Here is a 115,343-nt window from a genome sequence, read left to right as displayed (position 1 = left end):
GAAGTGATACATGAGACAGTTAAACAATTGAAGCCTGATTTGCTTGTTGTAGATTCTATACAGACCATTTTCCACCCTGAAATCAGCTCTGCGCCCGGTTCGGTATCTCAGGTGAGGGAGAGTACACAGAGCTTGATGAATATAGCTAAACAACTAAATATTGCCACTTTTATTGTTGGTCATGTAACGAAAGAAGGTCAGATTGCAGGGCCTCGTCTGTTAGAACATATGGTAGATACGGTACTTTATTTTGAAGGTGATGAGCATCATGCTTATCGTATTTTAAGAGCGGTGAAAAACCGTTTTGGCTCTACGAATGAAATGGGTATTTTTGAAATGAAGCAGAGTGGATTAAAAGGTGTTAAAAACCCTTCAGAAATGTTTTTAGAAGAGCGTTCTACGAATGTTCCAGGTTCAACAATCGTGTCTACGATGGAAGGTACAAGACCATTATTAATTGAAGTTCAAGCCTTAGTAACACCAACAACCTTTAATAACCCTAGACGTATGGCTACAGGAATAGATCACAATCGTTTAAGTTTGTTGATGGCTGTATTAGAGAAAAAAGAGAATTATTTACTGCAACAACAAGATGCTTATATTAAAGTAGCTGGTGGCGTAAGATTAACAGAACCTGCTGTCGATTTAGGAATCATTGTTGCTACAGCCTCAAGTTTTAAAGATTTAACTGTAGATGGATTAGATTGTTTTATTGGTGAGGTTGGTTTAACCGGAGAAGTGAGACGTGTTTCTCGCATTGAACAACGTGTACAAGAAGCGGAAAAACTAGGTTTTAAACGCATTATTATTCCTGAATCTAATATTGGGGGCTGGGGATTTCCTAGCAATATCAAAGTCATTGGTGTGACAAATGTGCACGAGGCATTAAAATATGCCTTAACAAAACATTAATCAACAACATATATTTAAATGATTACATGGCTCATGTAATCAAAATAGCTTTCATGCGAAAGGAGCGTTAGCATTTGAACATGATAAGACTCATTGTAATCTTGTGCTATATTATACTGGGTGCAAGTTTAGGCGTGTATCTTATTCCAGAAATTATTGCAGATGCTGGTTTGAGTCATTTCATGCTACTTACAAATAATTATTTCAATGGGCTATTAGGGATTATACTATTTTTTGTAATCTTTGGATGGTTTATTAAAAAGGTAACTTTAGCAATGAAAGATCTAGAACAAATGATTATGCGTCAAAGTGCGATAGAAATATTGTTTGCCACAATTGGACTCATTATAGGGTTGCTTATTTCCGTAATGATATCATTTATTTTCCAAATTATTGGCAACAATGTGTTAAATCATTTTGTACCAATCATTGTTACAATCATATTGGGATATTTAGGTTTTCTATTTGGTTTACGTAAGCGTGATGAAATGCTTTTGTTTTTGCCAGAAAACATGACGCGTTCTATGGCTATGAACACACGAAATGCGATGCCAAAAGTGATTGATACGAGTGCAATTATAGATGGACGTATTCTAGATGTTTTAGAATGTGGTTTTGTAGATGGAGAAATCCTAATTCCGCAAGGTGTGATTAATGAACTGCAAGTCATTGCAGATGCGAACGATAGTGTGAAGAGAGAAAAAGGGCAAAGAGGCTTAGATATGCTAAATGCATTACATGATGCACAACACCCTACACGTATCATACAACCTACAAAATCACACAGTGATATAGATGCAATGTTAATTAAACTAGCGCTCCATTATAGAGCTCAAATTATAACTACAGATTTTAATTTAAATAAAGTTTGTCATATACAGGGGATTCAAGTACTAAATGTCAATGATTTATCAGAAGCCATTAAGCCAACGGTTCACCAAGGTGATCGACTTAACTTATTGTTAACTAAGATGGGCAAAGAAGCCGGACAAGCAGTGGGTTACTTAGAGGATGGTACAATGGTTGTCGTAGATAATGCTAAAAAACATATTGGTGAGCACGTTGATTTAGAAGTCGTCAGTTTATTACAAACATCTTCTGGACGCATTATTTTTGCGAAAAAAATATATTGAAATTGAAGTGAAGGTTTCATTTGAAATGTAGCAACAACAGTTACAGTTTCACATGAAACCTTTTTTAGCGTAAAACACTAAATAGAGAAGATGTAAAAGAATTCTTATATAAACAGTTAAATTTAAGCGCGGTAATATCATAATCAGCTTTAAAGTGCTACAATAGATAGCGAAATTGTATTACTATATTTAGAATTATACTGTTGAATTTAAAAACAAAGAAATGTTTGATTTTAATATAGTAATGCTTTAAAAAATGATGAGCTATGATATTATAAGTAAGCGAACAAGCAATATACTTTAAATGCTGAAACATTATTTTTTAATATGAACTTCATTGGAGTCGTGTTGACATAAGCGTTGTGTATTTTATGGGTAAACACAGTTAAGATGAAAAAAATAAAATTAAATCGTAAAAATTTTAAACAGGAGTGAACATAATGAGTAATCGTGTAAGAGTTAGATATGCACCAAGTCCAACAGGCTATTTGCATATTGGTAATGCAAGAACTGCATTATTTAACTATTTATTTGCTAAACATTATGATGGAGATTTTGTAATACGTATAGAAGATACGGATAGCAAACGTAATTTAGAAGACGGAGAATCATCACAATTCGATAACCTAAAATGGTTAGGTATTGATTGGGACGAATCAGTAGATAAAGATAAAGGTTATGGTCCTTACCGTCAGTCAGAACGCGCTGAAATATATAATCCACTTATCCAACAATTATTAGATGAAGATAAAGCATATAAATGTTATATGACAGAAGAAGAGTTAGAAGCAGAACGTGAACAACAAATTGCGCGTGGTGAAATGTCACGTTATGGTGGGAAACATGCACATTTAACTGAGGAAGAGCGCCAACAATTTGAAGCCGAAGGACGTAAACCATCTATTCGTTTTCGTGTTCCAAAAGATACATCTTATAAATTCGATGATATGGTTAAAGGTGAAATTTCATTTGACTCAAACAATATGGGAGATTGGGTAATTGTCAAAAAAGACGGTATACCAACATATAACTTTGCCGTAGCTGTTGATGATCATTACATGGAAATTTCAGACGTTATACGTGGTGACGACCATATCTCTAATACACCAAAACAATTAATGATTTATGACACATTTGGTTGGGAACCACCAAGATTTGCGCATATGTCATTGATTGTAAATGAAGAACGCAAAAAATTAAGTAAACGTGATGGCCAAATACTTCAATTTATTGAACAGTATAGAGATTTAGGTTACTTACCTGAAGCATTATTTAACTTTATTACATTGTTAGGTTGGTCTCCTGAAGGTGAAGATGAAATCTATTCTAAAGAAGAGTTCATCAAAATCTTCGACGAAAAACGTTTATCTAAATCACCTGCATTTTTTGATAAACAAAAATTAGCTTGGATTAACAACCAATATATGAAGCAAAAAGATACTGAAACAGTATTTGAACTTGCTTTCCCACATTTAGTTAAAGCGGAATTATTACCTGAAAACCCTTCTGAAGAAGATAAAGCATGGGGTCGTAAACTTATTGCACTTTATCAGAAAGAAATGAGTTATGCTGGCGAAATTGTTCCGTTATCTGAAATTTTCTTCAGAGATGAACAAACATTAGGTGAAGATGAGCAAGAAGTTATTGATGGTGAACAAGTTCCTGAACTTATGAACCATTTATATGGCAAATTAGAAGCTTTAGAACCTTTTGAAGCTGCTGAAATTAAAAAGACAATTAAAGAAGTTCAAAAAGAAACAGGCATCAAAGGTAAACAATTGTTTATGCCGATACGTGTAGCTGTAACTGGACAAATGCATGGACCAGAGCTACCAAATACAATTGAAGTTTTAGGTAAAGACAAAGTGTTGAACCGCTTAAAAAAATACGTTTAATGCATAGTGTGAATAAAAAGGCTTAAAGGTATAACACTTGAAAAATTACAATTTACCAACTATTATAATATGTGAATTGGCTAAAGGATTAGTATGCAATGGTATGTGTCAAGAGAGTGTGCGGTCGCTGTGAGCACAACACAAACATTGTTGAATGCACCTTTAGTTTGAAGAATTAAATAATGTAAATGAGTCAATATAAGTTGTATTACTACGTGATTGAGGAATCAGCTTATTAAAAAAGAGTGGAACCGTGCAAAGCACCTCTAACAATATGATGTTGGAGGTGCTTTTTTAATAAGGAGGTCGCAACCTTGTTTGAAATTTTGAAAAGAATCAAAGATGATGTAAATATGGTGTTTGAGCAAGACCCAGCAGCACGTACGACATTAGAAGTGGTTACATCTTATGCCGGAGTACATGCAGTGTGGAGTCATTTAATTGCAAATGCTTTATATAAAAAGAAAAAATATGTATTAGCAAGATTGATTTCTCAAATTACACGCTTCTTTACAGGGATAGAAATACATCCAGGCGCTCAAATTGGCAAGCGTTTATTTATTGATCACGGTATGGGCGTAGTGATAGGTGAAACATGTAGGATTGGTGATAATGTTACTATTTATCAAGGTGTTACTTTAGGTGGAACAGGTAAAGAAAAAGGAAAGCGTCATCCTGATATTGGAGACAATGTACTAATTGCAGCGGGAGCAAAAGTACTTGGTAATATTAAAATTAATTCAAATGTTAATATTGGCGCGAATTCCGTAGTGTTGAACTCGGTGCCTAGCTATTCTACAGTAGTCGGCATACCAGGACATATTGTAAAACAAGACGGAAGAAGAATCGGTAAAACATTTGACCATCGTAATTTACCTGACCCTATTTATGAGCAATTAAAACAATTAGAGAAACAACTTGAGAAAACAAGAAATGGAGAGATTCAAGATGATTACATTATATAATACACTTACACGTCAAAAAGAAACGTTTAAGTCAATAGAACCAGGTAAGGTTAAGATGTATGTTTGTGGACCAACTGTATATAATTACATTCATATTGGGAACGCAAGACCTGCAATTAACTATGATGTTGTTAGAAGATATCTTGAGTACCAAGGCTATGAAGTGATTTATGTTTCAAACTTTACGGACGTAGATGATAAATTAATAAAACGCTCCAAAGAATTAAATGAACCAGTAAATACAATAGCTAACCGCTATATCGATGCATTTTATGAAGATGTGGGCGCATTAAATGTCAAAAAAGCGACTTCAAATCCAAGAGTCATGAATCATATGGACGATATTATTAAGTTTATAGAAGAACTTATAGAAGAAGGATACGCTTATGAAAGTGGTGGCGATGTTTATTTCAGAACACGTAAATTTGAAGATTATGGTAAATTAAGCCATCAATCGTTGAATGATTTAAAAGTAGGTGCACGTATTGAGCAAGGGGAACAAAAAGAAGATGCACTCGATTTTACATTATGGAAACAGGCGAAACCAGATGAAATTAGTTGGGATAGTCCATTTGGCAAAGGTAGACCAGGCTGGCATATTGAATGTTCAGTGATGGCTTATCACGAGCTAGGGGCAACAATTGATATTCATGCGGGTGGTACAGACTTACAATTTCCACACCATGAAAATGAAATTGCTCAATCAGAAGCACATAACCATGCGCCATTCGCAAATTATTGGATGCATAATGGTTTCATCAACATAGATAATGAAAAAATGAGTAAGTCATTGGGCAATTTTGTCTTAGTGCATGACATTATTAAAGAAATCGATCCAGATGTCTTACGCTTTTTTATGATTAGTGTACATTATAGAAGCCCGATTAACTATAACATGGAGCTTGTTGGGGCAGCTAAAAGTGGATTAGAACGTATTCGTAATAGTTATCAATCCCTTGAAGAGCGAGAAGCAATTGCAACTAATATTGAAGCGCAAGACCAATATATTGATGAAATCAATCAAATATTAGATCAGTTTGAAACAGTTATGAATGATGATTTCAATACTGCTAATGCCATCACAGCTTGGTATGATTTATCAAAACTAGCGAATAAATATGTCTTGGAAAATACGACATCTACCAAAGTGATTGCACGTTTTAAAGAAGTTTATCAAATTTTCAGTGATGTTTTAGGTGTTCCTTTAAAAGCATCAAACAGTGATGAATTATTAGACGAAGATGTCGAAGCGCTCATTGAAGAACGAAATCATGCACGAAAAAATAAAGATTTTGCACGTGCAGACGAAATTCGTGACCAGTTAAAAGAACAAAATATTATTTTAGAAGATACGCCACAAGGTGTGAGATTCAAACGTGGGTAACATGAATAATAAGTTGTTAAATCCATTAACTTTAGCATATATGGGTGACGCCGTTTTAGATCAATTTGTAAGAGAATACATTATATTGAAGTTAAAAGCGAAACCCAATCGTCTACATCAAGAGGCTAAGCGTTATGTTTCTGCAAAAAGTCAGGCGCAATCACTTGAGTACTTATTTGAAAGTAACTGGTTTACAGATGAAGAATTAGATATCGTGCGTCGAGGCAGAAATGCTAAGAGTTATACTAAAGCCAAAAACACAGATATTCAAACCTATCGAAAAAGTTCAGGTTTAGAAGCAATCCTCGGATTTTTATATCTAGAAAAAAATCAAGAACGACTCACCTCGTTGCTTGAATGCATTGTAAAAAATGTAGATGAAAGGTAGTGAGACTTTGGAAGAGATTGTAATCGTAGGTCGTCATGCCGTAAAAGAAGCGATTGTTTCTGGGCATACAATTAATAAGGTTTTAATTCAGGATACAGTAAAAAAAGGACAAATCAATGATATTTTAAAAAAGGCAAATAGTAACAAAATCATTGTACAAGCAGTGCCAAAATCGAAATTAGATGGTTTGTCTGATGCACCTCACCAAGGTGTCGCTGCATACATTGCACCATATGAATATGCAGATTTTGATGCGTTTTTAGCACAACAAAAAGATAACGAAAAACTATCTACTGTTCTAATTTTGGATGGCTTAGAAGATCCCCATAATTTAGGATCAATTTTAAGAACTGCGGACGCTTCAGGTGTGGATGGCATCATTATTCCTAAAAGGCGGTCGGTTGCACTCACACAGACAGTTGCAAAAGCATCTACAGGTGCGATTGAACATGTACCTGTCATGCGTGTTACAAACTTAGCGAATACTATTGAAACATTAAAAGATCATGGTTATTGGGTAGTTGGTGCTGAAGCGGAAAATTCAACAGATTATCGTGAAATGGATGCCGGTATGCCATTAGCAATCGTTATCGGAAGTGAAGGCCAAGGTATGAGCCGACTTACAAAAGATAAATGCGACTTTTATATAAATATTCCGATGGTAGGGCATGTAAATAGTTTGAATGCCTCTGTTGCGGCAAGTTTAATGATGTATGAAGTCTACCGTAAACGTAATCAGATTGGAGAAAAACCATGAAGGATCGTTTCTTGATTATTGACGGTTATAATATGATTGGCCAATCACAAGATTTAAGTCAAATAGCCCAAGAAAATTTGGAAGAAGCACGTGATCAGCTACTAACTGCGATTGCAAATTATAATGCAGTCATAGCTGATGAGGTTGTTTGTGTGTTTGACGCTTACGAACAATCGGGCATGTCGTCAGAATATATGTATCATGGTGTGAAGATTGTCTTTACTAAAGAAAAAGAAACAGCAGACAGTTTTATAGAAAAATATGTGTATGATTTATATGACAAACATACAAGACACATCACAGTGGTAACAAGTGATATGAGTGAACAACATGCCATATTTGGTGCGGGTGCTTATCGTATCTCTTCAAGAGAGATGTGGAGAGACTTGAGAGAAAATGAAGTTTCGGTTTCAAAAAAGCTTGAAGGGTTCAATGAGCAGAAGCCACGGACGCGTATAGAGCTGTCCAATGAAATTTTGGAAGAATTTGAAAAAATCAGAAGGGGTAACAATCATAAATAAGAAGATTGTCCCCTTGCTTTTTTTACAGAGTACTTTGTATGCTAACTTTAACCTAATGAAAGGATTTAAAGTATGCTACAAAGAACAAACCATCAAGAACCAACATCAGTCTCAAAAAGCAAATGGCAAGATATTCATTTCTTAATCGATTTACTAGAGAAATTACAGCCACATATATTGAAATGTTTGAATCATTTTTCAATACATCCAGATGACAAAGAAGATCTACAACAAGAAATACTTTTTAAATTATTCAAAGCGTTAAGACAATTTGATTTTTCTAAAGAAATCCCATTGGTACATTATGTAAATCGCACTATCAAAAATGCCAAAAATGATTATATAAGAAAAAAATCAGCAGATTTAAGACGGCAAAGATTGTTAGAAAACGAAATGTTAATTAGTGTCCAAATGTTAAGGCAAACCCGACAAACGGATGAAATTATTTTAAGAAACGAAAAACTGACGATGCTGCATCAAAGAATTGAAAAATTAACAGAGCTAGAACAAGGCATTATAAATTATATTTTAAAGGACTATAAACCATCTGAAATTGCCTGCATTTTAAATCTAAATGTTAAAATAGTTTACAATACGATACATAGATGTAAACTGAAATTGAAGCGTGCATTTAACCCAAAGCGTCCGAATTAAAATCAGTGATTGATAGGTATTAATTGATTTTTGGGTTAATAGAAAGCAATGGTGGAAGATTGACAATTGACAGAGATGTTATGTATAGTAGATTGGTATTATAATGAGTAAGGTGAAGTAAAATGAAAAAAGTGCCATTAAGCTGTGAAACGTGTGGAAATAGAAATTATAATGTTCCTAAGCAAAGTAACCTTACATCAAGATTGACATTGAAGAAGTATTGTCCAAGATGTAACGCACATACAGTTCATAAAGAAGCAAAATAATGTCGGTATATTAGATTAAGTAATTGAGTAAATATAACCTTCCAATTTAGTTGTGAGTATTGTATTTGCTTAATTTGTCGTATGTATAAGCAAATGAGAAAATCGAATTAATACGGAGGTATTGCTAATGGCTAAAAAAGAAAATTTCTTTCAAGGCGTAAAGTCAGAAATGGAAAAGACAAGTTGGCCAACGAAAGAAGAATTATTTAAATATACTGTAATCGTTGTGGCAACGGTAGTATTTTTCTTAGCCTTCTTCTATGTCTTAGATTTAGGTATTGGTAGAGTTATAGAGTTAATTAAATAGATAGGAGTGACGACATGTCTGAGGAAGTTGGCGCAAAGCGTTGGTATGCTGTGCATACTTATTCTGGTTATGAGAACAAAGTTAAAAAGAATTTAGAAAAACGTGTGGAATCTATGAATATGACTGAACTGATATTCAGAGTGGTTATACCTGAAGAGGAAGAAACACAAGTTAAAGATGGCAAAGCTAAAACATTAACTAAAAAAACATTTCCTGGCTATGTATTAGTTGAATTAATCATGACTGATGAATCATGGTATATTGTCAGAAATACACCAGGTGTTACAGGATTTGTTGGTTCAGCAGGTGCTGGATCAAAACCGAATCCATTATTACCTGAAGAAGCACGTTTCATCTTGAAACAAATGGGCATGAAAGAAAAAACAATTGATGTTGAATTAAATTTAGGTGAGCAAGTTAAAATCAAATCAGGTCCATTTGCTAATCAAGTTGGTGAAGTTCAAGAAATTGAAGCGGATAAATTTAAATTGACAGTTCTTGTAGACATGTTTGGTAGAGAAACACCTGTTGAAGTAGAATTCGATCAAATTGAAAAATTATAATCATATGATACAGGTTGGATGGTCTATGTGTCATAGACCATTGAAACTGAATGAATGATTTAGTTTGAGGATTATTTGAGTGAATGCAAGTGCACAGGCACTTGCATAAGCAAGAAGTGTTACTTTATATGCATTAAACTCCCTAATCACTAAAGTGATTTAAATTAAAGAGTACCTGAGCTAAAGCCCATGCATTAAGAACCCCTAATCACTAAAGTGATAAGGGGTTCTATAAAAAAAGTTACACTTTACTCTTGCTTTATGATTTAAATAGATGTTATAATACTGTGGTCGCGCTCATAGAGCGTTCATTTCGTCACGAAATGTAGAAGAGTGGGAGGACAAAACTGAGTCCTGTGACCACATCACGATATCAAGGAGGTGCACATCGTGGCTAAAAAAGTAGAAAAAGTTGTTAAATTACAAATTCCTGCAGGTAAAGCAAACCCAGCACCACCAGTTGGTCCAGCATTAGGTCAAGCAGGTGTGAATATTATGGGATTCTGTAAGGAATTCAACGCACGTACACAAGAAGATGCAGGTTTAATTATTCCGGTAGAAATCAGTGTTTATGAAGATCGTTCATTTACATTCATTACAAAAACTCCACCGGCTCCAGTATTACTTAAAAAAGCAGCTGGCGTTGAAAAAGGTTCTGGCGAACCTAATAAAAACAAAGTTGCTACAGTAACTAAAGATCAAGTACGTGAAATTGCAAACCAAAAAATGCAAGATTTAAACGCTGCAGACGAAGAAGCAGCTATGCGTATTATCGAAGGTACTGCACGTAGTATGGGTATTACTGTTCAATAAAATTAAAATTAACTGAAAACATAGATTGACGATAAAGCAGATGACAGAAATGACAAACAGGATCAAAGCGTTCAATATTGTCGTAATAAGAGGGAAATTGTCATTTATTTAGGAAGTGTTTCCTGAGATGCAATACGATTAAAACCTCTCTGTTATCTGCTCTTAACTTGCAAAAGCGAGTAAATGTGGGAGGAAATTCCGCTAAAACCACTAAAGGAGGACATGAAATGGCTAAGAAAAGTAAAAGATTTCAAGAAGTAGCTAATAAAATTGATCGCCAAAAACACTATAGTGTTGAAGAAGCAGTTGAATTAGCTAAAGAAACAAGTATCGCTAACTTTGACGCATCAGTTGAAGTAGCATTCCGTTTAGGAATTGATACACGTAAAAATGATCAACAAATCCGTGGTGCAGTTGTACTTCCAAATGGTACAGGTAAATCACAACGTGTTTTGGTATTCGCAAAAGGAGACAAAGCAGCTGAAGCAGAAGCAGCAGGTGCTGATTTCGTTGGTGAAAGTGAATATGTTCAACAAATCCAACAAGGTTGGTTTGACTTTGACGTAGTAGTAGCTACACCTGACATGATGGGCGAAGTTGGTAAACTTGGTCGTGTATTAGGACCTAAAGGTTTAATGCCAAACCCTAAAACTGGTACTGTAACAATGGATGTTACAAAAGCAGTTGAAGAAATCAAAGCAGGTAAAGTAGAATATCGTGCTGAAAAAGCTGGTATTGTACATGCTTCAATTGGTAAAGTATCATTCGATACTGACAAACTTGTTGAAAACTTCAAAGCTTTACAAGATGTGTTAACTAAAGCGAAACCATCTTCAGCTAAAGGTACTTACTTCAAATCTGTTGCTGTTACAACAACAATGGGCCCTGGAGTAAAAGTTGATACTTCTAGCTTCAAACTTTAATCTTAAATATAAATGATGATAAGACTGGATGGATTGATTCAGTCTTATCTTTAAAAATATATTGACATACTGCATTTAACCAGTTATATTGGTTAATGTATTATTTTACCTAAGACAGTAGGAGTTAGTGATAACTTAAAAATAATCCTACCGAGGCTAAAATTGACTTGAACGTGAAGATTTTTAGATCTTTCAAGCACTTTTTGCCGCGGGTAGAAAGTGCTTTTTTTATTGAGATAAAGTTGTTAATTCATGTAATTAGCAGTTGTAATCAAGATTAAAAGCACCAAATAAAAAACTATGGAGGTGTCTAAATGTCTGCTATCATCGAAGCTAAAAAACAACAAGTTGATGTAATTGCTGAATCATTGAAAAATTCAGTATCTACTGTAATCGTTGACTATCGTGGTCTAACTGTTTCAGAAGTAACTGAATTACGTTCACAATTACGTGAAGCTGGCGTTGAATTCAAAGTATTAAAAAATACAATGGTTCGTCGTGCTGCTGATCAAGTTGGTTTAGAAGGTTTAAATGAACATTTAGTAGGTCCTACTGCAGTTGCTACTTCAACAGAAGATGTTGTTGCTCCAGCAAAAGTATTAGCAGGATTTGCTAAAGAACATAAAGCTTTAGAAATTAAAGTAGGTGTTATGGAAGGCAGTGTTATCTCTGCTGAAGAAGTTAACACAGTTGGTACATTACCATCACACGACGGTCTTGTTTCTATGCTTTTATCAGTATTACAAGCTCCAGTACGCAATTTCGCTTATGCAGTTAAAGCTGTTGGAGAAGATAAAGAACAAAACGAAGAAAGCGCTGAATAATTGCGCATAATAAACTAATAAAAATTAATGGAGGAATATTAAAATGGCTAATCAAGAACAAATCATTGAAACAATTAAAGAAATGTCAGTTTTAGAATTAAACGACTTAGTAAAAGCAATTGAAGAAGAATTTGGTGTAACTGCAGCAGCTCCAGTAGCAGCAGCAGGTGCAGCAGGTGGCGGAGACGCTGCTGAAGAAAAAACAGAATTTGATGTTGAATTAACATCAGCTGGATCATCTAAAATCAAAGTCGTTAAAGCTGTTAAAGAAGCTACTGGCTTAGGATTAAAAGATGCTAAAGAATTAGTTGACGGAGCTCCTAAAGTAATCAAAGAAGCTTTACCAACTGAAGAAGCTGAAAAACTTAAAGAAGCATTAGAAGAAGTTGGCGCTACAGTAGAATTAAAATAATTCTAGCTGGCTAACAGTTCATAATTATATATTGAAGGTTGTCCAAGCAGCTTAACACATTAGCTATTTCGATACGCTAATCTTAAATGTAATATGGATTGCCTGAAATCTTTGAGAAATGAAAACCCCGTTATCGATATAACGGGGTTTTATCTTATTTGACCTATCCTGAACGAATTATTTGTTACTACAAAATTTCGTTGAGGGTATAGTATTAATCTAAGGCGAATTAGATTAAAAGAGGTGTAGTCATGAGTCATTACTATGATGAAAATCCTGAAGTAGAAAGCGATGAACTTCCCTTTACGTATTCCTACAAAAGCTATGATTTAAAATTAGTTACTGATTCAGGTGTGTTTTCTAAAGGGAAAATAGACTTTGGTTCAGATTTATTAATCAATACATTTTTAAACGAAAATCCCCCGGGTCCTACTAAAAAAATTATAGATGTTGGTTGTGGTTATGGTCCGATTGGTTTGATGATTGCAAAAGTGTCTCCACACCATGAAATTACAATGGTTGATGTAAATCAGCGTGCGCTTTCTTTATCGATTAAAAATCAAAAGAAAAACCATCTAGAGAACGTCGACATCAAGGAAAGTGACGGGTTATCACAAGTAGAGAATGATGCTTTTGATTTTGTGCTAACTAATCCACCGATTAGAGCAGGAAAAAAGGTAGTTCACAGCATCTTAGCTGATGCGTATCATAAATTAAAAGTGAATGGCTCACTTTATGTTGTGATTCAAAAAAAACAAGGTATGCCATCCGCGAAGAAAAAAATGGAAGAAACATTTGGTAACGTAGAAGTATTAGAAAAGCGCAAAGGCTATTATATATTAAGAAGTGTTAAAGGTTGATTAAAAACCGCTGTTCTGATATAGTAATAGAATGTAAAAAATTATGTTCAATAAGTGTGTACTTTTACGTATAAATTAACAAAGTATATAAGGTGAAATAGAAAATGGTGTCATGAGTTATGCTACCGTTTTCTTTTTGTCTAATTATATTTGCTGATTTAGTAAAAGTAAACACGCAATTTTTGAGGGGTGAATCTGTTTGGCAGGTCAATTTGTCCAATATGGAAGACATCGTAAACGTAGAAACTATGCGAGAATTTCAGAGGTATTAGAATTACCGAATTTAATTGAGATTCAAACTAAGTCTTACGAGTGGTTCTTAGAAGAAGGTTTATATGAAATGTTTAGAGACATTTCACCGATTGAAGATTTCACAGGTAATCTGTCTTTAGAGTTTGTTGATTACAGACTTGGAGAATCAAAATATGATTTAGAAGAATCGAAAAACCGTGATACGACGTATTCTGCACCTCTACGTGTAAAAGTACGTCTAATCATTAAAGAAACAGGCGAAGTGAAAGAGCAAGAAGTGTTTATGGGTGATTTCCCATTAATGACAGATACAGGTACATTTGTGATTAATGGTGCTGAACGTGTTATCGTATCACAATTAGTTCGTTCACCATCCGTTTACTTTAATGAAAAATTAGATAAAAATGGTCGCACAAACTATGATGCAACAATTATCCCTAACCGTGGTGCATGGTTAGAGTATGAAACTGATGCTAAAGATGTAGTTTATGTACGTATTGATAGAACAAGAAAATTACCACTAACAGTATTATTAAGAGCTTTAGGCTTCTCAACAGATCAAGAAATTATTGATCTTTTAGGAGATAATGAGTACTTACGTAATACGTTAGAAAAAGATGGTACAGAAAATACTGATCAAGCATTATTAGAAATTTATGAGCGTTTACGCCCAGGTGAACCTCCTACAGTAGAAAATGCGAAAAGCTTATTATACTCTCGTTTCTTTGATCCGAAACGTTATGACTTAGCGAGTGTGGGTCGTTATAAAGCGAATAAAAAACTTCATTTAAAACACCGTTTATTCAATCAAAAATTAGCAGAACCAATTGTTAATGCTGAAACAGGTGAAATTGTAGCTGAAGAAGGTACTGTCTTAGATCGTCGTAATTTAGATGAAATCATGGATGTATTAGAATCTAATGCTAACAGTGAAGTTTTTGAACTTGAAGGTACTGTGATTGATGAACCAGTAGAAATTCAATCTATTAAAGTATATGTTCCTAATGATGAAGAAGGACGCACAACGACAGTTATTGGTAATGCGTTCCCTGATTCAGAAGTGAAATGTATTACACCAGCTGACATCATCGCATCAATGTCATATTTCTTTAATTTACTAAGTGGTATTGGATTCACAGATGATATTGACCATTTAGGTAATCGTCGTCTACGTTCAGTAGGGGAGTTACTACAAAACCAATTCCGTATTGGTTTATCAAGAATGGAACGTGTGGTACGTGAAAGAATGTCTATCCAAGATACAGATTCTATTACACCACAACAATTAATCAATATTCGTCCAGTCATTGCGTCAATTAAAGAATTCTTTGGTAGTTCTCAATTGTCACAATTCATGGACCAAGCCAATCCATTAGCAGAATTGACACATAAACGTCGTCTATCAGCATTAGGACCTGGTGGTTTAACACGTGAACGTGCTCAAATGGAAGTGCGTGACGTTCACTACTCTCACTATGGTCGTATGTGTCCAATCGAAACACCAGAGGGACCAAACATTGGTTTGATTAACTCATTATCAAGTTATGCACGTGTAAATGAATTTGGTTTCATTGAAACGCCATATCGTAAAGTAGATCTTGAAACAAATAGTATCACAGAACAAATTGATTATTTAACAGCTGATGAAGAAGATAGCTATGTTGTAGCACAAGCAAATTCTAAGTTAGATGAAAATGGTCGCTTCTTAGATGATGAAGTTGTTTGTCGTTTCCGTGGTAATAACACAGTTATGGCAAAAGAAAAAATGGACTACATGGATGTATCTCCTAAACAGGTTGTTTCTGCAGCAACAGCATGTATTCCATTCTTAGAAAACGATGACTCTAACCGTGCATTAATGGGTGCGAACATGCAACGTCAAGCAGTTCCATTGATGAATCCAGAATCACCTTTCGTAGGTACTGGTATGGAACACGTAGCAGCTCGTGACTCTGGTGCAGCAATTGTTGCTAAACACAAAGGCCGTGTTGAACACGTTGAATCTAATGAAATCCTTGTACGTCAACTTATCGAAGAAGATGGACAAGAATACGAAGGCGAAATTGATCGCTATCCATTAGCTAAATTCAAACGTTCAAACACAGGTACTTGTTATAACCAAAGACCAATCGTTGCTACAGGTGATGTCGTAACGAAAGGTGAAATTTTAGCCGATGGTCCTTCAATGGAACTTGGTGAAATGGCGTTAGGTAGAAACGTAGTTGTCGGTTTCATGACATGGGACGGTTACAACTATGAAGATGCTGTAATTATGAGTGAACGCCTAGTGAAAGATGACGTATATACTTCTATTCATATTGAGGAATATGAATCAGAAGCACGTGATACAAAACTAGGACCTGAAGAAATTACACGTGATATTCCTAACGTTTCAGATAGTGCGCTTAAAAACTTAGATGACCGTGGTATTGTATACGTAGGTGCTGAAGTTAATGATGGAGACATTTTAGTAGGTAAAGTAACGCCTAAAGGTGTAACAGAATTAACAGCAGAAGAACGCTTATTACATGCAATATTCGGTGAAAAAGCACGTGAAGTACGTGATACATCATTACGTGTTCCTCATGGTGCAGGCGGTATTGTTCTAGACGTTAAAGTCTTCAACCGTGAAGAAGGAGATGACACATTATCTCCAGGTGTAAACCAATTAGTACGTGTTTATATCGTTCAAAAACGTAAAATACATGTTGGTGACAAAATGTGTGGTCGTCACGGTAACAAAGGTGTTATTTCTAAGTTAGTTCCTGAAGAAGATATGCCTTATTTACCAGACGGTACACCAATTGACATCATGTTGAACCCATTAGGTGTTCCATCACGTATGAATATCGGACAAGTATTAGAGTTACATTTAGGTATGGCTGCTAAAAACTTAGGTATTCATGTTGCATCACCAGTATTTGATGGTGCGAGTGATGAAGATGTATGGTCAACGATTGAAGAAGCAGGTATGGCACGTGATGGTAAGACAGTATTATATGATGGACGTACGGGTGAACCATTCGATAACAGAATCTCAGTCGGCGTTATGTATATGCTGAAACTTGCACACATGGTTGACGATAAATTACATGCGCGTTCAACTGGACCATACTCACTTGTTACGCAACAACCACTAGGTGGTAAAGCACAATTTGGTGGACAACGTTTCGGTGAGATGGAGGTATGGGCACTTGAAGCTTATGGTGCTGCCTACACACTTCAAGAGATCTTAACTTATAAATCTGATGACACAGTAGGTCGTGTTAAAACATACGAATCTATTGTCAAAGGTGAAAATATTACTAAACCTGGCGTTCCTGAATCATTCAGAGTATTGATGAAAGAACTTCAAAGTTTAGGATTAGATGTTAAGATTATGGATGAGCATGACAATGAAATTGACATGCAAGATAACGAAGATGAAGATGCAGTAGAACGTAAAGTGGACCTTCAACAAAAAGAAGCGCCACAATCACAAAAAGAAATTACTGACTAATACAGATCGCATTTAAGTTTATAAAGAGATATACCATATTGAGGTGAAGTCGTCGTACTTGCCTCATTATGGGTTTATCTAATATTGATAAAGAGCAATCAATCAATTTGCACAGCTAATCTAAATTGAAGGAGGTAGGCTCCTTGATTGATGTAAATAATTTCCATTATATGAAAATAGGACTTGCTTCACCTGAAAAAATCCGTTCATGGTCTTTTGGTGAGGTTAAAAAGCCAGAAACAATTAACTATCGTACTTTAAAACCAGAAAAAGATGGTCTATTCTGTGAGAGAATTTTCGGACCTACAAAAGACTGGGAATGTAGTTGTGGTAAATACAAACGTGTACGCTATAAAGGTATGGTTTGTGATAGATGTGGAGTAGAAGTAACTAAATCTAAAGTGCGCCGTGAAAGAATGGGACACATTGAATTAGCTGCGCCAGTTTCACATATTTGGTACTTCAAAGGTATTCCAAGCCGCATGGGACTATTATTAGACATGTCACCAAGAGCATTAGAAGAAGTGATTTACTTTGCTTCTTATGTTGTTGTAAATCCAGGACCAACTGGTTTAGAGAAAAAGACATTACTATCTGAAGCAGAATTCAGAGAGTACTATGATAAATTCCCTGGTCAATTTACAGCTAAAATGGGTGCTGAAGGTATCAAAGAATTATTAGATGAAATTGATTTGGATACAGAATTAAAAGAATTACGTGATGAGTTAGAGTCTGCAACAGGACAAAGACTTACACGTGCGATTAAACGTTTAGAAGTTGTTGAATCATTCAGACATTCTGGTAACAATCCAGCTTGGATGGTATTAGACGTACTTCCAATTATTCCACCAGAAATCAGACCAATGGTTCAATTAGACGGTGGACGTTTTGCAACAAGTGATTTAAACGACTTATATCGTCGTGTTATCAACCGTAACAACCGTTTAAAACGTTTATTAGATTTAGGTGCGCCTGGCATCATCGTACAAAACGAAAAACGTATGTTACAAGAAGCAGTTGATGCACTCATCGATAATGGTCGTCGTGGTCGTCCAGTAACTGGACCAGGTAACCGCCCATTAAAATCACTTTCACATATGCTTAAAGGTAAACAAGGTCGTTTCCGTCAAAACTTATTAGGTAAACGTGTTGACTATTCAGGTCGTTCAGTTATCGCTGTTGGACCTAGCTTGAAGATGTATCAATGTGGCTTACCTAAAGAAATGGCTTTAGAACTATTTAAACCATTCATCATGAAAGAATTAGTTCAACGTGAAATTGCGACAAACATTAAAAATGCTAAAAGCAAGATTGAACGTATGGATGATGAAGTATGGGATGTATTAGAAGACGTAATTAAAGAACATCCAGTTCTTTTAAACCGTGCACCAACGCTGCATAGATTAGGTATTCAAGCATTTGAACCTACACTTGTAGAAGGCCGTGCCATTCGTCTACACCCACTTGCTACAACAGCTTATAACGCTGACTTTGATGGTGACCAAATGGCTGTTCACGTTCCATTATCTAAAGAAGCACAAGCAGAAGCACGCATGCTTATGCTTGCAGCACAAAACATCTTAAATCCTAAAGATGGTAAACCTGTTGTTACACCATCACAAGATATGGTATTAGGTAACTATTACCTTACTTTAGAACGTAAAGATGCTGTAAATACTGGTACAATTTATAATGATACAAACGAAGTGTTAAAAGCATACGCAAATGGTTATGTACATTTACACACACGTATAGGTGTGCATGCAAGTTCATTCAATAACCCAACATTTACAGAAGCGCAAAATCAAAAAATCTTAACAACATCTGTTGGTAAAGTTATCTTTAATGAAATCATTCCTGATTCATTTGCATACATTAACGAACCAACAAAATATAACCTTGAAAACAGTACGCCAGACAAATACTTTGTTTCTGCTACTGAATTAGGTGAGGGTGGATTAAAAGCATATTTTGATGAGCAACCACTTAGCGAACCATTCAACAAGAATTTCTTAGGAAATATCATTGCAGAAGTCTTCAATCGATTCAGCATCACAGATACATCTATGATGTTAGATAGAATGAAAGACTTAGGCTTCAAATTCTCTTCTAAAGCTGGTATCACTGTTGGTGTATCTGACATTGTGGTTTTACCAGATAAACAACAAATTTTAGATGAACATGAAAAACTAGTTGATAAAGTACAAAAACAATTCAACCGTGGTTTAATTACAGAATTTGAACGTTACAATGCAGTTGTTGAAATTTGGACTGATGCTAAAGACCAAATTCAAAACGAATTAATGGGTTCACTTGAAAAAACAAACCCAATCTTTATGATGAGTGACTCTGGTGCCCGTGGTAACGCATCTAACTTTACACAGTTAGCTGGTATGCGTGGGCTTATGGCTGCACCATCAGGTAAGATCATTGAATTACCAATCACTTCATCATTCCGTGAAGGTTTAACAGTGTTAGAATACTTTATCTCTACACATGGTGCGCGTAAAGGTCTTGCCGATACAGCACTTAAAACAGCGGACTCTGGTTATCTTACTCGTCGTCTGGTTGATGTGGCACAAGATGTTATCGTTCGTGAAGAAGACTGTGGTACTGACCGTGGTTTACTAGTATCTGATATTAAAGAAGGTACTGAAATGATCGAACCATTTAGCGAACGTATTGAAGGTCGTTATTCTAAAGAAACGATTCGTCATCCAGAAACAGATGAAGTTATCGTTCGTCCAGATGAGTTAGTAACAGCAGAAATTGCTAAGAAAATCACAGACGCTGGTATAGAAGAAATGTATATCCGTTCAGCATTTACATGTAACACACGTCATGGTGTATGTGAAAAATGTTATGGTAAAAACCTTGCTACTGGTGAAAAAGTTGAAGTTGGTGAAGCAGTTGGTACAATTGCTGCCCAATCAATCGGTGAACCAGGTACACAGCTTACAATGCGTACATTCCACACAGGTGGTGTAGCAGGTAGTGATATCACGCAAGGTCTTCCTCGTATCCAAGAGATTTTCGAGGCGCGTAACCCTAAAGGTCAAGCAGTCGTTACCGAAATTGAAGGTGTCGTAGATGACATTAGTGTTGCCAAAGACCGTCAACAAGAAATCGTCATCAAAGGTGCGAATGAAACGAAATCTTACTTGGCTTCAGGTACTTCAAGATTAAAAGTTGAAGTTGGCCAAAGTGTTCAACGTGGTGAAGCACTTACAGAAGGTTCTATTGAACCTAAGAACTTCTTATCTATATCTGGTTTAAATGCTACAGAAAGCTATTTATTAAAAGAAGTTCAAAAAGTTTACCGTATGCAAGGTGTTGAAATTGATGATAAACACGTTGAAGTTATGGTAAGACAAATGTTACGTAAAGTACGTATCATTGAAGCTGGAGATACGAAATTACTTCCAGGTGCACTTGTAGATATTCATAACTTTACAGATGCTAACCGTGAAGCGTTCAAAGAACGTAAACGTCCAGCAACATCTAAACCTGTATTACTAGGTATAACAAAAGCTTCTCTTGAAACAGAAAGCTTCTTATCAGCAGCATCATTCCAAGAAACAACACGTGTTCTTACAGATGCAGCTATCAAAGGTAAACGCGATAACTTACTTGGACTTAAAGAGAATGTTATTATCGGTAAGCTTATCCCAGCTGGTACAGGTATGAGACGTTACAGTGATGTACAGTATGATAAAGCGACACCTGAAGAAGTCGTTGAAGAGATTCAACCAACTGAAATCTAGTATAGCTTTTGAAATGTAAAATGGTTTATCATTCATTTGAAGTTGTATAAACATAGAGACATGTGTTGAGGTTGTAAGGCCCCATCACATGTCATATGTTTTAAGCGACTGACCATTTGATCTCGGGCGAAATAAAAGATTTGATGGTAACATTTAATCTTTATTTCGCTCTCTTATTTTTTTGTATATTTTCTGCAAAAAATGTTAATTAAAGTTGACTCCGCAGTGATTTTGATGTTATTATTATTAAGGTTGATGCAAGCAGAACTTTGGAGGATATTTAGATGTCTAATGAAAAAGTTGCACGCTTTAACAAACAACACTATGTTATTGGTCTTAAACAAACGCTGAAAGCTTTGAATAAAGATCAAGTGACATCATTGATTATCGCTAAAGACGTTGAAGTTCATCTGATGACTCGCGTGTTAAGTCAAATCAATCACAAAAACATATCTATCTCATTTTTCGAGAGCAAACAAGCTTTAGGAAAGTATGTAGGTATAAACGTTAATGCGACTGTTGTTGCATTATTGAAATGAGATTAGTAAGATTCTTTCTTACTAAATTTTATTTACCTTTAAAATGAACCACCTGGATGTGTGGGATTATAAAAGAAGAGAGGAGGACATATTTCATGCCAACTATTAATCAATTAGTACGTAAACCAAGACAAAGCAAATCAAAAAACTATGATTCACCAGCATTGAACAGAAACTACAACAGTAAAAAGAAAAAGTACACTAGCTTAAACTCACCACAAAAACGTGGTGTTTGTACACGTGTAGGTACAATGACACCTAAAAAACCTAACTCTGCGTTACGTAAATATGCTCGTGTGCGTTTGTCTAACAACATCGAAATCAACGCTTATATTCCTGGTATCGGACACAACTTACAAGAACACAGTGTTGTACTTGTACGTGGTGGACGTGTAAAAGACTTACCTGGTGTGCGTTACCACATCGTACGTGGTGCACTTGATACTTCAGGTGTTGACGGTCGTAGACAAGGTCGTTCATTATACGGAACTAAAAAACCTAAAAAATAAGGTTAAGATTGCGTAAATTTTCGTTATAAATAATGGAAATATATTATAATTAGGAAGGGAGGATTTATATTATGCCTCGTAAAGGATCAGTACCAAAAAGAGACGTATTACCAGATCCAATTCATAACTCAAAATTAGTTACTAAATTGATTAACAAAATTATGTTAGATGGTAAACGTGGAACAGCTCAAAAAATTCTTTATTCTGCATTTGAATTAGTTCAAGAACGCAGTGGTCGTGAAGCTATCGAAGTTTTCGAAGAAGCTATCGACAACATCATGCCAGTATTAGAAGTTAAAGCTCGTCGTGTAGGTGGCTCTAACTATCAAGTACCTGTAGAAGTTCGTCCAGAACGTCGTACTACTTTAGGCCTTCGTTGGTTAGTTAACTATTCACGTCTTCGTGGTGAAAAAACGATGGAAGAACGTTTAGCTAACGAAATTTTAGATGCTGCAAACAACACTGGTGGTGCAGTTAAGAAACGTGAAGACGTTCATAAAATGGCTGAAGCTAACAAAGCCTTCGCTCACTATCGTTGGTAGGATAGTAGGTTTTTCCCTGAGCATGTTCCACACTGATAGTTTACTATCTAGGTGCATGCTTAGGGCATCGCCATATTTATAGTATTTATTCGCAGTTATACTGGAAGGAGAAAAATACATGGCTAGAGATTTTAGTTTAGAAAGAACTCGTAATATCGGTATCATGGCTCACATCGATGCTGGTAAAACAACTACGACTGAACGTATTCTTTACTATACTGGACGTATCCATAAAATTGGTGAAACTCATGAAGGAGCTTCACAAATGGACTGGATGGAACAGGAGCAAGACCGCGGTATCACAATCACATCAGCTGCAACAACAGCTTCATGGGATGATCACCGTGTAAATATCATCGATACACCAGGACACGTAGACTTCACTGTTGAAGTTGAACGTTCATTACGTGTACTTGATGGTGCGGTAACAGTACTTGATGCGCAATCAGGTGTTGAACCTCAAACTGAAACAGTTTGGCGTCAAGCAACAACTTACAGCGTTCCTCGTATTGTTTTCGTAAACAAAATGGACAAATTAGGTGCTAACTTTGAATATGCTGTAAGCACAATTCATGATCGCCTACAAGCGAATGCACAACCAATCCAATTACCAATTGGTGCGGAAGATGAATTTGAAGCAATCATCGACTTAGTTGAAATGAAATGTTTCAAATACAACAATGACTTAGGAACTGAAATTGAAGAAATTGAAATTCCTGAAGATCAAAAAGAAAGAGCTGAAGAAGCTCGCGCAACACTTATTGAAGCAGTAGCTGAAACAAGTGATGAATTAATGGAAAAATATCTTGGTGACGAAGAAATTACTGTAGCTGAATTAAAAGACGCTATTCGTGAAGCAACTAATAATATTGAATTCTACCCAGTTCTTGTTGGTACTGCCTTCAAAAACAAAGGTGTTCAATTAATGCTTAACGCAGTAATTGATTATTTACCATCACCATTAGATGTTAAACCAATCGTCGGCCACCGTGCTGATGATCCAGAAGAAGAAGTTATCGCAAAAGCAGATGACAGTGCTGAGTTCGCTGCGTTAGCGTTCAAAGTAATGACTGACCCTTATGTTGGTAAGTTAACATTCTTCCGTGTGTACTCAGGTACATTAACATCAGGTTCTTATGTTAAAAACTCTACGAAGAATAAACGTGAACGTGTAGGTCGTTTACTACAAATGCACGCTAACTCTCGTCAAGAGCTTAACACAGTTTACTCAGGAGATATCGCTGCTGCGGTAGGTCTGAAAGAAACTGGTACTGGTGATACTTTATGTGGTGAGAAAAATGACATTATCTTGGAATCAATGGACTTCCCAGAACCTGTTATTCACCTATCAGTTGAACCAAAATCTAAAGCTGACCAAGACAAAATGACTACAGCTTTAGTTAAGTTACAAGAAGAAGACCCAACATTCCATGCACACACTGACGAAGAAACTGGACAAGTTATCATCGGTGGTATGGGTGAGCTTCACTTAGACATCTTAGTTGACCGTATGAAAAAAGAATTTAACGTTGAATGTAATGTTGGTGCGCCAATGGTTTCATACCGTGAAACATTTAAGCAATCAGCACAAGTTCAAGGTAAATTCGCGCGTCAATCTGGTGGTCGTGGACAATATGGTGACGTTAAAATTGAATTCGAACCAAACGAAACAGGTGGCGGTTTCGAATTCGAAAACGCTATCGTTGGTGGTGTAGTTCCTCGTGAATACATTCCATCAGTTGAAGCTGGACTTAAAGATGCTATGGAAAACGGTGTATTAGCTGGTTATCCATTAATTGATGTTAAAGCTAAATTATTTGATGGTTCATACCATGATGTCGATTCATCAGAAATGGCCTTCAAAATTGCTGCATCATTAGCACTTAAAGAAGCTGCTAAAAAATGTGAACCTGTTATCTTAGAACCAATGATGAAAGTAACAATTGAAATGCCTGAAGAATACATGGGTGACATCATGGGTGACGTAACATCTCGTCGTGGACGTGTTGATGGTATGGAACCTCGTGGTAATGCACAAGTTGTAAATGCCTTTGTACCACTTTCAGAAATGTTCGGTTATGCAACATCATTACGTTCTAATACACAAGGTCGTGGAACATACACTATGTACTTCGATCACTATGCAGAAGTTCCAAAATCAATTTCTGAAGAAATTATCAAGAAAAACACTGGTAATAAATCAGCTGAATAATTAAACTTGTATTGTGCAGTGACAGTCTGTACAATACATGTAAAGCATAATTATATGGCTTACAGTTTTATTGATTGATTTTTTAGGGAAAATGCATTATAAAGGTACTGTATGGTACTTTTAACCTAAATAAATCATCTTCTCATGATGGTGAGAAACTGTCATGAGAGATAAATTTAACAATTAATTTTCTAACGAATAGGAGAGATTTTATAATGGCTAAAGAAAAATTCGATCGCTCAAAAGAACATGCCAATATTGGTACAATCGGACACGTTGACCATGGTAAAACTACTTTAACAGCTGCTATCGCAACTGTTTTAGCAAAAAATGGTGACTCTGTTGCACAATCATACGACATGATTGATAACGCTCCAGAAGAAAAAGAACGTGGTATCACAATCAATACTTCACACATCGAGTATACAACTGAAAAACGTCACTATGCTCACGTTGACTGCCCAGGACACGCTGACTATGTTAAAAACATGATCACTGGTGCTGCTCAAATGGACGGAGCTATCTTAGTAGTATCTGCTGCTGATGGCCCAATGCCACAAACTCGTGAACATATCCTTTTATCACGTAACGTTGGTGTTCCAGCATTAGTTGTATTCTTAAACAAAGTTGACATGGTTGACGATGAAGAATTATTAGAATTAGTAGAAATGGAAGTTCGTGACTTATTAAGCGAATATGACTTCCCAGGTGACGATGTACCTGTAATCTCTGGTTCAGCATTAAAAGCACTTGAAGGCGACGCTGACTATGAGCAAAAAATCTTAGACTTAATGCAAGCTGTTGATGACTTCATTCCAACACCAGAACGTGATTCTGACAAACCATTCATGATGCCAGTTGAGGACGTATTCTCAATCACTGGTCGTGGTACTGTTGCTACAGGCCGTGTTGAACGTGGTCAAATCAAAGTCGGTGAAGAAGTTGAAATCATCGGTATGCAAGAAGATTCAAGCAAAACAACTGTTACTGGTGTAGAAATGTTCCGTAAATTATTAGACTACGCTGAAGCTGGTGACAACATTGGTGCGTTATTACGTGGTGTTGCACGTGAAGACATCCAACGTGGTCAAGTTTTAGCTGCTCCTGGTTCAATTACACCACATACAAACTTTAAAGCGGAAGTTTACGTTTTATCAAAAGATGAAGGTGGCCGTCATACGCCATTCTTCAGTAACTACCGCCCACAATTCTATTTCCGTACTACTGACGTAACAGGTGTTGTTACTTTACCAGAAGGTACTGAAATGGTTATGCCTGGCGACAACGTAGAAATGGAAGTTGAATTAATTTCTCCAATCGCTATCGAAGACGGTACACGTTTCTCTATCCGTGAAGGTGGACGTACTGTTGGATCAGGCGTTGTAACTGAAATCTACAAATAAGATATTTTATCTTGATATAGATTTGAAGAGTCTCCAATTTTTGGAGGCTCTTTTTTATATTCGTGTTAATCTTTTTTAACTATTTATTAGAACAAATGAGGTCACCGTTCAAAAATTGAAATCTTTGGTTATAGAAAACGCCTTAGGCATTAAAAGCCTAAGGCGTTATTACATTTTCTAACTCTAATATTTTTAAAAACTGGCTGGCACTATATTTTAACGCTTTTTCATCAAGATTAAAATACGGACTATGATGTGGGTGTGTGGTACCTTTTTCAGGATTGCCGCAACCTGTTAAAAAGAATGCGCCAGGACGTACTTTTTGATAATGTGAAAAGTCTTCGCCAATCATCATTAATTCTGATTCGTTAAATCTTAAATTCATATCATTTGTAGCTTGTTTAACAATATCAAAACATTTTGGATTATTATGGACAGGTAAATAGCCTTTGATATAATCAAAATCATAAGTGATGTCGTTCGCAACAGCTAAGCCTTGTAAGAGCTTATCCATTTTGTGCATCACATGTGCTTGTACTTCTGTATCGAAAGTACGCACGGTGCCTTTACAAAATGCTACATCTGGAATGACATTATCTGCTGAACCAGACTGTACCATACCGAAGCTAATAACGGCTTGTTTTACGGGATCTATTGTTCTAGAAACAATCTTTTGTGCACTAATGATAAATTCAGCCATAATAACCACTGGATCGATTGTTTCGTGTGGTTTTGCACCGTGCCCACCTTGACCATGAATTGTTACATTGAATTCATCAGGAGAAGCCATCATTGCACCAGGACGAGAATAAATTGTGCCCGTAGGATAGCCACTCCACAAATGGTTTCCATATACTCTATCTACATTTTGTAAGCAACCATCATCAATCATTTCTTGTGAGCCACCCGGCATAATTTCCTCACCGTATTGGAAAATCAGTACGACATCACCATTTAATTTGTTTTTATGTGCTTCAATTATTTCAGCAACCGCTAATAATGTTGCGGTATGGCCATCATGTCCACATGCATGCATCGCACCAGGATTTTTAGACTTGTAATCCACCTCTGTTAATTCATTGATCGGTAAAGCATCAAAATCAGCACGCAATGCAATCGTTGGACCGTCTCCTTGTCCGCTAAATGTTGCGACGATGCCATTTCGTCCGACGGGTGAACGTACTTCACATGATAGTTGGCTGAGTTGATTTAGGATGTAGTCACGTGTGTGATACTCCTCAAATGATAATTCAGGATATTGATGCAAATAGCGACGAATTTGAATCATTCTGTTTTCCTTTTCTCTTGCTAGTTGAAACCAATCAAACAACTTCAACCCTTCTTCCTTAAAATGATTATTCTATTATATCATTTTAAATGACTTTACTGTAGAGACAATTATTATGACTTTAATTAAATTGCAGAAAACGCTTTAACGATTCGTGGGATTCTACTTTCCTGATACAAGAAAATGGGTTATGATAAGATTAAATAGTAGATAACTCAAAGGGGGATTTTCAGTGGTACAGTCATTACATGGCTTTTTAGATGAAAATATTCAGTATTTGAAAGAAAATGGACTTTATAACGAAATTGATACAATTGAAGGTGCGAATGGACCAGAGATTAAGATTAACGGGAAAAATTATGTCAATTTATCTTCAAATAACTATTTAGGACTTGCAACAGATGAAGATTTAAAACAAGCTGCTAAGGATGCTATTGATACACATGGTGTAGGTGCAGGTGCAGTAAGATCTATTAATGGTACATTAGACCTTCATGATGAATTGGAAGAAACACTTGCGAAATTTAAAGGTACAGAAGCTGCAATTGCATACCAATCAGGTTTTAATTGTAATATGGCAGCAATTTCAGCTGTTATGAATAAAAATGATGCTATTCTATCAGACGAATTAAACCACGCATCAATTATTGATGGATGTCGCTTATCTAAAGCGAAAATCATTCGTGTCAATCATTCAGATATGGATGATTTACGTGCTAAGGCAAAAGAAGCTGTTGAATCTGGACAATACAATAAAGTAATGTATATTACTGACGGTGTATTTAGTATGGATGGCGATGTTGCCAAATTACCAGAAATCGTAGAAATTGCAGAAGAGTTCGGTTTAATCACATATGTTGATGACGCACATGGCTCTGGTGTCATGGGTAATGGTGCAGGTACAGTGAAACATTTTGGCCTTCAAGACAAAATTGATTTCCAAATCGGTACATTATCTAAAGCGATTGGTGTTGTAGGTGGCTATGTAGCTGGTACACAATCATTAATCGATTGGTTGAAAGCACAATCAAGACCATTCTTATTCTCAACATCACTAGCGCCTGGTGATACAAAAGCCATCACTGAAGCTGTTAAGAAATTAATGGCATCAACAGAATTACACGATAAACTTTGGGAAAATGGTAATTACTTAAAAGATGGACTGAAAAAATTAGGTTTTGACATTGGTAATTCTGAATCACCAATTACACCAGTAATCATAGGTGACGAAAAAGAAACACAAGCATTTAGTAGTCGCTTAAAAGATGAAGGTATATATGTGAAATCTATCGTCTTTCCGACAGTGCCAAAAGGTACAGGTCGTGTTCGTAATATGCCTACAGCTGCACATACAAAAGAAATGCTTGATCAAGCATTAGCGGCATATGAAAAAGTAGGTAAAGAACTAGGTACAATTTAACGCTAACTAGCTAGATATTAAACGAATATAAATGAAGCAACAAACTGCTAGACCGCTTATGTCCTATTTGTATGGGTATGAGTTGTCTAGCTTTTTTGATATTAATCATTTTAATAGGGTATAGGTTTAACACTTATGAAAACATATACATAAATTACAATTTTTCTTGGGTTTAGGGTGATACAATAACAAAACTGATATTATTAAGAGGAAACTCTGGCAGTGGTAAAACGACCATTGCCCATAAATTGCAAAACACGTTAGGCAATGGTGTCATGCTCGTGGGTCAAGATGCAATAAGACGCCATATGTTAAATGTTCCTGATAGCCCTGGGAATTTATCAATTGAGCTAATAAAACACATTACTGCATATGGTATAGCGCATTGTGAATATGTTATTTTAGAAGGTATTTTCAATAAAGAAAAATATGGTAATATGTTACAGGGCATTATTTCAAGTGCTCATATTAAAAGTTATATTTATTATTTTGACTTACCTTATGCAGAAACTGTGAGAAGACATCACTCAAAAGCATATACCAATTTTAGTGCAGAAAAACTTGCAAGCTGGTTTGTTGAAAAAGATACATTAAATGTAAAAAATGAGAAATTGATTCCTGAAACGATGACACAAAATGATATACTCACGATGATCTTGAATGACCTAAATAATGAGTGAAAATCGTCATTAGCATCAGTTCATATTTTTAATAAATTAAAAGGTTGATTTTATGCCAAATGATGTTATAGTTTTGGGTGCTGACGCCTTATGTTAAGGGGTTTTTGAATGAAAAATAATTTAGGGTTGCAATTCACCACACAACGGCTTATCATTAGACCGTTAGAAGAAAATGATTATGAATCATGGTTGTCAGGATTTGTTAATCGTCATCCTGCGCAATACAAGCATGATAAGGGCCAAGTTGATATGTCAGATGCCACAGAACCATGGTTTGCAGCAATGGTTTCAAAGCATCAACAAGCTATTAAAGATGATGATTTGTATATATTCGGCATCTTTGATAAAACAGGACGTCATCTTGGCATGCTTAATATTAAAAATTTAAGCCGAGACCAATTTCAATGGGCTGAAATCGGTTATTTTATCCATAATCAATACTGGCATCAAGGGTATGCTTATGAAGCTTTAATAGAACTTGTGAAACAAACGAAAGAAACATTAAAGTTTCATAGAATAGAAGCACATATCAATTTGGATAATCAACCTTCTATTCAGTTAATTGAAAAATTAGGTTTTGAGTTTGAATGTATTCGAAAAGGATTTATTTTCGAACAAGGACAATGGACTGACAACTACGTGTATTATCTCAATACACATGACGAACCAATGGGATAGTAAATAAAAGGAAGGAGTGTCAACATGGTTGAATTTAGAGAGTTAACAATGGCTGACGAAACATTATATTGTGATTATATGAAAGAATGGATAGATCACGATGAAAAGGTAGTGCCTGAGATTACGAATATTACCAAGTATAATAATTTTGAAGAAATTGTTCATGCATTAGCAGACAACAAATCTAATGATGAAACAGTAGATAATACGACATTGTTTTTAATTGACGATGATAAGATTATTGGTGCTGCCAATATTCGCCATAATTTGAATGAAAAGCTAAAAATCATTGGCGGCCATGTTGGCTACGGTATTCGTAAGAGCTACCGAGGTAAAGGCTTTGGTAACAAAATCTTGAAAAAGTCATTAGATTATTTATCACGCATTGGTGTACAAGAAGCATTGATTACCTGTAAAAAAGATAATGAAGCCTCTGCAGCTGTCATCTTACACAATGGTGGAGAAGAAATAGAATCTTCAACATTAGATGATGGCACAATTGTCCGTCGCTTCCAGATAGAAATCGCATAAAAGAACATAATTATTAAAAGTTGCCAAGTAAGATATTGGCAACTTTTTTTATGCCTAAAATATTAAAAAATTGAAAAACTAATTCAAAAATGTAATATAACATAGATATAAATAAAATAATAATGTATAATTAGCAGAGTTTAGTTTATTTCGAAAATAACTTTTATTAAATTTAGGGAATTTTTAAAAGTAAAAAGATTAGGGAACGAAAGGTGAGAAAATGAATATTAATATATTGGGATACAATATCTTTGCCAAAGGAGGCACATCAAGAAGCAACATAAATTTAATAAAATCATTTTTGAAGAATGGTAATAATGTGAATTACTTTAATATATTAGATTTTGAAAGTGATGATATTACTCGTTTAATTATACATGAAGGCATAAATAGTAGTAATGTTCAGTTTTATAAATTTGATGATTTTATTAAAATTGCAACAGGAGATTTACTAATTATCACTAGAGAAGAATTATTTATTTATGCCAAAGAGATTAAGCAAAAAAACAAAAAGATTAAAATAATTGGTGAAATCCATGGCCCATTAGAGTATATAGATGACTCACTTGATTTAGGTTTAGAATATATTGATAGTATAAGAGTAAGTACTGATACTATAAAAGAAAAATTTATAGAGAAATACAAATATTATTCAGTTTTTTCTCAGTATGTGAATGCTGAACATATTGATCTCAAGAAAAAACCTATAAATACAAAAAGAAACTTTTTAATAAAAGCAAGGTTTGAAGATAATATTAAAGATATTTCTTATGTAATAAAATTAATAAACTATATAGTAAAAAACACGAGTAGAAATGATATACAACTGTATATAATAGGCTACGGCCCGTCAGAATTATTGTATAAGAATTTAGTTAAATATTATAATTTACAAAATAATGTTCATATTAATGAAAAAGAACCACTTAATTATATATACATTTCATCTTCGCCATATGAAACGTTAGGCTATTCAATATTAGAAACATTAGCTAGAGGTAATAGAGCACTTATTTATCCTGGTGATGATAATGTTTTAGAAGAAGTATATTCACAGTATAATGGTATTGAATTTCTGGAAAAGAACATTCGAAAAGATAGCGTGTTAATCACTTCAATATTAGACAGTAAATATACCAAGACAGCTCGAGAAGAAGATGTTCAGAAATTAAAAACCACATTTCTAAATTCAAATTATAGCAATGATTACGTTAATAATTTTAAAAATATTACCAATAGTAAAAATATGTCAAAAGAATTTTTCTTCAAAAATAAATATGGGGAAAAATTTGTGCTTAAATCAAGAGAAAAGAATGAATTAAAAAAATTAAACAAGAAAAAAGAACAATTTAAAAAAATGAAAGCTTTACCTATTTTAAACAAAATTTTTTCAAATAAGTATTTGAATAACAAATTAAAAGAACGTTATAAACGAAAAGAAACGACTTTGTATAAACAAAAGCTAAATGAAATCATTCCTCAAGAAAATAAAGTGTTCATTGAATCATTCCATGGTAATAATTTTAGCGGTGACCCAAAGTATTTAGCTTTAGGCATTAAAAAAACTATAAAGATAAAGAAATTTTTGTAAGTTCTACTAACTCACTTGTAGATATAGAAATTAGAAATCATGGATTTAAGCCGGTCAGATTTGGAAGTAGAGATTATATAGAAAAATTTAGAATGTCTAAATATATATTTATAAATGGTAACTCATGGGATAGAGTATATAAACATGAGGATCAAGTGTTTATTCAAACATGGCATGGTTTTCCTCTTAAAAAAATGGTTAGTGATTTGGGTGATGAAAAAGAAAGAAATTATCAGTTATCACAATTTAAACCAAGAATGTATAAATGGGATTATCTGATTACATCTTCAAATATAAATAGTATGCTGTTAAGTTCTGCATTTCAATTACACGATAATAACGAATTGAAAATATTGGAATATGGAGCTCCTAAAAATGAATATTTACTAAAATTTCAAACAGATGAAGAATGGAGAAGGTTACAAAGAAAATACCTATCCATGCAAGATTCGAATAAAAAATATATTTTATACTGTCCTACTTGGCGAAAGCACAAACGTAGTCAAGTGACTAGCATTGATTTAAAGCAATTATTAGCCTATTTACCAAATGAATATGAGATTATAGTTAAGCTACATCCAAATGAAAGTTCGTTAAGACCTCAATATAATAATTTAGATCATAGAATACATTGCTTTTATAATGAATTTGTAGATATACAAGAACTATACATTCTTTCAGATATTATGATTAGAGATTATTCATCAACAATTTTTGATTTTGCACATTTAAATAAACCAATATTGTTATTGCAGGAAGACACAGAAGATTATAACAATAGTGTTGGCTTTTATTTCAATATATTTGAATTAGGTGATTTTCCGATTGCATCATTAAATGAGTATAAATTAGCTTTACAGATAAAAAATATTAAAAAGATTGATTACTCTAAATTAATTAATAGGTTAATGAGTTTAGACAGTGATGATAGTACCTATAAAATATTAAACGAAATATTTTATAAGTAAAAATTAAATAAAAGGAATTGAACTTATGGATAATGGTTATATATATAAATTGAATGAAGAAATAATCTTTAATGGTGAGAAACGAATACTAATTGATACAGAAAGTAAATTTAATTATATAGAAATGGCAAGAAAAAATAATGAAATACATGCAAAGTACAAAGAATTATTAAAAAACGATTATATTTTATATTTTCATCAAGGTACAATATCAAAATTTTATAAAAGAACACATGCTGAGGAATTATTTCAGAGGAAAGATTTAATAAAATTCAACGAAATTTTTTATACTTTGGATAAACCTATAGATAGAAAAGTAAATAATGAAGTTCCTAAAAAACTTTTAGTAATATTTACTTGTATGCCAAATTTAAGTGATTATGATAGCTCGTTAATGCCTAAGAGAATGTTTCCAAAGTTTTTTAATGGAATAGAAAGAAATCTGGTTAAAAATGTATATACAATGAGAATAATGGATCTAAATGTGTCACATGGTTCACATTATATCAGTACATCAAACTATCCTGATTATGAAAAAGATATCCAGCTTTCAATTTTAAATTTAATAAAAAAATTGGATATAAAAAAAGAAAATGTTGTTCTTTATGGAGGATCTAAAGGTGGTACAGGTGCACTTTATCATGGAGCAGCGCTTGACTTGAAAACTTTAGCTGTTGATCCAATAGTAAATATTGGTGGGGCACTAGAACAAAATGATAGAAGGTTTATGAAGGGTTTGAGACAGGAAGATTTAGTACCGATAATTAATACAAGCTTAAAAGAAAGTAATCATTTTGAAAAACATATTATTTGTTGTGAAAATGTAAAATTATATTATGATCAAACAAATAGAATAGAAGAAAATCTAATAAATAAAATACGTATGAAAGATAATATGATTGTAAATCATCCTGATGTTTCAAGAAATAGTGTTCCTGAACAATTGATGTTACTAAATAAAATGTTACTAAATAAAAAATTCGATTAACTAAAAAAGCAAGTTTCATATTTGAAACTTGCTTTTTTATAATTTTTTTTAAACTAATTTTAAAAGTAAAGTAAAAATTCATATTTATGAAAACGCCAACATGAAATAAAAGACTTCGCAAAAAATTTCAAGTATAATTGTTTTTAATACTAGGTATTAATTTTAAAAAAGAAGTGAGGTTATAACATGTCAAAGGTCATTCAAGATATACATACAGCGTTTGAGCATTTAGATGATGGCATGACAGTGCTCGCCGGTGGTTTTGGACTATGCGGGATACCAGAGCATGCTATTGAAGCAATTCGGACAAAAGGTACAAAAGGGTTAACCGTAGTGAGTAATAACTGTGGTGTTGATGATTTTGGACTAGGTCGCTTACTAGAGAAAAAACAAATAGATAAAATGGTCAGCTCATATGTTGGTGAAAATAAAATATTTGAACAACAGCTGATTAATGGTGAGTTAGATGTAGCACTTACACCACAAGGTACGTTAGCTGAAAAACTACGTGCAGGAGGTGCGGGTATTCCAGCATTTTACACCAAAACAGGTGTGGGTACTTTAATTGCTGAAGGTAAAGAAACACGTGAATTTGACGGTGAAACGTACATTATGGAACGTGCCATTACAGGTGATTTTGGTATTGTGAAAGCTCAAAAAGCAGATACATTTGGTAATTTAGTATTTGAAAAAACAGCGCGTAATTTTAATCCTTTATGTGCCATGGCAGCTAAAACTACTGTCGTTGAAGTAGAAGAAATTGTTGAATTAGGTGAAATTGATCCAGATGATGTACATCTATCAGGTGTATATGTGGATTATATCTATCTAGGCAAGCATTTTGAAAAACGTATAGAAAAACGTACAGTGAAGGAGGCATAACATGGATAAACAAACACAGCGTAAGAAGATTATTCAACGTGCAGCACAAGAAATTCAAAGTGATATGGTGATTAATTTAGGTATTGGTATGCCAACGCTTGTAGCAAATGAGCTCAATGATCATGTGGAAAATGTTTTTTTCCAATCTGAAAATGGTTTGCTTGGTATTGGTCCATATCCTACTGAAGATGAGGTTGATCCTGACTTAATTAATGCAGGTAAAGAAACGGTTACTGCTGCTAAAGGTGCATCTTATTTTGACAATGCAGAATCATTTGCCATGATACGCGGGGGGCATATTGATTTAGCAATTCTTGGAGGCATGGAAGTTTCGGAAACAGGAGATTTAGCAAACTATATGATACCAGGCAAGCTAGTAAAAGGTATGGGCGGCGCTACGGATTTAGTAGTTGGTGCTCAGAAAGTAGTCGTTATCATGGATCATATGAATAAGCACGGTGAATCTAAAATAAAAGCAAAATGTGATTTGCCATTAACTGGCGCAGGTGTTGTTAACACGTTAATTACAGATTTAGCTGTTTTTAAATTTGAAGATAAAGTTATGAAATTGGTTGAACTTCAAGAAGGTGCCACACTTGAACAAGTACAAAAGTATACAGATGCTTATTTTGAAAATTGTTTGAATCGTTAGGTGTTTTTCGAGATGTCATACGATGTATTCCTAGATAGGCATTTGTTATATTAAAAAATTAATCTTTAGCCAAGCTTAAAATTCGGTTTAAGTATGTTATTGTAACATTATAGCTTGAATTGATTACAAAGGTGCGAAGATTGATATGAAGCAAAATGCAGAACTGAAAAGTATTGTTATTGCTATTATATTTGCAGCGGCTGCAGATGTGGTTCCTGATGGAATATTTCATAAAATATTGTTGCTAATGGGCATTTTAGCATTTATTTATATGTTGATTACACATTTAAAGTTTACGTTATATCATATTAAAATAGAAGATAATCAGCAACAAACATGGTTTAGTGTGAAAATGGATTATTGGTTGCTTTTTATTAAAAATATGGTGGCCATAACGCTATTATTAGCGATATATTGTGTGTCTGTGTATGTCAATAATCATATGGCTTGGATTATCATTCCTTTACTTATCGTTGGATTTATAGGATTAATCCTATTTGAAAATAAAATGGAAAAGAAGAGTAATATTTTAGAGTCAGAAAATGTAGAAGAATAGAGGTGGCTTATGCAATTTATTGATGCACATGAACAAGCAGAATTATTAAACATGGAAGAAGTCGTTGAAGCGGTCGCAGAATCTTTACAGGCCTATTCTGAAGGGAAAACGGATACTCCTTTACGTTATGTACTTCCTTTTAATGAAGATAATCGTTATCTGGTTATGCCGGCCCTATCTGATGAATTGAAAGTTGTGGGTCTTAAAACAGTAACAGTTGCACCTAACAATACAAAGATAGGTAAAAATACTATCGTCGGATCTGTTATATTATCTGATTATGAAACCGGTGAAACATTAGCTGTATTAGAAGGTTCATACTTAACCAAAATTCGTACAGGTGCAATTTCTGGCGTAGCTACAAAATACCTTGCCCGTGAAAATGCAGAAACATTATGTGTCATAGGCACAGGTGACCAAGCACAGGGATTAATTGAAGCTGTACTAGCTGTTAGAGATATCAAGCGTATTCAACTTTATAACAGAACATATCGTAAAGCTGTGACATTTGCAGAAACAGTACAACAGCAATATCAATCTGTAGATGTGACAGTGATGGAAAATGTTGATGATGCGATAGCCAATGCCGATGTTATTGTCACAGCAACCAACGCCACACAACCTATTTTTAATAAACCATTAGATGCTGGGGTGCATGTGAATGCTGTGGGCTCTTTTAAACCAGACATGCAAGAGTTACCTTCACACGCTATAGCCAATGCCGATAAAGTAGTTGTAGAAGCATCGGAAGCGGCGTTAGAAGAAACAGGAGATTTAATTACCCCTATGGATGAAGGTTTATTTGGAGAAAAAGATTTATATGGAGAATTAGGTGAAATCGTCGGTTCTAATTTAGCTGGACGTGAAAGTGATGATGAAATTACCGTTTTTAAATCTGTAGGTGTAGCCATTGTAGATATTATTGTTGCTAATTATTTTTATCAAAAAGCACAAGAAAACAATGATGCACTTTAAGTTATATAAGGTCGACAGAGTAAAATTTTGATAGTTTATAGTAAAATTCTTAAGCGTTTCGCCATATCGCTTTATAGTATAATGTAGGTATTATTTTATCCTTTAAAGGAAACTTATGGTGGAACGCTTTTTATGATAGTTTTCTAAGTTGAACGTTTTAAACACCATTTGCACTAATAGCAGAACATATTATAACTCATTTCATTTATTGGGGGAAAAGAATTTTTGCAAAGGGCATGGTTTTATTATTCAATTATTATTAAGTTTTTACCTCAATTTCTTTTGATTTGTTCTTCAAAATTGTTAAACTTGTATTAATATATAGAAAATGTTAATTAACTAAAATTATAATTTTATTTGTGATACTATTGCGTTTTTTTATAATAAAAGTTAGTTGTATGAAGTAATATATTTTATTAAAAGCATTGACGATAAATATCTTATGACTTGAATATATAGGAGGAGAAAAAATGAAAATACTAATTACAGGTGGTGCTGGATTTATTGGCTCACATTTAGCAGAACATTTTAATAATGATAATGAGGTGTTTATATTAGACAATTTAAGCACAGGCCATCGTTCGAATGTTAAATTTATAGATGATGCACATTTCATTGAAAATGATGTGGTTAATACATCTTTTGTGACATCATTAGTAGAGCAAGAACAATTTGATATTGTTATTCATTTAGCAGCAGTAGTTAGCGTTGTAGAAACAATAAATGATCCTATAAAGTCTCAATCTGTCAATATAAATGGTACATTGAATCTCTTAGAAGCCAATCGTCAATATAACCATAATTTGAAGAAGTTTATTTTTGCTTCATCAGCAGCTGTATATGGCAATACTGAGGGGTTGCCAAAACAAGTTGAAACATTTATCGATCCGGAATCACCTTATGCTGTCGAAAAATATGCTGGGGAACAATATACAAAAATTTACAATACGCTATACAACCTACCAACAACTGCTTTAAGATTCTTTAATATTTATGGACCGAGACAAGATCCTCATTCACCATACTCTGGTGTGTTATCTATTATAGATAAAAAATTTAAAAATAATGAAACATTCACATTTTTTGGGGATGGAGAACAAACAAGAGATTTTGTATACGTAAAAGACTTAGTGCAAGCGGTTTCGATCGTGATGTATAACGCAACAACGAATGGCCAAATATATAATTTAGCTACTGGTAAACAAATATCACTATTAGAAATTTTCGATAAATTCAAAATAGTTTATAATAAATCTATAGACTATCAGTTTGCTGAATCAAGAAGTGGGGACATCAAACATTCTTGTGCTGATATCAAAGGTTTAGAAGCGCTAGGATTTAAGCCACAATATGATATTGTGTCAGGTTTAACTGAATATATTAAATACTCGAATACAGATAAGATAAACTAAGGGGTGGAAGAATGATTGGTAAAACGAAAAAGTTTGTATTAAATCAAACGAAAAGAAAATTAAAATTCATTTCTGAACCATTGAAATTACAACTAAGAAGTAAGTACACAAAAAATATTATGCATTATGCAAATCTTTATAAAACGATTGAAGTAGATAACAAGCATATTTTGTATCAAGTTAGAGACGGACAAAGCATGACGGATAGTCCTTATGCGATATTTAAATATTTAATGAACCATCCGGATTATCAAAAATATATACATATTTGGGTCGTGGCATCTCAAAAAATGCAAAAAGCATTTTCTAAAAAATATAGTAAATATAAAAATGTAAAATTTATTGTAAAAGAAAGTGAAGACTATTTACATTATTTAACAAAGTGTAAATATCTTATTAATAATGCGACATTTCCAACGTATTTTACGAAAAAGCCAAATCAGATATATGTAAACACTTGGCATGGTACGCCATTAAAGGCAATGGGTTTAGATATCAATCAAAATTTATTAGAATCACAAAATACAATTCGCAATTTTTTAAGTTCTGATTATATCATTTCACCTAACCAACATACGACAGATATTTTTAAAAAAGCATTTAAATTAGACGGTTTAAACGATGAAGCAATTTTAGAAATTGGTTATCCTAGAATAGATGCTACATTAAATGCACAGTCAAAAGAAGTTATACAAAAATTAAAAAAACAAGGCATTAAATTAACAGATGCACCGATTTTACTCTTTTCACCAACGTGGCGTGGCCAAACAGTGAGTTCACCAGAAGATAATATTGAAGAAATTGAAGCGCTGATTGAAGCATTAAATAAACAAACACGTTACCAAGTATTATTAAAAGTGCATCCGTTTATTTATAAAAAAGCAGTAGGTAATAAAAAATTAAAGAAATACTTAGTAGAGGATACATTTGATACGAATGAATTACTCAGTATTGTTGATTTGCTCGTAACTGATTATTCAAGTATCTTTTTTGATTATTTAGTTACAGATAAACCTATAATTTTTTATACACCTGATTATAAAGCCTATGAAGAAGACAGAGGATTTTATCTTTCTGTGGATAGTCTCCCAGGGCCAAGTGTACACTCAATTGAAGCATTGGTAGCTACTGTCAAAGAATCACAAAATATGTTAGCGCAATATCAAGGAAACTATCAAAAATATAAACAAAAATTTGTGAATTATGATGATGGTCAAGTCACGGAAAGAGTCGTCAACCAAGTGTTTCATCACGACGCACCCAAAAAAGGTGATCAAAATAATAGAAAAGAGCGTATTTTAATATATCCGGGTGGTATGAAACCTAATGGCATAACAACATCGATTCTAAATTTATTAGAAAATGTTGATTATGATAGATATGATATTACAGTTTACCTTGGATTTAATAGAAATAAAGACGTCATAGATAATTTATATAGCTTAAATGACAATGTGAGAGTTATTTTAAGAAGAGGCCCATTGTTAGCCAACACTTCAGAATACTATCGTAATCTATTGGTTCGCAATAGAGGTATCAAATCGAAAATTGAAGAAAAAATTTATCCTGAAGCAATGTATCAACGCGAATTTAGAAAAGTGTTTGGTAATTCAGAGTTTGATGTAGTTATGGATTTTAGTGGTTATGCGATGTTTTGGTCTGAAATCTTGTTAGCAAGTAATGCTAAAAGAAAATTAATCTACTTACACAGTGATATGAAAATGGATATGGAGCGTAAAGTGAACGGTGTGAGACCACATTATGCCAATTTAAAAGGTGTAATGTCCTTGTATCCTTATTATGATAAGCTCGTAAGTGTTTCTGAAGTGACCAAGCAAGAAAATGTTAAAAAAATAGCAAATAGAAAAACAAAAGAAAAATTTAAATCATCGATGAATACAATTAATTTGGATAGAATTTATAATTTGGTGGATGAAGATAATGATATCTTTATGAAAAATGGTGAGCGTGTCATCGTTAGAGAACAGGATAAGCAAATTACAAGCGTGCCATTCCATAAAGCTGATTTTAAAGTGATGACTATGGGAAGATTATCACCTGAAAAAGGATTTGATAATTTAATTCAAGCGTTTAGCGGTGTCGTGGAAGCAAATCCTAATGCGAAATTATATATTTTAGGAGATGGTCCACTCAAAAACCAATTAAGTAAGTTAATTGACTCATTAGATTTATCAGAACATGTATTTTTAATGGGGCAAAAAAGAAACCCATTTAATATTATGAGAGACTGTGATTTATTTGTTTTACCATCTTATTACGAAGGACAATCAATGGTCTTATTAGAAGCGTTAACTGTAGGCATAGATATTTTGGCATCAGATATACCAGCCAATCAATATGTCCTTGACTATGGTAAATACGGTATGTTGAGTTTTAACGATGCTGAATCATTACAAACAAGCATACAACAGTTTATTAATAAGGAAACACCTGCTTATGCTAAATTTGATCCGGAGTTATATAATAAAGAAGCAATTGAACAATTTTATCATTTATTAGATGATTAAAATATCAAATAACTAAGGGATGAGCAATAATGCTCAAGCCCAAAATAAAGGACGCATCCATATGAAGTGGATGCGTCCTTTATATATTTAAAATCGTTCGATTTATACTGGCTTGTTAATTTGAAATGCTTTGTTTATACAGCAACTTTTGCACATTAACTATGATGTTTATAGTTATTAACAACCATAGGATGTAGCGTATTTCTTCCTACAATAATTCTTACATATGGAATAAAAGATAGTATTATCGCTAATCCAATACAAAATCCAAGTGTGAAAATAGTACTTAGAATTAAAAATAGTGTTGGGAACGTAACAAATGATGCCAACGATCTAGAAATAAAGTCTACAATAATCTGATGTGCTAAATAAATGAAAAATGATATTTCACTAATTAAAAACACAAACACTAAATTAAATCGAGTTAAAAATTTCGATATATAGACGATAAATACAAAACTGATTGCAGAAAATAAGACTAAGTCAAATCGATTAGATTCATTCAGATGTACATCTAAATAAGAAAAGTTAAATGCCATATAACATAAAGCCAATAGCCATATCAATAGCAACCAAACTAAATGACGTTTTAAAAATTGAATAACAGTGTCATAATATTTACCGAAATAGAAACCGACAACAAAGTAAAATAACCAATATAAAATAATCGTTCTACTAAATAATGGATAAAAATCCCAGAATGCAAGATAATCATTACTGTAATACATTAAATAAGAATGTCCAAAACTAATGATAAAAGTAATGACAAGTACAACTATAGGATTGGCCTTACTCAATAATTTATAAAATAAGCGATGTAATATGTAAAACTGAAAAATAACGAGTACAAACCAACCGAAAAATTTACCTTCTAAGACGATATTTAAAAAGATTTCCCAAAATGATTTATCTGAACTATCACCAAGAAATAGCCTGAAAGTGACAAATAAACCAAATAAAGCATAAGGAATTAAAATAAATTTCATACGTTTAAGTAAAAAGTTTTGCGGAATTTTATTTGAATACCGCATGCCTAATAATGTTTCCGACAAAATAATAAAACACGGTGTTGCAAATAATAAAATAACTTGTAAAAAACTAAAAAGTGATTTTTCAAATTGTGAAATATGATAATCGTTTACTAAACCGGTTAAACAATGGACGATGACTATTGCGATACAAAATATCGCCCTAGCATAGGTGAGTTCCATTTTCCTTTCCAAAATCAAAACTCCTCTCAAAATCCATTCCATAATATGATAATTAGTATTAAAAGTAAAGTTTATATGAATTTAGTTTTATAATCATTTTATATAAAGCGTGGCAACTCATAATATAGTAATTGAGTAAGATTAATAAAGAATGATATGATTACATATATTTAAAATAATCATTTAAAACCTTAAATAGTGAAAGGAATCGGTTTATGAAATCAATTTTACTTATTGGTCAATCAAATATGGCAGGACGAGGTTTTTTAGATGGTGTAAAGCCAATCATTGATGAACGTATTTTTATGCTTAGAAATGGTAGATGGCAAATGATGGAAGAACCGATACATAGTGATCGTTCTGTAGCAGGTATTGGACCAGCAGCATCGTTTGCAAAGCGATGGCTAGATGATCATCCAGATGAAACAATTGGATTAATTCCATGTGCTGATGGGGGTACTTCCATTGAAGAATGGTCGGATAAAAGCATGTTGACACGGCATGCTTTAAGTGAAGCTAGATTTGCCATGGAAACTTCTGAATTGATAGGTGTTTTATGGCATCAAGGTGAAAGTGATAGTCAAAATAATAAATATCAAACATATGAAGCAAAACTATCACATTTAATTCAATTTTTTAGGACAGAACTGGAATTACCTAAACTTCCCTTTGTCATTGGATTGTTAGGAACGTTTTTAGGAAAAGAAGGATTTGGCGCTAGTGCTACAGAGTATCAAGAAATTAATAAAATAATAAAAAATATAGCGCAGAAAGAGCATCATTGCTACTTTGTTACAGCAGAAGGCTTAACAGCAAATCCAGATGGCATTCATATAGATGGTTTCTCTCAACGATTGTTTGGAATTAGATATTATGAAGCATTTTCAAGCGCAAAGAACGTCGTAAATCGTTTAGAGAATGAGAGCGAAATTGAAAAAGATTTATATAAAAGTGAATTCACAAAAAATGAACAAATATATATGCTTGTTGCTAGGTTATCTAAAAATAAAATAACGTATCAAGATTTTATCAATGAAATGTCTCAACTGAACTAGTAATCACCTGAGAAGTCATCATTTTTAAAGTATTCATTTTATTCGCTTCATTAACGCCTAAAAAAGCCTTTCAAAACGCACTTCTTTTGTGTGGATTTGAAAGGCTAGTTGTATTTTATCGTTCAAGTTCGGCTATGTTAATCTTCCATGTGTGATTTTAGTAAGTGTGTCATTCGTAGCAAATATTTTAGCATTTACATTGGGTACACCCATGGATTTAAGGCGTTCACTATGCATATTTAAATAGTTTTCGGCATTTTCGTAGCTATCAAATGCATAAATGCCACCCGCTTCTTTTTCATCAGTATTTTCTGTCCATATCTTCCATAAAAAACCTGGTTCCTCATTTATAGATTTCGCTAAATCAGCGAATTGTGTGGACATTTCTTGGCCAAAAGGGCCATCGATTGGAAAATCAACTTGTAAAATATAAATCATGATAAACCCATCCCTTTTAAATTATTTATTACGCTTACTATATCAATTTATGTTAAATCGCATAAACTTTTGGCTCAAATCGTTTTCTGATAGGTATTATCACAACTTTTTGAATGATCTTATTGGTATATCAATAAAGCATTTTCATATATAATTCCCATTATTTTGTAAAGAAAGTGTAAATTTACTTGCAAATAAAATAGAGAGGTGTATGATGAAAGTGAATAATTACACTTTGCATATAGGAGACTACAAATAAGGAGTGATTTATTATGCGTAAAGTCGGAAAGTTAATTTCAGCAACTGTCGTAGTATCTACACTGGTCGTTGGTTCTTCACCAGCATATATCTCAACGAGTAGTCCAACAGCGCAAGCAGCAGAACAAGTCCAAAAATGGGGACACGGTGAAGGTGGCGCAAGCGGTGCAAATAGTGAAAATGGTGTTCGTTCTCAAGCACAAACAACACCTTGGTATAATTACGAAGGTTATACAACATATGACCCGTCATTTACACAAGATTATAACTTCGTACGCGCTTTGAAATATGATAATGTCACGATCGATGGTTATAAAGTTGACACTGATGCCAAAAAAGAATTTGATCATTCTAAGAAAGTTTATGATACAAGCGTAGAATTTAACAGTGACAATGAAGTAGTACAACTCACTTTCTTCACGAAACCTGATTCTGTATCTAAAGCAACGTTTAAGAAAGCACATGCTTCAAATGAAATCATAGAAGATGGAAAATTAGGCAATGGAGATGGCACTTATGTAAAATACGCGACAAATAATGGTTTTTATACTGCATTCTTTGATCAAAATGATAATTTGGTAGAAATAACAATTGGTCAGTAATTAGAATGATGTTTATAAAAATAGGATACAACTAAGAGAAGCTTTGAAATGGTATGTTTTTGATTGTAGTAACATTTAATTTAAATGAAAGTGTACTCTAGGCTGGGGCATATTAAATGTCTCAGCTTATCTTGTTGTATAGCCATTAAAAAATAGTTTTCATTTAGCAAATGTATCAGCATTTTTGCTGATTATTGTTATTGAAGATATACCGTCAATTGAATTATATCTATAATTTAATGCGTATGTTTAATAAAGATAATTGTGTTTTGTTATATTTATGATTATAGTTAAACGTAAGTATAGAGCGTTTCGTTCACATATGAATAGGGGGAAAAATATGAAAAAATTATATTTAAGTGTTTTGGTTGGTCTTATTTTGTTAGCAGTCACAGGGAACGTCGCTGCGGCAAAAAGTTTTGATCAAATTGAACAAGATAATGATACAATTGTAGGGGTCTATGGCATCAATACCTCTAATGGTAAAGTGATACAGCACAGATCAGATGAACGATTTGCATTTGCATCTACATATAAAGCAATTTCAAGTGGCATATTATTACAAAATACGCCAACATCAGAACTAAATAAAAAAATAACTATTTCAAAAGATGACATTGTCGCTTATTCACCTGTTACTGAAAAATATGTCGGCAAGCAAATGACCTTAAGAGCGTTAATTAAAGCTTCTATGTTGCAAAGTGATAATACAGCAAATAATAAAATTATCGAAGAAATAGGTGGTATTAAAGGATTTCAACAAGCACTAAAACAACGCGGAGACAATATCTCAAACCCGCAAAGACTTGAACCAGACTTAAATTTATATGATCCGCAAAGTACAGCCGATACAACCACACCTAAAATGGCTGCAACAACGTTGAACCATCTTTTAGCGAGTGAGAACATGAGTAGACCCAACCTTGAGCTACTAAAACATACAATGATCCATAATGAAACTGGAGATACATTAATTAAAGCAGGTGCGTCAAAAGATGATGTTGTAGGTGATAAGAGTGGCCAGGGATTAACATATGGTAGTCGAAATGATTTAGCTTTTGTTTATCCAGAAAACCAAAGTAAGCCAATTATTCTTGCTATTTACACGAAAAAAACAGATAAAGATGCGAAACCTGATGATAAAGTGATTCAAACAGCAGCGGAAAAAGCTATTAAGTCATTGAAATAGATTCAGTCAAATGAAATATAGATTGGTACAGAGGGGTTTAACATGGAAATAAAGCAAATGAAATATTTTGTAGAAGTCGTAAAAAATGGTGGGATGACACAAGCATCCGAGCATTTATATATTGCGCAATCTACAATAAGTAAAAATATTAAAAGTATTGAAGACGAATTTAATATTACTTTATTTGATAGACGAAAAAAGCATATTATTTTAACAGATATCGGTCAGATTTTTTATGATAAATGTGTGGAAGCATTAGCGGTTCTAGATGATTTATCATTAGAAATGGGAGATGTAACAAATTTAGAAAAAGGTCATATTAGAGTAGGTATATCTGCGATTATGAATGTGAGACTTTTTACAGAAAGTTTAAATCACTTTCATAGTAAATATCCAAAAGTAACTTACGAAGTGATTGAAGGTGGCGGGAAAGCTGTAGAGTCTTATTTGAATAATGATGAAATAGACGTGGGTATTACTACGTTGCCTGTAGATAATGATATTTACCATGCCATTCCATTATATAATGAGAAATTATTGTTAGTTGTAAACAGAGATGCGATGCTTGCTAAACAAGCATCGGTCTATCTAGGCGATTTAAAAAATGAGCGCTTTATTATGTTTCATGATGATTATTATTTAAAAGATCAAATTATTGAAAGTTGTAGAAAAGTTGGCTTTCATCCAAAAACAGTTGCAAAAATGTCTCAAATTACATTTATTGAAAATATGATTCGAGATGGTATCGGTGTGAGTATATTACCAGAAAGTATCGTAGATATTTTAAATGATGACCTCATAGGTATAGAAATTTCTGGCGCAGATGTATCGTGGAATTTGGGAGTTATTTGGAAAAAAGATAGCTATATGAATTATGTAACACACGAATGGATTAAATTTTTAAAAGATACACAGTAATAGTGGTTAACAAGGTGTTCATGGTTGTGAAATATGTATTCCATAACAGAATATTATATATTCTAACTATGTATTTTAATCATATTTCAGTACGTAATATAATAGAGATATAGAGGTAGTAAGTACTGATTATTAATAGAAGAGTAAAAGTTAAAACATTTATGATAATCCCTAGCGCCAAAATATTAACTATATATGCGTTTCATAATTTAAAGCTCATAACAAATTTATCTAGAATTTAACTAATATAATAACTCTCCCCATTCATTCACTAAAATAAGGACACCCTATTCTTATTCATTATTATATTATTGAGCAATGATATTAAAAAACTAAGCTTACCTTCTAAATCAGTACAGTTAATATAAACGAACCTCTTGTCAAACATCAAACAAACATATAAACATGCCCAAGCCTTAGAAATAGGTTTGGGCATGTTTATTTTAAATGTTTTTTTGAATTTTAGGATGAAGATGATATGCGGGCGCTGTGACTTCATTTTTAATAACTTTGTCTAAAGTAGCTACAATCGTTTGAGCAATTTCAGCGGTTGGCACGCCAATCGCGTTGACAGGGTAATCTAATTTTTTAATTTGTGGTATATTGTCATATGAATATAGGGTAGGGTGATCTTGTGGTCCAAGTGCATTAATGGTGCCGACTGTAATATCATAGCTACCACAGATAACCCCTGGTGCAAGTGCATGTGCTTGTAAAAATTGTTTGACGGAAGATTCTGTTTCAATTGCATTCAAACTTGTAGAATCAATGATACGATAATCTATTTTGTGTTCGTTACAATATTGAGCAATCGCCTCTTTTTTAGCGATTTGTCGTGTATCGTTTGTATGTATATCACCAATATAATCAATATGGTCTATGCCCTGATCAACCAATGCTTTAATTGCCATAATCATCGCTTCTGAATGATTTACATTTATGATCGGATAAGGAATATCACGATTGACACCATAGGCAACGACAGGAACGTTATTATAAATTTCTGGAGATAAGTTTGTTGCATCACCTTCATCAAAAATGACGATACCATCACAGCCGAATTCAACAAATTTTTTTGAAGCGGCAGCGACATCGTCGATAGACACAAACATGACATAACCTAAATCTTTAATGGCATGATTGATTTCTGAAATAAGATGTGTCACGGCTACACGATCTACAGAAGGCCAGATTAATCCTATTGTGCCGCTTTTCTTTGAGACAAGTGCTCTAGCGGAGTGATTAGGTATATAATTCATTTCTAGAGCTTTTTGTTGAATCATATTTTTTGTTTTTGGTTTTACGAGATGAGAATTTTTAAGTGCTTTACTAACTGTGGAATAGCTGACACCACAGGCTTCAGCAACATCTTTTAAAGTTACAGCCATAAAATTTCTCCTTGAAATTGATTGATTTAAATGCAAATTAATTATACCATAGAGATAAGCATTACAATATTTTTTTGTACAAAAATAACAACGTTGTTATTTTTAAAGGTATTGTAATTGATATCATATTTGAGGGGTTGAAGACATGGATTCAATGAATACAATGAAAGAGATTCAACAAGGTAAACACATTGCTGTCATGCGCACAGAAGATGCAAAATCATTTTTAGATATTGCACATACCATTATTGACAAGGGCATTCATACGATTGAGGTAACTTTAACTACGCCGAACGCTATAGAAATTATAGCTGAACTATCAAAAAGGGAGGACGCATTGATTGGAGCAGGAACAGTATTAGATAGCATTTCTGCACGTACTGCCATTTTAAATGGTGCAAAATTTATCGTTAGCCCATCCTTTGATAAAGAAACAGCGAAAATTGCTAACTTATATGATGTGCCATATATTCCAGGCTGTATGACAGTTAAAGAAATGGTTGAGTCATTACGTTATGGTTGCAAAGTCCTTAAACTATTCCCAGCGACACAATTCACACCTAAGTCAATTAAAGATTTCAAAGGGCCATTACCACAAATTGAAATTGTGCCTACAGGTGGTGTTGGTAAAGCAAACCATAAAGAATGGTTAGATGCTGGTAGTTTTGCAGTTGGCATTGGAAGCGAAATCACAAAAATTTATCAACAAGAAGGAAAAGATGCTTTAGAAAGATATATTTCAGAAATAAAAAGCGAGGTATAACAATGACGGTCTATGGTTTTGGTGAAGTATTATTACGTTACACACCACCAAATTATGAACAGTTGAAAGATGCCAATATGTTTAAAGTTAATGTTGGTGGTGCAGAATTAAACGCACTTGTGACACTAGCACAATTTGGACACGAGACTGAAATGTTGACGGTATTACCTAATCACGCGCTTGGTCATTTAGCATTACAAAAAATGTTTCAAACACGTGTAGGTACTGCTTCAGTGAAATATAATAACGGCAGAATTGGCACATATTATATGGAAGAAAGTTTCGGATTTCGTAGTGGCAAAGTCATTTATGATCGTGAACATTCAACGTTTGCTAATCATGGTGAAGATGTAATGGAAGGAATCAATGCTCAAAGCGGTGATTTCTTTGTATTTACAGGTATTACGTTAGCTGTAAATAAAATGATTCGTCATCAAATTGTCGATGTATTAAAGAAACTAAAGCAACAAGGCGTTAAGATAGTGTTCGATATTAATTTTAGAAGTAATTTATGGTCAAAAGAAACAGCAGTACCAATAATCAAGTCTATTTTACCATTTGTCGATGTTCTATTTTTTGGAAAAAAAGATGCTACACATCTACTTGAAACGAACGATTTAGAAGATGACATTCAGACATGTGCAAAAGCAATTCAATCCAAATACGACATCGAATTGATGGCATCAAGTAATAGAAATATAGAACAAAGTACATTACAAGGTATTATGCTGACAAAAGAAAAATATATTGAAGGCCAAGCATATACTTACACCGTTTTAAACAGAATTGGTGCTGGTGATGCATTTATGGCGGGGGTATTACATGGACTGAATAAAGAATGGCAACCAGAAGATACAGTAGATTTTGCAACAAAATGTTCTGTTCTACAACATACAACAAATGAAGATGCACTAAGTGTACAAGAAAGTGATGTTTTTAATTTATCAACGCATTTTGGAGAACTGAAGCGATAAAAACTGCAATACAAGGGGATTAATCTTTATGAGGAAATTTACACTCCTTCTTGTAAGCGCATTCTTTGCGATGGGGATGGTATCGATGATGCTTACAAATGAGGAGACGATTGCTAAAACAAAGACCAAAGAAATCATGTTAGCGCATAATCAGCCAACGGAACATCCTGTTCATAAATCATTAAAAATTTTTAAAGATAGATTAGAAAAAGAATCACATGGTCAAATAAAGGTGAATATTTATCCGAATGGTCAGCTCGGTAGTGAGCGTGAAGCGATAGAAATGACACAAACGAATGCAATTCAAATGACTAAAGTTTCGGCTGGCGCACTGGAAAGTTTTTCGCCAACGTATTCATTATTTAATATGCCATATTTATTTGAGTCTGAAGATAATTATCGACACGTAATGAAACGTAAAAACGTACAAGATGCTTTCTTTAAATCGACAGACGACCAAGGATTTTTAGGTATTACTTACTATGATGCTGGTATGCGTAATATCTACACGAAAGATAAGAAGATTAAAGACAACAAAGATTTGAAAGGCTTGAAGATTCGTGTTCAACCAGGAAAAACAAGCGTAGATTTAATTAAATCGTTAGGTGGTACGCCAACACCGATGGATTATGGTGAAGTGTACACTGCAATGCAATCAGGTGTTATTGATGCAGCAGAAAATAATGAAACTTCTTTAACAACGAATAACCATGGTGAAGTTGCTAAAAATTATTACTACACAGAACATGCAACCGTGCCCGATATTTTAATTATGAACAAAGAAACCTATGACAGCTTGACGAAACAACAACAAAAATGGTTAGAAGATGCTGCGGATTATTCCACAAAAAAACATGAAGTTATTTGGGATAAAGCAGTGAGCGATGCTAAAAAAACAGCGACAGAAAAAATGGGCGTGAAGTTTCATGATGTAGACAAGTCTACATTTAAAGCGACTTCTAAACCTCTTCAAGATGAATTTAAAAATAATCCTGATACGAAAGAGGATTATAAACTAATCGAGAAGGAGGAACAGCGCTATGAAAAAAGCAAAACAAATCATTGATAAATTGTTGTTAACGCTAGCTGGTATTACGCTTTTTGTAATGGTTATCTTATCGATTTATCAAGTCGCAACACGCTTTATTTTTAACACACCAAGTACGACGAGTGAAGAAATTGTTAGATTCTTGTTGATATGGTTTGGGCTATTGAGTGCTAGTTATGTCTTTGGGATTAAACAGCATATTGCCATTGTATTTATCAGAGAAAAATTACCTGAAAAAGTACAGCTATACTTGGAAAAGATTTCGGACATTATATTAATTATCGTGGCACTCGTGCTCATGATTTGGGGCGGTTTTGAAGTTGTGAAATTGACTTGGTCTCAAATCGCACCGTCAACAGGTTTATCAATGGCCGCGATGTATGGCGCATTGCCTGTTTCAGGAGTATTTATTATATTCTATGTATTTTATAATTTATTAAATACAGAGGAAATGACTGCAGTTCAAGAGCGTGATGAGCTTGAAGGCGGTGATGGCTTATGACAACGATTGCAGGATTAGTATTATTCATCACTTTCTTCATTTTTCTTATCATTGGTTTACCTATTGCATTAGCGATTATTTTAAGTTCTATTATTACGCTGTTATTGATTTTACCATTCGATGTCACTATCGTAACTGCAGCGCAGCGTATGGTAACCGGCATTGATGATTTTACGATGTTAGCGATTCCGTTATTTGTGCTAGCGGGTATCATCATGAACAACGGCGGTATTGCATTTAGATTAGTTAACTTTGCGAAGGTGCTCGTTGGCAGATTACCAGGATCATTAGCTCATACAAATATTGTTGGTAATATGCTTTTTGGTTCTATTTCTGGTTCTAGTGTAGCTGCAGCAGCTGCCATGGGTCGTATTATGGGACCTATGGAAAAAACACAAGGTTATAAAAAAGAATACTCAGCAGCAGCAAATATCGCATCAGCACCTTCAGGTTTACTTATCCCACCGAGTTCACTATTGATTGTTTATTCATTAGTCAGCGGCGGGACATCCATTGCAGCGCTATTTATCGCGGGTTATATTCCAGGAATTTTATGGGGTATTGCGTGTATGATCGTTGCTTATGTAATGGCGAAAAAACAAGGTTATAAAGTATCAGAGAAAATAAGTTGGAAAGATAGATTATTCTTAACATTGGATGCATTACCAAGTTTGTTTTTAATTGTAGTGGTTATCGGCGGTATTGTCGGAGGTATCTTTACAGCAACAGAAGGTGCAGCAGTCGCGGTTTTATATTCTGTAGTACTTTCGTTGATTTATAAAAGTTTAAAAATCAAACAATTATCCAACGTTATCAAAGAAACAGCTGAAATTAGCGGAATGATTTTATTCTTAATCACCGCTTCGGCATTATTTTCACTTGTGATGAGTTATACCGGTTTACCGGAAGCGATATCCAATGGCATTATCTCAATGACTGACAATCCAATTGCATTGTTATTATTAATCAACGTTATTTTATTAGTCATTGGTACTTTTATGGATATTACACCAGCAGTACTTATATTTACACCTATCTTTTTACCGATTTCAGAAGTATTAGGTCTTGATCCAATTCATTTTGGTATCATTATCGCGTTTAACTTATGTATTGGTAATATCACACCACCAGTTGGTAGTGCGTTGTTTGTGGGAGCAAGTGTAGGCGGTGTGCGTGTTGAATCAGTATTTAAATATTTAATTCCATATTTTGTGGCATTAATTATTTTAATGCTAATCATTACTTTTATTCCACAATTATCACTATTCCTTCCGAAATTACTAGGATTATAGAAAAGGAGCAATTATATGACTTTAATTAATGATAATTTTTTATTAAATAGTAAAACAGCAGTAAAGCTATACCAAAAGGTTAAAGATTTACCAATTTATGACTTCCATTGTCATTTAGACCCAAAAGAAATTTACGAAAATAAAAATTATGACAATATTACACAATTATGGTTAGGTGGAGATCATTATAAATGGCGTTTAATGAGAGCTTATGGCATTGAGGAAGCTTTTATTACAGGCAGTGTTGATGATTTTGATAAATTCCAAGCATTTATGCATATGTTACCGTTTGCAATTGTGAATCCAATGTATCATTGGTGTGCATTAGAATTAAAACGCTATTTTAATGAAGATACAGATTTAGATAAAGTGAATATCAGTAAATTATATAAATCACTAAATAAAAAGTTAGCAAAACCTTCACACACACCACAAAATTTAATTAAACAAAGTAATGTTAAAGTGGTATGTACGACGGATGATCCATGTGATGACTTGAAATATCATAAGTTATTAAATGAAGATAGCAACGTTACATTTAAAGTCATCCCTACGTTTAGACCAGACAGTTATGTTTTCTTAAATAATGAGTCTATCCATACAAAAATCGACCAATTAAATCAAGCGACGGATTGTGACGTTCTAGATTTAAATACTTACATTGATGCGTTAAAAGCGCGTGTACATTATTTTGATAGACAAGGTGCACGTAGTTCAGATCAAAGCTTTGAAAAGACACCGTTAGTAACAGCAACTGTTGAAAAAGCAACTGAAATTTATAATGCGCTAAAACGTGGTGAACAAGTAACAGAAACTGAACAATATGAATTAGCAGGTTATATATTAACTGAAATTAGTAAGGTTTATGAAGAATTAGGTTGGGTTGTACAATTCCACCTTGGACCAACAAGAAATAATAACTCAAGTATGTTTAAAATGACAGGACCAGATAGTGGCTTTGATAGTGTAGGCGAACAGCTAAGTGCTAAAAAATTAAATGCCTTACTAGATCATCTAGAACAAAATCATGCGTTATCAGATACGATTATTTATCCAAATAATGGTAATGACCATTTAATGGTACAAGCAACTGCAGGGAATTTTACCAATAGTAATCACAAAGTCCAACTCGGTGCTGCATGGTGGTTTAATGATACAAAAGAAGGTATGGAGCAACACTTAGTAGAGTATGCTAATGTCGGTTTATTATCTAAATTTGTAGGTATGCTTACTGATTCACGTAGCATGATTTCGTATACACGTCATGAGTACTTTAGAAGAATATTATGTAATTTCTTAGGAGATAGAATTGAAAAAGGTGAGATTCAATTATCAGAAGAAACCATCACTAAAATAGTGAAAGATATTTGTTATAACAATGCAGTAAAATTATTCAAAATAGAAGGCGTTGAGGAGGTATAACCATGGAATTATCATTTCGTTGGTATGGAGAAGATGACCCAGTAACATTAAATAATATTAGACAAATTCCAGATATGAAACAAATTGTTACAGCTATTTATGACATTCCTGTTGGAGAAGTTTGGACTAAAGAAAGAATTGCAGCATTAAAACAGTCAATTGAAGATGCGGGTTTGAAATTTGAAGTTGTAGAAAGTTTACCTGTCAGTGAGGAAATAAAGCTTGGTACAGATAAACGAGATCAACTCATTGAAAACTATAAAACTTCACTGATTAATCTCGCTGAAAATGGTGTTAAAACGGTAACTTATAACTTTATGCCGGTATTTGATTGGACACGTTCGCAATTAGATTATGATTTATCAGATGGCTCCAATACACTGATCTATAATCATGATCAAATTAAAGATATTGATCCACTAACGACGAATTTAAATCTACCAGGTTGGGATGAAAGTTACACACGTGAAGAGATGAATCAACTGATTGCATCTTATCGAGAAACATCTGATGATCAACTATGGGATAACTTAAAATACTTCTTAGATGCTGTATTACCAACTGCTATCGAACATGATGTGGATCTGGCTATACATCCGGACGATCCACCTTGGTCGATATTTGGTATACCACGTATCATTAAAAATAAAGAAAGTTACGAACGTTTATTATCCATTAGCAATGATACACATAATGGCATTTGTTTCTGTACTGGTTCATTAGGCGCATTAGCAGAAAATGATTTACCGAGCATGATTCGAACATTTGGTGATCACATTCATTTTGTACACATGAGAAATGTTAAACGTATTGGTGAATATTCATTTATAGAAACAGGCCATTTATCTAAACATGGTTCAGTAGATATGAAAGCCGTTACTGAAGCGCTGAGAGACATTGATTACAAAGGTACCATCAGACCTGACCATGGACGTATGATTTGGGGAGAAACAGGTAAAGCTGGTTATGGCTTGTTCGATAGAGCTTTAGGTGCAACTTATATTAATGGCTTAATAGAAGGAGTGAGTAAATAATGGCAACACAATTCAAAGATGTTAATGTCGTTATTACAGGTGCGACAGGTGTCATTGGTTCTACTTTTGTCAAAGCACTTGTAGAGAAAGGCGCGAATGTGGGAATACTAGGTCGTTCCGAAGACAAAATTGTGGAATTGCAAGATGAAATTGATAAAGACAGAGCGCAAACGGTAGGGTTAGTAGCAGATGTGCTAGATAAATCAGCTTTAGAGCAAGCGAAACAAACATTCAATGATAAGTTTGGCGCAATTACGATACTTATCAATGGCGCAGGTGGCAATCATCCTGATGCGACAACGAATGATGAAATGTACGACAAAGCAGGCGACAAAACGTTCTTTGATCTTACAGAAGAAGGTGTAGATAAAGTTTTTAAATTAAACTATACTGGCACATTTTTACCATCACAAGTATTCGGCAAAGATGTTGTGGCGTCTGAAACAGGAACAATTATCAATATTTCATCTATGAACGCATTTACACCGTTGACAAAAATTCCAGCGTACAGTGGTGCAAAAGCTTCAGTAAGTAACTTTACACAATGGTTAAGCACTTACTTTGCGGGACAAATTCGTGTTAATGCAATTGCACCAGGATTTTTCGAAACAAATCAAAATAAGGCATTGCTAAGAAATGAAGACGGTTCATATTCAGAACGTGCTCAAAAAATACTTTCACAAACACCAATGGATCGTTTTGGTGTACCTGAAGATATTTTAGGCACATTATACTGGTTAATGGATCACGATATGAGTGGTTTTGTCACAGGTATTGTAGTTCCAGTTGATGGTGGCTTCTCATCATATTCTGGCGTATAAATAAAATAATCAAATAAAAATCAACACTTTCATTTTTATAAGATGAAAGTGTTGATTTTTTTGTTGCATCACTAGTTGATTAAAATAGCAGTGATTCTATTCGTCATTATAAGTAATATTGTTGCGATATAATACATCTTCTAATTTTTCTAAATTGGATAGTGCATTATCTGAAGTACGTCTGCCAAGTTCCAACACTAATGCATCAATCAGCGCAATAATTGGAATGATTGAAAAATGATCCTTTCTAACAGAAAGTTTTAAAGTAATAGTTGCATATTCTAAAACTGGTGAAGAGTCATAATCTGTGATTAAAATAACACGGTTGCCTTGACGCTTTGTTTCTTTTACAGCTTGAATCACTGAATTTGTGTAGGGTTCAAAAGCGAAGACAATCAATATATCATTTTTAGTCATTTTGGTAATTTTATCAAAAATAGCATCAGTATCATTACTAAGCTGATGAATATTTAAATAAAATTCGTTTAGTAAATGCTCAAAATATAAAGCAGTCGCCCTATAAGGACGTGTACCAAGGATACATACACTCGTTGCATTTTCTATATATTCAACAGCAGTAGCAAAGTTTTCTATTAAGTCAGGTTTTAATGATTGATTTAATAAATCGACGCTTTTATCCCAAACATCAGTCAATGCAAAACCTTGTTCATGATTGATGTCACCAAAAGCATTTTTAAGAGAGAATTTAGTTTCATTTGGCAAGGCTTCATTGTAAATATCTTTACGAAAATCATTGAAATTTTCATAATCTAAAGCGTGTATGGTACGCATAACTGTAGAAATTCCCACTTCAGCTTGTTGAGACAATTCTTTAATCGTTATTAACCCTAAGTCTTCAAAATGTTTAAGTATAAAGTCGCAGAGTTTTTGCTGTTTTTTGGGTAAACTTTTTTTAACTTTTACAATTTTTGATTTTAAATCTGGATTTTGATTCATAAAAACCAAGCGCCTCGTTTCTGTTCATTCAAATAACTTTATCTATATCATAACAAAGGTTTATAGCAAATAAAAATTCTGAAAAAGAACAAAAATATTCCTTTTATAAATGTAAGGGTTTACATTTGTTCATTCAAGTGATAATATTCTATTTAATAAAAACAAGGGGGTATAAAATTGCTAAATTATAAATTTGAAAATTTAAAACCAAAAGTGCAATCATTTTTGAAAGAAGATATCCAACTTTATATTAATGGCTCTTATTGTAATGCTAATGAAGGAAAGGTATTTGAAGTTTTGGATCCTTCTACTGAAAAGGTCATAACTAATGTACATGAAGCTAATCATGTAGATATTGATTATGCAGTTGATTCAGCAAGAGCAGCTTTTGATAATGGTGAATGGACAAAAAATGGAAGCGCATACAAGAAGTAATATTATTTATGATTTTGCACAGTTGTTAAAAGCACATCGAGAAGAGTTGGCTCAACTTGAATCTATTGATAGTGGCAAACCATATGATGTTGCATTAGTGGATGATATAGATGGAACAATTCAACAATTTGAATATTATGCTGGATTTGCAACAAAAATTAGTGGTAAAACCACTCAAATTTCAAATGACTTGGTCAGTTACACGGTTCACGAACCTATTGGTGTTGTTGGACAAATTATTCCTTGGAATTTTCCATTATTAATGGCTTCCTGGAAATTAGGTGCTGCATTGGCCGTGGGTTGTACGATTGTTATAAAACCAGCGACTGAAACGCCATTATCGTTATTATATGCAGCTCAGTTATTTAAGCAGGCTGGCTTTCCTGATGGGGTAGTTAATATTGTTCCTGGCCCAGGTAAAACAGCAGGTGAGGCAATCGTTAATCATTCGAAAATAGATAAAATCGCATTTACTGGTTCTACAAATGTAGGTAAGAATGTAATGAAAAGTGCAGCAGATGAAATAAAAAATGTCACGTTAGAATTAGGCGGTAAATCTCCAGCTATTTTATTAAAAGATGCTGACTTAGATGAAGCGATTGAAGGCGCATTTAGTGGCACAATGTATAACCAAGGACAGAATTGTAGCGCTTGTACGCGTGTTTATGTGCATAGAGATATTTATGAAACTGTTTTAGAGGGATTAAAGGAAAAAGCAGCGTCAATAAAATTAGGTCCAAGTATGGATGACAGTTATGATATGGGGCCGTTGATTTCAAAGAGACAACAAGACAAAGTAATAGATTATATAGAGAAAGGAAAAAAAGAAGGTGCCAGATTAATATTTGGTGGTAATCAAGCATATGAACAGGGGTATTATGTTGAACCTACTATTTTTGCAGATGTGGAAGATGATATGACCATTGCGAGAGAAGAAATATTTGGTCCAGTCATGTCTGTCTTTGTATTTGATGATATTGATGAAGTCATTGATAGAGCTAATGATAGTCAGTATGGTTTAGCTTCAAGTGTTTGGACACAAAATATTAAACAAGGTCATTATATATCCAAAAAGTTAGAAGCTGGCACAGTATGGATTAACACAGTCGGTCTTGAAATAGAAACAATGCCTTTTGGTGGATATAAACAATCTGGTATCGGTAGAGAAATGGGCGGCGAGTATGGATTAGAAAGCTATACGTCAGTTAAAAGCGTCATGATTAATATAGATTAAAATAAAAAAAGATAAGGAGCATAATATTATGTATAAACCATATGGAATGATAGCAGCTTTACCAACACCAATGTTAGAAAATGGAGATATTGATTTTGAATCGTTTGAAAAATTAATCGAACATGTAATTGCAGGAGGAATTCACGGCGTGCTAGTAGGGGGGAGTACTGGAGAATACTCACTGATGACTTTCGAAGAGCGAAAAAAAATCATAGCATTTGTAACATCCCAAGTGAATAAAAGAGTCCAAGTAATGGCAGGAACTGGTTGTCATAGAACGCTTGATACAATTGAATTGACGAATTATGCAGAACATGTTGGTGCAGACTCAGCATTAGTCATCAATCCATATTATATGGTTACAAGTGACGAAGGGATATTAGATCATTATAAAGCTGTGGCTAAAAATGCTGACATTGGCATCGTTATTTATCATTATCCAGATGCAACAGGCGTTGAACTTTCACCTGAATTAATACATGAAATTAGTCAAATTGAAGGTGTGATCGGTATTAAAAATACTGCAGACGGTATTCATACATCTAAATTACTTAACTTAGTGAAAGATAATACAGATTTTGCTTTGTTAAATGGTTTTGAAGATCTATTTTTACCTTCATTATCAATAGGAGCAAATGGTGCAATAGGCCTTGTACATAATTTAGTTCCGGATAAAATTGCAAAACTGTATGAGTTAGTTCAAGAAAATAATGTAAAAGAAGCAGCTGAATTAAATAAGAAATTACTACCTTTATTTAACTTATTAGAAGAAGAAACTGTACCTGGAACAGTTAAAGCTGGTTTGAAAGCATTAGGTATCTCAGGAACTGCGTGCCGCTTGCCGTTACAACCAGCATCTGAATCTTTTGAAAAGAAAATGACACAATTATTGAATGAAATAAATAACTAAGTGCAAGAAAATTAGAATAAGAAGGTGCTAATATGAAAGATGTCATTATTATCGGTGGTGGATTGGCAGGATTATCAGCGGCATGGAGATTAAGTAACCACGATATACTATTATTAGAATCAGAAAATCGTGTTGGTGGACGCGTGATGTCTGAAAGACGTGGTAACTATTGGATGAATTGGGGCGGGCATGTTTATGCAGGCGAAGGATCAGCAACAGATGATTTATTAAAATCTGTAGGTGTTAAGTCATTACCAGTGCCTGGAAAACTTTCTGCTATGCATTTAAATGGAAAACTTTTGTTAGATGGACGAGTAGAATTGTACCCATTTAGAGTGCCTATGTCATGGAAATCTAGACTAGCAATGTTGACTGCAGGTGCAAAAGTAAGAGCTGCAGTGATGAAATATGCGAAGGTTGCTCAAAAGAAAGAAGTTGAAGATTATAGTGTACAACAACAACGCATTTTAGATTTTATGAATAATAAAACATTTTCGGAGTTTACAGGAAAATTACCAGTTGACGCAGATGCTATTTTTAGACCTACAGTAAGTAGGTCAACAGGTGAACCTGAACAAATTTCAGCTGGTGCAGGCATCGGTTACTTTCATATGATTTGGAATAAAAAAGGCGGTTTATCCCAAAACATAATGGGAGGTCCATCGACATTAACGAACACAATTGCCAACCATTTAAAAAATAAAGTTGAAATCAATGCACACGTCCAAGAAATCATTCATAATCAAGACTTTGTAACAGTGAAATATCAACAAAATGGAACTGAGTTTGTAGAAACTGCAAAGTATGCCATCATAACTACACCAGCACCAATCACACGTAAAATTACAAAAAATTTAAGTGCAAAGCTAGATTATGCACTTAGCCAAATTAAATATGGCCCACATGTGAGTGCATCATTCTTAACAAATGAACAAGGTAAACAAATTTGGGATGATGTGTACGCATTTGCTACTCCCAAGAGATCATTCGATATCTTAATACACAATTCAAATGTCATTCATGCACAACAGAAAAATCGTGAACAGGGCAGTAGCTTTATGACATTTTCACCTGCGAATAGAGGTAAAGCATTAATTGACAAATCTGAAGACGAAATATTAGAAATATACTTGAATGATTTAGAAGAGATTCTTCCTGGGTTTAGAGATTATGTCGTAGAAGCTAAGGTGAATAAATTTCCATATGGATCAGCGTATGTGTATCCTGGACGTGCTGATATACAATCAACATTAATAGAACCAGAAGGGCGTTTGTTTTTAGCAGGCGATTATTTAGGCACGTTTTATACTGAAACAGCAATTCAAACTGGGTATACTGCAGCTCAAAATATTAATAGCTTATTAGGTTTTACCAAAAATGAAGATTTGCGAGAAGTTTTGTAAGCGTTTACAAAAACGATGTGGAGGCTATTTTATGACAAATAAATCTATGGAGGATATGCCCTTTTGCAAGTTTCACATGAAAATTTTTTCTTATGCTAGTGGCAGTTCTTTTGTTGATGGCTATAGTTTAGGAATTATAGCCATCGCACTTTCAGTAATGCAAAATGATTTTGAAATGTCTGTGACTATGATTGGTTTACTAGGTATGGGGACATTAGCAGGTATGGTCATTGGCGGGTTAGTTGGCGGTTATTTTACCGACATATTAGGACGGAAAAAAATGTTTATTATTGATATGTTGTTATTAGGTGTTTTCACCACCGCACAATTTTTTGTTGCAGATCCAATGCAGTTAGTAGTATTGAGACTGTTGATTGGTATTGCACTAGGTACAGACTATCCAATAGCTGGTTCGCTTATGAGCGAATTTGCACCCAGAAAGCATAGGGGAGCATTGTTAGGTGGCATTAATGCATTTTGGTTTATTGGCTATGCTATTTCGTATCTTGTTGGTTATTTTATGCTCCCATTAGGCACAGAGAGTTGGAGATGGATGTTATTAAGCGGGGCTTTACCAATTATCTTTTTATTATTAGCTCGACTTAATATGCCAGAATCTCCACACTGGTTAACAAAACAAGGGAAAAATGTAGAAGCAGCACAAATTGTAAAAAAAATATTTGGTGACGACGTGGTTGTTTCAAATACAATTCATGAGCATAAGAAAACAAATTTGGCAGATATTTTTAAAAATGGTTATGGCAGACGTACATTTTTTGTTTCTGTATTTTGGTCATTACAAGTGATGACTACATTTGCTATTGGAACGTATATCCCTGAGATTCTTTCACAATTTGGATTCCATGAAGGCTCACAAAAATATTTAGGATCTGCTGTTATTAATATGTTTTATTTAATAGGTATTTTTCCAGCATTATACTTAGTTGAAAAGTATGGAAGAAGACCAACTTTGATATGGCCCTTCTTGATTACTGCACTAGCTTTGTTATCATTAGGTATAGTATCTGGAGGAAACGCTCCATTTCTAATTATACTTGTACTATTTATTATTTACGGTATTTTCAATACAGCTATGGGAAGCCACCAATGGATTTATCCATATGAACTATTCCCAACTTATGTACGTGGTACAGGTGGAGGATTTACTACTACTGTGAGTCGATTAGGATCTGCTTTAAGTACATTTTTCTTTCCGATGATTTTAGAAAATTATGGGTTGAGTATAACAATGTATATTTCATCAACCCTATTATTTATTGGTTTTATACTGTCAATCTATATGGCACCGGAAACGAAAGGGAAAAATTTAGAAGAGGCAGGAGCTATTTAGGTTAAATTTTAAAGTTTTTTGAGTCTAGGTATAAATGAATGGCTTTGATTTAATTGAATACGGTTGTTATGAGCTGAATGAAGTGAAAAAGTTGACTAGATAAATTGTTTATTAACCCTAGTTACTTTTGCTGGGGCGAGACAAAAGCATCTACTATGAAAGTATGATATTTGTCTCGCTCCCGTTTGTTTCGATTTTTGTGTTTTTAATCTATTGGCACAATGATTATTTATTTTGAAAACCTGATAAATAGTACATAGTAACTAACTTTGAAGGGGATGTATGATAAATGAGTAAAGATAATAAGGCTGCAGTTAAAACTGCGCTCGCTTATCTTAGTTTTATAGTTGGCGCAGGATTTACAACGGGCCAAGAACTATTACAATTCTTTGTTAACCATGGAAATTATGCATATATTGCAGTAATTCTTACAGGTATTATTGTAACGTTTGCAACTAGACAAATTTCAAAAATTGGTTATCGTTTGGACGCGAATACATATGAAATTTCATTGAACCATATTTTCGGAAAATATGTCGGTAAGGTAATTGATTATTTAACAATTTTCTTTTTATTTGGTTTAACTGTGGTCATGATTGCTGGTGGAGGCTCTGCACTTTATCAAGGGTTTGGACTTCCGATGTGGACAGGTTCATTAGCGATTGTAATTTTACTTTTTATTGTACTGCAACTTAAATTTAATAAGATCATGACAATATTAAGCGTAGTTACGCCGTTTTTAGTAATCGCAGTTTTAGTGATTGCGGGCTATAACATTATCAATCCTACAATTCCATTTTCAGAGGTAGCACAATATACAAAACCATCTAAAACGTCTAGTTCCATATGGTGGTGGGATGCAATTGTTTATGGAGGATTAATTATTGGAAATAGCTTTAGTTTCCTAACCATCGTTGGTAGTGATGCTATGAGTCATAAAACAGCGCGTAGGGGAGCGTTTTACGGTGGCCTGTCATTTAGTATATTGTTATTAATTATGACGTGTGGATTAATGGCTAACATCCAAAATGCTAATAGTGTAGATATTCCTACATTATTATTGGCCAATGATATACATCCTTATATAGGTGTATTTATGTCAGCAGTAATGATTGGTGTTATTTTCAATAGCTGTATTGGTATGTTGTATCCATTTTTAAGTAGATTTACACGACCAAGTAGTAAAGGCTACGTTGCACTTTTGGCAATTTCTTTAATTGTAGCTTTTATCTTAAGTTTTATTGGCTTTGTAGATCTTGTAAACTTTGTGTTTAAAACATTTGGCTATATTGGTCTGTTTATCAGTGCTGCATTATTAATTAGATGGGTTTATAATAAATTTAGTGAAAAACGTTTAATGTAATCGCTAAAAATGTAAATAAAAGACGTATAGTAACCAATTTTGTAGACAATTGGACTATACGTCTTTTTAATTTAAGACAAGAAACTTGTAATTGCGTCAACTAGACTATAAAGGCCTAAGAATGTGACGATTAAAACAACGATAAAACCGATAATATTAAGCCAAATGTTATTGACAAAACGGCCCATTAGATTTTTCTTGTTGATGATAATAAAGATTAGTATGGCAACGATAGGTAATATAATACCATTTAAAGCTTGTGCCACTAACAATACTTCTAATGGTTCAAATCCGAGTGAGGATGTTGTAATACCAATAAGGATAATAACTGTAAATACAATCTTGTATTTTTTACTTTCCATGCCACCTTTCCATCCTAATAAGCTACTTATTGTAGCTGCCGCACCAGTAGGGGAAGCAATTGCTGATGAAAGCCCGGCTGCAAACAAACCAATGCTAATTGCAAAGGGTGCAGCATCGCCTAAAACTGGTTTAAGTGGGCCAGAAAGTTGAATAATACTTTTGACTTCATCACCTCGAATTAATGTGGCAGCGGCAATAAGAATAGCTGCCGAAATAATACCGCCAACAGTTATTGAAATAATAGTATCCCAACGCGCAAATTTGAGTTCTTTTATACCATTAAAACGTTCGTGTACCGCTGTAGAGTGGATGAAGAAATTATAAGGCACTACTGTTGTTCCAATTAATGCTATGACAGTTATAATAGAGCCATTCGGAATCGTAGGTACAAATACACCCTTTAAAATACCAAAAATATCTGGCTTAATCACAACCATAGTTGTAATAAAGATGATGCCCATGATTACCATAAGGAAAATCATTATTTTTTCCAAAAATTTATAATTACCAAATAACCCGATAAGTAAAATAATAAAGCCGATGATAGGCGCTACTAGATTTTCTGGTAAATTTAATAGATATGCTGCACCAAGTGAAGTTCCAATTAAATCGCCACTAATATAAGCAGCACAACCAATGGTTACAGCTATTAAGGTAAACCATACAATAATCAGTTTACCTACTTTATGGGCAAACAATTCTTGTATTGCTTCCCCTAAACCTTCTCTTGTTACGAGTGACAGTCGAATAATCATTTCTTGGAGTACGATGGTTGCAACAATTGAGAAAACAACAGCCCATAATAGACTATAACCAAAACCAGCGCCACCTTGTGACATTGTTGTTACGGTTCCAGGACCAATAAATGAAGCGGTGATAATCATACCAGGACCAAGAGATTTAATAATCTTCCTTACATTTTTGACCAATGTCATCACCCCTCATTATTTCGTTTTATTTAAATAATTTACATGACCCGCAAGTACATATAATACAGCTGTTGAAACGAAGTGTGCAGAGTTCTGGTTTGCGTCTTGCATTGGATAAACTTCTACATAATCCATACCGCATAAGCCTAACGCACCAAACTCATATATCATTGTTAATAGTTCATAAGAACTTAGTCCATTGCCATCTACAGGACCACCTGGATTAAAGGCAAAGTCTAGTACATCACTGCAAATTGTTAAATAGACGACATCTACATCTTTACTCGCTTGAGCATAAATGTCTCTAGCATATTGTTTTAAATCTTTTGCTGCTCTAATATCATTAATCGTAAGTGTTACTGCACCAGCTTCTTGAGCATAACGGCCTGTCTCTGGTTTGTTTCTAGGACCATGAATACCTGTATGAATGATACTTTCATTACGTATACCATCTGTTTCATATAATCTCATGAATGGGGTATTACGAGCGTAAATTTCTCCTTCATAATCAGGCATGTTGTCATAATGCGCATCCAAATGTATAATGCCCACTTTTTTACCCGTTTCTGTCAGTGACTTAAGAATAGGGTAAGTGACACCATGTTCACCACCAAAACCAACTAAAAATTTCTCGCTTTCCCATAGCCTTTTAGTGAATTTTTCAATGTTTTCATAGCTTTGTTGATTATTGTGCGCAACAAATGGTACATCACCGAAATCGCCCATTGTTAAATGTTCGCTAATATCAATATGGTTCAACTCTGGTAAATATTGACTATAACGTGCTGAGCAAACCCTAATTTGCTTTGGACCTAATTCAACACCAGTATAGTCACCCCAGGTATTTTCACCTTCAAAAGGTGCACCATAAACAATAACATCTGTATCTAAATTATCTGTGGATGTAAGATTTTTACCATTTAAAAAACATGGTACATTACCATAAATATTGTTTTTCATAATGTATAACCTCCCTTTGTTGTAAATAAGTATATATTGGATAATTTTTAATTTCAAACAAATTCAGAAAATTCTATTTTTAAACCTTTTAAAAATGTAAATATATCAATAGGAAAGTATTTTAATTTTGAAATTTGATTAAAGCGTGAATACTAAGGTAAAAAAATAAGCTGATTCAAATTTGAATCAGCTTTTTGCGCCATAAAATAGAAAGTAAGTATTATGCCCAACCACGGAAACGTGTTGCTTCAGCTGTACGTTTTAGACCTACAACATAAGCTGCTAAGCGCATATCCATTTTTCTATTTTCTGCCAAATCATAAATTTTATTAAATGCTTCAACCATCTTTTCTTCAAGTTTCGTGATAATTTCTTCTTCAGACCAATAATAGCCTTGATTATTTTGAACCCATTCGAAGTAAGATACCGTTACGCCACCTGCACTAGCAAGTACATCTGGTATGATTAAAACGTCACGGTGCGTTAATATTTTAGTTGCTTCTTGTGTCGTAGGGCCATTGGCTGCCTCTGCCACAATTTTAGCTTTAATTAAATGTGCGTTTGTTTCTGTAATTTGATTAGATAATGCTGCAGGAATTAAAATATCACAGTCGAGTTCAAATAATTTTTCATTAGGAAGGACTTCTTCGAACAATGGTGTTACACGACCATGTTGTTCCTTCAATGCTAGAAGGTGTTCAATATCTAGACCTTCAGGATCATATAAAGCGCCTCGACTTTCCGATATTGCCACAATTTTAGCACCTTTATCATGTAAAATTTTAGCAATGAAACTTCCGGCATTACCAAAACCTTGAATCACTACACGAGAACCTGCAATATTAATATTTCGACGTTTTGCAGCTTCTTCAATTGTGATTACAGCACCTAGCGCTGTAGCACGATTACGGCCTTGCGAACCACCTAAAGAAAGTGGTTTACCTGTAATAAACGCAAATGCATTTGAACGGTTGATTTTACTATATTCATCCATCATCCAGGACATAATTTGGGGGTTTGTATATACATCTGGTGCTGGGATATCACTGGCAGGTCCTACAAATTGCGAGATAGCTTTGACATATCCACGTGATAAACGTTCTAGTTCTAAATTACTCATTTCTCTTGGGTCACATATGACGCCACCTTTACCACCACCGAAAGGTAAGTTTGTGATACCGCATTTCATTGTCATCCACATCGATAATGCTTTGACTTCTTCTACATTCACGTCAGGGTGGAAACGGATACCACCTTTTGTTGGGCCAACAGCTTGATTGTGTTGCGCACGATATCCTTTAAACGTTTTGACAGTGCCATCATCCATGCGTACAGGAATTCGAATTTCTAAAAATCTTAAAGGTTCTTTGACAAGTTCATACATACCATCGTCAAAACCTAATTTATGTAGGGCTTCCTTCATAATTTCTTGAGTCGAAGTTACTAAGTTATTATTTTCTGTCATGTTTATCTCCTCTATCATTACTTCAATATATAAGTTACTTATATATAAATGTTATCGATAATAAGATATAAAATCAATACATAATAACTGAATTTTTATAAAAGTTAGAAAATTCAATTAATATAAAGGTGTATAATTTTTTTGTGAACAAATATTTCATTTTAAGCTTAAATAGTGATTAAATATTGCAGAGAACGCCAAGAAAACACATTACAGTGGTGAAAATCAACATTACAAAATTGGTTAATTATACTTAAATCTTAATAGATATTGAAAGGAGAATGATGTTGTAGATAGTTATATTTAATGTTACTAAAATATAAGTGCTCATGGGATAGTTAAAAGTGATTTTTAATGGTGTACGAAAATGGCTAGCCATGATTAAAGACCATATATTTATTAGAATAGTTATATTTTTTTATGACACGTTACATTGTGTATTGCTCATCTATATTGGGACTATGTCATAACTAGACTTCTCTACTATAGCTATGAACAATGAAGAAACATACGTCTTAAATATTTATATTTTACATAGATTTTACCTCGCAATAGTGATATAGAATGAAATCAACATAATGCACAATGAAAATAGAAATAAATCATATAATAAATGACTCATAAACTTTATAGTATAAATAAAATAATAGTGTAATAACACAATTTTATTTAAAATAATTTTGAGGAATAGTTGTAATTTTCAGAAATAAATAATATTATACAATCAAACATTTTTGATTTATAGTATTTTGCAACTTGAAGTTAAGGGGTATGATTTTAAGTTCTATATGTTGATTATGTTTTAAAACAAAGGAATTGGAGCAAATTTATGACAAATAAATTAAACAGAGAGTTAAGCAATAGACACATTCAACTTATTGCTATTGGTGGTGCTATTGGTACTGGCCTATTTTTAGGGGCAGGTCAGTCTATCAGTTTGACTGGACCATCGATATTACTCACTTACATTATTGTAGGTTTTGTTTTATTTTTATTTATGCGCGCGATGGGGGAAATGTTGCTTGCTAATACGAAATACAAAACATTTGCAGATATTGCTCATGATCAAATTGGGCCTTTTGCTGGTTTTGTAACAGGATGGACGTATTGGTTAACATGGATAACTTCAGGTATGGCAGAAATTACAGCTGTTGCGAAATATGTAGAATATTGGGTTCCAGATTTACCAAATTGGATTACATCATTAGCTTGTATCTTGATACTCATGACTTTTAACTTAACGAGTACTAAAATGTTTGGTGAGTTAGAATTTTGGTTTGCCATTATTAAAGTTGTAACGATATTGGCACTCATAGTTGTGGGTGTAGTGATGATTATATTTGCGATTCAAACGCCATTTGGAAAAACGAGTATATCTAATATTTATAGTAATGGTGGATTATTTACACATGGTGCTTCTGGATTCTTTATGTCATTTCAAATGGTTGTTTTCTCATTTACAGGTATAGAAATTCTAGGTATTACAGCAGGTGAAACGAGAAATCCACATAAAACGATACCTAAAGCGATCAATAGTGTACCTATTCGTATTTTACTATTTTATGTGGGTGCTTTAGCCGTTATGATGTCAATTATTCCTTGGCAAGATATAGATCCTAACAACAGTCCATTTGTCAGCTTATTTGCATTAATTGGTGTACCATTTGCAGCTGGTTTAATCAATTTTGTAGTACTTACAGCAGCATCATCGGCTTGTAATAGTGGTATTTTTGCAAATAGTAGAATACTCTTTGGACTGTCGGAAAAAGGTCAAACACACCACTTGCTAATGAAAACGAATCATAGAGGTGTACCTTTTGTCGCAATACTTGTCACTTGTGCGTTATTATCTATAACTGTACTTTTAAATTATTTTATTCCAAATGCAACACAAGTATTTTTCTACGTAACTGCAATTTCAACTATTTTGTTAGTTGTTGTATGGATGTTCATCATGCATGCTTATGCAAAATATGCGAAATCAAACCCTAACCACCACAAAGAAAGTCAGTTCAAGTTACCAGGTGGTATTCACACTGCAAGGTTTGTACAATTATTCTTTGTCTTTGTGTTGTTGATATTATTTATTGTACCTGACACAAGAATGGGTGTTGTGTTGTCGCCAATATGGTTTATATTATTGGGACTCATCTATTTTAATTACACGAAAAAAGAAAAAGCGCTTCAATCACAATCCAAAGAAAAAGTATAATAAAAATATTTTTAGGGAATATAACCAAAGTAATGATTACTTATAGGTTATATTCCTATTTTTTTAGGAGGATAAAAATGGCGATACAGTATGCTAAAGATCAATCAGGTGTTTATCAAACAATAAATTTGAAAATCAAGAGTGATGCACATAGTATTTTTGATTATTTAAGTACCACGGAAGGGATACAACAATGGTTTCCTCAATTGTCATTTCAAGAACGCGTAGAAGGTGGAAAAATGTTGTTTCACTTAGATGATAGTGAAGATTTAGAAATGCGTATTACACATTTTGAAGCAAATAAAAGGATTGGTTTTACATGGGATATTGGGAAAGTGAAATTTGAATTATATGAACATCAATCCTATGTAGAACTCATCTTTTATGAGTATTTACCTTTTGAATTTCCACATATTACACTAGATTTTGCTGGATGGCAATTTCAAATAGAAAGTATCAAAAATATTGCCGAAACAGGTAAGCCGTTAGAGCAACAGAATTGTGATTTTGAAGCGAAGAAAACTGAAATTGAAGCCAGTTTAGTGGTGATTTAAAGTGAAATGCATTAAAAATTTATCAAAAAATAAGGCAAGCAAACGGAAACAAATTTCGTTTGCTTGCCTTATTAGTTCGACAAAATATATTGTAACTGATCTTTTGTATTTAAAGAAATCGTTTGTATATCAATGGTTTGTTTAGGTTACATAAGCTTAATGTTAATAACTGGTATTTTTAGCTACTTTTTTTCCATGTAGAATGAAATAAAGTACTATAGATAAAATAACGAGTGCAGCCATAGTGATATATAAATTACGATAACCCATAATTGGGATAAGCACACCTAAAATAAATGGCCCTATACCAGCACCAAAATCTGCAAACATATAGAAAGTAGAAGTTGCGAGTCCAATTTTTTCTACTGGAGACTGTTGTATAGCAATCGCTTGCGCACTTGGAATGATTGTACCGTAACCGATACCAATAAAAATTGCTGAAATAAGTAATAATAAACTTGTATGTGTTGCACTTAAAAGTATGAGTCCAACCATGAAGCTAATTAATACTGGATACATTACCTTATTTTCACCGAAATGATCATAAATTTTTCCAGTAAACGGACGTGTAACAAAGGTACTTACTGCATATACAATAAAGAAGAAACTAGATGCCGTAGCAAGGTTGATTTGTTCTGTATAAACAGTTAAAAACGATAGTACACTAGAATATGCGATACCAACGAATATGATAACAAAGGATATTGGTAATGCTTCTTTTTGGATATAAGCACTAAGCCCTTTTTGCTTAGATTCATTGTCCGTTGTTGACGGTTCTGGTTTTGGTAACCCTTTGATGAATAATGAGATAACAAAAGCGAAAATAATGACTGCCAAGCTAACGATAAAAATAGATTCGAAACCAAATCTTTGATTTAATATGATACCAGTGAATGGTCCGATTGCTGAAGCGGTCGTTACACTTAATGCATAATAACCAATACCTTCACCCTTACGTTTATCTGGAATAATTCTAGATGAAATTGTACCAGTTGCAGTTGAAGATAGGCCAAAAGCAATGCCATGTAATAATCTTACTATCATTAATATAAGAAGACTGTTGATTGCAAAGTATAAAGCAACAGTGATGATTGAGAAAATAATACCGTATATTAACACTTTTTTAGGTTGCAGATTATCGATAATTCTTCCCGATACTAAACGTCCAAATAACATACCGATGATGAATATACCAGCTGCTAAACCACCCATGCTTTCCGAGGCGTGGTATTTATCAATCGTAAATATAGTGACAGTGACGATTAATGTATAATGTATTAAATACATTAAAAAGTTTGTCATTGTAATGAAGATAAAATCTTTTGACCAGAGTTTATCGTACATATTTAATACCGTCCTTTAATATAAATTTTTAACCATGATTTATTATAATAGATAATATATACTAATGTATAATTAGAATTTTTTAAGTTTACATAAGCTTTACTAATGTAAGGGGGATATAATGAATTTTGAACAATTATCGTACGTAAAAAAGATTTATGAGTTAGAATCTATTGTTCATGCTTCAGAAACTATGCATATTAGCCAATCGGCAATGAGTCAGTCCATTGCTAATTTAGAGTCAGAGTTAGGATATAAAATTTTTAATCGTTCACGCAAAGGGACATTGCCGACGGAAGTTGGAAAACGACTTATACCTTTGATTATAGATATTTTAGAAGCTCAGACGGGTTTATTATCTGAAGTAGAAGCATTGCATAGTAATATCAAAGGTTCATTGAAAATAGCTACCATACCAACTTTATTTAATAAAATTGTACCTAAAGCTTTATCAAACTTTAAAAAGGACTATGCGCATATTGACGTAGAAGTGTTTGAAAGTGATAGACAAGAGATTATAAAAATGATTGAAAATAATGAGATAGACATCGGGCTTATAGGAAAAACTGAAAATGAAACTTTTAGTCATCGTATTGTCCCACATTCATTAAATTTATCTACTGATTTTAAACTAATTGTACCTAAAAAATCTAAACTGTCTTTAAAAAGCATGGTTGAAATGGAATCGATTAAACAGTTTCCTTTTGTCTTGTATGATCGCAATTTTTATCATAATAATTTTAAAGCATTTGAAGATGAGAATGGGCCGTTAAAAATTGTGTTTAGAACGAATAACCCAAGTGTATTGATTAAAACAGTTTCTGAAGGATTGGGTGTAAGTATCGTATCGAGTTTGATGCTAGAAGATGATCCATTTATATTAAATGGTTTAATTGAGATGTTACCCATTGGCTCACCGTTTGATTATTATATTTATTTTACAGCTTTAACAAATGTTGATCATGTTAATGAACAAACAATTCGTACTTTTATTGAGTATTTAAAAAAATAAAGTCCCACTAACTCAATAAATTGAGAAGTGGGACATATGCATGAGCTTGAGCGCTACGTTTTTCAATTTTAGTCATCGCTACAGGGGTGGGAGGACGAAATCTTATTATTAAAATTAGATTTCTGTCTCATTACCCCTTATTTTGTGCTTGATATCCTAGGACGGTTAACATGTTAGTTTAGATATAAATTTTATGACTGTATTTTATCGACGAATTGATAAAATTGTGTAATGTCTGACAATTGTTGGTTACATTTGATACTGTCAAAACAAATATAGTCACCTTTTTTGGTATATTGTCCATCACTAGAAGTACGAGTTTTACGCATAAATAGAGCGACATTAGATTCTTTATTACAAATTGCGCAATAACCCTTAACGGTTTGCTTAGCAATGTCACCATAAAACCCAGTTAGTAATCCTTGTTCGTCATAATAGATGATGAATTTTCTGTTTGAAGCGATATCGTTCCATCCAATATAAGTACTTTCCAAAAGAATTTCATCACTAATAAGTGGCGATTTAAGCTTTTTAATTTTACGAAAAGTTTTTTCAACTTGCTTCTTTGAAGGGTGTTCAAATGGTATGACATATGTTTGTAAAGTTGCTAATATCTTATCTACTTGAACTTTAGAAATGCGTATATTCATTAATTTTTCAATAGCTTCAATCAGCGTATCGTCTGTTTGATGAAACTGTTGATAAATGTCTTCTTTGGTTGTTTCTTTTATAGAAGTAATTGTATTTAAGTCATTTACAGATTTATAAGCATTAAGTAAATGTGCGATGCGTTCTTTGATATAGTTAAATTGATATGGATAAAGTTGTTTTTCCAATTTTTTAAATTCCTTTCACATTATAATTCTTAAAAGCAAAAGATGCTTTGTGAAAAGAAATTTTAAACAAAGCATCAAACTATAGACAGTAATTGCTTTGTATTAATAATGAAGCATTGTTATGCAACATATCATCATCTCCGCATAATGTATTTGTTTGTTTTATATCAAATTCATAAAGAAATGTCAAAAGCAATATATGATAAAGTTTTCTCATGAATTGAGATAAAAAACTTAACAATATTCAGTTTTTGCCTACAATATCATTAAAATATAACAAATCGATTTATGTACACTCGTGGTATACAAAAAAGCGCTTTTATAGTATAATATTTATAAATACTAGGTGTTTGTCCGCTACAAAAATACATTACATTTTCTGTAATAAACAAGGGAGTTTTTGATTATGAAAAAAATAATGATTACAGGTGCTTTAGGTCAAATTGGTACGGAGCTCGTAGTAAAATGTAGAGGGTTATATGGAAACGATAATGTACTTGCTACAGATATTAGAGAGCCAGAAGCAGGTTCAGCGATTGCTGATGGCCCATTTGAAATTTTAGATGTTACAGATAAAAACAGAATGACAGAAATCGTTGAGTCTTTTAAACCAGATACTTTAATGCATATGGCTGCACTATTATCTGCAACGGCTGAGAAAAATCCACAATTTGCATGGGATTTAAATATGGGTGGTCTTTTAAATGCTTTAGAAGTAGCTCGAGAATATGATTTACAGTTCTTTACACCAAGTTCAATTGGTGCATTTGGACCTTCAACACCGAAAGTAAACACACCACAAGTTACGATTCAACGACCAACTTCTATGTATGGTGTTAATAAGGTTGCTGGTGAGTTATTATGTCAATATTACTTTGATAAATTTGGTGTAGATACAAGAAGTGTTAGATTCCCTGGATTAATATCACATATTAAAGAGCCTGGTGGCGGTACAACAGATTATGCAGTAGATATCTATTTTAAAGCAGTTCGTGAAGGACAGTATACAAGCTATATTGCCAAAGACACATTTATGGATATGATGTATATGGAAGATGCGGTTGATGCAATTATCAAGCTAATGGAAGCAGACGGTGTGAAATTAATTAACCGTAATGCGTATAATTTGAGTGCAATGAGCATTGAACCAGAAATGGTCAAAGCGGCAATTCAAGAACATTACCCAGATTTTAAATTAAATTATGAAGTTGACCCAGACAGACAAGGAATTGCGGATAGTTGGCCAAATAGTATCGACACTAGTTGTGCTAGAGCAGAGTGGGACTTTAACCCTAAATATGATTTGGCTAAAATGACAGAAGTGATGCTTAAAGAAATCTCAAGAAAAGATAAAGTCAGATAATTATTTTTGCAATGATTGATGAAGCAGTGACTAACACATAATAATCTTTTTCAAAATAAAATCGCTAATCCATTATGGGTTAGCGTTCTTTTGTATTTAAATTTTTACGATTTTGATTGGACATGTTTGTCTAGGATGTGAGTTACATATTTCAAACCCGTAAGCCTGTCACTCCTCTTATTTTCGTCAACGGTAGCACTGTGGCAATTTAATGCAATTGATAAGTTTTAACCCTAAAAATATACCTTTTTTTCGCATTGTTCAATACATATGATCAATGAAAATTTTAAGCTTAATTTCTAATAATAAATTGTGGTAAATAAATGTGAATTTCTAAACTATATCAGTAAATATGAATGTTTTTATTTTAATCAGAGCCACTTATGTACTATTTTTTTATATAATGATAAGCTTGATTTAATGAATTTAATTAGCGTAACATAAAGATATTGTTATTTTTTAAATTTTTTGAAAATTATTGAACGAAACTATTCTGATTGGTATAATTTAATGTATTACCTATTAATAGAACATTGGAGGAAACAGTCATGTCAGAAAAAATTAAATTGATACAGCGTGAAAGCCTTAAAGAAAAACCGGATCCAAGTAATTTAGGATTTGGAGAATATTTCACAGATTATATGCTTAGTTTCGATTATGATATTGATCAAGGTTGGCATGATTTGAAAATTGTGCCTTATGGACCAATTGAACTTTCTCCAGCAGCCCAAGCATTACATTATGGACAAGCAGTATTTGAAGGATTGAAAGCCTACAAACATGATGGTGAGGTAGATTTATTCCGACCATCTGAAAATTTTAAACGTATTAACAATTCTTTGGCACGTCTGGATATGCCTAAAGTTGATGAAGATACCTTGTTAGAAGGTTTAAAACAATTAGTAGATATCGAACGTGATTGGGTGCCAGAGGGGGAAGGTCAATCATTATACATAAGACCCTATGTATTTGCTACTGAAGGTATTTTAGGCGTACGACCTTCATATTCATATAAATTATTAATCATTCTATCACCTTCAGGTTCATATTACGGCGGGGACTCTTTAAATCCTACAAAAATTTATGTGGAAGATGAATATGTGCGTGCTGTCCGTGGCGGTGTTGGTCATGCAAAAGTTGCTGGTAACTATGCAGCTAGCCTTTTAGCACAAACAAATGCATCAGCACAAGGCTATGATCAAGTATTATGGTTAGATGGTGTAGAGCAGAAATATGTTGAAGAAGTCGGCAGTATGAATATCTTCTTTGTAGAAAATGGCAAAGTGGTTACACCAGAATTAAATGGTAGTATTTTACCAGGTATTACACGAAAAACAGTCATTGAATTAGCGCAAAATCTAGGCTATGAGGTAGAAGAACGTCGCGTATCTATCGATGAGCTAATTGAAGCACACCATAATGGCGCATTAACTGAAGTATTCGGTACTGGAACAGCAGCGGTTATTTCACCAGTTGGTCAATTGAAATACGGCGATACTGAAATAGTTATCAATAATAATGAAACAGGAGAAGTAACTCAAAATTTATATGATAATTATGTTGGTATTCAAAGTGGTAAACTTGATGATCCGAACGGCTGGAGAGTAGTTGTACCAAGATATTAAGTTTTTTCAAAAATCGATAACAATAGTTATTACAATAAAAGGAGCAAGTCAGAAATCTAATTTAACAAAGATTTCAGCGTCTTGCTCCTTCTTTTTTGTTTGAAAACCATCAGCATTAAGACAGCGATGTTTCAACTTATTGCCAATATTTATATAGTGGGCCATCCTTGCCATATATTGGATCTGTGTCAGGTAAACTTATGTTTTTGATGTTCTCTAAATTTTGTGGCCATTCATCAGGTTTCCCTGTACAAAAATCATAATCATTACCATTTGGGTAAGCACCAATTACTGCAAAATCATGATGACTATGAACAAGTTTATGGCCAAAACCAGCTGGTATGATAATGACATCACCCTGTTGTATATCTACATGAGGGCCAAGTTCACCGCCTAGTTGTACGGTTGCCTTTCCTGAAACAACAATAAGTACTTCATGTGTATTGCTGTGATAATGATGTGTTGGAAATATGCCACCACGCCAAGCATTTGACCAATTGTTCTTAGATAAAATATCTAGAGGGCTCTCTTTTGGCTTGATTACATTTTTATATAGCAGTAATGCATATCTGGAGTTATTGGGAATCGAATCATCACTGTCGCAAGAAATGGTTTCTATTTGAATATTAGGATTAGGCGTCAATGTATTCACCTCTTTTGTGGTATTACTATACGTCATAACCTAAATTTTAGTTTTTTAAACGGTGTGCATAGTCAGTGTGTTAGTTGAGTTATTTGTTTTAAGAACGATTTTTATATTAAAATTAAGTAGTAAATTGAGTGATACATATTGTTTAACATAGGAGCTGTTGAAAACATGGAATGGATATTATTTGATAAAGACGGCACAATCATATATTTTGATCGCAGTTGGATGAAAATAGGGTTGCAACTCGTTGATGACTTTATGGAAACATATAAGGATTCGATTGCTGATATAGATGGAAGTTACGCGTATTTAGGTATCATAGATGGCGAAATTCAACCAGGTACGATCATGGCGTCAGGAGCATTAGATGAAATGATTGAGGCATTTTGTAAAATTGCAAATCAAGATGTAACAAATTGGGCTCAACAAAGAAGTCAAACACTTGTTGATAATAGGGTGCCAGAAAATGTTTTAGTTGAAGGCATCAGCGAAACACTAGATACGCTGAAACAAAGTGGTTACAAATTAGGTATTGTGACAAGTGATTCTAAAAAAGGGGTAGAGCAATTTTTGGAATACACACAATTCGACCATTACTTCGATATTGTAATTTCTACTGAAGCGGATGCCGTTGAAAAACCAAATCCTGAAGTGTTGAATCCGCTTTTTTATAGATATAATGTAGAACCTGAAAATGTAGCGATTATAGGGGATACTGCGAATGATATCCAAACTGGCATCAATGCTAAATTAGGGTTGAAAGTTGCAGTTTTAACTGGTGTTGGCTTAAAAGAATCTTTTGCTCAAGCGGATTATATTTTTGAAACTGCAAATAGTGTCGTCGATATATTATAATAATAGAAATGATGCACAAAATATGGGAGTGGGACAGAAATCTAATTATATTAAATAGATTTTGTCGTCCAACCCTAGCAAGGATGACTAGAATTGAAAAAAACTTGATTTAAAGCGCATTTTCAGTTCAGTCATCTACTGACAATATGAAATGAGGTTGGTACGAATCCATTATGTCTCAGCCTCTTTTTGTATAAAACGTATATGGGGTGATTGAATGATTGATGGAAGATATGCAACTTATCGTGGGGAAACATATAAAGTGGTAGAAATTGTAAGTAATGAGGTATTGTTAGTCACTGAAGATGAACGAGCTACAGAACATGGTTTTGAAGCACAAACATATCGCCACGCTGCGCATACGTTATATTATAAAAATGTAGCTAGAGACGATGTTGATGAACTTTATGAATTATATCAAGAAGCGAGATATAGTGGTGCTATTTTTGATTTATATCAAGACGTAGAGGGTCAATTGTATATTGGAACTGAAGATGAAGATAAAGCAAGTACATTTGATCTCGACCAAACAGATGAATATTATTATAGTAAATATGTTGATGAAGATGAGATAGAAAAGATTATATATCGTAAACATATTGAATAAAGTCCCACTTCCCAACTTGTTGGGTTAGTGGGACTTATGCATGAGCGACAACTCAGGTAATCCTTGACTCCACTTCTCAATTTATTGAGTTAGTGGGGCTTATGCATGGGCTTTTAACTCAGGTGAATGAGTTATCTTGTTGAAGTGGGACAGAATGAATTTATTTAAAATGACTTCGTTGTCCGACCCTTTATTGTGCGCTACAAAATCTGTTTTATAGCGTACGAATTTTTGTTTTTTAAATACTTTCAAACAGTGAAAATATTATCGTTGATCTACATTGCGATAAGTTTCAATGATGTGACGGATTTTATCAATGACAGGGTTTAAGGATTCTGGATCTGCATGTAAATCATATTCATTAATGTTCACCCTTACAACTGGACACGCATTGAATTCACTAATCCAGTCTTCATAACGTTTGAATAATTTTTGCCAATATTCTGGATCTGTTTCAATTTCCATTTGGCGACCACGTTGTTTGATACGATCAATCACTTCATCATAATCACATTCTAAATAAATAAGTACATCTGGTTTTGGGAAGTAAGGTGTCATGACCATAGCATTAAATAGTTCAGAATATGTGTTGAAATCTTCTGGACTCATTGTGCCTTGTTCTTCATGCATCTTAGCAAAAATATCAACATCTTCGTATATTGAGCGGTCTTGGATAAAACCACCACCGTATTCAAACATACGCTTTTGTTCTTTGAAACGCTCAGCTAAAAAATATATTTGCAAATGAAAGCTCCATCGTTCAAAATCATTATAAAACTTATCCAAATAAGGATTGTGATCTACATTTTCAAAAGAAGTTTTGAAATTTAATCTTTGTGCTAAAGCTTTCGTTAATGTTGATTTTCCAACGCCGACTGTACCAGCGATTGTTATCACAGCATCTTGAGGGATACCGTATTTATTCATCATCTTTTCCTCCAATCAATGGTTGCACTAAATTTAAAATATAATTATAATCATTTTCTTGCTTCATGAAATCTAAATCAGTCGTATCTATTCGAATCACACTTTCACCATCTGCTTTTAATGAACGATAATATGCATTATAATCACGTTTTAAATTAAGTAAGTAGTCGTCTTCTATCTGATGTTCGAAGCTACGATTGCGTAATGCGATGCGCTTTTTCAATATTTCTAAATCTGCATCTAGAAAGATAATCACATTTGGCATTTCCAAATCTTCAGTTAAAATATCGTAAATTCTAGAAAATTTATCGAATTCAGAAGGTGTTAAAGTATTATTTGCAAATATTTTATTTTTATAAATATGGTAATCACTTACGATGCCCGTATGAATTGCTTCAAGATCTTGAAATTGTTTGTAACGATTACATAAAAAGAACATTTCTGTTTGGAAACTCCATTTGGAAATGTCTTCATAAAAATCGGATAAAAAAGGATTTTCATTTACAATTTCTTTTTCTTCATAATAATTAAAAGTTTGACTAAGCTTATGTGCTAGTGAAGATTTACCGACACCAATCGGTCCTTCAACAGCAATAAATTGTTTTTTCATGTTTTTACCGCTCCAATGTTAAAATAGACAATAAATATTGTACCATATGTGAGGTGATAGACACATGTATACTGACCAATTTTATATGGAAATTGCGCTAGAAGAAGCACGAAAAGCTGGTGCTATTGGAGAAGTACCAATAGGCGCCATTGTCGTGAAAGATAATGAAGTCATTTCACGGGCACACAATTTACGAGAATCCACCCAAGATCCTACTGCACACGCTGAACATATTGCGATTCAAAAGGCTGCCAAACAGCTTAATAGTTGGAGGTTAGCATCCTGCAAACTTTATGTTACTTTAGAGCCTTGTGTGATGTGTTCCGGCGCAATCGTCATGAGTCGTATTCCCGAAGTGATTTATGGGGCACAAGACTTAAAAGGTGGTTGTGCAGGTAGCTTGATGAATCTCTTGCAAGAATCGAGATTTAACCATCGCGCAAAAGTTACTACAGGCGTATTAGCAGAGGAATGTAGCCATTTATTGAAGACATTTTTTAAAGACATTAGACAAAAGAAGAAAATCATACGAACAGAGGATAATACAAATAGTGAAACTTTTGGTAAAATATGAATGTGTTACAAAATTATGGCGAATGATAAATGTGTCATTAAATAGGTGTTATTGAGATAAAGTAGAAACGAGGTAAGCCAATGATAAATTTAATTGCAACAGATATGGATGGTACGTTATTGAACGCTGCACATGAAATATCAGAAGACAATATCCAAGCTATCAAATATGCACAATCACAAGGCATCACAGTAGTAATTGCTACAGGACGTGCATTTTATGAGGCGAATGCACCAATCAACCAAACAGATTTAAAAGTGCCATATATTTGTTTGAACGGTGCAGAAGTAAGAGATGAATCATTTAATATTATGAGCACTTCAAATTTAAATAGAGAACTCATAAATCGAATTACAGAAGAATTAAATAAAGAAAATATTTTCTATCAAGTGTATACGAACTTAGGCATCTATACTGAAAATCCATTACGGGACTTAGAGATTTATATTGATATTGCGCAACGTGCTGGACAAGAAGCAGATGTGGAAAAAATAAAAAGTGGTATTCAAAAACGTATTGATAACGGTACGTTAAAAGTAGTTGATAATTATGACAAAATTCAAGATACACCTGGTGAAATTGTAATGAAAATATTAGCTTTTGATAGTGATTTAGAAAAAATTGATCGAGTTAGTGAAACATTAGCAAAATCAGAAAGTTTGGCAGTTTCTTCTTCATCACGCGGAAATATAGAAATTACGCATTCAGATGCACAAAAAGGTATTGCTTTAAACACGATTGCAGAGCGCCTAAATATTGATATGAAAAATGTTATGGCAATCGGTGATAATATGAATGATGTTTCAATGTTGGAACGCGTTGGCTATTCAGTCGCTATGGAAAATGCGGCACCAGAAGTTAAAGCAATCGCAAAATATGAAACAGATTCTAATGAACAAAGCGGTGTGGGTAAAGCGATAATGAAACTACTTAGAGAAAATAACAAATCATAGCATGAGGTGAAAGTGTAGATGAAAGGATTAATCATAATAGGGAGTGCTAAAATGGGCTCGCATACAAATGCCTTAGCCCATTATTTAAAAGGTCATTTTGAAGACCAATATTTTGAGGTAGAAATCTTTGATTTAGCAGAACATCCAATTCATCAATTGGATGTTTCTGGCGTATCTTCGCCAAGTGAAGTATATAAAAATAATTTAACATTATTACAAACTAAAGCGCGAAATGCAGATTTCTTTGTATTAGGAACACCAAACTACCATGGTTCATATTCCGGTATTTTAAAAAATGCATTAGATCATTTAACGATGGATGATTTTAAAATGAAACCAGTGGGGTTAATCGGCAACAGTGGTGGTATTGTAAGTTCTGAACCATTGTCTCATTTACGTTTGATTGTACGTTCATTACTCGGTATCGCAGTACCAACGCAGATTGCGACACATGATACAGATTATAATAAATTGGATGGTGGTACTTATTATTTGGATAATGAGGAGTTTCAATTACGTTCGAGATTATTTGTAGATCAAATTATTTCGTTTGTAAAAAATAGTCCGTATGAACATTTGAAATAATGTGAAGTTATTTTTGATTAAAAGATTACAATAGAAGTTGTATCTTACGATGTACATAATCTAAAGGTTTTTGGAGCGCATATAAAATCAAATTAACGTTTGATTTTATATGCGCTCTTATGTTGTTGGTAATGAATTAAGCACTACTGTGAAGTATTGAATCAACAATTAAATGATACTGTTCAATCAGCTGTTTAATTTCTGCTAACTTGATATCATGCAAATAAATACATCTTTCATCAGTTTGATCTCGAGACTTTTTTAAAAGATTAAGTTCGATAAAATGATTGATTTGTGATGAAACAGGTGAATTTTGGACTTGTAATAACTTTTTCAATTCAATAGCATTTATTTTATTTTTATTGAGATAGAGTAATTTATCCAAAATGATTACTTCGGAAATAGTAAGATTCAAGTTTTGTTTCACCACTTTATTAATCAATACTCTTTTTTCTTCATAAATAATAGTATTCATGTTGTCACCACACTTTTAATATTTTACTTTTATGCGTTAGATTGAAATTGTTGATAAAAATCGAATTTTAAATGTTGAATTTCTGACCGACTTTTTGTATGGGGGTGAATATCGGAAGGATGGCAACCAATAACATTGTTGAAAAGATAGCAATATTCATTTTGAGTACGAAAACCGTAACGTTGTTGTACGATATTTAAATGATCACCGTTAAGCAAATCGCATACGGAAGCATGAATTTTAGATGACGTAATATATTGAGATAATTTACAGTTCATCAATGTTGAAAATTCTCTTGATAGAAAGCTATTATTTACAAAAAAATAATTAGCGATTTGTTTGCAAGTTATTTTAGTAGTTAAATGTGTGTTTACATATTGAACCACATCTTTAATTAAAGCTGTTTTATAACTGCATTGTATTTCGGAACTTTGCGAGTTATGATACTCAGAATATTGAATATTTTTAATCAAATGCTTAATGGCTTCGTTTAAGTTACTTATAGATTGATGTTGAATCGCATCAACTATATCTAAAAATTGGACGCGTCTCTCTTTTTTAATCGATATATGTTCAATAGCGTCAAAATTTAGTTTCTGAAAGTATTGATAATAGTAAAAATTATTTAGTGAAAGACAAATTAAACTACCGTTAAAAGAGATTTGTGTAATGGATTCATAGTCATGGACATGAAATACGTCACCTACTTTAAAATGGTGGAAAGTAGTGTTTTTCAAAACCATAAATTTTCCTTGTGTTATTAAAAAAACATGCAGAAAATGTGGTCTGCTTAATTGACTTATAGGGACATGCTTCGCATGATATGTTTTTAAAGTATAATCCATTTTATTGATTTCACCACTTACATCAAAATAAAAATTAATTATAAACTACTACTGTCATTATTTTAATATGAAAATTGTATATAGAACATTAATAAAATTTAACAGTTAATATACATTATTTTATAATTAGTTGCAGATGGGGATATTTAGTGGTGGTATTTTTAAATGAACCATTAAAATTTTACTATTACAAATTTAAGTAATGAATTTGGAGAAAAATAACATTATTTAGTAACTATAGAAAGTTTAATTGTTGGGAAAATTTTTTGAAAATAAAACAAAGTTAGAATCAAAAATAATAGGCTGCTAAACTTCTATTATCATTTAGAAATTCAGTAGCCTAATTTTTGATGACTTGCTATATTGATTTGTAGCTATGCGTGCTATTTTCTATATTTTATTTTTGCAAAAGCATCATGTTGGTGAATAGATTCTTCGTTTCTGCATTCAATATCAAAGCCTTCAATCCAATCAAAATCAACTAAATCTGCTGCGATAAGGCGAATCAAATCTTCAACAAACCTCGGATTTTCATAAGCGCGTTCCGTGACACTTTTTTCATCTGGTCGTTTTAATATAGGATAAAGTATAGAACTTGCATTGGCTTCCATTGCATCTAAGATTTTTTCTTTGTAATCGTCTGTTAAAATAGCTTCGTTGTTCAAAATAGCTTTAACTGTAATAATACCGCGCTGGTTATGTGCCGAATACTCACTAATTTCCTTTGAACAAGGGCACAATGTTGTAACTGCAGCTTGTAGTGTAATTTCTTTGCGTGTAATGCTTTCTTTGTCTATCGCCATACCGTATGTCACATCTGCGTGACCTACTGCTTTAATATTCGTGATTGGACTGTGACGGTCAAAGAACCATTTAGCTGAAACATCAACACCAGCAGCATTTTGTTCCATGCGCTCTTGTAAGCTACGCAAAAGTCGATATAAAGAATCAAAATCTAATTCAATGCCATTATCGTAGTGTTTTTCAACACTTTCTAGAATGCGGCTCATGTTTATACCTTTTTCATCTTGATTAAGGCTAGTTGAAAAACTGAAATTTCCAGCTGTTTGGAAACGATCTACTAATACAGGGTATACAAGATTTTTAATGCCTACTTCTTCAATTTCAAATAAGTAGTTTTTATTCGTGCTTTGCAAATCTGTCATTTCTTCTTTAACGGTTGGTTTTGTACCTTCGATTGGATCAACTGAACCAAAATGCTTCCATCGACCTTCTCGAGTTGATAAATCAAATTCTGTCATGATATTGCCTCCACTTAAGATTCAAAGTTATAAGTCCAATAAGGTTCAACTTCTAAAAAGCTTTGCGCTTCTCCAGAAACATCAGGTGTAGCAAGTTGTTTCAAGAATGGTCCCGTTTGAGATGCGTGTGCTTCAAAAGCGCGAAGTTTTACCTCTTTATAATCACTGATCTCATTTAGAATGTCAGGTTCACCTAATTTTTCAGGCGCGTCATTGCTAAATGCAACAAGTTGTAGACGGGGTCTTTCTGATGGTTTCAAGCGTCCTACAGTTCTCACAACTGCTTCTGCTGTAGCTTCATGGTCTGGGTGTACTGCAAATTGAGGATAGAACGATATGATGACGGATGGGTTTAATTCATCAATTAATGATTGCACCATCTCATCCATTTCGTCGTGAGGTTCAAATTCTACAGTTTTATCACGCAAGCCCATTTTGCGCAAATCAGTTATACCAATGGCTGCCATCGCAGCTTCTAATTCTTTTTCACGAATGTCCGGCAAAGATTCACGAGTGGCAAATGGTGGATTGCCTAAATTACGTCCCATTTGACCTAATGTTAAACAAGCGTATGTGACTGGTACACCATTATCTATAAAACGCGCCAATGTACCTGCAGATGAGAATGATTCATCATCTGGATGTGGAAATATAACTAATACATGGCTTTCCTCTGTCATGATTTATCCTCCTTATGCTTTAAATGATTGAGTGCTTATTTCTAAAGCAGCTGCTAATTGACCTTCATAATTAAAACCAGCTAATAGAAACTCACCATGTTCATTTATTTCGTAGTGTGTTAAACCTTGAACATAGACCCAACCGCCATCTTTGAGTTTCAAACCTACGCGATATGGATCTTTATTGCCACCTTTAAGCTGTGCATGCTCAAAAGTGACTTGAATATTTCTTAAAAAAGTGCCCGCGTTAAATACACGTTGATCAAAATGTGCAGCATATGCACCATTCGTTGTCTCTACATGTAAATACACGGGTTTATCTTCATATGAAGAAAGTAATGTTTGTACTTTTTCATCTATTATTGGTTCCAAACTTTTGCCTCCTTGATTCCAAAACCCTATACTTTTATGAAATAAATTGTACTATACAAGTGTTAATAAAAATAATTAGTCTAATCTTTAGTGTAAACTGACTTTGAAACATTTTCTACCTGAAAAGTGAATTTCAACTTAGATTTATACATAAAATTTGATTATCTATTTATTTTACTAAAAACAGCGATGAAAATGTATTAGTCTGCTCATTACACCTTTAGTCATTTTATATAATATTTGCAATTTATTAAATATCTATTTTCTGTAAAAAATATCAAAAGAACGTATAATAGAAGTATCATCAATTTTTTTTTATAACAAATAACAAATTCAACATATTGGGGAGGGCAATAATATGAAAATTACAAATTTAGGTTCTAGTGAATATGCTTCATTTTATGTTGCATGTGAATTGTTTAAACAAATGAGTCAACAACCACATAGTAAGTTAGGGCTAGCTACTGGTGGGACAATGGTCGAAGTTTATGAATTTCTAGTTAGTTTACTGCAAAAGAATCAACTAGATGTATCTGAAATAGAAACATTTAACTTGGATGAATATGTCGGCTTATCAGCGACACATGAACAAAGTTATCATCGATATATGAATGATATTCTATTTAATCGTTATCCACATTTCACGAAATCTTTAATACACATTCCAGATGGAGCTGCAGATGACTTAATGGCAGAAACAAAAAGATACGAAGATTTAATCAATCAAAAAGGGCCACTGGATATACAAATATTAGGTATAGGTGAAAATGGTCATATCGGCTTTAATGAGCCAGGTACTGATATGAATAGCACAACTCAAGTTGTAGATTTAACAGCTAGTACAATCAATGCCAATAGTCGTTATTTTGATAATGAAAGTGAAGTACCTAAACAAGCTGTGTCTATGGGCTTGGCTTCAATTTTAAAGGCGAAAAGAATCATTTTGTTAGCATTTGGAGAGAAAAAGAGAACGGCAATTGAACAATTAGCTAAGCATGAAGTAAATAAACAAGTGCCAGCTACGATATTGCTCGCACATCCAGATGTCGAAATTTACGTTGATGACGCTGCAGCACCACACTTATAATCTCTCAGTTTAAATCATCATTGTAAGGGTAAATAGTTTATGCGTAAGTTTTTAAATAAAGTAAGTTAGGTCATGATTTCCATGCCTATCATTAAATCAAGAAGGGATGATCATTTTGGAATTACAACTAGCAATTGATTTATTAAATAAAGAGGAAGCGGCAGAACTTGCAAATAAAGTTAAAGACTATGTTGATATTGTAGAGATTGGTACACCTATTGTGATAAATGAAGGTTTACCGGCTGTACAACATTTAGATAATAATATAGATGGTGTGAAAGTACTTGCAGATTTAAAAATTATGGATGCAGCAGATTATGAAGTAAGCCAAGCTGTTAAATTTGGTGCAGATGTAGTAACAATTTTAGGTGTCGCAGAAGATGCTTCTATTAAAGCTGCAGTAGACGAAGCACATAAAAATAATAAAGAATTACTTGTAGATATGATTGCAGTACAAGACTTACAAAAACGTGCTAAAGAATTAGACGAATTAGGTGCAGATTATATCGCTGTTCATACTGGTTATGATTTACAAGCAGAAGGTGAATCTCCATTAGAAAGTTTAAGACAAGTTAAATCAGTAATTAACCAATCTAAAGTTGCTGTAATTGGTGGTATTAAACCAGATACAATTAAAGAAGTCGTAGCTGAGGAACCTGATTTAGTTGTAGTTGGCGGTGGTATTGCTAACGCGGATGATCCAGTTGAAGCAGCAAAACAATGTAGAGACGCGATTGAAGGTAGATAAGATGAGTGAAATTACAAATTATCGTTTGATTTTAGACGAGTTAGATCATACGTTATCTCATGTTAAAGATAGTGAAACACAAGCTTTTTTATCACAAGTGACTAAAGCAAATCACGTTTTTGTAGCGGGTAAAGGACGTTCTGGATTTGTAGCAAATAGTTTTGCTATGCGTTTAAATCAACTTGGAAAATTTGCTTATGTTGTTGGTGAATCAACAACACCTTCAATTACTGAAGATGATTTATTTATTGTCATTTCAGGTTCAGGTTCAACGGAACATTTGAGATTATTAGTTGAAAAAGCAAAATCTGTCGATGCAGAAGTCGTGTTATTATCAACGAATCCGAATTCGGCAATTGGTGCATTGGCTAATACGGTTATAGAACTTCCTGCAGGTACAAAATATGATGCAGAAGGATCCGCACAACCTTTAGGTAGTTTGTTTGAACAAGCAGCGCAAGTCTTTTTAGATAGTCTAGTATTAGATTTAATGAACGAACTTAAAGTCGATGAAGAAACGATGCAAAGTAATCATGCTAATTTAGAATAGTGTATTACAATAAAATATATAGTCGTTGAGTATGTTATATGTTAAAAAATGCATCTCATTCTCATAAAAAGAGAGCTAATTCCAAATGGATTAGCTCTCTTTTTTACGGTTGAAATTTTGTGATTTTAACCGTGCATGTTTATCAGGGCGTATGATTTACAAAATTCGAGTTGTTGTTGCTCACTTGTAAATTTCTGACTATTGTAAGAAATTTATGTCCGTTTGTCGAATAGATGATAAGTTTTAATGGAATGAAGTAGTGGTTTAAGTGGAATAAATACTGCTGGATTCTTATGAAAAGTGAATTTATACTAAAATTTTGTATCAATAGTGATGAAATTTAAAGTATATCAATGTAAATACTAACGATATTATTAATCGAAATAAAAATATTCAGTATACAAATTTGTTTAATAATAAATATATTAAATCATATTAAAAATGGGACGATTTACCACGAATCGCTCATTTTTTTGTTTTTTTAGGAATTGGAATTCAAAATTGCTCAATTTAAGTTAAAAACATGGGATGTTTATGGTATTAGAAACCAAATGTTTTCATTACATTATTTTATACTTTAAATGTTAATATATTTTGTATAAAAGTTAACAAAGGGGGCTGGAATTTGAAAATTTTAGAAGAAATAGAAAATCACGCAAAACAACAACCGCATCTAGTTGCTTTGAGCTTTGATAAACAAGATTTAACTTATAGTGAATTAATCAAAGAATTGAACATTAAAAGCGGCTTGTTTTCCAATATACCTAAACATAGTTTTGTAGGAGTGGTAACACGACATCCACAAAAGATAATGATTTTATATTTAGCATTGTTAAAAAATGAATGTGTACCGTGTATTTTCGATGATAGATGGTCGAGCGCGCAAACCTTTAAATTAGTCGAAAAATATGGTGTTCAATATCTAATAGAAGAAGATGATTTAAGTATACATAATGTGGTCAAAAAGGATAAATTCAAGAACGATGGGGATTTGCTGCATATCGCTTTTACATCTGGAACAACAGGGTTACCTAAAGCATATTATAGAGGTGCATTATCTTGGATTAAGTCTTTTTCAAAAAATGATCAATTATTTGACAGGACCATAAATACAATCGTTGCTCCAGGTCCGATGTCACATTCTTTGTCATTATATGCATGCATTTATGCTTTGTATACAGGTAGAACATTTATAGGACAGCAATATTTTGAAGCAAAGCGGTTAATGCAAACAATCCAACACCATAAAGTAAACACAGCGTGCTTTATGGTGCCAACAATGATACAAGCATGCGTTTCAACTCGAATTTTAATAGAAGGAAAGCATTATATTTTAAGTACTGGAGATAAACTTGCCTTACACGTTCGTCAACGTATTCAACAATGTTTTCCCGAAAGTGATTTGATTGAATTCTTCGGGACGTCAGAGGCTAGCTTTATTAGTTATAACTTCAATAATAGTGCGCCACCAGAATCTGTTGGTAAATTGTTTCACAACGTGCACGTAAATATTGAACAGTCAGACGAATCAGGGATAGGTTTATTAAAAATACGAAGTGATATGTCATTTAGTGGTTATGTCGAAGATATCTGCAAGGATAGGTGGATTGAAACAGGGGATTTTGCTTCATGTGATGCGCAGGGACATTTATTTTTACATGGTAGAAAACATGACCGCATGATTATTGGTGGACGTAATGTTTATCCTTTCGAAATTGAACAGAATGCAAAATATATTGATTTATTCAATGAAGTAGTCGTTATCAGTGAAAAACATTCTAGATTTGGAGAAATTGCCATATTACTTTATACAAGTGATCGTATAGTTAGTTATAACTATTTTAGAACGATAATGAAACATCATGTAGCGCGTTACCAAATACCATCGAAATTAGTTAAAGTAAAACATATGATCTATACCTCGAGTGGAAAAATTGCGCGAGAACGTATGAAGCAATGCTATTTAAAAGGAGAATTATAAATGAATGAAGCGGTAATTGTAGCAGCAAAACGAACTGCATTTGGTAAATATGGTGGGAAATTACGCCATTTAGAACCTGAATTATTATTACAACCATTATTCAATTATTTTAAACATAACTATGCAGCAATAGTTAGTAATATAGATGACGTAATTTTAGGTAATGTTGTAGGAAATGGTGGTAATATTGCACGTAAAGCACTTTTAGAAGCTGGATTTAATCAACAAGTGCCAGGTGTGACGATTGATCGTCAATGTGGCTCAGGGTTAGAAGCTGTAAACCAAGCTTGTCGCATGATACAAGCAGGTGCTGGATCAATATATATCGCGGGTGGTGTGGAAAGTACAAGTAGAGCACCGTGGAAAATTAAACGACCGCAATCTGTATATGATACGCATTTACCAGAATTTTATGAAAGAGCTTCGTTTGCACCTGATGACCAAGATCCATCTATGATACAAGCAGCTGAAAATGTTGCTGAAAGATATGGTATATCAAGATTTGACCAAGATGAATTCGCATGGCACAGCCATCAAAAAACGCTTGATGCTTATCAACATCATAATATTACCCAAGAAATAACGCCATTGACGATTAAGGGAGAAATATTTGAACAAGATGAAAGTATTAAAACTAAATTAACGCAACAAACGTTAGGGCGATTAAAGCCATTATTACCAAATGGAAGCATCACTGCTGGCAATTGTTGTATGAAAAATGATGGTGCTGTATTACTACTTGTCATGGAAAAATCAGTTGCTCAAGCATATGGCATACAAAGTGGATTATCATTCATTGATCAAGTAACCGTAGGTGTAGATCCTAATATACTTGGCATTGGTCCTGTGCCTGGTATTAGCAAAACAGCAACTGTCTTTAAATGATGTCGATGCTGTAGAGTTAAATGAAGCATTTGCATCTCAAGTTTTAGCAAGTCAACAAGCATTAAACATACCAGCAGAGAAATTAAATATTTACGGTGGCGCTATAGCTACTGGACACCCTTATGGTGCAAGTGGTGCTGCACTTGTTACAAGGTTGTTTTATATGGAACATAAGTATAGAACAATCGCAACCATGGGTATTGGAGGAGGTATGGGCAATGCCACATTATTTGAAAGATGGACATGAACAACAAGAAATGGTATTCCATAAAAAAGATGTAGAAGCTTATAATCAATTGTTTGAACGATCGAATAGCACTGATGTTTCTCCGCTTTATTGTGCGAGTCTATGGCCTGAATTTGAATTGTTCAAACCTTTTATTTCTAGTAATTTACTATTAAAGTCAACAGAAATTGAACAATATCATCCATTAAAAATTGATGTTATATATCAAGTACAATTGACATTGATTGAAAAGAAAAAAATTCGTCAATTTATTAAATATAGCTTTGAAATGAAAATAAATAAAAATAGGACTAATTGTATATATATTATGCAAACGTTTTTAGAGAAGGTGTAAAATGATACAGATATTACCCAACGATTTAGAGCAATATTTGCGTCTTGTCAAAGATGAAAATCCTTTGCATCGTCAGATTGTACCGGGACAAATGATTGTGCAACTTGCATTGATATACAATGAATTGAATTGGAAAAGTTATAAAATTAATTATGTTGAACCAGTTGATATATATGAATTTCTTCAATTTGATCTTGAAAGTAAACATAAATTAGTTGTGAAAAATAATCACAATAAAGTTAAAGTTACTATTTTGAAAAAATAGGTTGGTAATCAATGAAAATTGTCCGTAATTAGATAATGAATTTAAAAGAAAAATGAGTTTCTTCATATTTAAAATTAAATACATTTTTTGTATAAAAATTAAAAAACGAAAATTAAAAAATTTGAATCAGTTTGACATACACTCCGAACTCAGTATAATAAGTAAACATGTTAAGGGAGTGACTTAAATCGTGGATTATGAACAAGATTTTGATGAACGTAATATCAATAAGGTGAACCCTAGGACTGCGAAAAAAACTGTATTTGCAACCGGTATTGGTAATGCAATGGAATGGTTCGACTTTGGGCTTTATTCTTATTTAGCAGTTATATTAGGGCAAAACTTTTTTAGTTCGGTAGAAAATGACCAGCTGAAAACGATATTTACATTTGCAACATTTGCAATTGCATTTTTATTAAGACCAGTAGGTGGCATTATTTTTGGTATTATTGGTGATAAATTTGGAAGGAAAGTCGTTTTAACGACAACCATTATCATGATGGCATTTTCTACTTTGTTAATTGGTTTATTACCTACATACGATCAAATAGGTGTATGGGCGCCAATTTTACTATTATTAGGTAGAGTACTTCAAGGTTTTTCAACCGGTGGAGAGTATGCAGGCGCGATGGTTTATGTTGCTGAATCCTCACCAGATAAATCTAGAAATGGTCTAGGTTCAGGTTTGGAAATTGGTACATTATCAGGTTATATCGCTGCATCAGTAATCAGCGGCTTACTATTTTTCTTTTTAAATGAGGAACAAATGGCTACATGGGGATGGAGAATACCATTTATTTTGGGTCTATTCTTAGGCATATTTGGTTTTTATTTAAGAAGAAAATTAGAGGAATCATTAGTGTTTGAAAATGAAATAGCTACACAACCAAAACGAGATAACATCGGCTTTTTCACAATTGTTCGATATTATTACAAAGATATTATTGTATGTTTTGTAGCTGTAGCATTCTTTAATTGTACGAATTATATGGTGACTTCATATATGCCATCTTATTTACAACAAATAATTAAATTAGATAGCACAACGGTTTCTGTACTTATAACGATTGTCATGGCAGTAATGATTCCATTGGCATTAATGTTTGGTAGAGTTGCAGATCGTATCGGAGAGAAAAAAGTCTTTTTAATAGGGCTTTGTGGTACAGCTATCTTTAGTACAGTGGCATTTGCGTTATTCCAATCAGGCTCGTTGGTTTTAATAGTTGTGGGTATATTTACGTTAGGATTTTTCTTATCTACTTATGAAGCGACGATGCCAGGTTCGTTACCAACGATGTTTTATACACATATCCGTTATAGAACATTAGCAGTAACATTCAATGTGTCAGTATCATTATTTGGTGGCACAACACCGTTAATTGCATCTACATTAGTTGCTAAAACAGGAGATCCACTTTCACCGGCTTATTACTTAGCAGCAATGAGTGTCATAGGAATTATTGTTATTTCATTGTTACATGTAAGTACAGCAGGTAAATCACTGAAAGGTTCATATCCATATGTTCAAAGTGATGAAGAATATGAATATTATACAAAAAATCCTGATAAAGCTTTATGGTGGGCAGACGACAAACGCGTATAAACGGTATGGCATACAAATCACTATCAAAATAAAATGTATGAATACTTATCAATACTAATATTTAACAAAAGTAATTTAAAAACTAGGTTATTCATTCCCTATAGAATTGGGAAATGGGTGCCTAGTTTTTTCGTGAATTTTATTATTATAATAAGTAATTATATATGATTTACAATAGTGTTGATATTTTCATTTTCGTTAATAATCTCGTTTTTTTAGAAGAATAACACGCGAAAGCAAGAAGTCATACAATTTATTTATGTTATGTTTAAGAAGAAAAAACAAAATACATAGTTTGGAGGAAGAACGATGACAGTAGAACAATATTGGGAAAAATTTGTACAATTGTGCCCATCTTATAAGAGTAAAACATATGAAGCATGGTCGTTTGGTGTAGATGAGGATGAATTAGCAGATCTAGTGAAACAAGGTGAAAAAACGGCTACGACAAGTGGTTATGAAACTTATCAAGTAGATCGTGAACCACTACCTCAAGTGGGAGATGTGAGCGTGATTTTAAATAAAAAAGGGGAGCCACAATGTGTGATAGAAACAACACGCGTCTATCAAACACCGTTTAATGCGGTCACTGAACATCACGCTTATTTAGAAGGTGAAGGCGATAAGTCACTCGCTTACTGGCGTAAAGCACATATTGATTTCTTTGAACCTTATTATACATCTCTAGGATTGGCATTTAACGAATCGATTATTGTAGTGTGTGAAGAATTTAAAGTTTTATATAAATAAGTAAAGTGGTACATAAGTTAGGGGTGCTTCGAGTGTGCTCTCCAAGCAAACAAAGGGGACAATCTTTGCCTAACTATGTACCACTTAGGGTGAGTGTTTATAAGGGATGTGTTACACCATGTATATATAATGGGACAGTTACATATACATGGAACATATTTCTAAAGGGGAATTCTTTGTTCTGTTTCTTCTAATTTTAGTCTTGGACCTTACGTTTCTGTTTTTTCATCGATGTATTGAAGTGTGGCTAATAACTTAGATTTAAGTTATCGACATCACTTTCAAGTAGAGAGAGTAACGTATATAATTCATTCTTGCTGAAATTTTCATCGCATTTAACAGAAATCGTTTTGAATGTCTTGGTGATAATTTCATAGATTGGGTTACCATTCTCAAAAGATTGTTCGTAGATAATCATGATGTCATACCTCCTTGTCTCTCTACACTTATTATAATAATAGATATGCTAGAAAATAACATGGGCCTGTAGTATCAAATTTGAATCAGACTAATGTCTGATATATTTTGAGTTTGAAAAATTTGAAGTTATTAATTAAATATGGAGATGTTTTATTTGTTCAAAATAGACGCATAAGGTTTGAGTTAAGGATTGTTAATCAATACAATATTATATAATAAAAAAGAAATCTGAAGCATTATTCGTTATGAATATGTTTCAGATTTCTTTTTTTATGATTTATACTTCAGTTACTTCAACATCTATATGTTCAATACGATTGTAAGCACCGTGATCTACAGGACCAACGAAGTCGTTCATTTTCCAGCCATTTTTAATTGCAGATGCAACAAATGCTTTGGCAGCAATTACGGCTTCTTTTGGAGATTTACCATTTGCTAAATATGCAGTCGTTGCTGCAGCAAATGTACAACCAGCACCGTGATTATAACTTTGCTGGAACATGTCAGTAGTTAATTGGTAGAAGTTATTTCCATCATAGTATAAGTCATAAGATTTATCTTGATCTAATGCTTTACCGCCTTTAATAATAACGTGCTTAGCACCTTGTTGGTGAATAATTTCAGCTGCTTTTTTCATATCGTCTATTGATTTTAAAGTGCCGAGGTTTGCAAGTTGACCAGCTTCAAATAAATTTGGTGTTACGACTGTAGCTTTTGGTAACAAATATTCAATCATTGCATCAGTATTGCCAGGATTTAAAACTTCGTTTTCTCCTTTACATACCATTACTGGATCAACCACAAAGTAATTCGCACCTGATTCTACATATGCTTCGCCGGCACGTTTAATAATTTCTTGTGTCCCTAGCATGCCTGTTTTCACTGCATCTGGACCGATTGATATTGCTGTTTCTAATTGTTTTTCAAATACATCGAATGGAATTGGTGTAACATCATGAGACCAAGATGCTTTATCCATTGTTACAATAGACGTTAATGCAACAATGCCGTATGTTCCTAACTCTTGGAATGTTTTTAAGTCTGCCTGCATGCCTGCACCAGCACTTGTATCTGAACCGGCAATGGTTAATGTTTTTTTCAATGCCATGAATTTTCACTCCTATATATTCTTTTGTATATATCATACCACGTTTGTCGACTATTCTAAATAATGACGTTTACAATGTAATAAGGTTACAATAATGAATAAATCATTATATCGTTTTGATTCTATTACTGATACATATTAAAATGAAATTAAATATATTCATTATAATTGTGTTTATGATTAAGCTAACACTACTAAATCTCTCAAGCGAGAAAGTAGCGCTTTATGTTACTATATTAATCGAGGTGAACGTGTATGGAATGGTCTGATGTTTTTCATAAAATAACTACGGAGCATGATTTTACTGAAATGCATAATTTTTTAGAAAATGAATATACGACAAAGGTAATCTATCCAGATAGGGAAAACATTTATCAAGCTTTTGATTTAACACCTTTTGAAAAAGTGAAAGTTGTTATCTTGGGACAAGATCCTTATCATGGACCAAATCAAGCACATGGTTTAGCATTTTCTGTGCAACCGAATGCTAAGTTTCCGCCTTCATTAAGAAATATGTATAAAGAACTTGAAGACGATATCGGTTGTGTAAGAAAATCACCACATTTACAAGATTGGGCAAGAGAAGGTGTTTTATTGTTAAATACTGTTTTGACAGTACGACAAGGAGAAGCTCATTCTCACAGAGATATAGGGTGGGAAACTTTTACTGATGAAGTGATTAAAACAGTTTCCGAAAATTTGAGTAATGTTGTATTTATTTTGTGGGGTAAACCCGCACAACAAAAAATGAAACTGATTGACACATCTAAACATCACGTTATTAAATCACCACATCCAAGTCCATTATCTGCATATCGCGGGTTCTTTGGTTCAAAACCGTATTCCTTAACAAATGCATATTTACAAAAAAATGGTATTGAACCTATAAATTGGTGTGAAAGTGGGTTATAAAATAAATGGAAAAAGAGAAAATTATTCAACTTATTGAACAAGAATTAGTTCAAGCAGATGAAGCTAAGAATGATGCAGAGTTTGAAAAGCATATTTATGCCATTCATACACTAACGTCATTAGTAAATAGTTCAAATGATAAACAGCATTTTAAAGATAATACGGATTCAGTGTCTACCTCATTCAAATCATCACAAAATGTAACACACACTACAGCTAGTGAGAAACAAGGTATCTCTCCTGAAGAAATTCAAGCAATGGGAGGGAAAATACCTGCTTCTTCGGCAAAATATACAAATACTAATACTTCGCTAAATTCTAATAAATTAGTAACAGACGATGAAATTGGTAATGGAGATTCAATTTTTGATTTTTAATTTAAGAAAGAGAGGTTTATTTTTATGAAATTATTTATTATTCTCGGTGCTTTAAATGCTTTAATGGCTGTAGGTACTGGCGCATTTGGCGCACATGGTCTGGAAGGTAAGTTATCGGATAAATATTTATCTGTATGGGAAAAAGCAACCACTTATCAAATGTATCACGGGCTTGGGTTACTATTAATTGGAATTATAAGTGGTACAACGTCAATTAATGTGAATTGGGCAGGATGGCTTTTATTCTTAGGCGTTGTATTTTTCAGTGGTTCGCTTTATATCTTAGCATTAACACAAATTCGTATACTTGGTGCAATTACACCAATCGGAGGTATTTTATTTATTATAGGTTGGTTAATGTTAGTGATTGGTACGATTAAATTATAATTTTATAATTGTTATAGAATTCATCTTATGGGTATAATACATCTCATGAGGTGAATTTTATTTATGGGAAAAAATGATAGGAAAGTAGATAGAGGAGATTTAAAACAAAACTTATCTGAGAAATTTGTTTGGGCAATTGCCTATGGTTCGTGTATCGGTTGGGGCGCATTTATTTTACCAGGTGATTGGATTGGTCAATCTGGACCTATTCCAGCAGCTATTGGTATTGTAATTGGCGCATTGTTAATGATTTTAATTGCGGTAAGCTACGGCGCGCTTGTTGAACGGTTCCCAGTTTCTGGTGGGGCTTTCGCGTTTAGCTTTTTAGGTTTTGGCAGATACGTAAGTTTTTTCTCATCTTGGTTTTTAACTTTTGGTTATATATGTGTAGTGGCTTTAAACGCAACTGCATTTAGTTTATTAATTAAATTTTTATTACCTGATGTTTTAGAAACAGGTAAACTATATACCATCGCAGGATGGGATGTTTATATTACTGAAATATTAATTGCATCATTGTTATTGATTGTATTTATGTTTATAGCTATTAAAGGTACGAGTGTTTCAGGCTCGCTACAATTTTATTTCTGTGTGGCAATGGTCATTACAATCTTATTGCTATTTTTCGGTTCGTTCTTTGGTAGTAATTTCTCATTAGAAAATTTACAACCATTAGCGAACAAAGAAAAAGGTTGGCTTACATCAATTGTAATGATAGTTGCAGTAGCACCGTGGGCTTATGTAGGTTTTGACAACATTCCACAAACTGCAGAAGAATTTGATTTTGCTCCAAATAAAACGTTTAAACTTATTGTATATAGTTTATTAGCAGCAGCATTTACGTATGTGCTAATGATTTTGTATACAGGTTGGCTAAGTAGTTCAGAGACTGATTTAAACGGTCAATTATGGTTAACAGGTGCTGTTACAAGTGGTGCATTTGGATATATAGGTTTGGCAATTTTAGCGATTGCTATTATCATGGGCATATTTACTGGTTTAAACGGATTTTTAATGAGTTCAAGTCGTCTATTGTTCTCAATGGGACGCTCAGGTATTATGCCTTCAGTATTTAGTAAATTGCACAATAAATATAAAACACCGTATGTAGCAATCATATTCCTTGTAGCTATCACATTGATTGCACCTTGGTTAGGTCGTACGGCATTGACATGGATTGTTGATATGTCATCTACGGGTGTTTCGATAGCATACTTTATTACATGTTTATCAGCAGCTCGTTTATTTAGTTATGACAAAACAAGTAACACATACGGTCCGGTATATAAAACATTTGCGATTATAGGTACAATAGTATCGTTTGTTTTCTTATTACTATTATTAATTCCTGCTTCACCAGCTGGATTATCAACGCCATCATATATTGCATTGTTTGGTTGGTTAATTATAGGATTAGTCTTTTTCGTAATTCGTTATCCTAAATTAAAACAAATGGATAATGATAAATTAAGTAAATTGATATTAAATCGTTCGGAAGATGAAGTCGTGAACCTTATTAATGAAAATAAAGTGCCGAACGAAACGCATAAATAGATGACAGTCGTTAATTATTTATGAGATAAACATATAAATAATTAGATATGGAATTCTTACAATATTTTGAGTATGAAAAAACTCCTATCAATAGCAACGGATTTTAACTGCATATTGATAGGAGTTTTTAAAATAAAATTATCATGTCTTATACAAAAAATCTGAGGTCTTTAATGAGCCTCAGATTTTTTATGTTCAATTATTAAATGTGCTTTTTGCTAAATTTTGTACCGGAAACGATGAGTTTAGATATTTGATCAGCAAATAATAAACCTAAAGCGATTGCGCCTGCAATTAGCGTTACTTCTAGCATCGTGTTAATCGCTTTACTAAAGTCTAACAAAATAAGATTTTTCGTAGCGTCAAAGGCTAAACCTCCAGGTACCAAAGGTATAATACCTGGCACCATAAATAGAATAACTGGTTCTTTTTTAAAGCGAGCCATTATATGACTAAGTAAACCCAATGCTAAACTTCCAAAGAAGCTTGAATAAATGGTGTGAAGTTGGAAACCATCATAAAATAATGTATAGACCATCCAACCACACGCACCAACAATTCCAACAGCATTATATAAATATTTTGGAACATCAAATATAATACCGAAGAATAGTGAAGCGGTATAACTAAATATTAAATTTAAAATCCAAAACATAAGCATTGCTCCTAAGAAATAATAAGTATTGTACCGACACCTGCCCCGATGCCAAAGGCAGTTACTAATGCTTCTAATGATTTAGTTGTAAACATTAACATGTGGCCACTGAATAAATCTTGAATAGCATTCGTGATTAAAACACCTGGTACAATTGGCATCACTGCTGAAATAATAATTGTGGAAATAGAACCACCCTGTATAAGCGTATTGCCCAATACTGCCACTGCACCAATAACGAGTGCACCCATAAATTCAGGAATAAATTTAGTGTGTAAATTTCTATTTAAAAGTTCTACAACGAGATAACCTAAAGCGCCTGCAACGAGTGCAGTGAATACATCAACTAAGTAACCACCTTGTAAATATAGAAAACTAATAGAGATAATCGCAGCGGCAATAAATTTAAAAAATAGATCGTGATTAATGCTTTGTTCATGATATATTTTTTGCAATTCTTGATATGCATCTTCAACTGAGAGCGTGCCATCGGAAAGTTGTCTAGAAACACGGTTGGTTCTTGATATACGATGTAGATTGGTGTCTCTTGTTCTTATTCTATAAATTCTTGGATAAGATTCATTATGTAACATAAAATTAATGACTGTATTCGTAACAAAACTATTACTTTCTGTATAACCTAATGTGAAAGCAATACGAGTCATTGTATCTTCTACACGAGACCCTTCTGCCCCAGATTCAAGTAAAATTCTGCCAGCTAGAATTATGACATCTTTTGCTATTTTTTCTTCATAATTTTCTGAGTATTGAACATTTATTGTCATCTAATCACCAATTATATTTTATTTAACTAAACCATTCGTAACTGTATTTTCATGGGATATATTTAGTAAGTTAATATTTTTTATTGTAACATTTTATTCAAATAATATGTTGGGTAAAAAAAGGATATTGTATTTTAAAAAATTGAGTTTTATACAACTTTAGTAATGCAAATATGTTTCAAATATTTCAAATAGGTTAAAATAGTATTAGTTGACTGTTACAAAATATTGAGTAGCGACAATGTTTAACAGTTAACCCTTAAATTAAGTAGTGATTAAAGTTCTCCCAAACACACTACATTCAGACAGGCACACTTGGAATAAAACAAGTGTGCCTTTTAGTCGCTCTAACTTTCTACGAAGTAGAAAGTTAGAGCGATTGATGCATGCGAAGCGCAGGCGAACCAAGTGAAACGAAGTAGAAAGTTAGAGCGACTTATGCATGCGAAGCGCAGGCGAACCAAGTGAAACGAAGTAGAAAGTTAGAGCGATTGATGCATGCGTATTATCGGAACATTTGTCTTCAGAAGCTCATTTTTCAAAGTTAAACGTAGTTATTGAATTATATAGCTATTGTAATTGTATTAAACATGAAAAACAAAATTGCTGTATGATTGAAAAACTTAGATTTGAGGCACAATGCTAGTTATATATGGATGAAAAATAAAAAATGATATATATAAACACCCCTCCATTTTAAATGAAGGGGTGTGACGAAAGAATATAACGATATTTATATTTCAAAAAGTGTTGGTAAACTATCTTTTGTAATAATGTTACCTACATAGAAACTACCAAAATCACCGTAACGTGCTGTCGTTTCGTCAAATCTCATTTCAGAAACAATTTTTTTGAATTGAAGTGGATCATCTGCAAATAGAGTGACACCCCATTCGAAATCATCAAAGCCCATAGAACCTGTGATAAATTGTTTGATTTTACCAGCATATTGACGACCGATTTTACCGTGATTATACATAAGTTCTTGTCGGTCTTCTAGTGATAACATGTACCAGTTATAAGTTTCATTACGACGTTTGTCCATAGGATAGAAACAAATATATTCGGATTGTGGTAATTCTGGGTACAATCTTGGTTTGATGTGTGGATTTTCGTAAGGATCTTCGTCGGATTTTCCTGCTAAATAATTGCCTAATTCAATAATAGAAACAAATGAATATGTCGGAATTAAAAAGTCTGTGATTCTCAATTTATTGAATTCATTTTCAAAAGCATTTAAATCTTTTAATTCAGGACGTAATGCCCATAAAAGAATATCTGCTTTTTGACCAGTGATATTATAAAATGCATGATCGCCTACATGGTTAGTACGCGCTTCTTCGTGTTTATCTAAAAATGCTTGTAACTCTTCAACTAACGTTTGACGTTCGTTTTCTGGGACTAGACGTAAACTAGCCCAATCTATAGCATATAATAAATGTAAACTATACCAACCATCTAAAGTTTCTGGCGCTTGTGGCATATTGAATCGCTCCTTTATGAAATAATTCTATATCTACACTGAAAATTCTATCATAAAGGTAACTATAAAACATAAGTAAATGATTACAAATTGGTGACATGGAATTCTATAAAAAAATGACGTATAATAGTAATGGAAAAAATAATAGTATTAAAAATTTGAGGAGGCCCATATGTCTTTATTAGATGTATTACAAGAGAAATTGTCAGGAAAAAATGTGAAAATTGTTTTACCTGAAGGAGAAGATGAACGCGTATTAACTGCGGCAACACAATTACAAAGTACGGATTATGTAACACCGGTATTATTAGGTAATGAAACAAATGTTAATGCGTTAGCTAAAGACAAAGGTTTAGATATTTCGAACTTAGAAATTATCGATCCTGAAACGAGTGAGTTGAAACAAGAGTTAGTGACAGCTTTTGTTGAACGTCGTAAAGGGAAAGCAACTGAAGCCCAAGCTCAAGAAATGTTAAAAGACGTAAATTACTTTGGTACGATGCTAGTATATACTGGTAAGGCTGAAGGTTTAGTAAGTGGTGCTGCACATTCTACAGGTGATACAGTTCGTCCGGCACTACAAATTATTAAAACAAAACCAGGTGTAACTAAAACATCAGGTATATTCTTTATGATTAAAGGTGAAGAACAATATATCTTTGGTGATTGTGCAATTAACCCTACATTAGAAGCACAAGATTTAGCTGAGATTGCAGTAGAAAGTGCAAAATCTGCACAAAGTTTTGGCATGTCACCACGTGTAGCAATGTTAAGTTTCTCAACAAAAGGTTCTGCAAAATCAGATGATGTTGAAAAAGTTTCGAACGCTGTAGCGTTAGCACAAGAAAAAGTTGAAACTGATCAACTTAAAGATGTAGTTATTGATGGAGAATTCCAATTTGATGCTGCAATTGTACCGGAAGTTGCTAAGAAAAAGGCACCAGATGCACAAATTCAAGGCGATGCAAATGTATTTATTTTCCCAAGTTTAGAAGCAGGTAATATTGGATACAAAATTGCGCAACGTCTTGGTGGTTATGATGCAGTAGGCCCAGTATTACAAGGTCTTAATTCACCAGTAAATGATTTATCTCGTGGTTGCTCAATAGAAGACGTGTATAATTTATCAATCATCACTGCTGCGCAAACATTACAATAATGGATCTAGCAAGTAAGTATTTTAATAGTGCCACTTGGCGTTATGTAGACCATTCTTCTGGATTAGCACCGATGCAGTCATTTGCATTTGATGATACTTTGTCAGAAAGTGTCGGAAAAGACTTATCAAGTAGTGTGGTACGTACTTGGATACACCAACATACAATCATTTTGGGTATCCATGACTCAAGGTTACCGCATTTGCAAGATGGTATTCGCTATTTAACCGAAGAACGAGGGTATAATGCGATTGTGAGAAACTCAGGTGGTCTAGGTGTCGTACTAGACCAAGGTGTACTCAATATATCACTTATTTTTAAAGGCAAACATGACATTACGATTGATGAAGCATTTTCAGTCATGTACTTATTAGTGGCAAAAATGTTTGAAGATGATGATGTTGAAATTGAGACCTATGAGATTGAACAATCATATTGTCCAGGGAAATTTGATTTAAGTATTAACGGGAAGAAATTTGCCGGTATTTCACAAAGACGTGTTCGAGGTGGCATAGCTGTCCAAGTATATCTATGCGTTGAAGGAGATGGCAGTGAACGTGCTGCATTAATGAGAGCATTTTATGAACGCGCATTACAAGGTGAAAGTACTAAATTTGAATACCCTGATATTGATCCTCAATGTATGGCGTCTTTATCGCAATTATTAGGCAGAACGATAACAGTTCAAGACGTGATGTTCCAGTTGTTATATGCGTTAAAAGATTTAGGCGCTAATTTGACAATGGATGATATTACGGATGATGAGTGGCAGCGATATGAAGGTTATTTTGACAAGATGATTGAACGCAATGCTAAAGTTAATCAAAAAATGGACGAATGAGACAAAGACTAGAAACGATACATTGTATTCGTTTTTAGTCTTTTTATTTATAATTACATAATGGAAGATATTACTATTATTTGTTGAATTATAGTAATTAAATAAGTAATATAGTGAAAGTATACGTTAAAAATCAAAAATAAATTAATAAAATAAAGTGAAGTTTTTGAATAATAGTTCATCGCGTTTTATAATAAAAAAGTATTGTTTATAATTAGTAGCAGGTATTAACTTTTTGCTCATTTTGTTCAATTTTGATACAAATTTTAAAAAAACTATGACTCGAGTCGTATGTCAATATATGAAATTTGTGAGATAATATAATTTGATTTGTGTAAAATTGATTGAGTTGTGTAAAAAATGCACGTAATTTCTTCTTGATTAAAAATGAAAAGATATGAATACGCTAGCTAAATACTATTAAACACAGAATTTCCTGGGAAATGTTAAGATAACTAGGAATGAAATTAAGATTAACAAAAAAATCGCGGTGCAAAGCATATATTATTTAAATTTAAAGAAAATACTAAAGGTGATTGAAAATATGGCACAACAAGGTTATGGGGAAGCGAATGGCAAGGTGATTTTAATAGGTGAGCACGCGGTGACATTTGGAGAGCCTGCAATTGCGATTCCATTTACGACAGGAAGAGTGAGTGCATTAATTGAATCTTTAAATGTGACTGAATCTTCCTATATCAAAAGTGAAGTTTATGACGGTGAATTGGCTTACGCACCGGAACACTTAAAATCAGTAATAACGAGATTTATTGATAAATATGATATTGAAACACCCATAAAAGTTTCTATAGATACGAACTTGCCACCATCGAGAGGTTTAGGATCTAGTGCAGCAATGGCAGTTGCATTTGTACGTGCGAGTTTTGATTATATAAATAAACCTTTAACAGATGCAGTATTGATAGAAGAAGCAAATTGGGCAGAACGTATTGCGCACGGCAAACCAAGTGGCATAGATACACAAACCATAGTATCCAACAAGCCAGTTTGGTTTCAAAAAGGTGAAGTTACTACCTTGAAACCATTAGACTTAAATGGATATATGGTTGTAATAGACACTGGTATTCGTGGTTCAACGAAACAAGCAGTAGAAGATGTACATAATTTATGTAAAGCAGATAGCAGGTATCTTAGCTTTGTCGAACATATCGGCAAATTGGTACATGAAGCTCGAGATTCTATAGAACACCATAACTTTGAACAACTTGCTACTGTCTTTAATTTGTGCCAAGAGAATTTAAGAACACTCACTGTTAGTCATGAAAAAATTGAACAGTTGTTAGAAGTTAGTGAAAAACAAGGCGCGATTGCTGGTAAATTAACTGGAGGAGGTAGAGGCGGAAGTATGATCGTTCTCGCTTCTACTTTAGAAACGGCTGAAAAAATTGTGGAAAGTGCGCAATCATTGGGTGCACATCATACTTGGATTGAATATTTAGGAGGTTAGTAAGGTGGTTAGTAGTGGCAAAGCACGTGCACATACAAATATTGCACTGATTAAATATTGGGGGAAAGCTGATGAAGCCTATATTATTCCGATGAATAATAGCTTGTCGGTAACATTAGATCGTTTTTATACAGAGACTAAGGTAACTTTTTCTGAACAATATACGAAAGATATATTGATTTTAAATGGACAAACAGTAGATGATTCTGAAGCAACTAAAATACGTCGTTTTATGGATATTGTTAGAGATCTGGGTAAAACATCTATGTACGCACATATCGAAAGTGATAATTTCGTACCAACAGCTGCAGGTTTAGCCTCATCAGCAAGTGCTTATGCCGCGTTAGCAGCAGCATGTAATGAAGCTTTAAAACTTGGTTTAACGGGTAAAGAATTATCTAGACTTGCCCGAAGAGGCTCAGGATCAGCCTCTAGAAGTATTTATGGAGGTTTTGTAGAGTGGGAAAAAGGTTATGATGATACAACATCATACAGTTTCCCGATTGATGCAGATCACTGGGAAGATGATTTATCTATGATATTTGTAGTAATCAATAATAAAACAAAAAAAGTTTCCAGTCGTGCCGGTATGTCACATACGCGTGATACATCTCGTTTTTACCAATACTGGTTAGATCACGTAGATGAAGACATAGCGTCAGTTAAACATGCGATTGATGACAAAGATTTTAAGTATTTAGGAGAAGTTATCGAAGAGAATGGTTTGAGGATGCATGCAACAAATTTAGGTTCACAGCCTCCTTTTACATACATGGTAGAAGATAGTTATTTAGCTATGAATATTGTACATCAATGTCGTGAAGCTGGTTATCCTTGTTATTTTACAATGGATGCAGGGCCCAATGTTAAAATTTTAGTAGAAAAGAAAAATCAACAGGCAGTTATTGATGCACTACAAAAATCATTTAATGATGATCAAATTATTGCAAGTGACATTACACGTACAGGTGTTGAAATTATTGAGTAAGGAAGAGATAACATGATTCAAGTAAAAGCGCCAGGTAAGCTCTATATTGCAGGTGAATATGCTGTTACTGAACCTGGATATAAATCTGTATTAATAGCTGTTAATAGATTTGTAACAGCTTCAATTGAGGATTCTAATGCTCCAGAAGGTACAATCCATTCAAAAACGTTACATCATGAGCCAGTTACCTTTCAAAGAGAAGAAGATAAGATAGTCGTATCTGATTTACATGCAGCAAAACAATTAAAATACGTTATCACAGCTATAGAAGTTTTTGAGCAATTTGTGAGCAGCAATCACATTGACTTAAAACATTTTAATTTAACGATAGATAGCAATTTAGATGATGCTAATGGTCATAAATACGGTTTGGGTTCAAGTGCAGCGGTACTAGTATCTGTAGTAAAAGCTTTAAATGAATTTTATGAAATGCATTTATCAAATCTTTATATTTATAAACTTGCAGTGATTGCAAATATGAAATTACAAAGTTTGAGTTCTTGTGGGGATATCGCTGTCAGTGTATACACAGGTTGGCTTGCTTATAGTACATTTGATCATGAGTGGGTATCACAGCAAATTGAAGATACATCTGTTAATGAAGTATTAAATAAAAACTGGCCAGGTTTACATATTGAACCACTACAACCACCAGAAAATATGGAGGTTTTAATTGGATGGACAGGATCACCTGCGTCTTCGCATCATTTAGTTAGTGAAGTAAAACGTTTGAAATCCGATCCTACGTTTTACGGAAAATTTTTAGAACGTTCTCATGCTTGTGTAGAGAAATTGATTCATGCCTTTAAAACCAATCATATCAAAGGTGTACAGCAAATGATTCGTATGAATCGTGAAATTATTCAATCTATGGATAATGAGGCTACAATCGATATTGAAACTGCGCATTTGAAAGTGTTATGCTCTGTAGCTGAAAAATATGGTGGTGCTGCTAAAACATCAGGTGCAGGTGGCGGCGATTGCGGTATCACAATTATTAATAATGAAGTAGATAAACAATCAATTTATAAAGAATGGTTAGAAAATGAAGTGAAACCGTTAGAGTTTAGTATTTATCATGGGCAATAAGCTTGAAGGAAAGGGATAAGACAGAAACCCAATTTTTAAATGGTTACGTTGTCTTAACGGACATGGATGGTTAGAGTTGATGCTTTACTGAGCTGAATCTCATGTACAAGACTTACTAAATCAATAAATTGAGAAGTGCAACGGCTGTGACAATTAATTTGTCCAGCCTCTTTTTGGTTTGATTTTTATAATAAATGACAGAAAAGCATATAGCAAAAGTAAGTATCATAAACGTTTAATTATATGCTTTCATGACCATGTTATATACTTTTGAGGAAGAACTTGAAAAAATGCCTAAATAGAGTAAAATAATTAGAGTTGTATTTATCATTATAAACGTATTAATGAGGCTTTGGATAGGCAATTAAGCGCATATTTTACATAGAATAATAAAAAATGTGTTAATCATTTATGAATGGAAAGGTGAGGATGATTAATTTTGCAAAATAAATTTTTAATCTGCGATGATTGTCAGGGCGTTAATTGTAAATCTTTGGAGAAAAAACTAACAAAATTAGATCCTAATGCAGAAATAGAAATTGGTTGTCAATCGTATTGTGGACCTGGTCGACGTAAAACTTTTGCATTTGTTAATAATCGCCCATTAGCAGCCTTGTCTGAAGATGAGCTTATGGAAAAAATTGAAAAACAATTGCAAAAACCAAGGGATCCGGAAGAGGAAGAGCGTCTTAGAAAACGCAATGAGGAACGTAAAAGACGTAAAGAAGAACAAGATCGTAAGCTGAAAGAAAAATTAGCTAAGAAGAAAAGCAAATGATAGACACTCAAATTGTCACATATGAAATGATTGAACTGCGCGATGTAGTTCAATCTTTTTTTGTACTACTGAATAAAAAAACACTTTCGTTCATTTCACCATTAAATATGAGTATTGAACAAAAGTGTTTTTTGATTTTATTGAAATCAGGATCATATATGTTATTGATTTTTAAAGTGCTGTATAACCACCATCGATTGTGAAGACACTACCTTGGGCAAATGAAGAAGCGTCTGAAGCAAGATATACAACGATGCCACCGAGTTCATTTGGTGTGCCTGGTCTACCCATAGGTGTGAATCCCATCCAGTCTTCAATCATTTCTCCACCTTGATCAAAGAATGGTTTCGTAAGTTCTGTTTTCATATAACCTGGAGCTATTGTATTGACTTTAATATTATATTTTGACCATTCCATAGCTAAACTTTTCGTCAACATAATGACACCTGCTTTGGAAGCATTATACGAACATTGTTCTTGTGGTTTATTAGCAATTAGTCCTGACATAGAGGATGTATTAATGATAGAGCCATAGCCTTGTTTAATCATTACGCGACCAACAGATTGGGCAACTAAGAAAATGCCATTTAGATTTAAATTAATGACTTTATTCCAATCTTCAAATGACATTTCTTCAGCTTTTGCGTTAATTGTCATGCCAGCGTTATTAACTAAAATATCAATTTTATTAAATTGTTTTGTAACTTCTTCAACCATTTGATTTACAGCATCTGGATTTGTGACATCCACTTTTAGTGCAATCGCTTCTACATTTTCAGTTTCACTAATTTCTTTAGCGGTATTATCAGCTATCTCTTCATTAATATCTGCAATAACGATATTAGCACCAGCTTGAGCCAATGCGGTAGCCATAGCTTTGCCTAAACCCATAGCACCTCCTGTTACAATTGCTACTTTTCCATCTAATTTGAATTGTTCTAATATATTTGTCATGTTCAAACACCTGTCCTTTTTAATGATTTGGTTGGTTAACTTTCATAAAGAAAGTCAGTATAAATCCTATAAAATAAATGATTGCATAAGTCCAAATAGTTAGTACAGGGCCTCCTATTGGTACTGTTAAGGTTGCGATTGCTGGACCAACAAAGTTACTTAAGCCAGCGGATAAGTTATGAATAGAAACGGCGGCGCCTTTATGATTTGGTTCTAAAATAGGGAAAATGGCTGACATCGGGACAAATGCAGCGACAGCAAAACCGAATACAATCGCCACTGCACCGGCAACCCAAATGTTGGGGCCAGTCCATATTGGTAAATAGTAAAATGCTAATGTAGAAATCACCATTCCTATACAACCAAACCAACGAACTTGGCGTACCCATCCAATTTTATCTCCAACCACACCCCAAAATAGGTTAGTGAATATGGTTACGATATACATTAAGCCCCAAATTCTCAACCATTCTGATGTAGTGAATCCTACAGTATCAGTGAATACGATTGGCATGATAACTACAAGTCCAAACAATGCTAATTGGTTAATGATTCTAACCACACAAGCAATAGCAACTTGTGGGTTTTTTAAAATTGTTATACCTTTAGCGAATTCAAACAATATCTCTTTTGGTGTTAGTTTATCAGTTTCTTTCTCAGAACCTTTCCTATCTTTAACTAAGAACATAGCCATTAAACCACCGATTAAAATGAATATTATGGATGACCATAATGTCCCCATAAATCCAATCCAAGGTATTGTAAAACTAGGTAGATAGGTTCCTAAAAACCCGATACCTACAGAATACATTGCCCAGAACCAACCCATAGCTGAAGCTAGGCGATGTTTTGGAGCTGAATATGTAATCCAGACGACAAAGCTATAGATAAACATCGGATAGGCAAACCCTCTAATACCATACATAATTAACATCATCGGATAACTATGTTGCTCTAGTCCTAAAGTTAAAAATCCTACATGAAAAACAATCCAAATGATAAACGCAAGCGCCATTATTTTTCTCGGACTAAATATTTCAGCTAAAATACCAGAAAGCCAAGATGCAACTGCAACAATAAGACCGTAAAGTGTTAAGACTGCAGATGCTTGCTGCGATTCAAATCCAATACTAACAATATATTTTGATAAAAAAGCTTGTTCAATACCATCGCCAGTCATGAAAATAGCAACTGCGATATAACCCCAAATTAAAGTTATCGGTAAGCCTAAAAATTGCTTAGAGTTATCTGTACTTAGTGTATTCACAAAAATCTCTCCTAATCTTTAAATATGATTTCTAAAATGTTAATCGTGTTTAAATATATTCATCTATCTGTCTTTGGAGAGGTAATAATGCTTTAAATCTTTGAATATAATTTCTAAAACTTTCAATATCCTGTGGTTTGGGATTTAAAGTGATTTGATCAGTGTTATCAAAAGCTTTAACGTTTAAGTAATTGGCCAAATTTGTATATTGGTTTTCTAATAAATAACGGGATAATATTGCGATACCCCATGCGCCTCCTTCACTAGCAGTCTTCATAACACTTACTGACGATTCTAATGCTGCAGCTAAGAAGGATTGTGCGATTTTGTCTGTTTTAAAAATACCACCATGCCCTAACATGCTATCAATTTGAATATTCTCTTTTTCTTTTAATAAATCTATGCCAATTTTCAAAGTGCTAAAGGCACTGAAAATATGTGTCTTCATAAAGTTTTCAATATTAAATGCACTATCAACATGACGTAGAAACATCGGATAACCTTGATTGACATCTGTTATGAATTCTCCAGAAATATAGCCATAAGATAATAGTTTCCCTAAGTCTTCATCTCCGCTAAAAGCGCTTTCAAATAACTTAGTGAAAAGTTCATTTTTATCATATTTTACATTCATGAGTTGAAAAACTTCCTCAAACAAATGAATCCAAGCATTGATATCAGATGTACAGTTATTAGCATGTATCATTGCAACATCATAACCATCAGGTGTTGTTACAATATCAACTTCGGGATATACATTGACAATCGGTTTTTCTAGTACAATCATTGAAAATATGCTAGTTCCGGCTGAAATATTTCCTGTTTTTGGTGCTACACTATTGGTTGCTACCATGCCTGTGGCAGCATCTGATTCTGGTGCACACATTGGACATCCTGACTCCAATTCACCATTTGGATCGATGAGTTTAGCGCCTGTTTCTGTTAAATAACCGGCAATTTGTCCAGCTACAATAACATTTGGTAGCATATCGCTAATGTCTTGTGTATAACCTAATTTTTGAAATAATGAATTAAAGCGCTTTAATAAATCTTGGCGAAAATACTTACGTTCGCTATCAATTGGGAACATGCCAGATGCATCTCCTATACCTAATACCTTTTTGTCTGTTAAATACCAATGAACATATCCAGCAAGGGTAGTTAGATAACTAACTTGTTTGACATGCGCTTCGCCATCTATTGCTGATTGGAATAGCTGAGCGATGCTCCAACGTTCTGGTATATTAACTTTAAAATCTTCGCGTAATTGTTGTGCAGCTTTGTTCGCATTGTTATTACGCCAAGTTCTGAAAGGTACTAACAAATCATCGTTGTCATCAAAAGCTAAATAACCATGCATCATACCACTAATGCCTAGAGAAGCTAAGGATTTAAGTTGAGTATGATAGTTGTCTTTAATTGATTGTGACATTTCAGAATAACTTTTTTGGATGCCTACCCATACATCATTAATGGAATAAGTCCAATAGCCATTTTCATATTTGTTCTCCCATTCAAAAGAACCTGTTGCAATTGTTTCACAATTAGGTGCGATAGCAATTGTTTTTATCCGCGTAGAGCCTAATTCAATGCCTACAGATAGTTGACCAGATTCAACCAAGTGCTTGATATCATCACTTTCCATTTTGTTGCTCCTTTATTTTAAATAATGTAAACGCTAACAGAAATGAATAATAATTCAAAAATTATGAAAAGTCAATTAAAGATTATTATATTTTTAGTTCATATGATAAATTATAAATGATTATTTAAAATGTTATTTATATTAATTTTACTTTGGAAGTTATTATAGTTTATATAGGTGTTGGATTGATTGTGTTATCACTCGTTGTAAGATGAGTATGATTAAAATAGGATTTTGAAATTTCAAGGTTACAGATTGATAAAAGGAGTTATGATATGAATTCATTTGCAAAAATTACTGCGCAAGGTGCTTATGTACCAGAGAAAATAATGGATAATCAGGATTTCGAGAAGATTGTTGATACTTCTGATGCATGGATCCAACAAAGAACTGGGATTGTTGAAAGAAGAATCGTAGCTGAAGATGAATATACGAGTGATATCAGTTATAAAGCAGTGTTGGATTTACAAGAGAAATATCAAGTGGAATTAAATGATGTTGATATGATCATCAATGCTACGTTGACACCAGACTATAAAACACCTAGTGTCGCATCTTATGTGCAAGCGAAATTAGGATTAAAAAATGCAGGGGCTATTGATATTAATGCAGCTTGTGCAGGTTTTGCCTATGGCTTGAATATCGCTAATGGTCTAATTACTTCTGGCCAAAATAAAAAAGTGTTAGTCATTGGCGCAGAAACATTATCACGAATTACAGATTACACAGACCGCAATACGTGTATATTGTTTGGAGATGGTGCAGGAGTATTTTTAGTAGAATACAGTGAAGATGAAACGAGCTTTATATCTAGTAGTGCTGGCTCGGATGGCGACAAAGGACATCATTTATATTGTTCGGAACTTTCTCATACAATGTTTGGCGAAGATTTACAAAATCCTGGCCATATTGTACAAAATGGCCGTGGGGTATATAAATGGGCTGTCGGCAATGTCCCAAATATTATTGATGATACAATGCGTGATACGAATTATAAAAAAGAAGATATAGCTTGGTTTGCACCACACAGTGCCAATGCCAGAATGATAGAATCAATATGTGAAAAGGCAAATCTATCAAAAGATAAGGCGTTAATGAGTCTTAAATATTATGGTAATACGTCATCGGCAACGATACCGTTATCGATTGACTTAGCCGTTCAAGCACATCAACTCAAAAAAGGTGATCTCATGTTATTAGTTGGGTTTGGTGGTGGATTGTCATATGCGTCTACATTAATTAAATGGACACTTTAAAAATGTATCACAACAATCAAATAAACAATGATTCAAAAGTAGGATGTACATACATTGCATCCTGCTTTTTTCAATTGTAATCATTCTTATTAGGGAAGCGATGAAATCTTTTTAATAAAATTAGCTTTCTGTCCAATCTCAATAATGCTTAAATTTTTGCAACTTAATTTTCAAGCATTTTACTTCAAGGTTTCATCGAAAACATGCTAAATTTTGAGTAGAGGTTCAAAAGTTATTCAACAACTTAATGTAGTTATTTCACCACGACGTGTTAAATCATATATGTTTAGAATGAGTCATGTTAGCGATATTTGAAATAACTGAATTACAAGACGATAAATGATTTAGAGTCACTAGTTAACACAATAAATCGTCACGCTGACTTATGAAGTGAATCTGAATATTTAGGTTATGTACATTTATACTATGTGATAACCACGTTATTAAACTGAATGAAAAAGGGTAGAGATATATTATAGTATTCAGCAGTTCATACGTTTGTTGATTGTACGGTCTTACTCTCTTTCAAACAAATGTATACAAAAACACTTTGAGCCAGAGATTCTATAAATATTTCAAAATTAAAATATAAGGAGTTGGATTGTTTTGACGGAAAAAGTTCAATTAGGAAAATCAAATGTAACAGTATCACCGATTGCTTTAGGTACAAACGCTGTTGGTGGACATAATTTTTATAATGATTTAGATGAAGAAAAAGGTAAAGAAACAGTTCGTACTGCAGTGAGAAATGGTATTACATTGTTAGATACAGCATATATCTACGGTCCAGAACGTTCTGAAGAATTGGTTGGAGAAGCGGTTAAAGAATTTGCTAGAGACGAGTTTGCTATTGCCACAAAGGGTGCACATTATTTTGATGAAGATGGTAATGTGAAAATGTCTAATGACCCAGAATTTCTTAAAGATCAGGTAGAAAAAAGTTTAAAACGTCTTCAAGTAGATTATATTGATTTGTATTATATTCATTTTCCAGACGACACTACGCCTAAAGATCAAGCAGTTGCCGCATTAAAAGATTTAAAAGATGAAGGCAAGATTAAAGCTATCGGCGTTTCTAACTTTACATTAGATCAACTAAAAGAAGCGAATAAAGATGGCTATGTTGATGTTGTACAAATGGAATATAATTTGCTAAATCGTGAAAATGAAGATGTGTTTGAATATACAAAAGAAAATCAAATTACATTTATTCCATATTTTCCTTTAGTATCAGGTCTTTTAGCCGGTAAGTATACTGAAAATACACAATTTGATGATATTCGTGCTAAGAATCCAGAATTCCAAGGGGAAAAATTCAAAGAAAATTTAGCGAAAATTGATGAGTTAAGAGATATTGCAGATAATCATAACGTAGATGTTGCACATATTGTACTTGCATTCTATTTAACCCAGCCTTCATTGGATGTCGTGATTCCTGGTGCAAAACAACCACATCAAGTCGTGGATAATTTAACGACGTTAGAGGTTAATTTAACTAAAGAAGAAATTGAAAAAATAAACGAATTATTTCCTAGAAAATAATACAATGTGTCTAGGACGAATCAATGATGTCCAGACTGTTTCAAATTGTCAGTAGATGACTTAATTGAAAATTTTAGTCCCACTTCACAATTTATTGTGTTAGTGGGACTTATGCATGAGCTAGCTCAAGTAACTCTTGAATCACTTCACAATTTA

General features: G+C 33.5%; 107 protein-coding genes, 3 pseudogenes and 1 other annotated feature (1 of these 111 only partly in view). Of the genes and pseudogenes, 84 read left to right on the top strand and 26 right to left on the bottom strand.

Going from position 1 to position 115,343, the window contains the following annotated elements; genetic code table 11:
* The 24 genes from radA to tuf form a co-directional block, all read left to right on the top strand.
* Nucleotides 1–912: the 3' portion of a DNA repair protein RadA gene (radA, locus tag KA856_RS12280; protein WP_107385920.1), read on the top strand. Its footprint begins 459 nt before the window's first position; only the last 912 of its 1,371 coding nucleotides appear in the window; the start codon falls outside the window, past its left edge; it ends in the stop codon at nucleotides 910–912.
* A gap of 74 nt (nucleotides 913–986) precedes the next feature.
* Nucleotides 987–2,045 (top strand): PIN/TRAM domain-containing protein, encoded by a 1,059-nt coding sequence (locus KA856_RS12275; RefSeq protein WP_181187643.1) that lies wholly within the window; start codon nucleotides 987–989, stop codon nucleotides 2,043–2,045.
* A 440-nt stretch (nucleotides 2,046–2,485) separates the two neighbouring features.
* On the top strand, nucleotides 2,486–3,940 hold the full coding sequence (gene gltX, locus KA856_RS12270; protein WP_210138743.1) for a glutamate--tRNA ligase: 1,455 nt from the start codon (nucleotides 2,486–2,488) through the stop codon (nucleotides 3,938–3,940).
* 323 nt (nucleotides 3,941–4,263) lie between these two features.
* Complete coding sequence (gene cysE / locus KA856_RS12265) at nucleotides 4,264–4,905, top strand: serine O-acetyltransferase (protein ID WP_210138747.1); 642 nt, start codon at nucleotides 4,264–4,266, stop codon at nucleotides 4,903–4,905.
* Nucleotides 4,889–6,289 (top strand): cysteine--tRNA ligase, encoded by a 1,401-nt coding sequence (gene cysS, locus KA856_RS12260; protein WP_107385922.1) that lies wholly within the window; start codon nucleotides 4,889–4,891, stop codon nucleotides 6,287–6,289. Before cysE ends, cysS begins: the two co-directional genes overlap by 17 nt.
* A gap of 1 nt (nucleotide 6,290) precedes the next feature.
* Nucleotides 6,291–6,677 carry a Mini-ribonuclease 3 gene (locus KA856_RS12255; RefSeq protein WP_107385934.1) on the top strand — a complete coding sequence of 129 codons (387 nt, stop codon included), beginning with the start codon at nucleotides 6,291–6,293 and terminating at the stop codon, nucleotides 6,675–6,677.
* Between the two features lie 7 nt (nucleotides 6,678–6,684).
* Nucleotides 6,685–7,434, top strand: coding sequence for a 23S rRNA (guanosine(2251)-2'-O)-methyltransferase RlmB (rlmB, locus tag KA856_RS12250; RefSeq protein ID WP_107384253.1), 750 nt, complete (start codon nucleotides 6,685–6,687; stop codon nucleotides 7,432–7,434).
* Nucleotides 7,431–7,955, top strand: coding sequence for an NYN domain-containing protein (locus tag KA856_RS12245; RefSeq protein WP_019468577.1), 525 nt, complete (start codon nucleotides 7,431–7,433; stop codon nucleotides 7,953–7,955). Before rlmB ends, KA856_RS12245 begins: the two co-directional genes overlap by 4 nt.
* Nucleotides 7,956–8,027: 72 nt before the next feature.
* The gene (locus KA856_RS12240) at nucleotides 8,028–8,609 is read left to right on the top strand and encodes a sigma-70 family RNA polymerase sigma factor (protein ID WP_107385923.1); all 582 of its coding nucleotides are present in this window, start codon (nucleotides 8,028–8,030) and stop codon (nucleotides 8,607–8,609) included.
* 122 nt (nucleotides 8,610–8,731) lie between these two features.
* A complete protein-coding gene (gene rpmG / locus KA856_RS12235) occupies nucleotides 8,732–8,875 on the top strand; it encodes a 50S ribosomal protein L33 (RefSeq protein ID WP_071560108.1) in 144 nt (47 codons plus the stop codon).
* Between the two features lie 127 nt (nucleotides 8,876–9,002).
* Nucleotides 9,003–9,182, top strand: a complete 180-nt coding sequence (gene secE, locus KA856_RS12230; protein ID WP_019468575.1) for a preprotein translocase subunit SecE — start codon at nucleotides 9,003–9,005, stop codon at nucleotides 9,180–9,182.
* A 14-nt stretch (nucleotides 9,183–9,196) separates the two neighbouring features.
* Nucleotides 9,197–9,745, top strand: coding sequence for a transcription termination/antitermination protein NusG (nusG, locus tag KA856_RS12225; protein WP_107385924.1), 549 nt, complete (start codon nucleotides 9,197–9,199; stop codon nucleotides 9,743–9,745).
* A gap of 390 nt (nucleotides 9,746–10,135) precedes the next feature.
* On the top strand, nucleotides 10,136–10,558 hold the full coding sequence (gene rplK / locus KA856_RS12220) for a 50S ribosomal protein L11 (RefSeq protein WP_019468573.1): 423 nt from the start codon (nucleotides 10,136–10,138) through the stop codon (nucleotides 10,556–10,558).
* A 227-nt stretch (nucleotides 10,559–10,785) separates the two neighbouring features.
* On the top strand, nucleotides 10,786–11,481 hold the full coding sequence (gene rplA / locus KA856_RS12215) for a 50S ribosomal protein L1 (RefSeq protein ID WP_019468572.1): 696 nt from the start codon (nucleotides 10,786–10,788) through the stop codon (nucleotides 11,479–11,481).
* A 90-nt stretch (nucleotides 11,482–11,571) separates the two neighbouring features.
* Nucleotides 11,572–11,719 (top strand) — a sequence feature (ribosomal protein L10 leader region).
* A gap of 76 nt (nucleotides 11,720–11,795) precedes the next feature.
* The gene (gene rplJ / locus KA856_RS12210; protein ID WP_019468571.1) at nucleotides 11,796–12,305 is read left to right on the top strand and encodes a 50S ribosomal protein L10; all 510 of its coding nucleotides are present in this window, start codon (nucleotides 11,796–11,798) and stop codon (nucleotides 12,303–12,305) included.
* A 43-nt stretch (nucleotides 12,306–12,348) separates the two neighbouring features.
* The gene (gene rplL / locus KA856_RS12205) at nucleotides 12,349–12,717 is read left to right on the top strand and encodes a 50S ribosomal protein L7/L12 (RefSeq protein WP_210138742.1); all 369 of its coding nucleotides are present in this window, start codon (nucleotides 12,349–12,351) and stop codon (nucleotides 12,715–12,717) included.
* Between the two features lie 251 nt (nucleotides 12,718–12,968).
* The gene (locus tag KA856_RS12200) at nucleotides 12,969–13,577 is read left to right on the top strand and encodes a class I SAM-dependent methyltransferase (RefSeq protein WP_107385925.1); all 609 of its coding nucleotides are present in this window, start codon (nucleotides 12,969–12,971) and stop codon (nucleotides 13,575–13,577) included.
* Nucleotides 13,578–13,776: 199 nt separating this feature from the next.
* Entirely contained in the window at nucleotides 13,777–17,328 is a 3,552-nt protein-coding gene (rpoB, locus tag KA856_RS12195) for a DNA-directed RNA polymerase subunit beta (protein ID WP_119517576.1), read from the top strand.
* 170 nt (nucleotides 17,329–17,498) lie between these two features.
* On the top strand, nucleotides 17,499–21,092 hold the full coding sequence (gene rpoC, locus KA856_RS12190) for a DNA-directed RNA polymerase subunit beta' (protein ID WP_181187689.1): 3,594 nt from the start codon (nucleotides 17,499–17,501) through the stop codon (nucleotides 21,090–21,092).
* A 284-nt stretch (nucleotides 21,093–21,376) separates the two neighbouring features.
* Nucleotides 21,377–21,631 carry a ribosomal L7Ae/L30e/S12e/Gadd45 family protein gene (locus KA856_RS12185; protein ID WP_107384245.1) on the top strand — a complete coding sequence of 85 codons (255 nt, stop codon included), beginning with the start codon at nucleotides 21,377–21,379 and terminating at the stop codon, nucleotides 21,629–21,631.
* Nucleotides 21,632–21,726: 95 nt separating this feature from the next.
* On the top strand, nucleotides 21,727–22,140 hold the full coding sequence (rpsL, locus tag KA856_RS12180; protein WP_019468565.1) for a 30S ribosomal protein S12: 414 nt from the start codon (nucleotides 21,727–21,729) through the stop codon (nucleotides 22,138–22,140).
* A 71-nt stretch (nucleotides 22,141–22,211) separates the two neighbouring features.
* Nucleotides 22,212–22,682, top strand: coding sequence for a 30S ribosomal protein S7 (gene rpsG / locus KA856_RS12175; RefSeq protein ID WP_019468564.1), 471 nt, complete (start codon nucleotides 22,212–22,214; stop codon nucleotides 22,680–22,682).
* Between the two features lie 118 nt (nucleotides 22,683–22,800).
* A complete protein-coding gene (gene fusA, locus KA856_RS12170) occupies nucleotides 22,801–24,894 on the top strand; it encodes an elongation factor G (RefSeq protein ID WP_107385928.1) in 2,094 nt (697 codons plus the stop codon).
* Between the two features lie 215 nt (nucleotides 24,895–25,109).
* Nucleotides 25,110–26,297, top strand: a complete 1,188-nt coding sequence (gene tuf / locus KA856_RS12165; protein ID WP_064264070.1) for an elongation factor Tu — start codon at nucleotides 25,110–25,112, stop codon at nucleotides 26,295–26,297.
* 157 nt (nucleotides 26,298–26,454) lie between these two features.
* Here tuf and KA856_RS12160 read toward each other — a convergent pair whose 3' ends face one another.
* The gene (locus tag KA856_RS12160) at nucleotides 26,455–27,627 is read right to left on the bottom strand and encodes a M20 family metallopeptidase (protein WP_107385929.1); all 1,173 of its coding nucleotides are present in this window, start codon (nucleotides 27,625–27,627) and stop codon (nucleotides 26,455–26,457) included.
* 190 nt (nucleotides 27,628–27,817) lie between these two features.
* Between KA856_RS12160 and KA856_RS12155 the strand changes: the two genes are divergently transcribed.
* From KA856_RS12155 to KA856_RS12100, 12 genes and pseudogenes are all read left to right on the top strand, one after another.
* Entirely contained in the window at nucleotides 27,818–29,005 is a 1,188-nt protein-coding gene (locus KA856_RS12155; protein WP_107385930.1) for a glycine C-acetyltransferase, read from the top strand.
* A gap of 185 nt (nucleotides 29,006–29,190) precedes the next feature.
* On the top strand, nucleotides 29,191–29,685 hold the full coding sequence (locus tag KA856_RS12150; protein ID WP_107385931.1) for an AAA family ATPase: 495 nt from the start codon (nucleotides 29,191–29,193) through the stop codon (nucleotides 29,683–29,685).
* A gap of 108 nt (nucleotides 29,686–29,793) precedes the next feature.
* Nucleotides 29,794–30,363 carry a GNAT family N-acetyltransferase gene (locus tag KA856_RS12145; RefSeq protein WP_181187644.1) on the top strand — a complete coding sequence of 190 codons (570 nt, stop codon included), beginning with the start codon at nucleotides 29,794–29,796 and terminating at the stop codon, nucleotides 30,361–30,363.
* A gap of 24 nt (nucleotides 30,364–30,387) precedes the next feature.
* The gene (locus tag KA856_RS12140; protein WP_107385933.1) at nucleotides 30,388–30,894 is read left to right on the top strand and encodes a GNAT family N-acetyltransferase; all 507 of its coding nucleotides are present in this window, start codon (nucleotides 30,388–30,390) and stop codon (nucleotides 30,892–30,894) included.
* 220 nt (nucleotides 30,895–31,114) lie between these two features.
* Nucleotides 31,115–33,453: pseudogene (locus KA856_RS14070) on the top strand (CDP-glycerol glycerophosphotransferase family protein).
* 25 nt (nucleotides 33,454–33,478) lie between these two features.
* A complete protein-coding gene (locus tag KA856_RS12130; protein WP_107385852.1) occupies nucleotides 33,479–34,441 on the top strand; it encodes an accessory Sec system protein Asp2 in 963 nt (320 codons plus the stop codon).
* 186 nt (nucleotides 34,442–34,627) lie between these two features.
* The gene (locus KA856_RS12125; RefSeq protein ID WP_107385851.1) at nucleotides 34,628–35,323 is read left to right on the top strand and encodes a CoA transferase subunit A; all 696 of its coding nucleotides are present in this window, start codon (nucleotides 34,628–34,630) and stop codon (nucleotides 35,321–35,323) included.
* A 1-nt stretch (nucleotide 35,324) separates the two neighbouring features.
* Complete coding sequence (locus tag KA856_RS12120; protein WP_210138741.1) at nucleotides 35,325–35,975, top strand: 3-oxoacid CoA-transferase subunit B; 651 nt, start codon at nucleotides 35,325–35,327, stop codon at nucleotides 35,973–35,975.
* A 145-nt stretch (nucleotides 35,976–36,120) separates the two neighbouring features.
* On the top strand, nucleotides 36,121–36,531 hold the full coding sequence (locus KA856_RS12115; protein ID WP_107385849.1) for a hypothetical protein: 411 nt from the start codon (nucleotides 36,121–36,123) through the stop codon (nucleotides 36,529–36,531).
* A 9-nt stretch (nucleotides 36,532–36,540) separates the two neighbouring features.
* A complete protein-coding gene (locus KA856_RS12110) occupies nucleotides 36,541–37,506 on the top strand; it encodes an ornithine cyclodeaminase family protein (RefSeq protein ID WP_107385848.1) in 966 nt (321 codons plus the stop codon).
* Between the two features lie 470 nt (nucleotides 37,507–37,976).
* Nucleotides 37,977–38,918, top strand: coding sequence for an NAD-dependent epimerase/dehydratase family protein (locus tag KA856_RS12105; protein WP_107385847.1), 942 nt, complete (start codon nucleotides 37,977–37,979; stop codon nucleotides 38,916–38,918).
* 11 nt (nucleotides 38,919–38,929) lie between these two features.
* Entirely contained in the window at nucleotides 38,930–41,446 is a 2,517-nt protein-coding gene (locus KA856_RS12100) for a glycosyltransferase (RefSeq protein WP_107504782.1), read from the top strand.
* A 155-nt stretch (nucleotides 41,447–41,601) separates the two neighbouring features.
* Here the strand turns inward: KA856_RS12100 and KA856_RS12095 are convergent, their stop codons facing one another.
* Complete coding sequence (locus KA856_RS12095) at nucleotides 41,602–42,669, bottom strand: acyltransferase family protein (protein WP_107385845.1); 1,068 nt, start codon at nucleotides 42,667–42,669, stop codon at nucleotides 41,602–41,604.
* A 203-nt stretch (nucleotides 42,670–42,872) separates the two neighbouring features.
* On the opposite strand from KA856_RS12095, the gene KA856_RS12090 reads away from it, so the two are divergent.
* Nucleotides 42,873–43,712 (top strand): sialate O-acetylesterase, encoded by an 840-nt coding sequence (locus tag KA856_RS12090; RefSeq protein WP_107524079.1) that lies wholly within the window; start codon nucleotides 42,873–42,875, stop codon nucleotides 43,710–43,712.
* 132 nt (nucleotides 43,713–43,844) lie between these two features.
* Here KA856_RS12090 and KA856_RS12085 read toward each other — a convergent pair whose 3' ends face one another.
* A complete protein-coding gene (locus KA856_RS12085) occupies nucleotides 43,845–44,150 on the bottom strand; it encodes a monooxygenase (RefSeq protein WP_107385843.1) in 306 nt (101 codons plus the stop codon).
* A 272-nt stretch (nucleotides 44,151–44,422) separates the two neighbouring features.
* Between KA856_RS12085 and isaB the strand changes: the two genes are divergently transcribed.
* The 3 genes from isaB to cidR all read left to right on the top strand — a co-directional run bounded on the left by isaB (nucleotide 44,423) and on the right by cidR (nucleotide 47,117).
* Nucleotides 44,423–45,010 carry an immunodominant staphylococcal antigen IsaB family protein gene (gene isaB, locus KA856_RS12080; protein WP_210138740.1) on the top strand — a complete coding sequence of 196 codons (588 nt, stop codon included), beginning with the start codon at nucleotides 44,423–44,425 and terminating at the stop codon, nucleotides 45,008–45,010.
* A 340-nt stretch (nucleotides 45,011–45,350) separates the two neighbouring features.
* Complete coding sequence (bla, locus tag KA856_RS12075; protein ID WP_107385841.1) at nucleotides 45,351–46,199, top strand: class A beta-lactamase; 849 nt, start codon at nucleotides 45,351–45,353, stop codon at nucleotides 46,197–46,199.
* Nucleotides 46,200–46,241: 42 nt separating this feature from the next.
* Nucleotides 46,242–47,117 carry a cidABC operon transcriptional activator CidR gene (gene cidR / locus KA856_RS12070; protein WP_107385840.1) on the top strand — a complete coding sequence of 292 codons (876 nt, stop codon included), beginning with the start codon at nucleotides 46,242–46,244 and terminating at the stop codon, nucleotides 47,115–47,117.
* A gap of 443 nt (nucleotides 47,118–47,560) precedes the next feature.
* Here cidR and KA856_RS12065 read toward each other — a convergent pair whose 3' ends face one another.
* On the bottom strand, nucleotides 47,561–48,505 hold the full coding sequence (locus tag KA856_RS12065; RefSeq protein WP_107385839.1) for a LacI family DNA-binding transcriptional regulator: 945 nt from the start codon (nucleotides 48,503–48,505) through the stop codon (nucleotides 47,561–47,563).
* A 145-nt stretch (nucleotides 48,506–48,650) separates the two neighbouring features.
* Here KA856_RS12065 and eda point away from each other — a divergent pair, with 145 nt between their 5' ends.
* From eda to KA856_RS12025, 8 genes are read left to right on the top strand one after another with little or no spacing between them, the layout of a single operon-like run.
* A complete protein-coding gene (gene eda, locus KA856_RS12060) occupies nucleotides 48,651–49,268 on the top strand; it encodes a bifunctional 4-hydroxy-2-oxoglutarate aldolase/2-dehydro-3-deoxy-phosphogluconate aldolase (RefSeq protein ID WP_107385838.1) in 618 nt (205 codons plus the stop codon).
* A gap of 2 nt (nucleotides 49,269–49,270) precedes the next feature.
* Nucleotides 49,271–50,242: a sugar kinase gene (locus tag KA856_RS12055; protein WP_107517880.1), complete on the top strand. Its 972-nt coding sequence runs from the start codon at nucleotides 49,271–49,273 to the stop codon at nucleotides 50,240–50,242.
* A gap of 28 nt (nucleotides 50,243–50,270) precedes the next feature.
* A complete protein-coding gene (locus tag KA856_RS12050) occupies nucleotides 50,271–51,308 on the top strand; it encodes a TRAP transporter substrate-binding protein (protein ID WP_107385836.1) in 1,038 nt (345 codons plus the stop codon).
* Entirely contained in the window at nucleotides 51,283–51,792 is a 510-nt protein-coding gene (locus KA856_RS12045) for a TRAP transporter small permease (protein ID WP_210138739.1), read from the top strand. Before KA856_RS12050 ends, KA856_RS12045 begins: the two co-directional genes overlap by 26 nt.
* Nucleotides 51,789–53,084: a TRAP transporter large permease gene (locus KA856_RS12040; RefSeq protein WP_107384037.1), complete on the top strand. Its 1,296-nt coding sequence runs from the start codon at nucleotides 51,789–51,791 to the stop codon at nucleotides 53,082–53,084. Before KA856_RS12045 ends, KA856_RS12040 begins: the two co-directional genes overlap by 4 nt.
* Before the next feature lie 15 nt (nucleotides 53,085–53,099).
* On the top strand, nucleotides 53,100–54,506 hold the full coding sequence (gene uxaC, locus KA856_RS12035) for a glucuronate isomerase (RefSeq protein ID WP_107385834.1): 1,407 nt from the start codon (nucleotides 53,100–53,102) through the stop codon (nucleotides 54,504–54,506).
* Between the two features lie 2 nt (nucleotides 54,507–54,508).
* Nucleotides 54,509–55,540: a mannonate dehydratase gene (uxuA, locus tag KA856_RS12030; RefSeq protein WP_181187648.1), complete on the top strand. Its 1,032-nt coding sequence runs from the start codon at nucleotides 54,509–54,511 to the stop codon at nucleotides 55,538–55,540.
* Nucleotides 55,540–56,361, top strand: coding sequence for an SDR family oxidoreductase (locus KA856_RS12025; protein WP_107385832.1), 822 nt, complete (start codon nucleotides 55,540–55,542; stop codon nucleotides 56,359–56,361). Before uxuA ends, KA856_RS12025 begins: the two co-directional genes overlap by 1 nt.
* A gap of 96 nt (nucleotides 56,362–56,457) precedes the next feature.
* On the opposite strand, the gene KA856_RS12020 is transcribed toward KA856_RS12025, so the two are convergent.
* Complete coding sequence (locus KA856_RS12020) at nucleotides 56,458–57,318, bottom strand: MurR/RpiR family transcriptional regulator (RefSeq protein WP_107385831.1); 861 nt, start codon at nucleotides 57,316–57,318, stop codon at nucleotides 56,458–56,460.
* A gap of 171 nt (nucleotides 57,319–57,489) precedes the next feature.
* On the opposite strand from KA856_RS12020, the pseudogene KA856_RS12015 reads away from it, so the two are divergent.
* The 5 genes and pseudogenes from KA856_RS12015 (at nucleotide 57,490) to KA856_RS11995 (ending at nucleotide 64,014) form a co-directional block, all read left to right on the top strand.
* Nucleotides 57,490–58,987 (top strand): annotated as a pseudogene (locus KA856_RS12015) (aldehyde dehydrogenase family protein).
* 28 nt (nucleotides 58,988–59,015) lie between these two features.
* A complete protein-coding gene (gene dapA / locus KA856_RS12010) occupies nucleotides 59,016–59,897 on the top strand; it encodes a 4-hydroxy-tetrahydrodipicolinate synthase (RefSeq protein ID WP_107385829.1) in 882 nt (293 codons plus the stop codon).
* A gap of 32 nt (nucleotides 59,898–59,929) precedes the next feature.
* Complete coding sequence (locus KA856_RS12005) at nucleotides 59,930–61,300, top strand: flavin monoamine oxidase family protein (protein WP_107385828.1); 1,371 nt, start codon at nucleotides 59,930–59,932, stop codon at nucleotides 61,298–61,300.
* Between the two features lie 31 nt (nucleotides 61,301–61,331).
* Nucleotides 61,332–62,651, top strand: coding sequence for an MFS transporter (locus KA856_RS12000; RefSeq protein WP_210138738.1), 1,320 nt, complete (start codon nucleotides 61,332–61,334; stop codon nucleotides 62,649–62,651).
* A gap of 289 nt (nucleotides 62,652–62,940) precedes the next feature.
* Nucleotides 62,941–64,014 carry a YkvI family membrane protein gene (locus KA856_RS11995; protein ID WP_107385826.1) on the top strand — a complete coding sequence of 358 codons (1,074 nt, stop codon included), beginning with the start codon at nucleotides 62,941–62,943 and terminating at the stop codon, nucleotides 64,012–64,014.
* 71 nt (nucleotides 64,015–64,085) lie between these two features.
* On the opposite strand, the gene KA856_RS11990 is transcribed toward KA856_RS11995, so the two are convergent.
* The 3 genes from KA856_RS11990 to KA856_RS11980 form a co-directional block, all read right to left on the bottom strand.
* Entirely contained in the window at nucleotides 64,086–65,261 is a 1,176-nt protein-coding gene (locus KA856_RS11990; RefSeq protein ID WP_432590865.1) for an Nramp family divalent metal transporter, read from the bottom strand.
* A gap of 60 nt (nucleotides 65,262–65,321) precedes the next feature.
* Nucleotides 65,322–66,266, bottom strand: coding sequence for an agmatinase family protein (locus tag KA856_RS11985; protein WP_210138736.1), 945 nt, complete (start codon nucleotides 66,264–66,266; stop codon nucleotides 65,322–65,324).
* Nucleotides 66,267–66,486: 220 nt separating this feature from the next.
* Entirely contained in the window at nucleotides 66,487–67,731 is a 1,245-nt protein-coding gene (locus KA856_RS11980; protein WP_107384029.1) for a Glu/Leu/Phe/Val family dehydrogenase, read from the bottom strand.
* Nucleotides 67,732–68,560: 829 nt separating this feature from the next.
* Between KA856_RS11980 and KA856_RS11975 the strand changes: the two genes are divergently transcribed.
* Nucleotides 68,561–69,943, top strand: coding sequence for an amino acid permease (locus KA856_RS11975; protein WP_107521414.1), 1,383 nt, complete (start codon nucleotides 68,561–68,563; stop codon nucleotides 69,941–69,943).
* A 77-nt stretch (nucleotides 69,944–70,020) separates the two neighbouring features.
* Entirely contained in the window at nucleotides 70,021–70,497 is a 477-nt protein-coding gene (locus tag KA856_RS11970) for an SRPBCC domain-containing protein (protein WP_210138735.1), read from the top strand.
* A gap of 162 nt (nucleotides 70,498–70,659) precedes the next feature.
* Here the strand turns inward: KA856_RS11970 and KA856_RS11965 are convergent, their stop codons facing one another.
* Nucleotides 70,660–71,841, bottom strand: a complete 1,182-nt coding sequence (locus KA856_RS11965; protein ID WP_107385821.1) for an MFS transporter — start codon at nucleotides 71,839–71,841, stop codon at nucleotides 70,660–70,662.
* A 121-nt stretch (nucleotides 71,842–71,962) separates the two neighbouring features.
* Here KA856_RS11965 and KA856_RS11960 point away from each other — a divergent pair, with 121 nt between their 5' ends.
* Nucleotides 71,963–72,853, top strand: a complete 891-nt coding sequence (locus tag KA856_RS11960; protein ID WP_210138734.1) for a LysR family transcriptional regulator — start codon at nucleotides 71,963–71,965, stop codon at nucleotides 72,851–72,853.
* Between the two features lie 191 nt (nucleotides 72,854–73,044).
* Here the strand turns inward: KA856_RS11960 and fusF are convergent, their stop codons facing one another.
* A complete protein-coding gene (gene fusF, locus KA856_RS11955) occupies nucleotides 73,045–73,689 on the bottom strand; it encodes a fusidic acid resistance EF-G-binding protein FusF (protein WP_210138733.1) in 645 nt (214 codons plus the stop codon).
* Nucleotides 73,690–74,095: 406 nt separating this feature from the next.
* Here fusF and KA856_RS11950 point away from each other — a divergent pair, with 406 nt between their 5' ends.
* Nucleotides 74,096–75,052, top strand: a complete 957-nt coding sequence (locus KA856_RS11950) for an NAD-dependent epimerase/dehydratase family protein (RefSeq protein WP_107385818.1) — start codon at nucleotides 74,096–74,098, stop codon at nucleotides 75,050–75,052.
* Nucleotides 75,053–75,600: 548 nt separating this feature from the next.
* Complete coding sequence (locus tag KA856_RS11945) at nucleotides 75,601–76,677, top strand: branched-chain amino acid aminotransferase (protein WP_107384022.1); 1,077 nt, start codon at nucleotides 75,601–75,603, stop codon at nucleotides 76,675–76,677.
* A 136-nt stretch (nucleotides 76,678–76,813) separates the two neighbouring features.
* On the opposite strand, the gene KA856_RS11940 is transcribed toward KA856_RS11945, so the two are convergent.
* Nucleotides 76,814–77,329 (bottom strand): cupin domain-containing protein, encoded by a 516-nt coding sequence (locus KA856_RS11940; RefSeq protein ID WP_308811666.1) that lies wholly within the window; start codon nucleotides 77,327–77,329, stop codon nucleotides 76,814–76,816.
* A gap of 165 nt (nucleotides 77,330–77,494) precedes the next feature.
* Here KA856_RS11940 and KA856_RS11935 point away from each other — a divergent pair, with 165 nt between their 5' ends.
* Nucleotides 77,495–78,181 carry an HAD family hydrolase gene (locus KA856_RS11935; protein WP_210138732.1) on the top strand — a complete coding sequence of 229 codons (687 nt, stop codon included), beginning with the start codon at nucleotides 77,495–77,497 and terminating at the stop codon, nucleotides 78,179–78,181.
* A gap of 217 nt (nucleotides 78,182–78,398) precedes the next feature.
* A complete protein-coding gene (locus KA856_RS11930) occupies nucleotides 78,399–78,788 on the top strand; it encodes a hypothetical protein (protein WP_107385815.1) in 390 nt (129 codons plus the stop codon).
* 264 nt (nucleotides 78,789–79,052) lie between these two features.
* Here the strand turns inward: KA856_RS11930 and KA856_RS11925 are convergent, their stop codons facing one another.
* On the bottom strand, nucleotides 79,053–79,715 hold the full coding sequence (locus KA856_RS11925; RefSeq protein ID WP_107384018.1) for a deoxynucleoside kinase: 663 nt from the start codon (nucleotides 79,713–79,715) through the stop codon (nucleotides 79,053–79,055).
* On the bottom strand, nucleotides 79,708–80,325 hold the full coding sequence (locus tag KA856_RS11920; protein ID WP_107385814.1) for a deoxynucleoside kinase: 618 nt from the start codon (nucleotides 80,323–80,325) through the stop codon (nucleotides 79,708–79,710). The genes KA856_RS11925 and KA856_RS11920 overlap by 8 nt, the downstream gene beginning before the upstream one ends.
* 64 nt (nucleotides 80,326–80,389) lie before the next feature.
* Between KA856_RS11920 and tadA the strand changes: the two genes are divergently transcribed.
* From tadA to KA856_RS11905, 3 genes are all read left to right on the top strand, one after another.
* Nucleotides 80,390–80,899, top strand: coding sequence for a tRNA adenosine(34) deaminase TadA (gene tadA, locus KA856_RS11915; RefSeq protein ID WP_107385813.1), 510 nt, complete (start codon nucleotides 80,390–80,392; stop codon nucleotides 80,897–80,899).
* Nucleotides 80,900–80,979: 80 nt separating this feature from the next.
* Entirely contained in the window at nucleotides 80,980–81,852 is an 873-nt protein-coding gene (locus KA856_RS11910) for a Cof-type HAD-IIB family hydrolase (RefSeq protein ID WP_107384015.1), read from the top strand.
* 18 nt (nucleotides 81,853–81,870) lie between these two features.
* The gene (locus KA856_RS11905; protein ID WP_210138731.1) at nucleotides 81,871–82,437 is read left to right on the top strand and encodes an NADPH-dependent FMN reductase; all 567 of its coding nucleotides are present in this window, start codon (nucleotides 81,871–81,873) and stop codon (nucleotides 82,435–82,437) included.
* A gap of 136 nt (nucleotides 82,438–82,573) precedes the next feature.
* Here KA856_RS11905 and KA856_RS11900 read toward each other — a convergent pair whose 3' ends face one another.
* From KA856_RS11900 to KA856_RS11880, 5 genes are all read right to left on the bottom strand, one after another.
* On the bottom strand, nucleotides 82,574–82,912 hold the full coding sequence (locus KA856_RS11900; protein ID WP_210138730.1) for a transcriptional regulator, SarA/Rot family: 339 nt from the start codon (nucleotides 82,910–82,912) through the stop codon (nucleotides 82,574–82,576).
* A gap of 29 nt (nucleotides 82,913–82,941) precedes the next feature.
* Nucleotides 82,942–83,757, bottom strand: a complete 816-nt coding sequence (locus tag KA856_RS11895; protein WP_210138729.1) for a helix-turn-helix transcriptional regulator — start codon at nucleotides 83,755–83,757, stop codon at nucleotides 82,942–82,944.
* A 383-nt stretch (nucleotides 83,758–84,140) separates the two neighbouring features.
* Nucleotides 84,141–85,019 (bottom strand): GTP cyclohydrolase FolE2, encoded by an 879-nt coding sequence (gene folE2, locus KA856_RS11890; protein WP_107386566.1) that lies wholly within the window; start codon nucleotides 85,017–85,019, stop codon nucleotides 84,141–84,143.
* 14 nt (nucleotides 85,020–85,033) lie between these two features.
* Nucleotides 85,034–85,699, bottom strand: coding sequence for a bacillithiol biosynthesis deacetylase BshB2 (bshB2, locus tag KA856_RS11885; protein ID WP_210138728.1), 666 nt, complete (start codon nucleotides 85,697–85,699; stop codon nucleotides 85,034–85,036).
* Between the two features lie 12 nt (nucleotides 85,700–85,711).
* Nucleotides 85,712–86,071, bottom strand: coding sequence for a YojF family protein (locus KA856_RS11880; protein WP_107386567.1), 360 nt, complete (start codon nucleotides 86,069–86,071; stop codon nucleotides 85,712–85,714).
* 358 nt (nucleotides 86,072–86,429) lie between these two features.
* On the opposite strand from KA856_RS11880, the gene nagB reads away from it, so the two are divergent.
* From nagB to KA856_RS11835, 9 genes and pseudogenes are all read left to right on the top strand, one after another.
* Nucleotides 86,430–87,158 carry a glucosamine-6-phosphate deaminase gene (gene nagB, locus KA856_RS11875; protein ID WP_210138727.1) on the top strand — a complete coding sequence of 243 codons (729 nt, stop codon included), beginning with the start codon at nucleotides 86,430–86,432 and terminating at the stop codon, nucleotides 87,156–87,158.
* 115 nt (nucleotides 87,159–87,273) lie between these two features.
* Nucleotides 87,274–87,906: a 3-hexulose-6-phosphate synthase gene (gene hxlA, locus KA856_RS11870; RefSeq protein WP_107386569.1), complete on the top strand. Its 633-nt coding sequence runs from the start codon at nucleotides 87,274–87,276 to the stop codon at nucleotides 87,904–87,906.
* Nucleotide 87,907: 1 nt separating this feature from the next.
* Nucleotides 87,908–88,456 carry a 6-phospho-3-hexuloisomerase gene (hxlB, locus tag KA856_RS11865; RefSeq protein WP_107386570.1) on the top strand — a complete coding sequence of 183 codons (549 nt, stop codon included), beginning with the start codon at nucleotides 87,908–87,910 and terminating at the stop codon, nucleotides 88,454–88,456.
* 625 nt (nucleotides 88,457–89,081) lie between these two features.
* Nucleotides 89,082–90,437: an AMP-binding protein gene (locus KA856_RS11860; protein ID WP_210138726.1), complete on the top strand. Its 1,356-nt coding sequence runs from the start codon at nucleotides 89,082–89,084 to the stop codon at nucleotides 90,435–90,437.
* Nucleotides 90,438–91,569 (top strand): annotated as a pseudogene (locus KA856_RS11855) (thiolase family protein).
* Complete coding sequence (locus KA856_RS11850) at nucleotides 91,541–91,903, top strand: hypothetical protein (protein WP_210138725.1); 363 nt, start codon at nucleotides 91,541–91,543, stop codon at nucleotides 91,901–91,903. Before KA856_RS11855 ends, KA856_RS11850 begins: the two are co-directional and overlap by 29 nt.
* Nucleotide 91,904: 1 nt before the next feature.
* The gene (locus KA856_RS11845; protein ID WP_210138724.1) at nucleotides 91,905–92,168 is read left to right on the top strand and encodes a hypothetical protein; all 264 of its coding nucleotides are present in this window, start codon (nucleotides 91,905–91,907) and stop codon (nucleotides 92,166–92,168) included.
* Nucleotides 92,169–92,358: 190 nt separating this feature from the next.
* Complete coding sequence (locus tag KA856_RS11840; protein WP_210138723.1) at nucleotides 92,359–93,771, top strand: MFS transporter; 1,413 nt, start codon at nucleotides 92,359–92,361, stop codon at nucleotides 93,769–93,771.
* Between the two features lie 309 nt (nucleotides 93,772–94,080).
* Entirely contained in the window at nucleotides 94,081–94,521 is a 441-nt protein-coding gene (locus KA856_RS11835; RefSeq protein WP_107505207.1) for an ASCH domain-containing protein, read from the top strand.
* Nucleotides 94,522–94,768: 247 nt separating this feature from the next.
* Here the strand turns inward: KA856_RS11835 and vraX are convergent, their stop codons facing one another.
* Complete coding sequence (gene vraX / locus KA856_RS11830; protein ID WP_157947957.1) at nucleotides 94,769–94,939, bottom strand: C1q-binding complement inhibitor VraX; 171 nt, start codon at nucleotides 94,937–94,939, stop codon at nucleotides 94,769–94,771.
* 279 nt (nucleotides 94,940–95,218) lie between these two features.
* Entirely contained in the window at nucleotides 95,219–96,049 is an 831-nt protein-coding gene (gene thiD, locus KA856_RS11825; protein WP_119537813.1) for a bifunctional hydroxymethylpyrimidine kinase/phosphomethylpyrimidine kinase, read from the bottom strand.
* Between the two features lie 255 nt (nucleotides 96,050–96,304).
* Here thiD and KA856_RS11820 point away from each other — a divergent pair, with 255 nt between their 5' ends.
* The 4 genes from KA856_RS11820 (at nucleotide 96,305) to KA856_RS11805 (ending at nucleotide 99,279) form a co-directional block, all read left to right on the top strand.
* On the top strand, nucleotides 96,305–96,961 hold the full coding sequence (locus tag KA856_RS11820; RefSeq protein WP_107386430.1) for a uracil-DNA glycosylase: 657 nt from the start codon (nucleotides 96,305–96,307) through the stop codon (nucleotides 96,959–96,961).
* A 5-nt stretch (nucleotides 96,962–96,966) separates the two neighbouring features.
* A complete protein-coding gene (locus KA856_RS11815; protein WP_210138722.1) occupies nucleotides 96,967–97,338 on the top strand; it encodes a DUF5327 family protein in 372 nt (123 codons plus the stop codon).
* Between the two features lie 24 nt (nucleotides 97,339–97,362).
* Entirely contained in the window at nucleotides 97,363–97,725 is a 363-nt protein-coding gene (locus tag KA856_RS11810) for a DUF423 domain-containing protein (RefSeq protein WP_210138721.1), read from the top strand.
* A 63-nt stretch (nucleotides 97,726–97,788) separates the two neighbouring features.
* Nucleotides 97,789–99,279: an APC family permease gene (locus KA856_RS11805; protein WP_107383636.1), complete on the top strand. Its 1,491-nt coding sequence runs from the start codon at nucleotides 97,789–97,791 to the stop codon at nucleotides 99,277–99,279.
* Between the two features lie 202 nt (nucleotides 99,280–99,481).
* Here KA856_RS11805 and KA856_RS11800 read toward each other — a convergent pair whose 3' ends face one another.
* The 3 genes from KA856_RS11800 to hemQ all read right to left on the bottom strand — a co-directional run bounded on the left by KA856_RS11800 (nucleotide 99,482) and on the right by hemQ (nucleotide 102,202).
* Nucleotides 99,482–99,934 carry a threonine/serine exporter family protein gene (locus KA856_RS11800; RefSeq protein ID WP_107383637.1) on the bottom strand — a complete coding sequence of 151 codons (453 nt, stop codon included), beginning with the start codon at nucleotides 99,932–99,934 and terminating at the stop codon, nucleotides 99,482–99,484.
* A gap of 11 nt (nucleotides 99,935–99,945) precedes the next feature.
* Nucleotides 99,946–100,713, bottom strand: coding sequence for a threonine/serine exporter family protein (locus KA856_RS11795; RefSeq protein WP_394862813.1), 768 nt, complete (start codon nucleotides 100,711–100,713; stop codon nucleotides 99,946–99,948).
* A gap of 739 nt (nucleotides 100,714–101,452) precedes the next feature.
* The gene (gene hemQ, locus KA856_RS11790; RefSeq protein ID WP_107383639.1) at nucleotides 101,453–102,202 is read right to left on the bottom strand and encodes a hydrogen peroxide-dependent heme synthase; all 750 of its coding nucleotides are present in this window, start codon (nucleotides 102,200–102,202) and stop codon (nucleotides 101,453–101,455) included.
* Between the two features lie 172 nt (nucleotides 102,203–102,374).
* On the opposite strand from hemQ, the gene pta reads away from it, so the two are divergent.
* The 6 genes from pta (at nucleotide 102,375) to KA856_RS11760 (ending at nucleotide 108,523) form a co-directional block, all read left to right on the top strand.
* Nucleotides 102,375–103,361: a phosphate acetyltransferase gene (gene pta, locus KA856_RS11785; protein WP_040030111.1), complete on the top strand. Its 987-nt coding sequence runs from the start codon at nucleotides 102,375–102,377 to the stop codon at nucleotides 103,359–103,361.
* Nucleotides 103,361–104,200 carry a lipoate--protein ligase family protein gene (locus KA856_RS11780; protein ID WP_107383640.1) on the top strand — a complete coding sequence of 280 codons (840 nt, stop codon included), beginning with the start codon at nucleotides 103,361–103,363 and terminating at the stop codon, nucleotides 104,198–104,200. The genes pta and KA856_RS11780 overlap by 1 nt, the downstream gene beginning before the upstream one ends.
* A gap of 544 nt (nucleotides 104,201–104,744) precedes the next feature.
* On the top strand, nucleotides 104,745–105,668 hold the full coding sequence (gene mvk, locus KA856_RS11775; RefSeq protein ID WP_210138720.1) for a mevalonate kinase: 924 nt from the start codon (nucleotides 104,745–104,747) through the stop codon (nucleotides 105,666–105,668).
* Nucleotides 105,669–105,672: 4 nt separating this feature from the next.
* A complete protein-coding gene (gene mvaD, locus KA856_RS11770; RefSeq protein ID WP_210138719.1) occupies nucleotides 105,673–106,656 on the top strand; it encodes a diphosphomevalonate decarboxylase in 984 nt (327 codons plus the stop codon).
* A 12-nt stretch (nucleotides 106,657–106,668) separates the two neighbouring features.
* Nucleotides 106,669–107,745, top strand: coding sequence for a phosphomevalonate kinase (locus tag KA856_RS11765; RefSeq protein ID WP_107383643.1), 1,077 nt, complete (start codon nucleotides 106,669–106,671; stop codon nucleotides 107,743–107,745).
* Nucleotides 107,746–108,184: 439 nt separating this feature from the next.
* Nucleotides 108,185–108,523: a YuzB family protein gene (locus tag KA856_RS11760; RefSeq protein ID WP_107383644.1), complete on the top strand. Its 339-nt coding sequence runs from the start codon at nucleotides 108,185–108,187 to the stop codon at nucleotides 108,521–108,523.
* Nucleotides 108,524–108,694: 171 nt separating this feature from the next.
* Here KA856_RS11760 and KA856_RS11755 read toward each other — a convergent pair whose 3' ends face one another.
* Genes KA856_RS11755 through KA856_RS11745 form a run of 3 tightly spaced genes read right to left on the bottom strand, consistent with a single transcriptional unit; the run spans nucleotide 108,695 to nucleotide 112,389 of the window.
* Complete coding sequence (locus KA856_RS11755; protein ID WP_107383645.1) at nucleotides 108,695–109,477, bottom strand: glucose 1-dehydrogenase; 783 nt, start codon at nucleotides 109,475–109,477, stop codon at nucleotides 108,695–108,697.
* Between the two features lie 19 nt (nucleotides 109,478–109,496).
* Nucleotides 109,497–110,744 (bottom strand): MFS transporter, encoded by a 1,248-nt coding sequence (locus tag KA856_RS11750; RefSeq protein WP_107383646.1) that lies wholly within the window; start codon nucleotides 110,742–110,744, stop codon nucleotides 109,497–109,499.
* Between the two features lie 49 nt (nucleotides 110,745–110,793).
* Nucleotides 110,794–112,389, bottom strand: a complete 1,596-nt coding sequence (locus KA856_RS11745; protein WP_210138718.1) for a xylulokinase — start codon at nucleotides 112,387–112,389, stop codon at nucleotides 110,794–110,796.
* 275 nt (nucleotides 112,390–112,664) lie between these two features.
* On the opposite strand from KA856_RS11745, the gene KA856_RS11740 reads away from it, so the two are divergent.
* Both KA856_RS11740 and KA856_RS11735 read left to right on the top strand, forming a co-directional pair.
* On the top strand, nucleotides 112,665–113,645 hold the full coding sequence (locus tag KA856_RS11740) for a ketoacyl-ACP synthase III (RefSeq protein WP_210138717.1): 981 nt from the start codon (nucleotides 112,665–112,667) through the stop codon (nucleotides 113,643–113,645).
* A 606-nt stretch (nucleotides 113,646–114,251) separates the two neighbouring features.
* Complete coding sequence (locus KA856_RS11735; RefSeq protein WP_107383649.1) at nucleotides 114,252–115,187, top strand: aldo/keto reductase; 936 nt, start codon at nucleotides 114,252–114,254, stop codon at nucleotides 115,185–115,187.
* Nucleotides 115,188–115,343 lie beyond the last annotated feature (156 nt).

This window comes from Staphylococcus sp. GDB9P120P (assembly GCF_017893435.1).
Lineage (GTDB): Bacteria > Bacillota > Bacilli > Staphylococcales > Staphylococcaceae > Staphylococcus > Staphylococcus cohnii.
This window is presented reverse-complemented; position numbering and strand designations above follow the sequence as displayed.

Coding starts and splice junctions, on each gene's coding strand:
- KA856_RS12025 (WP_107385832.1), top strand. CDS start 55,540: ATGGCAACACAATTCAAAGATGTTAATGTCGTTATTACAGGTGCGACA.
- secE (WP_019468575.1), top strand. CDS start 9,003: ATGGCTAAAAAAGAAAATTTCTTTCAAGGCGTAAAGTCAGAAATGGAA.
- KA856_RS11910 (WP_107384015.1), top strand. CDS start 80,980: ATGATAAATTTAATTGCAACAGATATGGATGGTACGTTATTGAACGCT.
- rpoC (WP_181187689.1), top strand. CDS start 17,499: ATGAAAATAGGACTTGCTTCACCTGAAAAAATCCGTTCATGGTCTTTT.
- KA856_RS11925 (WP_107384018.1), bottom strand. CDS start 79,715: ATGAATAAATACGGTATCCCTCAAGATGCTGTGATAACAATCGCTGGT.
- KA856_RS11920 (WP_107385814.1), bottom strand. CDS start 80,325: ATGAAAAAACAATTTATTGCTGTTGAAGGACCGATTGGTGTCGGTAAA.
- KA856_RS12085 (WP_107385843.1), bottom strand. CDS start 44,150: ATGATTTATATTTTACAAGTTGATTTTCCAATCGATGGCCCTTTTGGC.
- KA856_RS11740 (WP_210138717.1), top strand. CDS start 112,665: ATGAATTCATTTGCAAAAATTACTGCGCAAGGTGCTTATGTACCAGAG.
- KA856_RS12145 (WP_181187644.1), top strand. CDS start 29,794: ATGAAAAATAATTTAGGGTTGCAATTCACCACACAACGGCTTATCATT.
- KA856_RS11960 (WP_210138734.1), top strand. CDS start 71,963: ATGAATTTTGAACAATTATCGTACGTAAAAAAGATTTATGAGTTAGAA.
- bshB2 (WP_210138728.1), bottom strand. CDS start 85,699: ATGACAGAGGAAAGCCATGTATTAGTTATATTTCCACATCCAGATGAT.
- KA856_RS11835 (WP_107505207.1), top strand. CDS start 94,081: ATGACAGTAGAACAATATTGGGAAAAATTTGTACAATTGTGCCCATCT.
- KA856_RS12055 (WP_107517880.1), top strand. CDS start 49,271: ATGACGGTCTATGGTTTTGGTGAAGTATTATTACGTTACACACCACCA.
- KA856_RS12255 (WP_107385934.1), top strand. CDS start 6,291: ATGAATAATAAGTTGTTAAATCCATTAACTTTAGCATATATGGGTGAC.
- mvk (WP_210138720.1), top strand. CDS start 104,745: ATGGCACAACAAGGTTATGGGGAAGCGAATGGCAAGGTGATTTTAATA.
- KA856_RS12200 (WP_107385925.1), top strand. CDS start 12,969: ATGAGTCATTACTATGATGAAAATCCTGAAGTAGAAAGCGATGAACTT.
- KA856_RS11805 (WP_107383636.1), top strand. CDS start 97,789: ATGGGAAAAAATGATAGGAAAGTAGATAGAGGAGATTTAAAACAAAAC.
- nagB (WP_210138727.1), top strand. CDS start 86,430: ATGAAAATTACAAATTTAGGTTCTAGTGAATATGCTTCATTTTATGTT.
- KA856_RS12120 (WP_210138741.1), top strand. CDS start 35,325: ATGGATAAACAAACACAGCGTAAGAAGATTATTCAACGTGCAGCACAA.
- hemQ (WP_107383639.1), bottom strand. CDS start 102,202: ATGCCACAAGCGCCAGAAACTTTAGATGGTTGGTATAGTTTACATTTA.
- KA856_RS11945 (WP_107384022.1), top strand. CDS start 75,601: ATGTCAGAAAAAATTAAATTGATACAGCGTGAAAGCCTTAAAGAAAAA.
- KA856_RS12090 (WP_107524079.1), top strand. CDS start 42,873: ATGAAATCAATTTTACTTATTGGTCAATCAAATATGGCAGGACGAGGT.
- KA856_RS12005 (WP_107385828.1), top strand. CDS start 59,930: ATGAAAGATGTCATTATTATCGGTGGTGGATTGGCAGGATTATCAGCG.
- rplA (WP_019468572.1), top strand. CDS start 10,786: ATGGCTAAGAAAAGTAAAAGATTTCAAGAAGTAGCTAATAAAATTGAT.
- rplJ (WP_019468571.1), top strand. CDS start 11,796: ATGTCTGCTATCATCGAAGCTAAAAAACAACAAGTTGATGTAATTGCT.
- hxlB (WP_107386570.1), top strand. CDS start 87,908: ATGAGTGAAATTACAAATTATCGTTTGATTTTAGACGAGTTAGATCAT.
- KA856_RS12125 (WP_107385851.1), top strand. CDS start 34,628: ATGTCAAAGGTCATTCAAGATATACATACAGCGTTTGAGCATTTAGAT.
- KA856_RS12045 (WP_210138739.1), top strand. CDS start 51,283: ATGAAAAAAGCAAAACAAATCATTGATAAATTGTTGTTAACGCTAGCT.
- KA856_RS12000 (WP_210138738.1), top strand. CDS start 61,332: ATGACAAATAAATCTATGGAGGATATGCCCTTTTGCAAGTTTCACATG.
- uxaC (WP_107385834.1), top strand. CDS start 53,100: ATGACTTTAATTAATGATAATTTTTTATTAAATAGTAAAACAGCAGTA.
- nusG (WP_107385924.1), top strand. CDS start 9,197: ATGTCTGAGGAAGTTGGCGCAAAGCGTTGGTATGCTGTGCATACTTAT.
- KA856_RS12105 (WP_107385847.1), top strand. CDS start 37,977: ATGAAAATACTAATTACAGGTGGTGCTGGATTTATTGGCTCACATTTA.
- KA856_RS12100 (WP_107504782.1), top strand. CDS start 38,930: ATGATTGGTAAAACGAAAAAGTTTGTATTAAATCAAACGAAAAGAAAA.
- KA856_RS11905 (WP_210138731.1), top strand. CDS start 81,871: ATGAAAGGATTAATCATAATAGGGAGTGCTAAAATGGGCTCGCATACA.
- thiD (WP_119537813.1), bottom strand. CDS start 96,049: ATGGCATTGAAAAAAACATTAACCATTGCCGGTTCAGATACAAGTGCT.
- rpsG (WP_019468564.1), top strand. CDS start 22,212: ATGCCTCGTAAAGGATCAGTACCAAAAAGAGACGTATTACCAGATCCA.
- cysS (WP_107385922.1), top strand. CDS start 4,889: ATGATTACATTATATAATACACTTACACGTCAAAAAGAAACGTTTAAG.
- bla (WP_107385841.1), top strand. CDS start 45,351: ATGAAAAAATTATATTTAAGTGTTTTGGTTGGTCTTATTTTGTTAGCA.
- dapA (WP_107385829.1), top strand. CDS start 59,016: ATGTATAAACCATATGGAATGATAGCAGCTTTACCAACACCAATGTTA.
- rpsL (WP_019468565.1), top strand. CDS start 21,727: ATGCCAACTATTAATCAATTAGTACGTAAACCAAGACAAAGCAAATCA.
- KA856_RS11895 (WP_210138729.1), bottom strand. CDS start 83,757: ATGGATTATACTTTAAAAACATATCATGCGAAGCATGTCCCTATAAGT.
- KA856_RS12050 (WP_107385836.1), top strand. CDS start 50,271: ATGAGGAAATTTACACTCCTTCTTGTAAGCGCATTCTTTGCGATGGGG.
- KA856_RS11850 (WP_210138725.1), top strand. CDS start 91,541: ATGCCACATTATTTGAAAGATGGACATGAACAACAAGAAATGGTATTC.
- KA856_RS12115 (WP_107385849.1), top strand. CDS start 36,121: ATGAAGCAAAATGCAGAACTGAAAAGTATTGTTATTGCTATTATATTT.
- KA856_RS12140 (WP_107385933.1), top strand. CDS start 30,388: ATGGTTGAATTTAGAGAGTTAACAATGGCTGACGAAACATTATATTGT.
- uxuA (WP_181187648.1), top strand. CDS start 54,509: ATGGAATTATCATTTCGTTGGTATGGAGAAGATGACCCAGTAACATTA.
- KA856_RS11820 (WP_107386430.1), top strand. CDS start 96,305: ATGGAATGGTCTGATGTTTTTCATAAAATAACTACGGAGCATGATTTT.
- KA856_RS11930 (WP_107385815.1), top strand. CDS start 78,399: ATGATTGATGGAAGATATGCAACTTATCGTGGGGAAACATATAAAGTG.
- gltX (WP_210138743.1), top strand. CDS start 2,486: ATGAGTAATCGTGTAAGAGTTAGATATGCACCAAGTCCAACAGGCTAT.
- KA856_RS11745 (WP_210138718.1), bottom strand. CDS start 112,389: ATGGAAAGTGATGATATCAAGCACTTGGTTGAATCTGGTCAACTATCT.
- cidR (WP_107385840.1), top strand. CDS start 46,242: ATGGAAATAAAGCAAATGAAATATTTTGTAGAAGTCGTAAAAAATGGT.
- vraX (WP_157947957.1), bottom strand. CDS start 94,939: ATGATTATCTACGAACAATCTTTTGAGAATGGTAACCCAATCTATGAA.
- KA856_RS12130 (WP_107385852.1), top strand. CDS start 33,479: ATGGATAATGGTTATATATATAAATTGAATGAAGAAATAATCTTTAAT.
- KA856_RS11900 (WP_210138730.1), bottom strand. CDS start 82,912: ATGAATACTATTATTTATGAAGAAAAAAGAGTATTGATTAATAAAGTG.
- pta (WP_040030111.1), top strand. CDS start 102,375: ATGTCTTTATTAGATGTATTACAAGAGAAATTGTCAGGAAAAAATGTG.
- rplL (WP_210138742.1), top strand. CDS start 12,349: ATGGCTAATCAAGAACAAATCATTGAAACAATTAAAGAAATGTCAGTT.
- KA856_RS12040 (WP_107384037.1), top strand. CDS start 51,789: ATGACAACGATTGCAGGATTAGTATTATTCATCACTTTCTTCATTTTT.
- KA856_RS11980 (WP_107384029.1), bottom strand. CDS start 67,731: ATGACAGAAAATAATAACTTAGTAACTTCGACTCAAGAAATTATGAAG.
- KA856_RS11780 (WP_107383640.1), top strand. CDS start 103,361: ATGGATCTAGCAAGTAAGTATTTTAATAGTGCCACTTGGCGTTATGTA.
- KA856_RS11815 (WP_210138722.1), top strand. CDS start 96,967: ATGGAAAAAGAGAAAATTATTCAACTTATTGAACAAGAATTAGTTCAA.
- rpmG (WP_071560108.1), top strand. CDS start 8,732: ATGAAAAAAGTGCCATTAAGCTGTGAAACGTGTGGAAATAGAAATTAT.
- folE2 (WP_107386566.1), bottom strand. CDS start 85,019: ATGACAGAATTTGATTTATCAACTCGAGAAGGTCGATGGAAGCATTTT.
- KA856_RS12185 (WP_107384245.1), top strand. CDS start 21,377: ATGTCTAATGAAAAAGTTGCACGCTTTAACAAACAACACTATGTTATT.
- KA856_RS11985 (WP_210138736.1), bottom strand. CDS start 66,266: ATGAAAAACAATATTTATGGTAATGTACCATGTTTTTTAAATGGTAAA.
- KA856_RS11935 (WP_210138732.1), top strand. CDS start 77,495: ATGGAATGGATATTATTTGATAAAGACGGCACAATCATATATTTTGAT.
- KA856_RS11970 (WP_210138735.1), top strand. CDS start 70,021: ATGGCGATACAGTATGCTAAAGATCAATCAGGTGTTTATCAAACAATA.
- KA856_RS11995 (WP_107385826.1), top strand. CDS start 62,941: ATGAGTAAAGATAATAAGGCTGCAGTTAAAACTGCGCTCGCTTATCTT.
- KA856_RS11765 (WP_107383643.1), top strand. CDS start 106,669: ATGATTCAAGTAAAAGCGCCAGGTAAGCTCTATATTGCAGGTGAATAT.
- KA856_RS12065 (WP_107385839.1), bottom strand. CDS start 48,505: ATGGCTGTAACTTTAAAAGATGTTGCTGAAGCCTGTGGTGTCAGCTAT.
- KA856_RS12240 (WP_107385923.1), top strand. CDS start 8,028: ATGCTACAAAGAACAAACCATCAAGAACCAACATCAGTCTCAAAAAGC.
- tuf (WP_064264070.1), top strand. CDS start 25,110: ATGGCTAAAGAAAAATTCGATCGCTCAAAAGAACATGCCAATATTGGT.
- isaB (WP_210138740.1), top strand. CDS start 44,423: ATGCGTAAAGTCGGAAAGTTAATTTCAGCAACTGTCGTAGTATCTACA.
- KA856_RS11990 (WP_432590865.1), bottom strand. CDS start 65,261: ATGATTATCACCGCTTCATTTATTGGTCCTGGAACCGTAACAACAATG.
- KA856_RS11965 (WP_107385821.1), bottom strand. CDS start 71,841: ATGTACGATAAACTCTGGTCAAAAGATTTTATCTTCATTACAATGACA.
- KA856_RS12110 (WP_107385848.1), top strand. CDS start 36,541: ATGCAATTTATTGATGCACATGAACAAGCAGAATTATTAAACATGGAA.
- KA856_RS11810 (WP_210138721.1), top strand. CDS start 97,363: ATGAAATTATTTATTATTCTCGGTGCTTTAAATGCTTTAATGGCTGTA.
- KA856_RS11950 (WP_107385818.1), top strand. CDS start 74,096: ATGAAAAAAATAATGATTACAGGTGCTTTAGGTCAAATTGGTACGGAG.
- KA856_RS11755 (WP_107383645.1), bottom strand. CDS start 109,477: ATGACAAATATATTAGAACAATTCAAATTAGATGGAAAAGTAGCAATT.
- tadA (WP_107385813.1), top strand. CDS start 80,390: ATGTATACTGACCAATTTTATATGGAAATTGCGCTAGAAGAAGCACGA.
- fusA (WP_107385928.1), top strand. CDS start 22,801: ATGGCTAGAGATTTTAGTTTAGAAAGAACTCGTAATATCGGTATCATG.
- KA856_RS12020 (WP_107385831.1), bottom strand. CDS start 57,318: ATGAATCAAAATCCAGATTTAAAATCAAAAATTGTAAAAGTTAAAAAA.
- eda (WP_107385838.1), top strand. CDS start 48,651: ATGGATTCAATGAATACAATGAAAGAGATTCAACAAGGTAAACACATT.
- KA856_RS11975 (WP_107521414.1), top strand. CDS start 68,561: ATGACAAATAAATTAAACAGAGAGTTAAGCAATAGACACATTCAACTT.
- KA856_RS12245 (WP_019468577.1), top strand. CDS start 7,431: ATGAAGGATCGTTTCTTGATTATTGACGGTTATAATATGATTGGCCAA.
- KA856_RS11845 (WP_210138724.1), top strand. CDS start 91,905: ATGATACAGATATTACCCAACGATTTAGAGCAATATTTGCGTCTTGTC.
- KA856_RS11800 (WP_107383637.1), bottom strand. CDS start 99,934: ATGTTTTGGATTTTAAATTTAATATTTAGTTATACCGCTTCACTATTC.